This is a genomic window from Vibrio sp. SCSIO 43086, from assembly GCF_051132235.1.
GTDB classification, from domain to species: domain Bacteria; phylum Pseudomonadota; class Gammaproteobacteria; order Enterobacterales; family Vibrionaceae; genus Vibrio; species Vibrio diabolicus.
The window spans coordinates 2012076-2125344 of the sequence record NZ_CP072677.1; the positions used below are offsets into that span (position 1 = coordinate 2012076).

The window sequence follows — 113269 nt, forward strand, 5'->3', positions numbered from 1 at the left end:
AAGAACATAACGTCCAATTAAGGTGTGAGGCACGCAATACGATGCTTCCGCATACCACCTTAACCACTAAAATCAACGCATAGTAAAAATGCCACGCGTGCCGAATCACTCTTAAATTGTTTGTTAGTACGCTGTTCTTGAACCTTTTGACTTGCACCAAGATATTGAAATATAGCACGAAACTGTTGGCTGAAAACGCTGAAGCTAAAGGGACAACTGCGAAACTAGAGCTCAACCTCAAAACGCAAGTTGGCGAGAAGAAAAACACGCCAAACTAACCTATTTTGACCAGTTTCAAATTAGCAAAGGATTCAGTCACCGAACTTTGACAACCACACCAAAGTACAGAATTGAAGGCTAAAAAAATCAACAACACAAGAGAAACCACACCAACGAAATAGCCGAAAAGTTAGAAACCGTAAGCGGTGAAACCAAAGCGGAAACTCCGCATATAGTGCCACCGGAAAGAACGTGAAAGGCACGCTCATTCAGGTGTAAAGCTAGGAAACGAAACCGATAAACACCAAAACTGTTTAGCTTTGATGCCAATCCCGTACTAACGCCGCGTTAAGTGGTGAGCAACGCATACCACTACATTTAAAGTATTGTGCCGTAAACACCAAATATGAAGCAAACCGAAAATGCCGAGCGTTGGGAATCCGTCTTAAACGCCTTGTTATACCGCTTGGTTGAGGCTAAAATGACCAACATAAAGACCACTTAAGAGACCTAATATATGACCACTAGAATTTTAGCCGATGTTGCTGCAAGCATTACTGAGTTGAAAGCTAACCCTATGAAAGTTGCAACTAGTGCTTACGGCGAACCTGTTGCTGTACTAAACCGAAATGAGCCAGCATTTTATTGTGTACCTGCCGAAGCGTACGAAATGATGATGGACAGACTCGAAGATCTTGAACTACTAGCTATCGCTAAAGAGCGTGAGTCTGAAGAGAGCATTTCGGTAAATATTGATGACCTATAAACTCGACTTTAAAAAGAGCGCACTCAAAGAGTGGAAAAAGCTTGGCTCTACTCTGCAACAACAATTTAAGAAAAAGCTAATCGAGCGCTTAGATAACCCCCATGTCCCGGCTTCAAAGCTTTCTGGAGCTGACAACATGTATAAAATTAAGCTGCGTCAATCGGGCTACCGTCTCGTCTACAAAGTTGAAGACGATGTCATTATTGTAACCGTCTTAGCTGTCGGGAAACGCGAACGTAGCGATGTTTACCGTAAAGCTATGAAAAGGTTAGATGATTGATTGCGGTATAACGCCGCATTAAGGTGTGAGCTTCGCTTGGCTATACTTGAGCGAAGCGAAACTGCCAAGCGTTGCGAATCACTCTTGAATGCTTTGTTATGTGCGTGCTAAACGGTAGCGCCTTACCGTACCCTCACTCTCATCTGTGTAGTTACCGAGGTATTCACCACCACAGTTTTCGATGACCTTTTGAGATGCGGGATTGTCAATTGAGCAAGTAACAATTACTGAATCAGTGACAACATGGTCTCGCACCCAAGCAAGCAGAAATGAGGCTACACCCTTACCACGAGCTGACGGTCTAGTTTCGTAGCCAATATGACCAATGACATTTTCTACGTTGGCGTTAGTACCTTTGCGAACTCGGATTGCACCTAAAATTTCGGAGTTCGATACACAGTAGTAAGTTGTGCTAGGTAAATATCCCTTTGGTAACTCGGAGATTGCCTTTGAGCGTTCGACCAAACCTGACAAATAAGCTGTAGGATCTTGCTCCACACCCGAATATTTTGGAATACCCGATTCTAGGCATTCTTTCGCATAACTCGCTAATATTGGCGCCAAATCAGGGTTGGCCTCTACCACTTCCATGTCAATTTTCCTCATAAGCACATAACGCCCTGTTAAGGTGTGAGCAACGCTATACCGATGATTCCGCATACCACCTTAAACACTAAACGCAACGCATAGCAAAAATGCCAAGCGTTGCGAATCACTCTTAAACAGATTGTTATGTTTAATTTATTAAGGAAGGATTATTGAGGTAAAAGCGCTTAGGCTAACGGCCCACCAAAGGACACTAAACTTGTTCCCGTTGCCTGACAAACATCAAGTACAGAAGCAAACATACATTTAACTTTTCCCATTTTGTTATCCTCCTTCTCAGAATATTGGTCTGAGTCCATTGTTGTTAACATACGATTCTTAAAGTAAGCAAAAACCATCAACACAAACAGGACAACAAGGAACAAAACAAGCGCTGGAGGATTTGAACCTCCGCCGAAAGCCGTTAACCTAATCACTCTTATAGAGTGGAAAAAAGATAGTATAAGCAAAACCCAAGATAGTCAATAGATTGCTTATTTATAAATTGCAATAACAACCTGCGCCAAGCCTACAATAACCAATGCTCCAGTTAGCCAGTTCATTGCAAGAGCAACTTTGCTAGAACTTTTTGAAGACTCTTCAAAAGCACCTTTTAGCTGTGAAATTTCATCACTAAGTTCATCAATTGAATCCTGTAAGTCTTCAGTACATCTAACGACAATTGCCGCCTTTTGCTGCTCATGCACCTGGCTACCAGTTTGAGCCGTGCCTACCATCTCGCCTAGGATCTGATTTTTATCTTTGCCTTCTACGTAACTCATTTTATCCTCTTAAACATAACGCCCAGTTAAGGGGTGAAGCACGCAATGACCAAGCCTCCGCATAGCACTTCAACACCAAGATCACCGCATAATAAAAATGCCACGCGTGCTGAATCCCACTTGAACTGTTTGTTAGCACGCTGCCCTTTAAGCTTTTGGCATGCGCCAACTTACTGAAATATAGCACGAAACTTATGGCTTAAAACACTGAAACCAACCAGACAACTGCCGAACTGAAAATTAAACTCAAGACGTAAGTTGGTTAGAAGAAAAACATGCTTAATTACCCTTTTTCACCGCTTTCAAATTAGCAAAGGATTCGATCATCGGACTTGAACAACCATGACAAAGAACCAAATTTTAAGAAAGAAGCCAACCGAATCAAAGAAACCACGCCAGAGAAATAGCCCGAAAGATAGAAACCGTAAACGATAAACTCAAAGCGAAAACTTCACATCTAGTGCCACCGGAGCGAACCTGAAAGGCACATTTGAACAGGTGTAAAGCGAGGAAAAGAAACCAATAAAAACAGAAACTTTTAGCCTTTGATGCCGCCCCAGTGCTAACGCCCTGCTAAGGGGTGAACAACGCAATACCAAAGCCGCTGCATACCACCTTAATCACTAAAATCAACGCATAGTAAAAATGCCACGCGTTGTGAATCCCTCTTGAGCAGTTTGTTAGTTTGCAGACCCAAAGGGTTGATTTTAAGTTATTTTAAACTTTGCAAACAACAAGCAATATGTACTTTGATGCAATTAAGTCAGGCGTAGTCTCAAAGCGGCTAGTCAATGAAACCACTTGGAACAAACAACGCCGCAGAAAGCGAACGCACAACACCAGAAACTGCTTTTGGAAAGACAATCTCACAATGCGGACTTTCAACAAACCCACTGAAACCACGTGAACTTACCACACCAGAGAAAACGTCCTCGCAGCGAGTAAATCTGCTTTTGTACCAATAAACTCACAGAGCAGAGTTTCAGCAAAACAGTACGACTCAATTAACCCAAAAGTCGCCGCACCAAAGAACAAACCAACCGTTGAAACGATGCCAATTTTGGATTTTTACCACGTTAATTAACACTGAAATTGAACGCCGATACGACAATTTCAACTTTGAGCTTTTACCACTAGATCTTGCGATATAGCTGCGATTTTCCTCTTGCAAACTAACGCCGCGTTAAGTAGTGAGCAACGCCGCAACCTAACCTAAACCATTGCACCGTAAACACAAAAGCCAATTTGAACTAAAAATGCCACGCGTTGCGAATCTGCCTTAAACGCTTTGTTATGTGTCTTTTAGCTTAATGGTTTCTAACTCTTTCACTGCTAACTCAATACCATCTTCAGCTGCCTCTTGCATTAGACGCAAGCCTCGACTTACATCTCGAGTTTTACCACCTGTACCATGATATAGGCTAAACCCGTAAGTAAACTTTGAATATGAGTGACCCTGATTTATTGCTCGCTCAAAGTAGTAAGAGGATTTGCTTAAGTCGCGCTCTACATCATCACCATACAAATAATTTACCCCCATTCGATACGAAGCATCTGCACTACCTAATCTGGATGCTTCTACTTTTTGACTAATGTGCCGTTTGAGAAAATCAGATTCGGACTCGTTAGGCGAGCTAAAACACGAAATTAAGTTAATCGCATCTGGATCTTTAGACTTAACGAATGGAGCTAAAAATTTCGTAAGATCTTTGTAGTTACCTTTATCCAGCAACTTTTCAGCCAGTTTTATTTCTTCTTGATTCATAAACTAATTCTGATGATGGCACATAACGCCCTGTTAAGGTGTGAGCAACGCAATACCGAAGCCACCGCATACCACCTTAACCACTAAACCTAACGCATAGTAAAAATGCCACGCGTTGCGAATCACTCTTAAACAGTTTGTTAAATGGAGGATTACATCTCCCAAAAAACTGGCATTGCATTAGATGTCTGAATGACTGTCCCACTTTTTTTGCTATTGCATGATTGGCAAAGAATTTGGAGGTTTGTCGGATCATTTACGCCATTTTTAGCAATTGGAACGATATGATCTATAGCAACCTTGCCATGTGTATGATAAACAGAAGATAAGTCCGTTTTACAAAGCGCACAAAGCCCCTTTTCCCGACAAAACAATGCTCTCTCAAGCCATTTAGGCCAGTAAGTATTTCTCTTACTTCGCTCGCCCATAGACTCTGCAACATTTATATTGAAAACTTTCATAGCTTCGCGATCAGCGAAGAGTAGCGAAAATACTTCAGTAACTAATACAGGGACAAACTTTGCCTGTACCAAAGGTTCAATATAGTCCCACGCATATTGGTACTTATACTCATCAATGTGCTCTTCAGTAATTTCGACTGTTTTTCCACTGTCATCGTCTCGCAGTAGCTCTTTAATGTAGTGGTCTAACTCTTGGTATTCGATTTGATGTGATTCAAGCATTGAAAGTACTGGTAGAACATCCTCAAATTCCCAGCCGCCACCTCTAAAGTAGAAATTGAGATGGTCAACCACAACATACTCAATGTAATCATGCAGTAGAGTTCTTTTTTGTGGCTTAGTCACCTGTAACTCTACATCTTCTGCTACTTCTAACGGATCAATTGCATAGTCGCGTTCAAAAATCGCTTTTCTGACTTTATCTGCAAAACCATATGATTCACTAAACTTGAACGTATGACACTTTTCTAGAATACTGCTCATTAGCTCCTCCATTTAACGCCGCATTAAGGGGTGAACAACGCATTCCACCCAAACTAAACCATTGTGCCGTAAACACTAAAGCCAATTCAAACCAAAACTGCCAAGCGTTGTGAATCCCTCTTGAATGCTTTGTTAGTTGCCAAACCTAACGTTTTGATTTGAAGTTAATTACCGCTTTGCCAACACTGTCTTTGCGTGTTTTCGAAAACTCAAATCAGGCGCAGTTTCCAAGCGCCTGTCACTGAAACCACTTGGAACATGAAACGCCGTAGAAAACGGGCTAACAACACCAAAAAGCGCATTTGGACAAACAATGTTACAGAGCTAACTTTCAACATATAAATCGGTTTCTGAAATAGAGAATACAACCACAAAAGAAACCAACGCACGATTTTACAAACCCAAATAACTAGAAATTGAAATACGAAAACCGAGCCAAAAACACACGAACATTAACCCTAAACATTCTGCTTTAGTTGCGTTTTTCTCGTTGGCAACTAACGCCGCGTTAAGGTGTGAACAACGCTACCACCTAACCTAAACCATTGTGCCGTAGACACTAAAGTTGATTCAAACTAAAAATGCCAAGCGTTGAGAATCACTCTTAAACGCTTTGTTATATGCCCGCTAGAATGGAATGTCATCGTCGAAGTCCATCGGAGGTTCATTGTACGAATTAGGAGAATTCGGCATTAACAAAGGCAGATTCAAAACCTTATGAGCACGCTTGGTTGTATCACTGATATCCTTGGTTAGAGATAATGCACTCTCAGGCAGATTTTTTAGGTATGTGAGTTTTTCGATCCCCAAACCTACGTCACGTACAATATGAGTTAATTCTTGTCTAATTGACTCTTCTCTAGTTCCGAGGTCGTATACTTCAGATGTTAGCCGCTGAATTTCTTCTCGATAACTGGATATTTCGCTATCAATCTTAGCCATCTTTTCAGCATGCTCAGATCTAAACTGGATGATAGTTTCTGACATTCGCTGCTTTTCGTCAGCCCATGTATCTAGCTGTCTATCGCGCAGTTTTCGGTTTTCTTCTTCGTCTGAATCCAGCTTGGCGATAGTTGTTCTTTTAACGGTATAATAATGTTCTTGCAAAGTTTTTTGCTTAAATGCGTTACGATACTTATTAATTACTCCATCCACTATACGCTCGTAAAGCATATTTAAGATAGGCACCACTAGCAGATAAACAAGAGATATACCTAATGGAAATAGCAAGTCATTAGCTAATTCAAAGGTAGATTCATTGATCATCGTTATCTTCTCAGCATTACTGCTGAGAATAAACAGCATTACATCTGCAATATTCCATATTGTCCATGAAAACACGTAAGCTCCTACCAACGGATTTTTAAGTCTACTGACAGTATTTTCTTGCAACGAATTGATCAATGTTTTCAAAAATATACTCCTAAAATCATCACGCCACCCTGGGCATATAACGCCGCATTAAGGTGTGAGCGGCGCTTGGCTATACTTGAGCGAAGCGAAACTGCCAAGCGTTGCGAATCACTCTTAAATGCTTTGTTAGGGCACAGTTCTCAAAGACCGCCACCTTACTAACCAGCCCTTTGAATTTACACGATTTTCAAACGTTTCTCGTGACCTTTTAGGATTATGTGTGACACAGTAACCAAATAAGGATTCGTAGCCAAAAGCTGAAATACATTCATAGCTACCAGGTGCAACTTGTCGAATGGCAACAGCTGTCTCTTGTTCTGGCCAATAACTCATAGCATCAAGGGAGCTTGTGTAAGGTAAATCGCCATTTCGAGTATGCATGAGTGCTTGGTTACGAACTTGCCAGTTAATTTCTGGCATTAGCTGCTTGAGCTGAGATTCATACTGTAAATATGCTTTAGGGTCGTTCTCGTCAGGAGCAAAGTAAATAACATCCGCATCATTCAATGGTGTCGCTACATCAAAACCATGCAGTGCATCCCAAACAAGATTACGAACGAAACCTGCTGCAATATAGCATTGAGGCAAACCCAATTTAGAGACGTACTCTAAGGCTCTGACTCTAACTGGATCTTGTTTGATTAATTCTACGATTCTGTCCATTTCCGCCCCGTGCCCTAACGCCCTGTTAAGGTGTGAGCAACGCAATACCGATGCCGCCGCATACCACCTTAAACACTAAAACCAACGCATAGTGAAAATGCCACGCGTTGCGAATCACTCTTAAACAGCTTGTTATGCCACTATTTTTATAGTCATTGATATGCATCAACACACAAAAACTAGAACACTGTACCATTTGTAACTTAGTAAAACACTATTTCAAAAGGTATGAATCATGAGCTATAACATTGAAGGAAACTGGAAAGCAGGTTGGGCATTAGATTTGCACACAACAAGTAGTGTCAGGCTTGATGATGGCTCATTTGAAAATACATATTCTGATGTTGGTAAGGCACTTAATCGCCTAAAGTACTCAGGGGAAGAAGAAAACATCGAGTATCTTGTTGATGAGCTTGTTGCCTTTTTAAGAACTCGCCTGGTAACTCCCTATATCGAAGTCATTGTTCCAGCCCCTGCCTCAAAACAACGAGACTTGCAACCTGTTTATGCAATTGCGCAAGCAGTTGCTGAAACTTTAGGAATCAAGTATGACCAAAATTATGTCGAGAAAGTAAAAGACACCGCTGAGTTGAAATCCATTGAAGATGCAACTGAAAGACAGCAAATATTGAATGGTGCATTTCAAGTAGACTCGCGTTACGCATCAGATAAGGTTCTGATTATTGATGACTTATTCCGTTCAGGCTCTACTCTTAATGAGTTGACCAAAACAATGTACAATCAAGGCAATGTAGACAACGTATATGTTGTAACTTTGACTAAAACAAGAGTACATAGATAATGGATAGCGTTTTCTTTTCTGGGTCGATCAGTATCAAGACTTTGCCTGAGCGAATCAAGCAAAGCCTTGATGCGATAAAAAGCGAAGGGAAATATCGAATTTTGGTCGGTGACGCAAATGGATTCGACTCTCTTTTACAAGCCTACTGCGCTAAAATCGGCTTGACCGATGTCACTGTATATACGATTAGCGAAGTACCACGAAACCATGAAGCGGCCTTTGATGTAAAACATGTCAAAGTTCCAGATGGCATTCGCGGGGGCAGACAGCGCCAAACATTTAAAGATGAAAAGATGACTCTTGACTCAAGCATTAGCTATGTAGTTTGGGATGAGAAAAGCAAAGGATCTTACTCAAATATAATTAGAGCTTTTAAAAATAATAAGAAAGTTAGAGTCTTTTCTGCTAAAAATGATGCACCGATAAATAATATTGATATCGACAGTATTAATAAGATCTACTTCAATTCAAATGGACTTGCGGCAAAAGATTTATTAGAGGAACTGTTTAAAAAGGGAGTAAAAGAGTTTGATACCGTAAGACAACTAAACTCTTACCTTTTGAACAATAACTATATCGAAAAGCTAGAGTCGTCATCTAACGTATATAGAACTCTAAACACAGAGTATGCAATTGATGACTTCTACCGCGGAAAGCATAGCGGAGTGAAGTTTAAATATGAGCTAGTACAGGCTCTCGTGAATAAATTTCAGAACAAAAGTAAAGTTGGTACCTATGGTGGAATGCGAGGGTAATAGTGGCATAACGCCGCATTAAGGTGTGAGCAGCGCTAGGCTATACTTGAGCGAAGCGAAACTGCCAAGCGTTGCGAATCACTCTTAAATGCTTTGTTATGGCGCAGACTTATAGTTGGCACTACACCAATTTTCCCAACTCGTGTTACCCAATTTTTTATGCGCTTTAGTGATACGATATGATAATACGCCACCCATAATGCATCCGAAGCATATTGTAGAAACTAATTGAATGAGCCAATTACCTGGCTCTACACGCCAAAGAAACAGCCACATAAATAAGCCCCATATTAATCCGAAAACTATCCCTTGCTTAAAGAAAACTTGAACTGGAGATTGAAAAACTAGAGGTTTAGTCTCTGAGAAAATGAGCTTTGACCAAAGGTTAGCATTTAGTTTAGTCAAATCTTTGGGGACGCCTTTTTCGACTAAATGCTGTTGAATAAATGCAATATTTTTCATTATAAGTCCTTTTACATTCGTAATATCCATTTTTCAGTTATATAGAGAGCTCAAATTCCACCATGCGCCATAACGCCCTGTTAAGGGGTGAGCAACGCAATACCGAAGCTGCCGCAAACCACCTTAATCACGAAAATCAACGCATAATAAAAATGCCACGCGTTGCGAATCCCTCTTAAACAGATTGTTAAATTGCTAGCCACCCAAAGCCGAAAGTAAGAAAGAAGCAACAGATGCGATACTTCCCGCATGAGGCAAAGCTCCCAATAGCGTCTTAACTACAGCTTTACTAGGCTTTTCAGATTGGAATTGAGCTTCTACTGCATCAACAACCTCAAGTGCCTCTTGCTTTTCAGATGCATCTTTTACTAGCCTTTCGATTTCGCTGCGAAGTAACTCAATATGTTCTGTAACTTCCGAGTTACGATTAACGATATTTGTTGAGTTATCTACAGAGTTGTTGTTTACTCGAGCGTTGTCGCCGTTGAAGTTATAAGTGATGCTTTGTACCGCTTTTTTAGCTTCTGGAATACCTAATTTCTGAACTTTCATTTGATAGTGCGCAGGTATACTGTGAAACTTTTCGTGGAAACCAGGATCGATAACCTTGAACGTTTCCTCGCCACCGTTAGACATGATCCTTTGAATAAGATCATTTGGTTCAATTAGCACATTTGACTGCATTAAGTAAATGCCCTTATCTTGAACACTGGCTTTCAAGTCCGAATGCTCTTCACCATTTGTTTTGATCACTTTTATACGGTCGGTCATCATTTTTTGAAATGCCATACTTCCTCCTGCAATTTAACGCCGCATTAAGGGGTGAACAACGCAAACCACCCGACCTAAACCATTGTGCCATAAACATTGAAGCTGAACTTTGAACCAAGACCGGCAAGCGTTGAGAATCCCTCTTAAATGCTTTGTTATGTAATTTTCTCAAAGGTTTCTCATACTAACCATTTGAAAGACTTTTGTAAGAATTTGTCTGCATTTTCAGTGACGATTTCACCGTGAGCCATGACCAATATTTGCGGGTTCCAAGACAACAACCTATTGAGGTGTTTCCGCGCGTCCGCTTTACCAAACATGAAGCTTAAACGCCAATCCAAAGGCATTTGCCCATTAGGGGCAAGTATACCAACACCTTTGGCCACAACCCGTTGCCAGTAGTTAAAGTCTTTACCTGAAAAGTTCTCAACCAGGTCAGTAACAATTAACGTACTTGAACTGCTATGGTAAAACACATTCTTCCATTAGCGGAGAACCAGAAAACAATTCTTGTTCAATGTCAGGCTCCCAAGCATAACTTTGCGGGTTATTAAGAGATGTATGAAAAGAAATATCGCTACGCTTTTTTATCACCTCGTTTGTCCCATAGACTTCAGCGTTTGGAAAGGCCGCAATCCATTCAGATAAGAACAAGTGGTGTAGATGATTGGGGGCAATTAAATATTTAACAGAACCTAAACTGTCAATTTGCTCTGCAATTGACTCAGATAATTTGATTGGACTATGAACCCATAAATCTCCACTAGAAAGTCTAACAACCGTCATTCGAGTGGAAAAAGGCAACCCTAAGAACTGAACGGGTTCACCATCAAATATCCATATTTCATGCGCTAATTTTTCCATGTTGCTCCAATCACATAACGCCGCGTTAAGTGGTGAACAACGCAACCACCCAACTTAAACCATTGTACCGTAAACACTTAAGCTGACTAAAAACCAAAAATGCCAAGCGTTGGGAATCCGTCTTAAACGCTTTGTTATGCATTTATAAGCCACCACACAGGTCTAAGTAATTTCCTGTCGAGAACGATGATTTTTCCGATGAGAGCCAATAAATAGCTTCTGCCACTTCTTCTGGCTTACCACCACGCTGAAGAGGAATAATATTCTTTAATCTCTCAACCCTTTCAGGTTCGCCACCATCAGCATGCATTTCCGTATGTATTAGCCCCGGACGGACACAATTCACTCTAATGCCCTCTGAGGCAACTTCTAGTGACAAGCCTTTTGTTAGCGTATCAATTGCTCCTTTTGAAGCCGCATAATCAATGTACTCATTGGGCGAACCAGAGCGAGATGCTCCCGATGAAACATTTACGATGACGCCTCCGTTGCCACCATGACGAGTAGACATGCGTTTAACCGCCTCTCGGCAACAAAGAAAGTAGCTAGTCACATTGTTAGTCAAAATTGTATTGATTCTGTCGGCCGTCAGATCCTCAAGACGAGACTGCTTACGCAAAATTCCCGCATTGTTCACGAGTACAGATAATGAGCCTAGCTCATCGTCAATTTGTTCGAACAGCCTAAATACGTCATTCTCAACGGAGACGTCTGCTTGAACTGTAATACAACGGCCACCTGCTGCTCTAATATCTTGAGCTAACGCATCAGCCGAAGCTGAATTGGACTTGTAATTAATGCAAATCGCATAACCCTTTGACGCAAATAATTTGGAAGTCGCTGCGCCGATACCTCGGCCGCCACCTGTGATTAAAACCACTTTTGAATCATTCATAAATCATCCTTGAGTCGTAAAGTTGGGGGAAGGCATAACGCCAAATTAAGGTGTGAACAACGCTTACACCTTAGCTAAAGCATTGTGCCATAAACACTAAACTTGCTTGAAGTGAAAGCGCCAAGCGTTGTGAATCACTCTTAAATTTATTGTTAGTTGCGCAACCAAACTCGCGCTACATGCCATTGAATACAGCGATTCCTAGAAGAGCTAAAGCAATACTAGCAAGCCCAATATAGCTGACTTTTCCACGTTCTGATTCCGTTACCTCTGCAGATGGGAAACGCCCGAACGTAACCGCTTTCGATACTACCCAACCTACACCGTAACCAATACGCTCAATGATGATTAACTGAACAATTGTCTTTAATAAGGAACCTAACATTCGAAAAAATGCCAAAACTGACTCTTCCATATGCACTCTCCTTTAATACTGAATTCTAGATTTTTCCGAACAAACTAACGCCCTGTTAAGGGGTGAGCAACGCAATACCGAAGCCACCGCATACCACCTTAACCACTAAATTCAACGCATAGTAAAAATGCCACGCGTTGCGAATCCCTCTTGAACAGTTTGTTAGTGCGCTTTTTCAGCGCCCCCCTAACCTTTAAGCGTGTTACGCCAATACTCGACCGTTTTATCTGAAACCAAGCCTGTTTCTCTTGCTGCTGCCACTAGAAAGTCACACAAGTTAGTTGCTATCTGTTCATTACCGAGTAAATACAAACTACGAATTGCTCGGGTCAGACGAAGTTGGTTATGGTCATGACTTTTAAGCCAAACATGGTTAGCAGGACTTAATGCCAGTAATGAAGAAATTTCATACCCATCTCGCTGTAATCCCCAAAACTCAAGTAAGAGGTCGAGAGCTTTTAAGTGAGCAACACGCAATTCTTCTGAATTAGCAAAAGCATCCCGATCTGCTTGAGTTACCAAAGGAGCATATTGATTGAACTTAGTGCCCTCATCTATCGGGAAAAGAACTTGAATATACTTATGATCATGCTCCAGCCAGAAGTGGTTGTAAGCCAACAACTGCTCTACATTGCGACCAAATTTATCTGGAGCTTTACCAGATATGAAACGAGCAATTCCACTCATTTTAAATCCTGCTAATTATAATTTTTATCTTTGCGCACTAACGCCGCGTTAAGTAGTGAGCAACGCTACCACCTAACCTAAATTTTTGCACCGTAAACACAGAACTTAATTTGAACTGAAAATGGCACGCGTTGCGAATCTGCCTTAAACGCTTTGTTATGCCTACCTTTTCGCCATTGGATGTTCTGGATTTAACTGAAGTAAATCCCAAAGGTTGCCATATAAATCTTTGAATACTGCTACCGTGCCGTAATCCTGCTCTTTAGGGGGACGAACAAATTCGATTCCTATTGACTTCATGCGCTCGTAGTCTCGCCAGAAATCATCGGTGTTCAAAAATAGAAAAACTCTACCACCGGCTTGATTACCAATGAAATCTAATTGCTCGGGTTTTGAAGCTCTTGCTAGTAACAAAGTCACTCCATGTGAATTTGGAGGAGCAACTACAACCCAACGCTTATCTTGTTCAGGTTGATAAGTATCTTCAATAAGCTCAAACTGAAGTTTGTTTACGTAAAAATCTATCGCTTCATCGTAATCTCTTACGACTAACGCAATATGGACAATATTTTGCTTCATATACTGACCTTATGTACTGAACTTACCTGGTTGGCATAACGCCTTGTTAAGGTGTGAGGCACGCAATACCGAAGCCTCCGCATACCACCTTAAACACTAAAACCAACGCATAGTAAAAATGCCACGCGTGCCGAATCACTCTTGAACAATTTGTTATAACCACATGTTCTCACGGACTTCATAGTGGCTAACATGACGATCTGGATTCAATTTGTACTTTTCATCCTCTGGATATAATTTGGCGACACTGATGTGTTCACCAGAAAATGCTTTGATACATTCAAGATCTTCCCAATAGGTCAACAACGTGATTTCAGCAATATCACCTAAATCTCGATTTAAAATTTGAGCACCGAGGAAACCTTGTGTACTAGATGTATCTTTGACCCCTGTCTCATACAGGTATGCAATAAACCCTTCTTCATACTCTTTAGGGCAAGTAGCTTTCCATTCTCTTGCTATCATAAATACTCCATTTTATGCCGTGGTTATAACGCCGCGTTAAGTGGTGAACAACGCCAACCACCATACCTAACCCATTGAACCTTAAACACTAAATTCAACTTGAACTGAAATCGCCAAGCGTTGTGAATCCGCCTTAAACGCTTTGTTATACCGCTGTCTGCCGCTCCAGACGAACTTCTATTGCTTTAACGTTTGAGCTGTCAGCCAATTCAAAAATATCTGACTCAATACGCTCTGCAACCTTGAAACCTAGTGCCTCAAAGATCTCTACATTACCAGTTTGCTCAGCGCACCAAACTGAGAGCAAGCCTGCATTTGAGAACATACGCTCTGCTTCTAAAATTAAGCTTCGAGCTACACCTTTTTTACGACATTCAGGCATGACAGCAAGTGTACTTAAATTAAGCGTCTTTCCGGACAACTTAACCTTTATAAGACCCACTAGCTGGTGATCTAAATAATACCCCAAACAAGTCCACTCATTTGTTGAACTAGCTTGGTTTCTTTGAGCTTCGGAAGTTGGACGATAGATTTTTCGTAGCTCGGAGAAGCTTGTTTTTGATAGTGATAAGAGCGCCTGATCTGTGCCGCTTATTTGCTTTATCATTGATTTCTCCTTTGCGGTATAACGCCCTGTTAAGGTGTGAGCAACGCAATACAAAAGCCGCTGCAAACCACCTTAAACACCAAACGCAACGCATAGTAAAAATGCCACGCGTTGCGAATCACTCTTAAACAGTTTGTTATGATTCAAGCTCGATAAAATCGATGAATTTCTGACCCATTGAAGTACCTACAGAGTCTAAGCTTGCTTCATGAAACTGTTTAATCCGTACCATACCAAATCTGTTTAAATCAGAGATAATCAAATCGATAATAGGATCATTTGAGCCAATATCTGTATAGGTTTTTTTCCACACATTACGTAAGTCTCCCCAATGAGTATAACTATTAGGATTTGTATTCAATTTCTGAATGTAGTGATCGGGGGTTGACAAGAAGTGTAGAATTCGAAAATGAAGTGGCGTCATTTCATCAATGAACCGAATGAACATTAACTTTAAGGTTTCATCTATACCTTCATTTAATACTGTATTTTTTACTGCATTATTTAACGCTTTGATTTTTTCTTCTTGGTGAGTTCTGACCGCGATATTTGAAGCTTGAAGATATGCAGATATAAACGCATCGTGTTCAGATAGCTTTTCTGGTGTCAGATTTTCAACTTTTTCACAAACCTCATCAACGGTATTGGCTAATAGGATCAACCAATCTTCTTTGCGCTTATCTATTGGTGCAGAAAAGACCGTTTCAAATAACGTAGCCAAAGCGCCGCCAGCTAAAGGGATAACACTCAGTGTAGCTTTTACTCCCGCATGCCCGTAGTCTTTCCATTCTTTATTTTGAGGTAATTCTTCCATATTTACTCCTGAATCATAACGCCGCGTTAAGGGGCAGCAACGCGCTACCACCAAACCTCAATTTACCGCCGTAAACACAAATACCAAGATTTGAGCCAAACTCGCCACGCGTTGACTGTCCCTCTTGAACGCCTTGTTATTTTGCTGTTACCCACTGACTTTCAAGCCCAATAGTTTGGCTGTCAAAATCAATTGAAGCCTGAACGCCCAGAGGTGTAACCAACATTGGATGCGTATGACAACTGTCGAAACCATAAAGTATAGGGACGTTTTTACCATTTAACACTTCAAGCAAAACGTCAAGCGGCGTGCGCCCCGTCCCTTTGTCATTAAACAGTTCATGCTTGCCTAATACAATTGCACCAACCTTTTCAAACACACCGCAAGCCATTAAATGGGCAAAAGAACGTTCGACAGTTTCTATACCTTTGAGAGAGTCTTCAAGCAGGAGGATATCGCCTGGCTCTATCTTAGGCATATATTGGCTACCCCATATGCCTGCCATGGTATTCAGATTACCACCAATTATACGACCACTAACTTGGCCATTACCTAAAAATTGCCATTCATTTGCGTAACTAGATTTTGGAGAGTCTTGAGTTTCCCAGTCGTGCTTAACATCGGTCCACGACGAAGGCATTGTGTACTGGTACGAGTCAGACTCCGAGCATAAGATTTCCAGAAAGGACTTAAGTGTTTCTTCAACTAAGGGCGGAAACTCACCAAATGATGCAACCAGTGCAGGACCATAAAAAGTAATAAGCCCTGTTTGAGCATAGATACCCAGTAGCAAAGCCGTTACATCAGAATAGCCAATGATAATCTTAGGATCGTTTCTGAGTGCTTCATAGTCGATGTAGGGCAATAGAGAATTACTGTTGCTACCACCAATTGTAGACATGATACACCGTACATTAGGGTCACGGAGTAATCGGTTAAACTCTTCTGCACGTTCTAGAATTGAGCCTGAGCGATATGAATCAGAACAGCCAGTGAGATGACCCTCCACTAGCTCAAAGCCTTGAGATTCCAGATAAGATTTTGCTCGCCTGAAGCGATTTGGCGCAAAAGCCGTTGCTGGTGATGACGGTGAGAAAAAGCCAATTTTGTCACCAACTTTTAAAGCTTGTGGGAATATCACTTACCCTTATCCTCCATAATTCAAATAAGCAAAATAACGCCTTGTTAAGGGGTGAAGCACGCAACACCGATACTACCGCATACCGCCTTAATCACCAAAACCAACGCATAGTAAAAATGCCACGCGTGCTGAATCCCTCTTGAACAATTTGTTAGCCCGATACCCGACTAGTACATATACCCTAACCAGTCTATATGACCAACTGCCCAAGTTTTACCGCTAATCGGTTTAACATACAAATCATCAACTTGATCAACTGCAACGCCGTAATTCTTATGTTCATGTATTCGCAACCAAGAGCTTAAAGAACTAAGACGAAGATAACCATTAGCCGTATAAAAAGCATCTAAATCGGAGATTAAAATAATAAAGTCAACGTCTTTGCTTGCGGCATACTCGCTGAGTTGAGACAACATGGCAGTGCCAATACCATTTCTTTGAGATGATTGTTCAACACAGAAGTCACTAACGCCCAATACTTTATAAATTTCATCGCCGACGCTGACAGCTCTGTAGTCCAGTCCCATGTAACCAACCAGTTGATCATCTCTGTACTCTAAAGCTCTCATATGCGGGAGTTGCTTATAGTAAGAACGAATTACTTGATGTTCAGGAAACGACTTGTTTCTGAGGACTTCAATTGAGTTATGCTGCTCTTTAGATAACTCTATTTCTGGGTAAATATCCATATTTGACCTTTGAGGGCTAACGCCCTGTTAAGGTGTGAGCAACGCAATACAGAAGCCGCCGCATACCACCTTAATCACTAACACCAACGCATAGTGAAAATGCCACGCGTTGCGAATCACTCTTGAACAGTTTGTTATGTGCGTTCTTGTTTATTAATTTCTCGCCTATACCAAGACTCTGAGACACTCCACGTTACAAAACCTAGAACTACCCCAAGAGCAAGTAATATCAGTGTCGACAAACCAAAATCAAACCAGAATTCTAACCACGTGCGAACTTTGTCAAATAGGATGAAACCAACAGTTTTTCCAAACAAGACTGAACCAGCTGCAATTAAAGTAGTTTTTAAAACGTAATGACCCCGCCCCTTTTTACGAGTTTGTTTCCACCTGTTTAATCTTTTATTTTTCCAAGTATTCATAAGCGAGAACTCCATTTGCACTCTCGAAAACCCTAATCTATAACTGGAAACATTCCTTAAAACCTGTACTGATTATGCGATACAGCCCAAATTAGATGCATAAGCACATAACGCCTTGTTAAGGTGTGAGGCACGCAATACCGAAGGTTCCGCATAACACCTTAACCACTAAAACCAACGCATGGTAAAAATGCCACGCGTGCCGAATCACTCTTGAACAATTTGTTATACGAATTTCTTCAGTGCCAACACTTGCTGTTCAAATAACTCACAATCTGACTTTGAGTATGACTTAGCGACATTAACCCATTGAACGCCCGTTTCATCTATGTGGCGAAACTCGACTTGAAGTGCATATTTAGAACAACGAAAAAGAGCAAAAACCAAACCTACAACCGTCAGACTAAGAACTAAAACTAGTAGCCATTGTGGCACCTCTTCCAACCTTGGAATAACTAACCAAACTGCCCCTGAAAACACACACACCCAGAATAAAACTTGACCTAAATTATCAAGAAAACTTAACTTTTTAACCCTAACATTGTTTATCTTAGACAAAGGATATGAGTCTTTCTTAAACCTGAACTCTTTTGAATCCAAGTTAAAATCAGTATTTTTGTACATAATTTCCCTCTATTCGTATAACGCCCTGTTAAGGGGTGAGCAACGCAATACCGAAGCCGCCGCATACCACCTTAAACACTAAAACTAACGCATAGTAAAAATGCCACGCGTTGCGAATCCCTCTTGAACAGTTTGTTAGGCTACATTTCTACGTTTAACTTCTTTCTCATACGAAGATTCGTTGTATAGCCAAATAGCCCAAAATGCGAAAAACATCCCGATCGTGTAAATTGAGTAATTAAGAGCATTATCCGATAAGAAAATCGTAATGCTTGCCGCATCAGAAGACGGATATAGGAAAATAACATTAAAAATTATGTACAAAATGGCTGTGACGAAAGTTGTTCTGAAAAGCCAATTTAAACAGCCTTTCTTTCGCGATTTTTGCCAATTATCAAATGCTTTACCATTCATTAATCCACTCCTTTTCTATTAACTGAAGCTAGATTCACGCCAAGATACTATCACTACTCTATCGTTTATCTCATGTCGCCTAACGCCGCATTAAGGGGTGAACCACGCTACCACCCAACCTAAACCATTGTGCCGTAAACACTAAAGCCAATTCAAACCGAAACCGCCAAGCGTTGTGAATCCCTCTTGAATGCTTTGTTAGTTGACAAACTTAAGGCTTTAATTTGAAGTTGATTACCGCTTTGCCAACACTAACTTGACGTGTATTGAGAAACTCAAATCAGGCGCAGTTTCAAAGCGCCTGTTACTGAAACCACTTAGAACAAACAGCACCGTTGAATACAGCCTAACAACACCAAAAAGCTCATTTGAAAAGACAATATCACAGAGCTGACTCCCAACAAGTGAATTAGCTTCTGAAGCGGAAAGTCCGACCACAAAAAACAAAGCCTGATTTGCACAATCCTGAAAGACTAAAATTTGAAATACAAAACCGAGCCAGAAATGCACGAACATTAGCCCTAAACATTCTGCTTTAGCCGCGTTTTTCGCCTTGGCAACTAACGCCCTGTTAAGGTGTGAGCAACGCAATACCGATGTCACCGCATACCACCTTAAACACTAAACGCAACGCATAGTAAAAATGCCACGCGTTGCGAATCACTCTTAAACAGTTTGTTAGCAGTTTTTTATACACCAAATTATGCTTTTATCGCATACACCGTTATGTGGTTTGAAGTTTCACGCTCATAGACACTGATATGAAGCACTTGGAACCCTGCTTTCTCTAGTTCAACGACAAGATCACTTTCAGAGGTAACATGGCGATATGGACTGCCATCCCTATAAGTTTCATAGCTATTTTCATTTTTAGAACACAAGCTACTGACAAAAAACACCCCGTTTTCAGACAGTGAACGATAAACATGACTCAAAAATATGACTCGATCTGCACCGATAATGCAATGCAAGCAATTACCGTCAATGACAACATCATAACGTTCTGGAAGTTCAAGAGACTCTGCCGTTAGGTCAGCTGAATAATAATTACCCTTGACTCCTGTCGCTCTGGCTTTTTCCTTTGCCCATTCAATTGCGGTTGGTGAAATATCTATACCTGTCACCTCAAAGCCCAACTTCTGGAAAGCTCTGCAATGATGTCCTTCACCGCAACCTAATTCGAGCAATTTACCTTGCACGGGTCGTTTAAATAGCTCGAGAAAACGCTCCACTAAAACTGCTTTAGACATTCGCTCGTTGCCACCCCAACCTTTCCAGCCAGCTTGGCGAGCTTCAACATACATGTCTTCATGAACTTGATAGTCTTGTTTCATATTCATCCTTGACTGCTAACGCCCTGTTAAGGGGTGAGCAACGCAATACCGATGCCGCCGCATAACACCTTAAACACTAAAAACAACGCATAGTGAAAATGCCACGCGTTGCGAATCCCTCTTGAACAGTTTGTTATATGCCCGAACTCATTGTGTATTCGGAATGTCCAGTGTGCTCATCCAATTGCTCACTCACGACGTTGAAGCCTTGAGACAAATAGAATTGATAACTAGCCTGATTTTCCTTGTATACAGAAAGACTCAATACCGCCCTCTGAGTTTTAGCATGACTCAATAGTTGCTTACCAATGCCTTTACCTTGAAGTTCAGGAGAGACAAATATAGCTGCTAGACTATTTTCATACAGTGCGTAAAAGCCGACTACTTTCGACTCAGCTTCGTAAACGTAAGTTTCTGAAGCTGGAATGTAGATGCTACGCATGTTTTCTACTTGAGATTCCCAGAACTCAGCCGAAATGAAATCGTGAGCTTTAACTGACGCTTTAAGCCAAATTTCAAGAACTGAATCCATGTCATTTTCGTTGTACTTTCTTATCATTTTAAAGCTCTAAATAGCCGAATTTATCGGGGCAATATAACGCCGCGTTAAGTAGTGAGCAACACTACCACCCTAACCTAAACCATGGCACGTAAACACAAAACTCAACCAAAACAAAAATGCCACGCGTTGCGAATCTGCCTTAAACGCTTTGTTAGTTTTATTGCTGGCGACTTAATAACAAGCTTGCTCCAGACATAGCCAAAAAGGTTGCGCACCCCCTATTGAAGCGCTTTGCCATTTTTGGCTTCGTAAACCACTGCCTTAAATACATTCCGAATATGGCATAAATCGATATTGCACTCATTTCTAGAATTAAGAACGTAGCCCCTAAAGTGAAGAACTGCTCATTTACGCTAGCCGAAACATCAACGAATTGTGGCAGAAAGGCTGTAAAGATTAAGATAGTCTTTGGATTACCGGCGGCTAACAAAAATTCTTGTTTAGCTAAACCTAGTCGGTTGCGAGTTTTTTCTAGTTCAGAAACAGGACTTGCTTCCGAACGCCAAAGGTTATAAGCAATCCACAGCAAGTAAGCTGCACCCACAACTTTAATGGTCAGAAACAGAGCCTCAGATGCATAGAGAACAGCTGCTAAACCTGAAGCAGCCAAAGCAATCATTACAGCGAATGCAGCAATTCGACCAAGGCCAGCAATGAAAGCAGATTTAAAACCGTAACAACGAGCATTGTTCATAGACAATAGGTTGTTTGGGCCGGGAGTCATATTGAGCGCAAAACACGCAGGTATAAAGAACAATAACTTCCAGATTTCCACGATATTTCCTCCATAAAACTAACGCCTTGTTAAGGTGTGAGGCACGCAATACCGAAGATTCCGCATAACACCGTAACCACTAAAACCAACGCATAGTAAAAATGCCACGCGTGCCGAATCACTCTTGAACAATTTGTTATACGAATTTCTCCTTCAGTGCCAGCACTTGTTGTTCAAATAACTCACAATCTGATTTTGAGTATGACTTAGCGACATTAACCCATTGAACGCCCGTTTCATCTATGTGGCGAAACTCGACTTGAAGCGCATATTTAGAACAACGAAGAAGAGCAAAAACAAAACCTACAGCCGTCAAACTAAGAACTAAAACTTGTAGCCATTGCGGTGCCTCTTCAAAGCTTGGAATGGCTAACCAAACTGCCCCTGAAAAAACACACACCCAGAATAAAACTTGACCTAAATTATCAAGAAAACTTAACTTTTTAACCCTAGCATTGTTTATCTTAGACAAAGGATATGAGTCTTTCTTAAACCTGAACTCTTTTGAATCCAAGCTAAAATCAGTACTTTTGTACATAAATTCCCTCTATTCGTATAACGCCCTGTTAAGGTGTGAGCAACGCAATACCGAAACCGCCGCATACCACCTTAAACACTGAACGCAACGCATAGTAAAAATGCCACGCGTTGCGAATCACTCTTAAACAGTTTGTTAGGCACCATTTGCCCTCATCGTGAACTCGTCTGCTAAGAAGTTAGCATTCTTTATATATTGTCGAGCTGTTGCAGGAGTAATATCTGAATCACTCGCATGCACTGCCTTATTTCGCAATAAACGAAGCTCTTGATGAACTGTTTTAAATGCGTCGATATCTAAGTTTCTTTCTCTAGCAAGTTTAAATAGACCTTGATGAGAAACATTCTGAGGAAATCCTTTAGCAGTACAAAAGGCGCTAGTTGCCTTTTGTACTTTCAACCATGCTTCCAATACCGCAGCTCTGGGCGATGTTTCCGCCAAGTCTTCAAGAAACACGGAAGCCTCAGCAGTATCAGCATTTACCTTAATTTCCTCACTTTGTTCAAACGCGACTAGTTTTTCTAGTCGCTCTTGGAACTCAGCTTCTATTTCACCATACTTAAACTTAGATACGCGGCCAAGTAACTTACCCATAGGTTCTTTCAAGATCAGGATACAAAGAAATACTGTTACTGGCCATGCAAGGGAATCGATTATTGATGCTACAAATTCGAGTGTCTTCATATAACTATTATCCTACGCGTAACTGTGCTGGTGCCTAACGCCCTGTTAAGGGGTGAAGCACGCAATAACTATGCTGCCGCATGCCGCCTTAACCACTAAAATCAACGCATACCAGAAATGCCACGCGTGCTGAATCCCTCTTGAACAGTTTGTTATGAGCGTACTTACGTTGCCCACTTACCAGACAAAAAGTTTGAAACAAACGAGGATAAGCGCAACTGTGATAAGGCCAACCCAACCGATTGTTCGTGTTATTGTTTCCGGTGATTGTGTATTGAAATGAGGAAATAAAATGGCCCCAAAAGAGAACAGTGGCACAAAACCGTATAATTGCCCCATTTGTGATGACGTGCCCAAAGGGAAAGGCGGAACAAACAAATACAAAATCGTATACGCAATATACGCAAGCATGGCAATACCGGCTTCCTTTACCGACGTATCACTTTCTCCATACCAAAAGTAGAAACCCACAATTACACAAAAAACAGCCACACTGATCAACAGAACTATTCTCCTATTTACCCTTTAGCTCATAACGCCGCATTAAGGTGTGAGCAGCGCTTGGCTATACTTGAGCGAAGCGAAAACGCCAAGCGTTGCGAATCACTCTTAAATGCTTTGTTATGAGTATATACCCACCTTTCGCTTAATTTTTTCACACAAAGCATCCAAATCTTGGTAGATGAACTCCTCATCAACACCTAAGCTACTCAATGTATTAATCATCTGAAGCCGGTGGATGTTATCTTTGATTTTAAGCCTAATCATGTGAAAGTCATCTTGCTCTGTAAAGTATGAATCTATGCTTGCTGCATTATAGCCATGAACCGTAAAGCACCCTTTTTGAGTACTGACACGCTTTAGATGCTGAGTAGCATTGATAGCTATTGGTTTTTCAGGAATGCCTGCAATACCAGAAGGTCTCAAATTTGGGCCCAAGTAAGCGTCAAGGTTAAACTCACCAACGGTTGGAGAATTTATAACACGATTGTTTATTACAGCAGGGCAATACAACGACTGCACACCAAATGATTTTAGGTTGAGCTGATAAGGATTTAGAACCCATATTGCTCTATCTCCAACTCTGTCCGGTTCGGAATCCAAAGCAAAGAATAATGCTACCAACGCCGACTCAGACCAATCTAGTAGACGAGTCGGTAAACCATGATGTCGCATCAACGCAAAGATATCCCAAGGTGTTAAACTACCGTCATTAAAATAGGATTTATACGAAACCAGGCAATGGTTTTTGTTCTTCAGATGCAACACCTCGAAACCATAAATTAGCTTTGTTATCTAGTGAATCAATATATTCGACATATTGTCCAACTGTTTCAATTTCTACAATTTTCATACATATACTCATAACGCCCAATTAAGGGGTGAGCAACGCTACCACCCGACCTAACGCATTGTACCGTAACCACTAAAAATGAAGTAGAAACAAAAATGCCAAGCGTTGAGAATCCCTCTTAAATTGCTTGTTATGTTTGTGGCTATTTGAGACTACTGACGTTTAAAAACTACGTCTGGTAGATGGAACAGACTTCCTCAACTTAGATGCTGTAACACTTCAGTTTGAATACTTCGCAACAAGCTTTGAGTATGTTCTGACTGTAAATCGAGTTCGCACCAGCCGTCAGTTCCCATGTATTCGGCAGAAAGATATCTGATGTTTTCAAGAGCAACTTCATCATTAAAGACCCCAGATAGCCTGAAAATACCTGACTTTGTATGGATTCTGCTAATTTTGAAATTTTTCATAAACCTCCGAGAACATAACGCCGCATTAAGGTGTGAGCAACGTTACCACGAAACTCAACCATGCCACCGTAAACACAAAACCCAACGATGGAATGAAAAATGCCATACGTTGGGAATCACTCTTAAATGCTTTGTTAGCTGAATTATTTAGGTTCAAAATATTCTAAAGTTTCGTCTAAAGATTCTAACTCGTGACCTATTATTTTCTCCAATAACTGCTCTTCAATCTCTGAAATCTGCTTTCCTAATTGACTATCAATTTGATTAGAAAGAGTTCCAAGCATCCAACAGTAATATTTCAAAGAAAAAAGCGCCAAGTACACACTGAATGAAATCTTATAACTTTCAACAACTTGAACCATCTGAGGATTTACTTCAGGCGGGCAGTTATAAACCATGATTGCATTGATAACATCCTCAGACATTGTGTGTATAGAGTCCGATGCGGTTGCGTACATATTTCGGTATGTTTTTTCTGCACCCACAGCTTTAAATCTTTCAAAAATATTAGGCCACTTTAGATTTGTATCAGACATAAGTTTCGGATTTTTTTCTTTAAGTTGCTCGACAAAATCCATGCGACGTCGCATGCCTAGTTTATCAAAGAGATCATCTTCTCTAACAGCCCGTCTATTACCTTTCTGTGTCTTACTTTCCATGTCAGCTATCGAGTGTTTCAAATAACTTCTTGAACGCTCAATACTTTCATCTTCCAAGATATAAACAAGGTTAACTATATGTTCTAAAGCTATACGGAATGACGTTTCGACGGATGCTGTTTTCTTATGAGCAACAGAAAATGTTAGGCTCGCTAAGATTTCATTAACACTCCGCACTAGAACATATGATTGAATTGCCTTTACTACCCAAAGTTTTGAGGAGAAAATTTCCCTTAGAAGCTCCCCACCTATATAGTCTAGCTCCTTAAATTTTTCAGCAATAAAAGGAATTTCATTCTCATGTGCTTTATTTCGCTCTGCGCTTTCTTTTAAATAATTAATGTATTCTTCCAAACTTACCACTCTCTTTATTCAGCTAACGCCCTGTTAAGGGGTGAGCAACGCAATACCGATGCCTCTGCAAACCACCTTAATCGCTAAGACCAACGCATAGTAAAAATGCCACGCGTTGCGAATCCCTCTTGAACAGTTTGTTAGGTGGGATTTTCGCACGCCATAAGCAATGCTTTCAGCTCTAAATTCAATGAAGCCTCACCAATTTTTCTTGCTGAATTTCCCAATTGATTGCGGTAATTACAATCGGCTCCCGCCTCTAATAATAACCTAACACCTTCAATATTCTCATTGATTGCAGCAATCATTAATGGTGAGTTGTAAACATACTCTTGAGTAAGAAGTAAATTGGGATCACCTCCATTATCAAGAAGTAGCTTTAATATTTTGTTATTGGAGAAGTTAGCAGATGCAAAAACTGGGCTATTCCCGTCATAATTCTGTATGTTGGGGAGCGCACCACTTGATAGTAAAGTTTTTACCAGTTCATGGTCACCAAGAAATGACGCCATGAGTAATAGTGACGCTCCACATGAATTGACTGTATTAACGTCCATTCCCTTCTTCAACAAACGTTGAGCATACGAGCTGCTTTTTCCCTCAATCATCTGATAAATTGCGATATTTATAGGACTACTAGGGTCGTTTCTGCTTTTGCAAGAACTTGAATCACTTGTCAAAAACACTATGGATAAAGCTGCTAGTAAAAATCGCTTCAAAATAATCCCTCCTAACGCCGCATTAAGGGGTGAACAACGCAAACCACCCTACCTAAATCATTGTGCCGTAAACACTAAAGTTAATTCAAACCAAAACTGCCAAGCGTTGTGAATCCCTCTTGAATGCTTTGTTAGTTGCCAGACCTAAAGCTTTGATTTGAAGTGGATTGCCGCTTTGCCAACACTAGCTTTACGTGTTTTAAGAAACTCAAATAAGGCGCAGTTTCAAAGCGCCTGTCACTGAAACCATTTGGAACTCAAAATGCCGTAGAAAACGGATTAACAACACCAAAAAGATCTTTTGAGAAGACAATATTACAAAGCTGACTTTCAACAAGTAAATCGGTTTCTGAAACGGAAAAACCAACCACAAAAGAAACCTGAGAACGTTGGTCGCAAACCCGAACGATTTAAAATTGAAGTACGAAACCCCACCAAAAACACACTGACTTTAACTCTAAACATTCTGTTTAAGCTGCGTTTTCCTCGTTGGCAACTAACGCCTTGTTAAGGGGTGAGCAACGCAATTCCGAAGCCGCCGCATACCACCTTAAACACATAAACCAACGCATAGTAAAAATGCCACGCGTTGCGAATCCCTCTTGAACAATTTGTTATGTGAGTGCTTCACCATTAACTGAACTAAGGTATTCTGCTAATGCTTTGGCTCTAGACTTTGCTATATACAATCCTATTGGCTGGCATAACACAATAGCCAACATGAAAAAGCTCAGAGCGATATTTCCGTAGACAAAACCTATTACCACATTAATAGAAAGACCTACCATCACTACGATATATCGCCAGTATTCCATTTTTAGTTCGTAAGTATTTAGATCAGCGTTGTGAGTTATTGATACTGGAAAAGAGAATAGAGAAAGATTAACAAAAATGTTCTTGTTACGCATTTTTGCTTTAAAACCGCGTTTTAGTAACTCTTCTAATAACTTACTCATTCGAAATCCTTTTAGAACCTTTTAGCACATAACGCCCAATTAAGGTGTGAAGCACGCGACCACGACACTCAATTTAACCACCGTAATCACCGAACTTAACCCAAACTAAAATGCCAAGCGTGCTGAATCACTCTTAAATTGCTTGTTATACGAATTTTTCGCACAAGGCCTTTACCTGACTATGCATACTTAAACATTTGTCTTTTTCTTGCTGGCTGACTTTGTAAAACTCCAAAACATCGACTGTTGATGATAGTGCTATATTTATAGTTGATGACAGCACAAATAATAGGTCTTCTTGACCTATTTTGGTATTCAATACAATTTTATCATTCTCGAAATTCTTAGATGCCAAGGCACTAACATTTCCATGTGCATGACGACACAAATTGTTGTATACCGTTCTATAAAGTTCAGCACACCCTGCTTTTTGAAATCTATCATATATAGGTAGAGCTTTCTTTTTTTCAGATCTAAGTGCCTCTATTTTTTCAGTAGAAGGCTGAGATGTGTGATTATAATAAGGGCTCTCAGGTTCGTAATGAGAAAGGTGTCTATATTCCGAGTTTGCTTCAGAGGCATAAATAGACTTAGCGAAATTGTCATCAACCAATAAACACCTCAAATCCACAAATGACTCTAGACTACTTCTCATTAAAATTTGTAGCGATACGGAGCGATTGTTATCGATCAACACCAATGTGTCCTCACATAAAGAGTTAATACGTGCCCAAAGAGCTAAAATTAGCTTTGACCTTTGATCGTACGAATGAAGATCACTAATATGAGAATCGCGAAAAACGCAAAACTCGCTCCATATTTTCATAAACTCATCACGCATATATTACTCCATTCGTATAACGCCCTGTTAAGTAGTGAGGCACGCTATACAAAAGCTTCTGCACTACTCCGTAAACACAAAACTCACTGCAAACCAAAAATGCCACGCGTGCCGAATCTGCTTAAACAGTTTGTTATAACTCAAACCCAAATTGGCAGCTGATAGATTTTTCCATTTAGATCCACAACTACCGCTTCGACGTACACCTGATGGTTATCAGCACGATAAGCCGATATATAAAATTCTTCGAAGCATTCGATAGGTAAACTGTGAGATGCGCACAACTTAGGTAGCCACTTGCGATAGGCGAGAACCGTCTTACGTACTCTAGGCGTTAGCTTAAACAGCTCTTCATCTTTAGTTGGAATCCAACTAATTCTCACTAAATCACCCGCTTTAAGATTAGCTAGTTTGAAGATATCATCACGGACAAACCCACCATCGATGTAATTTTCGCCACTAAAAAATGATAGCGTAAAGTTCTTAGCCACACCTTTGATATTCTTCAGTTTCACAATTTCCCCTTGAGTTATAACGCTTTCTATACGGCAATTTGCCTCCTTTCTAGCAGGCTACCGCCCTCTTTCTGATCAAAAGCGCTATAAATCGTAGCACCTATATGCATGAAACAAATAGAAAAACAGTATGAATATGTGTGGTCGCGCGCGCAATTAGACGGCGCAATACACGCTAATTACAAAAGAGGTGATAGATTAAGGGAGCTGTATAAATAAACAGGTCATTTTTTATCATGAAAAGTCAGTTTTTACTTAGTGTAAAAGAGCACATGCTTACTCGTCATTATGCGAATAAAACCATCGAAAGTTATCTATTTTGGATAAAACGCTTTATCACTTTCCACCAGCTTGCACACCCTTCGACACTAGCAGAAGATGATGTCGTTCAGTTCCTGAGTTACTTAGCAGTAAAAGAAAAAGTTGCGGTAAAAACGCAAGCTTTGGCACTAAACTCAATATCATTTTTATATCGTGATTATTTCAAAACTCCACTATCACTTGATATGAGATTTCAGAAATCCCTGACCGAAAAGAAACTTCCCGTTGTATTAACTAGGGAGGAGATCCGACGATTCGTTCAACATATCGACCCGAGGTATAAACTCCATATTCAGTTGCTTTATGGCTCAGGGCTTCGAGTCATGGAGTGTTTGCGCTTAAGAGTTCAGGACATCGATTATGATTATGGCGCAGTTCGTGTTTGGCAAGGAAAAGGAGGTAAAAATCGTACCGTAACGTTAGCAAAAGAGCTACATGAGCCGCTTAAAGCTCAGGTTAATTTAGCAAGAGATTACTATTTTAAAGATAGACACATGCCTGGTTATGCGGGTGTATACATCTCTGAAGGTTTACGACGTAAATACCCAAAAGCGGAGCTAGATTTTAACTGGCACTTTTTATTCCCATCAACAAAGTTAAGTACAGATCGGGACACCGGAGAGCTCAGAAGGCATCATATCAATGAAAGTGCAATACAAAGAGCGGTAAAGCGCGCTGCAACGGATGCGTGTATCGAGAAAACAGTAACATGCCATACACTCAGGCACAGCTTTGCCACACATTTATTGGAGTCTGGTGCTGACATTAGAACAGTACAAGAGCAGCTTGGTCACACCGATGTAAAAACCACCCAAATCTATACTGCATTTCATCATGTCAACCACAAAAGCGCACGGCCATTGGTGAACTTAAAATAAATCAATAAAAATCAATCAATTAAACCAGCCAACTCTACATAAAGGTTCTCCTGCTCATTTCATAGATGACCAAAATAAACCCTAAACATTCAAAAATGCATGCTTAACTCGCCCCATTCTTGCCCCAAATTTGCCCCATTTATCACAACAAAAAAGGAAGCAATGGCTACTATAGAAAACGTGCATTAATAATAATTTGGGCAGACCTTTGCAACAAGGCAGATCCCCCCAACGGAATTAAGCAAATATACGCAACTAAAGAAGAATTAGTTGGTAAGGGGAACACATCCCCTAACCCTGTACAAATGTAGCAGTAAGCTGAGCTCTAGCTCCTTGCTTTCCGCCAGTCATGACGACTCTATCTAATGACCACTCCCCTTGCATGTAAAGTGGGAATTGATTTGAAGTTTTGACTATACCCTCCGCATAGAAACGAGGGTTGGCAGGAAGGTCGAGACGAATCTCTGTTCCGGTTCGTTCGACCTTCCTCAGCTCATCCTGAGCAGCTTGCCTTGCTTGGTCCGCGCTCTGATACGTTTGAGTAAGCTTCTTGAATGGCTTCATGCCTACCATTTCAATGACTTCTTCACCAGTACCATCATTCCACCAAGCTGCTTTAATGCCTTTAAATTGCTTTCGGCTAGGCATATTTAAGCTGGCATTAGTAAAGCCTTTCTCGGTTGGTTGGTTATTGGCTGGCAAATCGATATACACAGGATCGAGTGTTTTACCTGATAGGCTTTTTACTTTACCTCGACGAGCAAGGACATAAAAAGATTCAACAGGCTTGGCCACCGCATCATACTTTCGTGCCAAACGAGTTAAGAATGACATATCGGTCTCATCCGTTTGGTCTACATGCTCGACTCCTATTCCATCCAACTCGGGGTCGACTCTCGGACTCAAATCATGACGACTAACAACTTCACGAAAAATACCGCCTAATGTGCCACTGTACGTTTGCGAACGACGCTGTTTAAATTCCGTTTGGTCGTTAACCTGAAAAGGTGCTGCCGTGGCTACAATAGTAAAAGCATGCGGAAATAACTGAGGTGTGATTCGAGTAATGGTGAACTGACCACGACTGAACCACTGGATAGGCTCATCATCCGCGATACCAATATCAAAGCCTATAGTGACACCTTCAGGTGGTAGCGAATCCATATCTGGCGCAGCCACTTTCAGCTTAATTTGATCGGTTTCCTCACCGGAAACGTCAGTGAGCTGCCACGTTTGAAGGTATTGATTAATGACTTTACTGCCCTGTCCGGTTGTACGGGCAATAACTCGAGTTGCTAATCCCATATCGTAACCACTCTCTCTGGCTCAGGCTCTGATTTAGCCTCGACCGTTGGTAATTCGATTCGAGTTCCAGTGGGAAGAATAACGGGTAACTGATTGAGGTGAGGATTCAGAGCATACAACTGACGCTCCAAATCATCACCATCGTCCTGAAAATAACGATACAGGACATCACCAACCGTATCACCAACCACACTTAATGCGACAGTGCTCAATTGGCAAACTCCTCAAACGTAATGGTGAAACTCACAATCATAGGCGTACCATCATCAATCACATCTTTCTCATCGTCGTTGAGTGACATGATCTTCCATAAGCCCATGTTGTACCCGTAATCATCTGTGAGCAGAACCGGCGCTCGCAGACGCTTAATTTCTTTCAGTCTTCGAATAGAAGCTCGGCCTTCAGCTCCAAACCACTTCCCTTTAATTGTTTTACCATCTAACGGTTCATGCGTGTTTTGACTCACCGCTTTACCGTCCATAATATCCAAATTCACCCAACCACCTTGGCTGGTCGTCGAAAGCGTTTCGTATTCGGTGCCGCTTGCGACACCGAATACAAACGCTTCTATGTTTTTGGATGGGACAGACAAAATTAGCTGCTGCCTCATACATCACTCCTATCTGAAAGAGAACCGTCCATCGCTACCGATAACGAACCAGACCCCATCATGCCTTCAGCCATCATCATATCTTTCAACTTAGCGACCAAACGATTCAGCATATCCTCGTCCTGTTGAGGATTGCTTGAGGATGGTGGGATAGTTAAGTTAATTTCGATCTTACGGTTATCTTGATTTGTCTGAGAAAGCGACTTCGCAATACTATCCGGTGACGGCAGCACACTCGTCGGCTCGGGTAACGTTGCCAAGCTTGAGCCGCCATCAGGACTATTCTGCAATGCATCATCTTGCAACTGTCTAGTAGGTTGAGTTAATCCGTCTTTTGCTTTGTCCAGCGTCGCAGCTTTCGCGGTTAGAGTTTCCTCTTCATCACTCGAAAACAGACCAGCAACTTTCGTCCCTAGCCACTCGCCAACTTCACCACCGGCTAAGCCACCAAGTGCTCCACCGACGACCGTACCTATACCTGGTAAAATCGCGGTCCCAATCGTTGCACCTAATGCCGCACCACCCAAACCGCCAGCCATATCACCTGCAGTACCACCGATTTCTTCTGCACTACCGTTGTTGATAGCGGAAGTTAATGCCGCGCCCTGCAGCATGATATTGAGTGGTTTGAATAGTTTCCCTGCGGTGCCTGCAATACCTGCCATCATGCCTTTTAATGGCAAAGAGCTAGCGACATCACCAGCTACTGTTGCCGCATCAGCCCCCATCAGAGCCAAATCAGCCGCATTAGCACTTGATGTAAGTAGTGATAAAGCCGTACCGCCACCGAGAACAGCAGCTCGCTTACCCCACTTCCCTTTTGCTGAACCATTAGAAGACGCAGCAAAGGCTGGTGCAGGCGCCCCCATGCCACCCATAGGAAGGAAATCAGTTAGCCGACTACCAAGATCAAGCAGGCGTCCAAATTTGCCACGCCGACGCGATAGTCTTGCTCTTCTCGGACGAGATTTGCGTCGACTGGCAGTGGATGCCCCATCACGTTGATAGCGATTGCGACCAAGGCCACCATTGTTACCAAGGTTATCCAACGTTTGATTTAAACGAGAAAGGCGTGATGTCGCTTTCTGAGCTGACTCAGCAGTGCTATCTAAACCAATACCAAGCTTCGCCTTACCTAAATCAGCATAGTTCTTACCCTGACCGAGTAATAATTTACCAGTTTTAAAGGCTAAGGCTGCACCTTTTACAGCGACCAAGGCAGCAGGGATCGCCATTAAGGCTGCAGTTGCACCTGGTGCCGATTGCGCGGCTTCTGTTAACCATGTAACTGCTGGCGTGACGGTGTCAAGCACATCACCTACAACAGGCAACATGCTTTCGCCTAACACCGTGAACAGTCCAGTGATGGAAGCAGTAAAGGCGGATATTTTCCTTTGAGCAGTCGCTGACTGAACTTCAAACTCTTTCTGCATTGAACCAGCAAAGTTGGTGTCCTGCTCTACTAACTTGAACGCTTTACGGAAGTTATCCAAGTTCTGCAGAAGAGGGGCGATTGAGCCGATAGACTCGGACCCGAACAGGTTTTTCATCAAGGCGGTTTGAACGTCGGCATCTTGGTCTTTAATAGCCAAGAGCACCTGCTCTACCGTCTTAGGTGCATTTTCCTGCATATCTCGCGCGAGGTCTGCTGGTTCAAAACCCAACGTCATCAACGCATTTTTTTGAGCACCACTGGCCGAGTCGCCAGCCGTTAAACTTAATAGCAAGTTCTTTGTCGCGGTCGCTGCGATTTCTGTACTTGCGGAACCGGATAACACTGCTGCTGATAATGAGGCGGCTTGAACCTCATCAAGACCAGCGTTGGTGATCACTGCCCCTTGACGAACGAGCACTTCGGTCACATCTTTTGCCGTGGTTGCCATGTTGTCACCAACATAGTTCACCGCATTCGCCAGGTTAACCGCTTGGTCCTGACTAAGATTCATCGTCGTGCGCCATTTCATCATTGACGCGCCAGCTTCATCGGCGGTCATATCAAAGGCCACCGACATTTTTGCTGCGGACTCAGCAAAGTTAAACAGCTCATCTTTTTTGATGCCGTTACGAGCACCCTCGGCAATGATTGCAGAAAGACCTTCTTGAGTAACACCCAATTTAGGCGCCTCAATCACGATCCTTTTCTTCATCACCTCCAGTTCTTCATCGCTGGCATCATTCACCGCTTTTTTTACATCAGCAAACGCTGATTCAAAATCGACAGCAAACTTAATGGGTACTGCCAGAACGGCCCCTTTCATTGCCAAATCTAACGCCTCGCCTCCCAATTCGGAGCGAGCCATCTTATTTGACTCAATCTTTGCAGATGCCGCCTGCACCGATTTCAGCTTGGCTTTCTGCTTATCCAGTGCAGCGTTCGCAGCCGTAATATCACGCTTAATCTGACGTTGTGCTTCACCAAACTTATGTGCCTGAATGCCAGACTCATTTAACTTGGATTTCAGACCATGAAGCTTCGTTTTCTGAACATCGTAATGCTTGGTGAGCTGGGAAACTTCATAGCGTGATTTATCATAAGCAGCCTGCGTTTTACTGAGCTGCTGCTGATGTTCGTTGAGATTGGCTGTATTGAGTTTGACTTCTTTGCGCGCTTCCTTAATGGCTGTTCGCAAAGCTTTACTCGGATGTTCCGTGGCTCTCATTTGAGCTTCAAGGTTTTGAAGCTTACTTTGAGAACTGGCAACTGCTGACTCGTAGCCTTTCGTTTGGAGCCCCAGCTCCTTCGTGGCTACAGCCAACTGTTCCGCTTTTACTTTAGCCGAGGCCATTTGAGCTGACGTTTCGGTTAAGTCACGCTTAATACTCGCGTAAGAGTTAAGGCTGGCGGCACTAGCATTGAGCTTTTTGATCTCTGCCGACTGAGCTTTAACATCCTCAGTCAGTGAGTCAAACGATGCACTGGCCGCCTTGAGCGGTGCGGAGTATTGGTCAATCGCTGCAATGGCAACTTGATACTTAGATTGATTACTCATTGTTGCTTCAACCTTTCAATTGCCAAATAAAAACGGCGCACTGCCACGTCGGCTGGTAATGCGCCTATTTGCTCATCGTTGTAGGGATAAACGAGCGGCAGATAATCACAGAGCGCTTCTATATCTTTGTCTGAAAGAAGCCTGCCTGCTGGTTTAAAAAATTATCAATGTTAACCTGCAATTGATTCCAATCCGGCATGAACAATCTGCCTATTTCGGTTTCGCTTAAACCTGAACAAGCATGAGTAATAAACGCCTGTTTTTGCTTATCCGTTGGCTGAGCCTTGTAAATCTTGCGCGTTTTCACCGATGGCACTTTCAATTCGATTTCAGTAATCGTGCGACCATCATCCGCAACGATTGGCAGGGCCAGTTGAATTTTTTCACTACCAATTTCAATGCCTGGTAACCAATCTAATGATGTCTTAGTAACCAAGCGGAAAATGATTTTTTCTACCGAGTTAAAATCTGGTGTGGATAGCGTATCAAAAGCCTTTTCTGAAATACCCGTTAACGCCAGCGTGAACGCTTCAACCACAACGTCCTGATCGTCTTGTTCAACATCGACACCGCTATAAATGCTGAACGTCAAAGGTTCAAACGTTAGCTCAGTAATTTCAGTATCATCAACGGTGATGGGGTGAAGAAGGTGGTGCGTAATTGGGGTAAGATTTAGTGCTTTTTTCTTTTTGTTTTCAATTTGCAGAGTCATGAATTTTCTCCAAAAAAAGGCTCCCCTTCGGGAGCCAACTAGCTAGAAATTTGAAATGGGTCCACGGACACAATTAGCCGCGACCAAGATTCGAACGATGTTTCGCCATGATGTCACCTTTACCCAGATCAATTTCCTGAGTATCAAGGTTAATGTTGTAGCGAGTCTTACCATCTTCTGTGTGCTTGTAGATACGAGGCGAAATTTCAATCGTGGTTTCAGAGATCGCTTGCGATACTCGCGAGCCATCATCCACTTTATTAATGTCGCCCGTGTATGAGCAATGCTCTGCAAATGTATTGCCATCTTCATCTTGATACGATGCTTTAACGTCAATCTGAACGCGTGTGTCTTCTTCCACACCATACGCCTGCAGCGCTTCTACCGTGGCACCTTTCAGTTTAAGGGTGGCATTACCTACCACCACGCCAACACGCTTCTTCGTGGACGCATAGCGCCCACCTTTGGCATCTTCTGTTTTACGCTCTACCACTGGTGGCGTATGTTCTTCTAACTCACCGAAGAACTTGTGACCTTCGATCACAACTTCGGCCATTACTAATGTGCGTTGACCTGCCATTACAAGATCTCCGAGATAAAGTTGTCGATAATGCCGATATCCTCAATGAGGTGGTAAACCATGTGCTCATTTGGTGGGAATCCAGCGTAACGAATTGCGATGTACCAAGTACCGTTGCGGTAGGTTTCAGCCGTATTAAGCTCTGGGTGAAGCGACACTTCCATACCGATCACTTCTTCATTCGCTTTAAGCTGAGCACCCCATGCGTTCAGTTTGGAAATTTCTTGTTCCATGAACGATTTGTCGAGGTTTTCTGCCATCACCTTTTGCGCAGACTTTTTCAGTTTGCGACAAATAGCCTGCTCCAAGCACACCTGATTAATAAAGCGACCTGAAAGTGTACGGTTACCCAGCAGGGAAATGCCACCCAAGTCCGTTTTACCGAAGTAGCAAATGCCGTGACGGTTCAAGAGATCACCCTCGGTAGAGGCGTCGAGAATGTCATAGGTAATGTCACGCTGGACGCCTTGCGCGTAGGTGCCTTTATTGCCAGGAGATTCATGCAATGCCACGCCAGCATGACAGCCAACCGACAACACTGAAGGTGGTACGTAGACGCTAGCACCTGCTGCTTTCGAGTAAATGCTTGGCTGTGGGTCAATCATGGTCGCGATGTCATAACCCGTATCTTGAGTGCTCAACGTCAATGAATGATCAATGACTGCTTTGGTACTGGTTGACAAACCATCCAAGTGAGGGAACGCCATCAGTTTCAACGCTTCCGCAACAAGCGCATCAGAGGCTGGTTTTTGATGGGTATAACCTGGTGCTGCAATAATGGTCGGGGATTCCGTACATAGCGAAATAGCCGCAATACCTGTACGCTGACCCGTGGCTTCGTCGATACCTCCGATCACGTTGTTTAGCGTTTCAGTATCATCGACACCTTCTGGCACCACAATGACATACTGAGGAACTTGAACCTTCTTCAAGGTTTCTGTCACCGCATACCACAACCAACCTTCTTCTTCGCCTGTGGTATCCAGCTTGGCGGCGTCGGTCGTGTTAGCGACGCGAAATGGCACATTGAAAGGAACATCGGCATGTTTGGCTGGCGCTGTTCCAACCCAACAAACGACATGCTTACCCAAGGGCCCCGTTGGAGCAGGCAAAGCTTTCTTCACAATGGAAATACCATTGTGCTCAAATGAAGTGATTTCCATAAATTATTTGCTCTTTACGGTAGTTTTGGTGGCAGTCGCTTTCTTTGAAATACGACCGTTAATGAGTAGTGCTTTAGCCTCCTGTGGAAGAAGGCTTAGCTCTTGGTCTTTGGTAGTCCAATGACCTTTATGCCAAGGGAACGGAAGCTCTACGATGTAGGTTTCGCGCTTCGCCTTAGACGTTGGTTTGGCTTGATTCATATTTGCTCCAATAAAAAAGCCCTGCTCAAAAGGCAGGGCTTATTAATAAAATTAGTGTTGAAATAAATGCTCCCAGTTAAATGGAAGCCCTTAATACATCAATACGGATAGGGTTAACACTGAACATGGGCTGAGGCAAATCGTGATTAGCTTCATCGTTGGTGTATACGAATTGACCACTAGTTGGAAAATTCAAAGTGGCTTCAAACTGACCGTTAACGACCTGAACAGGAAATAAAGTTAATCGACCGTCATCGCGCCTAAGTGGCATTGAAAAGCTTTGGTCTTCGACATCCACTGTGCCCGTCACAATGATGTCTGTGAGTTCCATACAAGTAATGCGTGTGTAGTCGCTGCTGGTTTTAAGTGCTCCAGCTACCTTGTTGATGATTATTTTCATCAACATTGGCTCAACTCGCTCGCGATAAATGAACTCAGCCACATGACCAGACGAGTATATCTGCTTCACTTTGTCGCCCGGTAGCGGCTCCGCTACAATCCATGAGCCATCGCGAAAGACCTCTGTTTTGTCTTCTTTAATTGGATTAGATGGTAGTGCACCACTTGGTGGGAAATACTCATTTTTTTCAGGTTCGTCAGTAGTTACATAAGTCATAATTTTGCCTTCTCTACTCGGCTATAACGCGCTAAAACATGAACACCGTAATTCGCGACCGAAGGGACATATACCTGACATACGAAAGACGATTTACAAAACTCACGCGCCCCATCCAACAACTGTGGCTTAGCCAGGGATTCACTTGCAGCGCCACTCGCACCAATGACTGGAGTGAGAACCTGAGTATCAATACTCCGTGGAACCATTTCTACGCCATCGATGAACCACTTAATCTGTACATGTTCAGATTGGCTCGTCGTATTTGCTCCGGCTACCGCTAAATTGTCAATAATATAAGAGCCAGTTAACTCGAGTACGGTTGTCCAAGTGTCATATTGAATATGCCCAGATTCAGGTCGAAGCCGAGTGCTGTCAAACCCAATCTGATCAAGCCGTTTTAAATAATTATTACCAGTCAAAAAGTCACTGACTTCCATAACGTCTCCTATTGGGTAACTGAGGAAATATAAAAATTACTTCCGGTGACTCTAAATGTTGCCTTGCATCGCCCTGTTATCGTAACGCTCGCATGTCCGGTATTGTCGGGGGCATAAATTTTTGCTCCTCGTGTTGTCTCTAAAACAACCGTAACTTTTCCGGCGTTTTCTATTTGGTTGCAGATAACAATTTCATCGTCATTCTTAAAACTATCCGCATCAATTCTTATCGTGGTTTCAGAATATTTCCGAACTAGCAAATAGGCTTTGCTATAACCATTCCGCGTCAATGTGTGCTCTGTTTGGGAGCTCCATAAATGCAAAAACTGTTCGTGATTATCCAGGCGAACCCACCCCTCCTCAAAACCATATTGATCTCGTGAGGAACGGTAATAAGCTCCACCATTTTGAAACCTAAAACGAAACTGCGCTGCAGACGTTGAGGTGTCCTTTGCTAGCATGTGAAGAACTAGCTCACCATGAGAGCCAGGCACGGAGGCATGATACACACCCGACTTCACATCCCAAGGTACAGCATCTAAACCTACATATAGACTCGTTTTACCTTGTGCATAGAACGTGTCTTCCCTGATGTCAGCGTTTAGTGTGTCAACTTGGTGCTTTAGATAATAATCCGCATCGTGATTGTGATTTTTAAGGGCATAGTCCCCCAAACGCATTTCCACATAAGCTTGGGTGGCAAAGACTAGTGATGGATTGATGACAACATTAAAGTCCGTCTTATCAGAAAATTTTAAAGTCGCCTTAAATGGGATTTCAACGCTTAATGCCCCATCCGATGGTCGCTCCCATTCAGGGTACAAAAAGACATACATCAGTTCGCCAGCTTCCGTGTATAAACCAAAGATTCGCATCCACTCACCGAGACCAACATCCGCAGGAATAACACCCTCAACTACACACTGATTGCTATCCTCATATGTGGTCATTGATGACAGGGCAGTATTCAACCACTCACCCGGCACCGTTGTTAATGATTTCAGCTCTTCTAATGTCGGAGCATAACCATCAATAGCACGACCAACGCCGAAGCTAGCTAAATTAGTTGTTACTGGCTCTGAACCAGAGCGAGCCAAAATCTGCTCACCAACATGGGTAATGATCACCCCTTGCGATACTAAATCTGTCATATGTATCCTCTAAAGCTCTTTCACGGAAATTTTTGTCACAAACTGAACAGTACCAGCGACGCTGCAATTTCCTGATGTCAAGAAACCTTGCCCAACGTCAAAAGAGTCTCTTAATGACTTAGCGTCCTCAATTCTACTTTTTACTCGTTCAATATTTTTTAAGGATGGAGAGCAAATATCCCAAGAGATTATTTTCATTGCATATGGGTCTCCCCCATACTCATACCATCTCTTAAATTCAGTAATACCACCTAAAGCTTCTATGGCGAGCTCAATACCTGACGTTGTTCCTCCTTTTTTAAAGATTTGACGTTGATTTTTCACCGTCTTACGCTTTTGCTCTAAACTATCTGAAGACTCCCACTCGGGGACTTGCTTATCCAAAGCAAGATATGGCAGTAAATGTTCTGGCGTCTTGTTTGCGTTTCTTAATTCAGGAATAGGAGGGCAAATATCATTTAGTGCATTTGATAATACTCTTTCAAGCGCTCTTTCTAGTGGCGAAGCATTATCACCAAGCAAAGAGTAATTACTCGTATTCGATTCGGATATTGACTGACTCAAGGTAAGGTGCTCCAGAATTATCACAGTTGATGTTTGATGCTGGAGAAATGATTTCGACTCTTAAACCAGAGCTATTGGTCGCAGCTAATAGTTTATGATTAATCATGCTGCGATCTATTTTACCAGCCAGTACATGCTGCTCTTTACCATACAACCAAGCGGCAGCTTCTACGCTTTCTTTGACTACAGCTCTATCTGGGCCTTGAGGTATATATACCACTGCATCTAGTTGCCAGTGATGTATTTGAGCTGAAGCAATGCTCAACTCGTCAGTGGCCTGAGCTACAGAGGGGTGGTTCATATACTTTAATGTTGCCGCCAGCAGTTCCTCTGATGCGGTACCATCATCGCTATGAGACAATATGTAACCTTTTACTCGGCCTGTATTTTTACTAACTTGCTCAAAGCTCGCATCTTTAGCTTTTCCCCTCAGTTCATTAGATTGAAAGCGATAAGTCACAACCACCGTGTTTTCATCAGGGGATTCAATATTCATGTCAGGCATAGCGCCTAATGTCATTGCATGAAATCGATAGCCATTTCGTGTTCCTGTCGTAGCAAGTGCAAACATGGCCAAATAATATCGAGTCAGTAGTTGTTCATTGGACTCAACAACTGGCTCGATTGGTGGGAAAGCGTTTGGGTCACCAGGTTCTAGCGTCAAGCGTTCTAAGCCCATGTCAGAGACAATGACATCGACCATGTCATCCTCCGAAGCATACATGCCAAACATTTGCAGCGACTTGTCGTTCCAGCGGCGATAATGGTTTTGCAATACCACCGTAAATGCTTGAGTAAACTTCGTCAGAATTTCTGCGTTATTTTCTAGTGTTTCTGCAATGGCATTGACATCGTCTGGCGCTATTTTTTCCAGGGCTGAGAGCAATTCTCTTTTTAATTCGGGATAAAGCTTTTCAAAGCCAGGGGTTGTTAATATTTTAGGAACAGGTAATGGAGATTGATGAGGAAAACGTCTTGTCATAATTTATGCTGCCACTGGTAAATCAATAGTAAATGGTTCGACAAAGCGACCATTCCACTTTCCGTAGAACGTCACCGCTGTTCCACTTTGTGTTCTTTCAGCTACGACTCTTGAAGGCTCAAAATCATCAATGCCGTTTAGAGGGTTCATGAATGCACCCATGGCGTAAGTTTGTATTAATGCCAAAGTGGCATTGCTGGTATTGCGTGAAAGCGTTGCTGGCAGCTGGCTACCAAAACCTCGAAGTTTGTTTCTTGATGAAATATAAGTCGTCATCACTTGAGTAACTCGGCTCACAAATTGATCCCAGCCTGTAATAGTGCGTCCGGTTTTCCGACACATGCCAACCATACCTGCCATTACGTCACCTTATATGTTCCTGCTGACGAACCACCTGTTACTGCTACTTCAGCGTTCTTCTGTATGTGATTAACAATGCCTTCCGCAAATGCCACCCACCACTCATGACCAGCACAATCTTCAGCCAATGGTTTGAAGCCTGCTTTCGTCATTGCCGCTTCTATCTCTTGAGCTAGTGACTCTTTATCTAACGCCATTAAGCACCTGCCATTACCACTTTTGAACAATCACCATGGGGCAAACCTGTCACCATGCACTTATGCGCACCAGTCACCACGCCCATGCCACCGTTTAATAAAATCTTCGGTGCGTCCACGGTCGCATTGCCACCGGACGTCACTGAGGTCTTACCACCAACATTCACATTCGCGTCTTTATCAACCTGAATATTGGCATCACCTGCGACTCTGACATCCAGCTTATGCTTTTTCTTGTCATAACAAACCCGGGTGCCATCAGGGTAAACACGCAGGATCTCATCAGGGTTGTCAGTAGGCAGTGGGAACTGATCACTTGGAATGCCAATCAAAGCAATGCTGGTCGTGGAGTTATCGCCACCGCCGACATTTAGCAATACTGCCTGCTCTCCAATGCTAGGAAGACGATATTCAGCCACATCACCTGCACACTCTGAAAACCATTTAACCCATGGCGTTTCATTGTCACCAAACTTGACTTTGATTCGCTGATGGTCATCGCGCCAAGCAGAGACTTTTCCTACTCGAATCATGTTGTTCAGACGACGATTCAGCTCTGTGATGTCTTTCTCTTGCTGGGAAAGCTGCTGAGCGTACTCTTCTAACTCAGCTTGAACGATTTGCTGGATTAAAGCTCGCATTCTCCAGTTCCTTGTATTCATCCGGTTTTTCGGGATGCGTAGGGTTAATAGCTAAGAAGATCCCTAGCACTTTTGGGTCTTCTTCAGGCAAGTCACCTAAATAGATGTTTTGCCACCATTCGGTTTCCCAGCACTCATAACCGTCAGTACCAGATTTAAACATGCCTTGCTGGCTGACAATCTTCTCTGGAAAGCTGACCGTCTTACCAAGACCAAAGTTGTTGTTAAAGGCAATGCGACCAACCGCACTCGCCAAATCCTGAGCAATCAGATCAGCATTGCGGTTTTCTGTGTCGCTGTAAGCTCTGCTCACTAAGCAATACACTTTCACGCGAACTGGCTGCTTTATCCTGCCATCGTTGGCTTTCGATAATGCACCGTATTCATCTATGGCCACATGACATTCAAGCCCTTTCACTTGGTACTCACCGTAAAGCACATATTCATAAACAGGAACGCCTTTGACGCGCTGCTTCAGCACCTCAACGACTTCCATGTAATAGTCACTTGGTTTGTTCAACGTTGATTGCATAGTTGAGCTCTTGTTTCAATATTTCACCGAATCGCTTGTTTACCTGCTGCTCTAGGCGAAGCAATATCTGACTCGCTTCATCTTCGATAGAAATGCCAACAGCTTGAACAGGGAAACGACCAATTAAGTCTGGATCACGAATAGGTCTGTAAGGGGCAGGCTTGCGACTGTGACGAACCACATCATGCTGCATCACTCGGTTTCGGCTGGCTCGGATATAAACTCGTTCATCATCACCATAAATCTTGGTGTAAAACGCACCATCAAATTGATGGGAGCCTGCCTTTGTCCCCGCAGCGTTTTGCCGGACACCACCAAGGTTTTCTGCCGAGATAGCTAACAGGCCAACCCATAAGTTGACCGTCTTCTTGTCTTTGTCATAAGCCAAGATAAAACGATTCTTTAAAGCCGCTTGTTTGATGGCGAGCGCTTTACTCAAGTGTCGCAGAGTGTACGTTCGTAACCATCTGCCTGTTTTCTTGAGCGCTCGCTCTATCGCCTTAGCAACCTGCTTCTCCATCCCAGCAAACTCATCCGCAATTAATGCCGCATCGTTTGAGAGATCAAAGCTAAGAACGCCAGAGTTAGTCCGTCTTTGGTGAGTACCTGACTGAGTAAAGTTAGAGGAAGTTATCATTTGGGCTCACCCTCTGCCCGTTAGGCTTCATACTAAGAATGAGTAATGATGTTGTTTCATCTGGGTGTAAAACATCAGAAACATGCCTTGTTCCTAATGGTGTATCAACAGAAGCTCCCGTTACCAATTGCTTTTCTATTCGCATATTAAAAACAGTTAAGGCACCGTGTTCCGCGATGAAAGCTACGCGTGCATTTGAATTTTCTTCCGGCATTAATTTGGAATCAAAGATAGCTTTGATATCCAAACTTGAACCGCTTCTTAGTAAAAGACGAAATTCAGATGCCATAGCCCCTTCTATTGCAACGTCTGCACATTTCATTGCTTCATCAAATAAAGAGTCAAATTCCATATTCAAATTCCAATTTAGAGCGAAACGTGTTCGCTCTAATTTTTCATTGTTAATACTGAGCGACGAAATAAGCCAAGCCTGCGTCCACCGCTTCCATCGCGGTTTCTTCATCTAAAAACGGCTTATCACCACGCTTGAGTAGCATCGTTTTTTGGCCTTGCAAGCACTGAAACGGCTTATCCACGAGAACTTGCACATTGCCTTTCTCATCGGCGTTGACTTCTGGCGGCTCACCATCGTCTAGAACCGTGGCATCGTCGGGTAATTCGACCGCAGCACCGATAAGCACTTCCGGTTTTTCGCTGGTTTGAATCTCGGTTTGTTCGCTTTGATCACTGGCAGTATGGTTAGCGTCATTTCCTTGCGTTTGCGACTGTGCTTCATCATCGGACTCGTCCATGTCTGGTAACTTGGCTTCCAAATCGTCAATGACTTTATTGAGCTGGGCTTCGGTCGTTTTGTCTGAATATTGCGGTTCAGTAATACCGAGCTCTTTGCAAAGCTCATCAACACGTTTTTTCAGGTTTTCTTTTCGGCTCATGATTGGCTCCAAAGTAAAAATGGGTCCGTGGACCCATTTTGCTTTTCGTTAGTGGTGGTCAGGATTAACCGACTTTGACGACAACAACTTTGTTAACGTCAATGAGGTACATCGCAGGGGCGGCTTCCGTTTTGGTGTAGCGAACTTCTGGATCGCCATTTTCCGTCCAATCTTTCACGTAGCGTTCGGCTTCATCAAAGCCTTCACGCTGAGCGGATAAGTCTTGGATTTGACCGTACAGACGCGCACCGCGCAGTTCGGTATGCGCCAGAATCAACGTGAAGTCGCGTTGGACTTTCTTCGTTGTGCCGTCACGGTCGATGTACTCTTCATCTACCACGATGATGGTGACATCGCCAAGATTGCCTTTAACGCTAACCGTTGCACCTAAGTCTTTTAGCGCGGTTTCAAGCTGAGAGTTAGAGCCACGGCGAGTTTCCAGCGCGTCATTGAACTTCTCGAATTTGCGCATCAACGCCCACGTTTTAGGATCGGTTATGATGACATTCGTCAGGCCTTCAGAAATCGCCGCCCAAGTTTCAATGTCACCAACGATGTCGTAGGTAGCAAAGTCTTTATTCGCCCACTGAGCTGCCGAAAGAAGCGTGATCATGTTGTCCGCATTTCGGCCTGCATCAATTTCGTAAGGCGTTTCAATGTAAGGACTGTCGATCACGGTTTTACCGTCGTAGACCATCTCGGCACACATCAGCTCTTCACGGTCACGAACCGCTTGCTCTTCGATATCGAGGTTTTGCATCACAATCGCGTTTTGACGATCACCTGCCGACATAGAGCCTGTGATTGGCTCGCCTGGTCGGCGCTTAACGCTTTGGTTTGCCGTTACTGCGTGTTTTGACTTCACGTATGCAGGCTTAAAGCTTGAGGTTTTAAAGCCTTGATTGCGGTCTATTGCGGCACCAATCATCGGTGAGCAAAATGCTGCAATCTTGGTTTTATTTGGGATCATGTCGAGGTCGACTTTTTCCGTATCGAAGGTATACATCTCACGGAAGAAGAAGCGCATGAAGAAGTTGTCGCGACGAATACCTGCTTCTTGAATGGCTCCAAGCAGTTCGCGAGTGGTGTAATTATCAGGCATAAGAAGCTCTTTTTTTCTGAATTCAAAGAAAACGACGAATTAGTATTCGTCGTCTACGAAAACTGGACTGCCAAGGAAAGCAGCGCGTTTTTGCTTGTTGGTTGTGACCGTATCTGGCCAGTTCACAAAACCGATACGAAAGCCACCCTGTAGGTAAACTGTCGATTCTTGGTCGCTGCCTGTATTCGTCACATCACGAGCCGAGATAGCGATGGCTTTGCCTGGTGTACCATCCCATTCCACCAAAGTGGCGGCGTCAGTCGCGTCGACCATTAATGGGGTTCGAGCAGGAAAAGATACGCCCGTTTTGATGGTTGCTCGCGCCGTGACTGGTGCGCTAATAAACAGCTCATCTGGTGTGTATTCTGTTTGTTCTAACATGCGAGTTTCCTTGTTAAATGCGTGTGTATGAAGACGCTAGCGCTTTGATGTTCTTTTGTTCTTCGGTGACATCACCGGAACCAACATCATCACCAAGAGGCTCACCGTGCTCTGAGGCCAGTGCCATTAATGCCGACTCGTTTTGCGCAGTGGCACTAATAGGTACTGAAGCAAGCAAGGCCTTGGCTTCATCGACGCTAATTTTTGGGTTACTGGCAAGTTGCTGCGCGAGCGCTTCACGCCCTTTGGCTTCTTCTAGGCCAATAATGCCCATGCAGCGTTCACGCTCTTGTTTGGCTGGGTCCGTGGACTCATCACTTTGCGCGCTCGCTTGTGGCTTTTCTGGAGTGGATTGCTGTTCTTCAGCTGGGTTTTGCGGAGTCGCTGAAGCGGCGGCTTGTTGTGGATTGCCTTGCTCACCCGTTGCGACTGGTTGTTGTTCTGCTTGCACCGTCATAGCGGCTCCCATATCAAAGGTGGTTTGTTGTTTCTTGAACTGTTCAGCCATTATCTGAACGGCATCAAGACCGTTGACGACTTCGTTTGCGAAGCCAACATCCACTGCGGCTTGGCCTTCGTAGACCTGCGCCTCAGTCGATAGAATGGTTTTAATGTCGACGCCCATGTACTCGGCGGCTTTACCTGCGAACATTTGACGTGTGCTCTCTGCTTCGGATTTCCATTTCTCTCGCACCTCTTTCGGCAGAGATTGGTAAGGGTTGCCATCGGCTTTATGGTCACCTGCCGTCACAAGGGTGATTTCCACGCCTTGCTGATCCAGCATCTTCTCGATGTTGGTGTGTGCCATAATCACGCCCACCGAGCCTGCGATGCCCGTTTGAGTTATGAGGCGCCTTGAACACGCACTCGCAATCATTTGGCCTGCACTGCAGTGCATGTCGTAACCGAGGGACCAGATAGGCTTGATTTTGCGCATCTCTGCGATTTTGTCGGCCAAGTCAAAACAACCTGCGACCATGCCGCCTGGTGTGTTCATATCCAGCAAAATGGCTTTGACTTCGGGGTCTGCGACCGCTTCTCGCAAGCGGTGCATAATGCCGTCGTACCCTGTCATCCCCGAGTAGGGTTTGATGTGGCCATACTTATGAACCAACGAACCATCAATCGGAATGATGGCAATACCCTGAGAGACTTGATAGCTGCGGTTACTGCTGCGAGTCCGAGAGAAGCCAGAAGCGACTTTTTTCATGTCGTTCTCGCGCAGGATTTGCCCTTCGGTGTCGGTGATCTGGACCACATTGCCGAGACGTTGGCTGAGCGCCGAGAAGAATACCCGAGCGTAACCAGCTTCTAAGGCGAGCGGCCTGTTGAATGTGTTGCTGATTAGGTGTTGTAAATTATTCATTTGAACTCTCGCTTGGGTTATCCGGTGCTAACGCTTGTAGCTTCATCCAGCTTGGCGGTGGTAAGCCTTTCGTTTTGCGCTCTTCCATCTCTGCCAACTGTTGATCAAAGATTTCTTGATAGTCTTCACCGAGTAGCGCGAGCTCTTTCTCATACGTCGATAGACCTGAGTCGATACGCAGTACGGCTTCTTTGACTTCTTTCAACCCATCAATGGCCAGTCGGCCAGAGCCAATCCAATCACACTTGGTCCAAGCGTTGCGGCGTTCGTAGAAGTTGAATCGCGCTTTGCTTGGCAGCTTGATGTAGCCACGCAAGATCATTTCTTCGAACATGAGTGCGAAGATTTGGCTGGCGAATCGGTTAGCAATGATTTTTCGTCGACCCATGAAGTAACGCCATGAATCGTTGTGCGAAGCACGAATGGTGCTGTAAGACATTTGCGCGTAATTGCGCGACAGCTGCGCGTAATCCACGCCCAATCCAGCCGCAACGTAGCGGATGATGGATTGCTCCAAGGCCGCGAATCCGTTATCAGCATTCCCTGCGCTGTGCAGGTTGATTTTGTCGCCTGGCATGAGGTGAGGCAGTTTGACGCCGTTGAACTTGACTTCGTTGTTGGCGTAGTAATCGCCGTAGGTCATTAGCATCTTTTCGACCGCGCCATTTTGCTGCGCACCGAACAAGTACTCCATCGCTTGGTCCGTTCCAAGCTCTGACTCGATACTGGCGGCGTACATGGCGTTGACAATCGCTCGCTGTAACGTGGTGTTCTGTAAGGTGTCGAGCATCTTCAATTGCTCTAAACACGATAAGAACTTATTCACGCCACGACATTGCCCACCTTCCGATGGCTCAAAGATATGCAAGAACCCCATGCGCCCCGAGCGTAAACGCTTCGGTACTTCACGCCATTTCTTTGGCGAGCCAAAGTTATCGGCTCCTTCTTCAATGAAGTAGGAAATGGCTTCGCCATGTCGATTGAAGCGCATCCCACCACGCTGATGGGGTTTGTCCATCATGTAGTTGGGGTTGTTAACCTTGCGTGGCGCGACCATGCGAATGCAGGTTGAAAAGTGCGAATGCCGACGGTCTATCCATTCGGGCTTCGCCATGATTTCGCCCGTGTGAGCATGGGTTTCAATGCCCTCTCGCATCATCATGGTGAACGTGCGGCGACCTTCTGCGTCGATAAAACAGTTCGGGTCTTCGGCGATGTCACGAAAAATGGCTTCCACTTCACGCACGAACCCTTTGTCTGGAGCGATGCCGAGCAATAGCCAGTTCGGTTTGTAACTGAGGCGAAACTCAGAGCCAATGATGTGGTCTTTGTGCAGTTGGATGCCGTTTGCAGCAATACCGTTATTGCGCGTGACATCGTCTGTTCTGGCGTTCGCCTGTCTCATGACAGGCAAGAAAGCAGCGTCTACCGATTTTGACGGAGGGTTCCAATCGCTCATCTGGCCACCAAACCCTGAACCGCCAGCTCGATACACCGCATCTCTTAATGGTGTTTGACCATCTGCAGCCAGTAGTCCGGTGTGTGTCATTAGAATGAAACTCCTGCAGGGCCGCGACGACGAACTGAGCTCAATCCTAACTGAGCACGCAAGTCATCAATGTAGGCGCGAAGTTCATGGATGTTGGCTCGACTGAATTCAACTTTGCGGTCTCCTTTCTGTACGGAAACCGCCATTTTTCCTGTTTGCAAACTATGAAAGGCGGCTTCGGCCTGTTGCAACATTTCTTGTTTTGTCATCTTGATCCACCTTTCAATCTCGCGGCCAATTCAGCGATGCTAAGACCGGATGTTTGTGGTTGTTCTTGAGGTTGTTGGGGTTGCGGCTCTTCCAGTTCGAGACCGAACCGTTGAGTGAGAATGTTGAGTGCCGCATACGCATACACCCATCCGTCTAACGCCTCATCAAATGGGTGGTATTGCTTCACCCATCGCCAAACTTGTCGCCCTGACTTGTCATGCTCCAACTTTTTATTGGCTGAGCAGAGCTGCTTAAAAAACTCATCACCGGCTATGTCATCGTCCAATGGAAAGTGAACACATCCAGGCACAGGTTCATCACCTTTCGGGGTTAAACCTAAACGGCTATAAAGCCTTTGCTTGATACCGTCGGTACCTAACCTAGTGAGGTAGACTTTTTTGTTGTTTTTCTTGCGAGGGAAGTTTTGTATCGGCTTGCCGTACTGATTCTCACCTTGGATTGGGATCACCCACATCACGCCGTGCGTTCGACTCATCTGGTAAACGTCATCGGTTTTATGACCCATGGCGTCCCAACACCAAAGCTGAACGTCCATCACTTGGCCACTGCGCTTTTTGTAGGTCCGATACAGCGCTTTTCCGGCGGCATCTTTTAATACCTGGCTCGATAAGTCCCCGAGAAGAACGATGTGCTCAACAAGCCAACATTCTTCACCTGGCCCCCACGCCCAAACAAAGAGTTCGATGCGGTCATCCTGAGTATCAATGCCTCCGGTCAAAACCACCGCTCGCTCAGGTACTGGGTTACTGGTACGACTCTCGGCCCACCAAATTTCACGGCGCGACTTGAGATATTCCCAATCCAGCTTCTCTCCGTTCTCACCATCCCAAAGCTCACCGAGCGTTAGGTTGACGAACGTTTTTAGCTGACTTGGGTCGTCTTTCTTGTTGAGAAAGTCACGCACTATGCCACGCCAACCTGCGCTCAATTTGGTGTTGTATCCTGACCAAATGTGAATGCCGACGCTGCTTGGCGTAGGCGCTGGGGTGTCGTCTATATCAAAGAAATCATGGCCATCGCGTGTCCATGTGCCATCTTCGGCGATCCATCGACCTGCAAGCTCCATCTTGTAGAGATGCTTGTAGTAGATAGGGTCGTCACAATGAACGCAGCTGTAATAAACCGTCTTTGATTTTTTCTCGATACTTGGCTGAGTGTTGTCCCACTTGAAGCCGTGTTTATCTTCTTTACTGCCCCACTCTAAAACCTGCTCGGTTCCGCAGTGTGGGCATGGCAGATAAAAGCGGAAAGTCAGCTCCATCTTTGCCATTAGGCGTTCAACGTGCGACTCGCCTGTATTGGTTGGTGTGGTTCCCCATCTTGCCATCGGGAAAGCGGCACCTTCCAAACGCATTCGCGCAAGATCGATAGGGTTACCTTCTTTACCGACCTCCCAATCCCATCCGTCAATCTCATCACCAAACAGCGCGCCTTTAGTCAGAGCACGCATGTTTCGCGGTGTGGATGTGCCGAGGACATGCAGCGACCATCCTGTTCCCTGTTTGTAGGAAACGGTGTTTCGGTGGTCCTTAGCGAATAAGGCTGGGAAGATTTGGTGCATGATTGGCATTTCCTGCCAAGCAGCATCAATCTCGGTGACAGAGATGTTTTTTGCGTCGTTCTCTGTCGGTACGTAAATCACGGTGTTGGTTTTGAACTGAGCATGCAGACAAGAGTTTGCTGCTATGACCAACTTGGACCAGCCAACACGAGCCGACTTTTGCATGGTCAGCTCGGATATAGCGCGGTTACACATCATGTTGAGTGGCACAACCTGCAAAGGCAGTGTTTCCCAAAAGCCTTCTTCCTGAGAAGAACCAGCCGCTAACCGGAAATGCTTATTGGCCCACTCCGCTCCCTTGATGGCGATTGTTCTCCTCATCCCCATCAAGCCACGACGGACTTTCGTCTGGATCGCTGTCAATGTAATCGGAGAGGTTTGGTTGAACATCGGCACACTCATTTAATACGGCAGCAATCACGGCCTCTAAAACTTCCACCGCTTCGGGTGGCATGTCGGGCCATGCGTTCTTTAGTTTCGGAAGGAGGGTGTCGAGGCGTGTGCCCACTCTGGCGCATACCTGTTCTAAGGTGTCGACGATGATGTCTATTGGTGCGTAACTCTTTTCAAACAGTACGCGCTTGGCTTTTAGCATCGCCAACTTTTCGCGCCGTTCCTCTATCTTGAGATCGCGTTCTAATTTCGCAAACGCTTCCTCATCTTCTTGCTCGGTTTCCGGTTTTGAATCGGAGGCTTTTGATTGCGATTTATAGGTAATGTAAGCATGGATACACGCAAGAGGATCGATACCATTTCGCCCTTTGGCGACAGGCAGAACCCCTTGTTGCGCAAGGTTTCGGACCTGTCTAGATGAAATGCCAAGGAGCGTCGCTATGTCCAACTGCGTGAACTTTTTGCTCGGGTTGAATAGTTCGCTCATTCATGGTTTTTGACCGGAAACCGGAAACCTCCAAAATAAAAAAAATTTTTAACGAGAGCTTTTCTGCGAGGTCGAGCCCCCGTGGTCGCTCAGGGTGCCCAAAAGGACCCGCGCTCATGATTGATCTTCTGCTAGGCATTGAGTCCTGATGTAATCTTGCAAATACTTTGTCTGCTGCTCGTTCTCAATCATCATTCGTCTGAGACGTAGATAATCTCGCTCAGCTGCTGCTCCAAGTCTTGGGGTGTTTGCATTGCCCACGCTTCTGGTGCTGGCGGCTTCGGACACTGCTGGACAATCTGCCTGGACATACACCCGCTCAGGGCCATTGCTGAGACTATCGCTAAGACGATCAATCTCTTCTTTTGCTGCGGATAACTCTGCTGCATGCTTCTCTCCCAATTGGTTGAAGGATTGAATTTGAACTCGCTGCTGGTGTAACGCTGCGATATAGCCCTGAATCTCGCTCTTTACCAAGGTTAGCTGGCTTTCAGCGATATCAGCCCGACTGCTTTCCACAAACAATGCTGCCGAGAGTGTCGCAACCACTACTACCGCAATAGCTGTCGCCCATGCTGTCAGCTTTGCATTAGGCATACTTCCCTCTCGATATCTCGTCGGTTCATCAATCCTTTCCACGGTTTGCCTGCTGCATATACCCATCGTTTAAGCTGATCACATGCTGCATACCACTCACCTTTGTTGAGTAGCTTTAGTAACGTCGAGCGTGAGAATGAGCCTATACCAACGTTAAACGTGAAAGAGTAGAGAGCAGCTCGTGTCGTCTCAGGGATATCAACGTGAATCATTGGGTCGACCATTCGCTTAACATCAGCCAGATCAGACTCAAGCAATTCATCACACTCCGCTTGTGAGTAGACTTTGTCTGGAATGATGTCTGTTCCTGTATGTCCGTAACAAACAGTTTGAACGCCAGCGACATCGATGTAAGGAGTATACCGAACACCTTCCATTGGCTTTACCATTGCTGTCGCCATAATAAGAGCCGAAGCTCCTGCGGCTGCTAACATCTTGACTGCAGAATTAAGGTGCTTCATCGCCATAGTCCTTTTCGAAACGCTTTTTCTGCCAGTAGTTGTTAATCCAGGCAGTAATGAGCATGCCAGCCAAAGCAATCAGAACCGTATAACCGTCTGCAGATATAGATCCAAACACTCCTATTACCCCATTCCAAAAATAAGATAGGGCGCTGGATATCTTTTCGTTCATACGCATATTCACCCCCTTACTGGAGTGCCCTTTTGCTTGGATGAAAATGAAAAAACCCCGCCAAGGCGAGGTTTTCGAGAATTTATGATAGACACAAAAAAACCGCCTAAGTGGCGGTCATTTTCAATACTGTGTACTTATCCATAATGGATATATATACATTAAATTGCCCCGTTTTTATTTTCAAGCTCTTTTTTGAATAATTTTCGCGCAGACTTGTCGTAGTTAACCAGCAAGGTACGAATCACTTCACTGTGCTTTTCCCATTCAGACCAGTGGTTTTGGTAGTAGCGAGTACGTTTCTTTCTGAACGCATCGGACTCAATATTCTTGTCTTTACAATCTACTTCCACCAGCGCTTTGATTAGGAACTGACGGCTAACGCTGGGCCTATATTGAATACCATCATGATCGAAGTAAGTCTGAGCCCCAGCCAATTGCTCAAGCGCAATATTACCAGCGATAGTACTAATGAGAGCTTTAACTTTCAGATAGGTTCGCTTCTGAACAATCACGCCTTGCTCAGATGAATGAACGACCCAATCATTCAACACACTTTCAACCAGACGCGTCTTGTTTTCTTTCGAGTTCCAAAGTGGTGAGGCGTAGGCGTACAGGCTCCAATCGGCCAAATGCGCTGCTTTCTTCTGCATTCTATCAATCGTTAAAAGCACTTTTGCACCATCAATGAGAGATGCCATTTGGTAGTCAGCAGCCCCGAAACCACCACCACCACCAGAACCGTCATTATACTTTGCTTTGATTCCTTCCGTAGCCATACCAATTGCCGCTGGCATCGGCCACGTTTCAATGTTTGTCGCTAATCCCATAATATTCCCTGTACGAGTTTGGAAACATGATTACATAGAGTTATACTGTACATAAATACAGTATAACTCTTAATTTGAAGTATGTACAAAACGATTCAACGCCTAGTAGGACATCACATCTGCCGAATCGGTCCTGATGGTCCATGCGGTTGCGATAGCACTGAGGATAACGTATCGGTGCTAATAACTAATGGCGACTGGAAAGCCATCCCTTTTGGCGGTTTTATGGAAGTGGGCAACGTTATAGGTGTAAGGCGCCTGAAGATAATGGATGTGTGTGCGCTGTGTTCTGATGATGACGGTCACAAAATCGTTTATACCATTCCGAGAAACCACTACCTCGTGGGGACTTACCTAAACGGGAAGTGTTTCATCTTGCTTTATGATGGTGAAGTGAAACACTACCTAGACAAAAACGCTGACCAAGATACTAAGAACAACGTGGTTTGGCTGTGAATTAAAGTTCAAGTTTCCTAACTTAGCCCTTTAAAATAGTGATTCTTCCTACTCACGGTGGCGAGCTTATGCTTTACCAACTTAAGCTCGCCGCTCAAAATGAAAGGGATCGTGCGGTATACATTACTTACAATGACATTGAGCAAAGTACTATAGCGGACATTACAAAATTCGGTTCATGTAATTAAACCCGATACATACCAACCGTTAGTGTTAACTGCAGAAGCCCCAAATCGGCTACAGGCTCGACTCGTATATCTCTATATATTGGTAGATGTATACCCTCCCGTTGTCAAGATACTTCTTTGGGTTCAAATCACGCCTACCACCAGCGCAATATTAGCCGTATCTTTCAAATACCACAGCCGATATCACTACTTAATAGGAATGAACCAAGGAGATCTGACTCTCGGTTGTTTATCTTGACCTAATCGTACAAGCTACCCCAGCACCACTAAACTCGTTTCTGGACAGAAACTTGTTAGCTTAAATGACTTAGTTGTATCAAGATCAGGTATGAAAAAGTATCTTGAAACCATAGTCTCTTGTTATGTTTCTACTTACACTAAAGTTGAACGAGACTTTTTAATATCTATTTTATGTCCGTAAGCTTTGAAATAAATCGAGTGCTCAGCTAATCTATAGTCAACTTTTGGTCCAACAATTATTTCATCAACCATAGAAAAGAAATCAATTTTGTGTTTCACAAATGGCATTGGTAGGTTACCTCTAGCTCGCCAAGCAGACCTGTTATCATTAACAGAAACAGTCCCAAACAATCGCCACTCTTTTTCTTCAGAAAAACTAGAGTGTTTAAAATAACAAGCCAATTCCCTGAACTCCGCAGTTGACTCCACAATCAGCTTTTTTCTATTTACTTCATCAAGTTCAATATCATAGTACTTGTCAACATACTTTTGAATAATCGAATTTATAACTTCATTCTTTTCAACGTCTGAGTAAACACATCGCTTTAACTTAAATCCTCTAAAAGAGTCTGTTGATTCAATTTTAGATTTATCAAACCCAACACAAAATCCACCATCATGACAATACCCCCTCCATTGACTTAGCAAGTCTGGCGCTTCTGTCAGAGAAAACACAAATGTTCGTGACATAGTACTTTCTGGGCGAACATTCATTATCAAGTTATCAGCTATGGAAGCTATTTTCCGATCTCTTGACGCTTGCAATTTTTTAATCGCTGGCCAAGCCAAATCAAATCCATGCTCCCATTCTTTATTATCATTCATATACTGGATTTGTGATGACCAAATTTCCCCATCCATCATACCAAGAAGTCCATCTGCACTCGTGTAATGATACAGTTTTTTATCTAATTCCATTTGCTACCCTTACAATAAATTTATTCTAGGTTATGAACGCAACATTCGAACAACACATAACGCTTATTATATGGCGATTGCCTTATTTTATCAGCACATTGTGCCGTTTTACCACGCTTATCTCAATCGATAAACTTTGTTATTTCAATGGCATAAATCAATTGCATGGGCGCTTGGTTGCTTACTTAAGTCTGAGCGCTACTTTATCAAACCTTTGAGGCATGGTGGAATTTACCCCCGTGATACAACACGGGGATTAACGACGCACAGCATTAGAAGAATGGATAACTTCTAGTAGGGCAAACCCCATTAACAGGATGTGAATGAGTAAAAGGTCTATCTAACAATGGGGCAAAGGTGTGTTTGCGAAGCACTGCACCCGCACGTCTTTGGACAGAACCTTGTCAGTTATATTACTAAAGTAGGATATAACTGATTGGCTGAAACATGGAAAAGTAACGCAACATTAAGGTGTGAGCAACGCAATACCACGTGTTGCGAATCACTATTAAACAGTTTGTTAGGTGATCTGACTCCAAATATTACACTAGCCACAGAATATAGATGCCTTATCAGGAATAACATATGCAACTCAATCCACAATAAGGAGTTGTCATGGGAAAACCCGCAGCAACAATAACATCAATGCACATCTGCCCCAAAGTCACCGCTAAAGTTCCGCATGTGGGCGGCCCTGTAGTCGTTGGCTCACCCAATGTTAAAATTGGTGGCTTACCTGCGGCTCGAAAAGGGGACCGTCTTGTTTGTGTTGGTCCACCAGATTCCATAAGCCAAGGCTCTAGTTCGGTGTTTATCAATGGAAAGCCCGCAGCTCGTATGGGGGACGGAACGGCTCACGGCGGTAAAATAGTGATTGGAAACCCAACAGTGCTCATAGGAGACAGTGGCAGTCAAGTTTCTACGCCAAAACCTAAAAGTGCTACAGGTTCTGTGGTACAAACTGACTCAAAGAACCGTTTAACTAATGATTCAGCGGGAAATATTCCCCGTGAGGAGAAGCCGATTGTTAAGGCTAGTGCAGGACAAGCTTCTGGCATAAAAGGAAAACCAGGATCGTGGGCGAGCGAACTAGAACCTCCTGCACCAAATACCTTATATGAGGTAACCTCAACGCATGAAGGAAGCCCAGTAACGTACACCTACGAAACCGATGCACATGGTAGAACAATACGAGTAACGGGGAAACTGCAAAAGTCTCCCATTAAAAGTCAAGCTATGCGTGATAAACTACACCGTAATTCATCTACTCAATCAAAGTATGGAGGGGATGACCCAAACTATGATGGTGGTCACCTCATTGCCACTCTATTCCAAGGACCAGCTGAAAAAGTGAATCTAGTGCCTCAACTGAAGGAGCAGAATCGGCATGGTGAGTGGCGGCAGATGGAAAGGGAATGGGCTGCAGACCTAGATGAGGGAAAAGACGTAGAAGTGGATATTCGTATCAAATATAGTAAGGGTTCGACGCCTTCTAGGCTTATTGCTATGTGGACTGTAGATGGTGGTTCCACCAATCGTTTGGTATTTAAGAATTAAGGTAAATTTATGTTTTCAACAGCAGAAGAAATTTATAACCATGTTGGAGGAGCTATCTTGGAGGTGGCTCCCGAACAGTGGTGTGTAGCTTGGGTTGATATTGCTATGAACCTTTCTACTAGAGCGGTGTATTTTCAAGATCGTTACTTGGTAGATGCTAACTCAGATGATGTGAAGGATCTCGACATCTACAGTTCTGACAACATTGAACTTGACGATGCCTTTAGTGACTTATTTGATTTAATGTCTAGCAAAGAGCAGAGCAAGCCTTGGAACAAAGCTCGCTTTATTGTTCATCCTGATGGTGATTTTGAAATTGAGTTTAAATGGGATGAGGATTGGGCATGGTTAAGTTCATTAAACCCAGATAAAGATATATATCCTGATGGTGATACAGTTAGAACTATACGCTCATGGGATGGTCTTGGTGAAAATGCGTACCGCCCTTGGTTTGATCCGGATTCAGCCATGTTTAAAAAAGATTAACGAAAACTTTTAATAACCCCCACAACCAGTTACGAAATGAAGTAACTGGTTGTGGGCTTCAACCTAAAAGGTCTAACTTATTACCTAACGCCTTGTTAAGGACGAAGCACACAATGCCACGCGTGCTGAATCCCTCTTGAACGATTTGTTATGAGACATTTTGGCGATAGCTTCTCTTTGTGTTTTTATACCCCCTACTTTAAAAAAAACAGTCCCAACCAGCTATAAACACGGCCCAAAAGACAGTCATTAAATAAACTCGATATGAGACAGTGGGAGAGAAGCCGAAATAGAAGTCGTTTTGGACAAATGCATTAATTAATATGATTGGAATAATACACGCTAATCCATAAGTGAGACAATGTATCAAAAAGCCTTTCCTTTGAATCTTTACCCACTGATTTTTCAACGTTTTATCAACTTTTATTCTCCTGTAATGTAACGTATTTAGTACAACAGTCGTCTTTAATCGTATCCTTGTTTAGTGCCTGACGGATTGAGTTCTAACTCATTTTTCTTAGCTTACCCCACAGCCCCAACCATCAGCGCTCTATTAATCGTTTCCTTCACATGCCACAGTTGATCGCCGTGTTGGTGTTCCCAAGTGTTCATATCGCGGTGCAGTTCTTGATGGTGTTCATTACATAACGGGAAGGTAAACATGTCCGAAGCCTTACTTCCCATCTTCCCTTCTCCGTGGCCGATTAGGTGATGAGCGATACCTGCAGTCTTACCACACACGCGACAGGGTAACTTTCGCACGAATGAAAGGTATTTCTCACTCTCCCAACGGATTGGCTTCGGCTTTCTCAGATACATCGCTGGTGGATCGTCATCGATGACCAGTTTAAGAACAGGCTTTGCTAACCGTTCTAGTTGCTCACGCTGACTTTCAACAACATACCTAGCATCAGTATCAATGTTGCCCTTAACACCTACTCGCTTAGCCGTAGCCTCTCGCTTAAACTGGCGATCTATAACTGCTTGAGGAAGCAGCTCATACACACCATTTCGTACCGCCCACCAGCATAGGTCTACATCTGTAATCTGCTTTTGGTACCCATGTAACTGGCGAGACACCGCTTGGAGGCCGTGGACGACACTGTTCATTCGAGCAATGTGAAAGTAAAGGTTTGGATCACTGTCCCCCTGGAGATCATGATGCCAGCAAAGCCTTACCGCACCTTCACCTGTTTTACGAGTTTTTAAATTATGGTCGCAATAACCTGAGTCCTTTAACTGGCATTCGTTAATGAAATCTACAAACTGATGCGTTCGTCCTATTCTGCTTTGCACTTCCTCATGTGAGAAAAACGCCACGAGACTCGAATCAGTCGGCTTTAAGGCTTGACTCTCTTCCGGCACCAATTGCTGTGCTGGTGACACTAAACCAATCTTACCGTCCACCAGCAATGACTTTAACGATTGAGTATTCGGTGTCAGTGCGATCACTGCAGCGTTAAGAGTGGGTACAATATCGATATCTACCTTAATCACGTAGTGCCTCCTCAATCATCTGTATTGCTAACCCCTTTTTAATCATATCTCCGGTAAAGCGCAAAACCGTCCAACCTCTCAATGCTGCCGTGTTATATTTCTCACAATCTGCTTCAAAACCTTTCGCTCGATTATGGCGACCATTACTCCAAGTCCCACCTTCTACTTCGATAGCCAGCTGCTGATCGGGATAGGCAAAATCAAAGCGCCATCTGCGTGTCTCGTGAAATCGATACTCAGACACGGGTGCTTCCAACTTCAATGCTCTTATATGTTGCAATAACAACTTCTCTAACTGACTCACGCTGCTACCGCCTTAAGGTGACCTGTTTCCAACAGCTTTTTGCGCAGCCAGATTTCACCCTTTCCAGTAATCAAGGCCGTGTGGCTGATCCGAGTTTGGGAGTTAGTTTCGTAAGTACCCTGTTTCACCGTAAAGTAACCACGTTCTACAAACTCCTGATACGGCAAGTTGTAAGAGTCTCCACGGCTCATAAAGATCTTTAACTCTCTCAGTACACGGAAAATAGTGACAGGCCCCAAACCTACTGTTTTAGCAAACTGACCGAGCTTCACACCTTTATCCGCGCCCGCGATAGCATCTGCAAACTCGGCTTTTGGGGCCGCGATAGCTAATGCCTGGTTCTTTTCTTCCAGTTCCTTGGCTTGGTTAGCAGCTAACTGCAATGCTTCAGCATACGTTGTCGGTATAGATGGTTTACCTGCACTTTCTAACTCATCCCACCGCTTGATAATGGAATGACGTAACTTGATGTTGTAACCAGAAACCAACGTCAACGTGAGCTCGCGATTCAAGTGATATTGAGTGTACTGATTACCTTTATGCCAAAACTGGGAACCCTCCAAATTTGGATGGTTCAACTCAGCCACCATTCGTTCAATATCTCGTTTAACGTGCGAGTGTTGCTTACCTGTCAGTTCCGCAATCTCTCGACTACTCATTGTCATCTCTGTTTGGGCGCTGATACTTAACATTCGACTCCCTCCGCTAACCAGTATTTACTCGAGAACCCCGTCAGTTCACTACTCTCATGCCGGACATCCACACCAGAACAGCGAGCCGCCTTAACCAATCTAACTAAGTCACAAACGTGAATACCTAATTCATCACACAGCTCGCTCGGAGACCAAAGCCGACGACGAGATTTCATTACATCAACCAAATCCTTTTTACTTGCCATTCTCGCCCCCCTACACCGCCTCTAGGTTCGCAACACGCTCCAGTAACTCTCTGCGCTTAGCCGACAAATCTGCGATCTTTCGCTTTGATGGTTCCACTTCATGCTGAGGTCGCTTAGCGTCAATCAAGTACAACATGCGCTGATTTTCTGAGTTGATAGAGCTCTCTAGCAAAGCGACTTCGCGCTGAATCACGATTACTTCGTCCTGAGTAGCCACTGAGGAATCACCTTGCTGTGGTGGCAGGTAACGCCCCTTGTCTTGCTCTCTGCCAAGCCAACCTTGAATAAACTTTTCGATACCTTGCTTGGTTTTCCGCTTACGAGGATTGGCATCGCACCAAGCGATCATTTTTTTCAGCTCAGCACGAACATTCACTGCACCAAACAAATCCGAATAGCGGTCGATGTCTGGTTGAGTTACTCCATGAAACTGCCCTTTCCTGTTCAAAGGAATTTCAAACAGTGCTGGTTCGGCTTCGAGCGGTTCGCTTGGAGCAAGATCTTTACTTGATGGTTCTATTGGTGGATCTATTGGTGGTTTATAGCCGGATTCCGACCTACCCCCAGCCGGAATTTGACCTACCCCCTCAGGTTGTTTCGTCTGTTCGAGTTTCGAACGTTCGACTTTTGAACAGACGAAATTCGACTGTTCAAAATCTGTCTGTTCATCTGCTTTCTTCTTCAAAAGCATTACAGGCAACTGGTACTGATTATTCGAACGAACTAAGCGACCTGTATCCGCCTTTTTGAATTGGTTCTTTTTGAATAACCATCCGGCAGCTTCCAGTTTCTTAAGTGTCGATTTAACGGTGGTAGGTGAAACACCAGACTTACGAGCAATGGTATCGATAGACGGCCAACAAAGGCCGCTATCATCCGCATGGTCAGCTAGGCAAAGCATCACCAACTTATCAGAACCTTTAAAACTCGGAATGTCCCAAACGTAGCTCATTACCTTTACTGACATACATCCCCCAATTCAGATACAACTTTGTCGACGTTCTGGTGAATAACTTCGAATTCAATTACCCAGACATAAGGGTTTTCATTCCAATTCTGATAAATCGAGTTCCAAAGATACTTAAATGCATCGTTCGCTTTTTCATACCATCGCCATTGTGGGGCGTGCGGTCTCGAATCAGGATGGCTCTCGACACCGCCCCATTCTTGATACAATGAGTGATACCTAATACCTTCGAGTTTCGCCTGATCTTCCGTAATTTCTTGTACTCGCTCGATACGAACGTCGGTTATTCGAAGTGTCAATCTGCTAGCCCATCGAGGCATATGGATTGATGGAGTCCATTTAAGATCTGGAAGCCCTCCAGCTTTAAATAGGCAATGTTCGTTAGTTTTTAGAGCATCAGGCAAGAGCGCTGCAGAACAACCACAGTTATTCCATTCAAAAAAGCTAAGTTCATGGTCGTCCCATGAGTCATGGTCGCAATCTGGGTCTGTACAAAACGTCTCGCGAACCCAAATTAGATCACCAACAACAAACGGATATGCAAGCCATTCTTGATTTGGATTTTGCTGATTTACAGCAAACCTCTGACGCTCAGATACAATAGTTTTATTAAAAGTACGACAATCGATGGTTCCCGCTCTTACTTTGCTGACAGGCCGACGTGTAACTGCCTTACGTCCATCAAGAAGCGCTTTCACCATTTCAGTATTGAAGATCATTGGGGTGACTTTCATACTTCCACCTTCCCTACAACCAAACGCGCCTTACCTTTTCCAAACACAACAAAGTTGTTCGCAAATAAAATCAGCACGAAGCCAGTTATCGTCTGAGTGTCCAGCAAAGCCTTATATAGAGAACGAGTGAGCAGGGAGAAGCAGCCTGTTGTTAGCTCTTGGCCGTCATAGTCAAAAAACGTAACCTTTAGCATCAAATAGCCCTCCCCTTATAAACAGCAGTTACGTAAATGCGCTTTGCTTCAAACAAGTCTGCTAATTCATCATGGGTGAGAATGATGCTCTGCCCCTTCTCCACCTTGTAAAACTGGTTTTGGTGGTACCACAATGAATAATTGAGTGTTATTCTTTCCATCACTCCTCCGTGATCTTTGCTGGTGACTGAGTGAGCTGTGATTGTTCCTCGCAAGAATCATCACAACCCGGCTTTAAACCGTTGCCGCGGTTTAAAGCCACTTCCTCATCTATTACTCGTAATCGACGTTCGCACTTTGCTTTCAATAACTGAATTTGCTCACGTTCGTAGACTTCTGACGATTGGCCTTGCGCCACCATTAGCTTTGCCGAGCTGCAGGTGATGTCTGCCATCTGTGAAACGGTTTGCCAAAATATTTCTGTTTTCATACAACCTCCGCATACAACGCATCGAGCTTCAGCATGAAGGCTTCGAAAGTCGCGTGGTATTCTGCTTTCAATTGAGCGATGAGCGCACGTTCGCGAGCATCAAACACACCATCTGCTTTTGCTTCTTCAATGGTTTTATCCAAAAGCCCTTTCACTGCATTAAGGTGTAAATGGCAATCGAACATATCCACGGTATCCAGTTCTGCGACATCAGGTTGCTCTACCACCATGCAATTAACACGGTTAGCAAAGTACTCTGCTACGTATGGGGTGTTGGTTAGCTCTGCCATTTCCACCAGCTCATCAACACTAAAAAAGCGAGAACCCTTCTTCTCGTATAAGTGGTTGTTAAAACTGTCTATCGACATACCAAGAACTGCAGCAACCGCCTCTTTACCACCAGTGACGCCTGCAATGGTTTTATTCACCATCTCTTTCTTATTCACCATTTGCTCCTTTGATTGGTGGTTTAACTTCTTGCCCTTCTGCTCCACAATCTTCTTGCGGATCAGGGAATACATCTTCGAACTTGCAATCAGCCCCCAATGAATTCAAAGCGTTCACAATTCGCCAACCAAGGACGGTATCAACCGTTCTATTCCCATTTTCATAATGATTAACAGCGCTTTGGGATACGCCTACCTTTTTTGCAAGAGCTTGTTGTGTAACTCCTAGCTCACCACGAATAGCTTTTAAATTCGACATAATGCCCCCTTAACAAGAACAAATATTACATTATGGAATTTACTTAAACAACAAATATTACGATATGGATATTCATCTAGTTATTACAATGAGTAATAATCTTTAACTATGAAAATGAATTGGAATGACCTAGTAAAAGCTAGGATGAAAGAAGTTGGAATCACTCAGAACGCTCTTGCAGAAATGATGGGAGTATCTCAGAGTGCGATAGCTCATTGGCTCAGCAAAAACAGAGAGCCAAGTATCGAGAACGTTGCTGCCATTATGAAGTGTGTTGGCTTAACTCATATGACGCTTGATTCGGAGGGTTTTATTGACTACCCAGATGACAGCATTGCAAATGTAACGAAGCTCGATATACAACCTACCTACCAAAAGTCCTTCCCTGTCCTTAGTTCAGTTCAAGCAGGGCAATGGCACGAAGCCATCGAGCCCTATTCAATAGAAGAAATCAGCGAGTGGTACCCTACAACAGAGCGTTGCAGTGAACGATGTTTCTGGTTGACTGTTCAAGGTGATTCAATGACATCACCAACAGGAGTGAGCTTCCCTGAGGGGACTATGGTGCTGGTGGACACTGAAGTCGACGCAGAGAACGGTAAGCTGGTGGTTGCAAAACTCACTGACGTAAACGAAGCTACTTTCAAAAAATTCATTGTCGATAGTGGCCAGAAGTATTTAAAGGCTCTTAATCCAGCGTTTCCGATTCTGCCAATCAATGGCAACTGTAAGATTATCGGTGTTGTGATCGACGCTAAACTCAAACTCTTTTAAGGAGCAGTAATGAACGTAGTAAAAAATTCTTCTCGCATTCGTGATGCTTGGAATTGTAGCTATCCTCTCGTTTCTATTTGGTATAGCTGGATTTGTCGTGGCACTAGGCATGTCGATTGTTATGTCAATGATGCTTTCTAGAATGGAAAGGGAAAAGCTCGAAAAGCAACGACATGAAGAACTGCTAGAAGCAAGCAGAAGTAATCGTCAATCAGATTAAAATCTACGAATAAAATCCTCTATGTTGAAAAGGACTTTAACATGAAACTGTTACCAGCATTGCTTATTGACCTGGTTACCTTTAATACTAGCGCTTCATTTCGTATCCAATAAATACGGTTTGGTTGTTGGCGAAACGAAAGTAAAAGCTAGCTGCACTAAAATAATATAAATCGACAAATTCCTAAACCGCCATCCTGGCGGTTTTTTTACACCTAGAGTAAATTGCGCACGACAATTCCATTTTGTAATTGACCATTAAATTCCATTATGTAATATTATTCTCATTCCAGTTGGTTAACTAACTACTGAAGCGAGGAAATCACATGTCTAACCAAGAAGCAGGAAACCTCAGTCTTGAGGACCGAACTACTAACTTTCCAAAACTGATGCAGGAACTGGACGGTGGCGTTGTCTCCAATGTCGTCGGTTTGGCGTTATCTAACGTTGCCCGAGCTGTGTCCTACAGCGATAAGCAGGGAAACGTGAAGATGGATCTAAAGCTTAAGCCTATGGGCACCAACAACGAGATGGTCGAAATCACCGTCAACATGTCGGTAAAAGAGCCAAAAGCCGGATTCGGTACCAAGTCAGAAGACTTCCAATACACCTCAATCGCGTACGTGGGCAAAGGCGGCAAACTTACCTACGACCGACCAAAAGAAGATATTCACGGCCAAGCCGTTATTGAAGAAGGCATGCTGCGAGAAGTACGCAGCTAACCCACTCCACCAGCAACTCACTCAAAGAGAGAATAGATAAATGGATAAATCAGCAATCCAACAGATCCAAGAATCAGCGAATGCTCCGCAGTTTTTAAAACAGTTAGAGAAAGCGGGATTCCCTGTTGCCGCCCTACCTGAATCCTTCGATTTGCATGACTTGGAGAAGTTCATGCCAAACCGCAATTATTTCCGCGGCACAATGAAGACGGCAAATATCGACGAGTTTGTGCGTTACCACGAAGAGTACCAAACCGAAGGCAATCAGTGCTTTATCAATGCGGAACGTATGGCTGCTGTGACTATTTTTGACCTTGGTACTCATAACTTCCCTGGGCACTGCAAACACCAAGCAAACTTGATTCTGCGCCGCACTGCAGCACTTAACGCCATGCTAAACATTGACGAAGAACGCCTTGGTCAAAAGAAACTGGCTGAGTGGGTAGAAGACTACAGCGAGTTCGTTCAGGTCTTCTCCACCACTGGGGAAGTTATCGAAAACTCCGTCGCGTCTGCAGCTATTCGCAACATGAAGTTTGAAGCGAAAGCAGGGCGTGAATCCAATGTAGATGACTTCAGCCACCATCAATCTGAATACGAGTCTGTTGCGGTTCGCACTAAGGAAGAGTTCCCAATGCCTGCGGTGTTTAAGTTCACGTGTGTGCCTTACTTAGGTTTGGCTGAACGCACCTTTGAACTGCGCATGAGCACGATAGGTAATGAAACTCTAGTCCTTCGTATCAAGAAGCTGGAACAACACGAAGAAGAGATGGGCGAAGAGTTCCAAACCAAGCTTCAAGCGTGCTTTAAAAACGGTGAGATCGAAATTGATACCTTCATTGGTTCGTTTAGCTCTTAACTAATATTGGCGCCCTCTTCTTAAAGGGGGTGTATCTTGCGAGGAAATATCTATGGCGGCAACCATCGATACTCAATTCGGGCAGGTCACGACATCGGCCCCTTACTTTAGTCACCAACTAGGTTGTGAAGTGATCAACCTAACTCTGATTAAACCAGAGAACGAGAGTAACGGCTGGGGCATCAGCAAAGAATGTCCTTCTAATGTCTCGCTCACCAATCAATTTCTAAACATGTTCGCCAGAGATGCAGCACAAGTAATGTAAGGATTTCGCGATGAGCATGACACAAGAAGAGATCAATAGAGCGGTTGATGGTGTGATGGAACTTCGCCCAACTGATGCGCGTTTACCAAAAGAGCAACCCAAGGACTCAGCCGTTAAACAACGAATGAATGATGTGCAGTTTGAGCAGGAACTAGCAGCAATTATGGAAAATGAACCCGTGTTAGGTTCCGCTTTCTATTTTTGTAATCAGGACGTAACGAAAGGTGGTCGTAAGAACCTGAACTTCAATCGATATCCTGGTGGAGTGAAGTAATGGCCCTCATTAACTTACATTATCTGTCACTACTTCGCTGCTATTAACACGTCAACCACCAAATTAAGAAGAGTAAGGTGGTTGCCCTGCTCTTCTCTCAATTCAACTATATAGGAGTTTACCGATGAGAACATTTACGGTGATTCAATTAGAGCCTAGCCGTTGGGTGAAAGAGGATCTTCTGATTGATTTAACAGGCATGTCTACCAATGAAATCAAAGACTATCGTCAGTTTCGTTGGATTGAAGGCGTTCACTTCAAAAAAGCATCCGGTAAGAGTAGTGGTGGTGGCAAAAGTTTTAAGTATGACCGTGTTGCCATTGATGAGTTTTCAGCAAGAGAAAGGGTTGCGTAATGAACACACCAGAAGGTGTAGAGATCCGCGGTAAGTCTATCCGCATTAGTTTTACTTACCGGGAGATGCGTTGTCGGGAGACACTAAAAGGATGGGAAGTCACTAAAGGCAATCTCAAAAAAGCAAGTCATCTACGCGCTTCTATACTTTCTGAAATTTCATTAGGCACATTTGATTACTTATCTCGATTTCCAACATCAAAGAAAGCGCAACTCTTTGCAACTCCAGAACAGCGTGGTAAGAACCTTACCGTTCGCGAATTGTTTGATGACTATATTCAATTGAAGAAAACGACTATGGCTTCGCAGTCACTCTATGTATTGAGTACTACCGCAAGAGCATGCTGCTTGTTTGTTGGAGAGGAACGTACTATCTCCACCATCACGATTATGGATGCACTAAAGTGCCAAAAGTTAATGGTCGACTCCCCTACTCGCAATGGAAGACCACGAAGCGCAAAGACGATCAATAATATGATCAAACTATTGCGCCGATGCTTTGATTTAGCAGTGAAATCAAAATTTATCGATGACAACCCATTTCTGCATGTTGAGCTGCTGAATGGAGGCTCTGGTGAGCCGGATCCACTAGAACTAGAAGAGTTCCACCAGCTAATAGAGTCAACGACAAACTTACAGCAGCGGAATATGTTCACCTTAGCCATTTACACGGGCATGCGAACTGGTGAACTCTGTGCGTTAGCATGGGAAGACGTCGATCTTGAGAAAGGTACGATCGAGGTTACTCGCAACGTCACGCTTGAACGAAAGTTCACAACGCCGAAGAATAAGAAGTCAGAGCGAACTATTCACTTACTTGAACCTGCTCTCCTTGCCCTTAAGTCTCAAAGAGAGCTAACTATGTTTAGCCCAGTTAGAGATATTTTAGTGGAAGTAAAAGGCTCAAACACGTTTCGTCAGGAAAGCGTTCGATTCGTATTTATTCCAGAACGTCGTAATGGTCAAGAAACGAGTGAGACCTATAAAACGACAACATATAACCGACTATGGTCACGCGCACTTAAGAGAGCTAGCATCCGCCATCGCTGTTCATATCAATCTCGACATACCTACGCTTGTTGGTTGATCACCAAAGGCGCAAACCTGTCATTTATCGCGGAGCAGATGGGACACAAGAGCACAATGATGTTGGAACGTGTTTACGGAAGATTCATGAAGTCACACTCGCATGAGCAGGTCGAATACTTAAATGGAATCATGGCTTCAAATAAATAAGGCAATTCTGATTATGATGTGCATTTCAATGTGGGGAACAGAATTGTCCTTTTCTAATTTAACGCAATTACTCAGTGGCAGATCGCGTCACTGAAGTTTCCATACTTTCCCTCATGGCTGGAGGTTGAGGGGCTGTGCTCGCAATCTCCCACTTTCAATTAAAAATTGTACCAATGAGCTCAGTTTTGGCCAGAATTTTTATGCAAATCAACAGAAAAACACAGCTCACTTATGGGTAGGATGACCTAATAAATTACAGTTACCTCAGAAAATGATCTGGCTTTATTTTCAATCAAACGTTATTTATCTCTGAAATTCTAACGTATCAAATATGGTTATGTTTCAATCAGTAAACAAGCCAAAACTATTATGGTAATACATTTCGATATCAGCCCAGTCAATGTCAAAATCATCCTTGAAATGTGTAATTACACAGAAACCCACCTCAGGTAATTTGAATGGTTTCAACTTCATTCTTGCAGATAGCTGATATTTAAACTTCTCCAATGCGATGTTTGGATCTTTGTTAAGGTAATGAAATATATTTTCTCCCACCTTAAATGATACCATTTTGTTGATACATGATTCCTTAGGTTTTTCGTTCGATTTTTGAATAGTAACATCAATGTATAATTCAATATCACAGGGACATTTTAATTTTATTAGACTAGAACTACGCTTCTCTCTTGCGTTCTTTTTTGTATCCATTTGAGCAATCATGGATTCACCATCGTATCCATTTTTGGAGTACGCATCAAAAATAACTATATCACCGTTAGATATTTTAATCTCAAGTTTTGAATCAGAAACCAATTTTGCGGAAAGAACTCGTTGACCTTGCAACTCTGATATTACATTTCGTTTTTTAGCCATATAACTTTTCCAGATTGTATTTTTTAAATCAGCAGTATTATTAAGAATTGAATCGACCTACTTCGCGTAGGCCGATTTACAGCATACCTAAAGTCTGTCTATACCAACACCCTTACACCTGGAACATATCCACCTGATCTGGCAATATTTTTCTTTAACTTAAAGTGATTATCAATAGGGAGGGCACACCATTTCCTTACATCTTCAATGGTAAAAAATAACTCCATAGAATTAATATTTTCTATTACCACAAGTAAATCGTTTTCTCCCACACTAACTTCAAAATCAAGATAATTAGTATTACTAATATCATCTTCATACGGAAAACTCTCAATACAGTAATCATTTGAAAGTTGTATAGTTAGGTGATAGTTCATATCTTCGCTTAGATATAATTCACAATGTACCGAATGCCAAAAATCATGCTTAATTAATTCATTACTTGGGAGTTTTTCATGACTACCAAAACGCTCAATTATAGGTTGATTGATGGGGTTTAATTTGCCATTATTTTCAATTATTAATATTTTTTTGCCTGTAAGAATTATTTCTTCAGTATGTATTATAGGGCTGAGGTTGAATTGTTTGGTATTAGATAGTACGAATGTTGGGCAGCGCTGAATAGTAAACCAAAGTTGATAGAGCAAATGAAAGCTATTTTTATCATCAACTGAAATCCGATCAATGAGTAAAGACATATTAGGATGCTCTGCCCCGTCAATATTTTGTAACCACATTTGGTATCTTTGGAATATTTCATTTGACTCATCATGACGAACTAATGCATCAATATCCGATAAAGTTATTGCTTCATTGTAGTTACTCTCCATATCTTCCACTGGAATACAATGGCTTAGTAGATTAGTCTGATTCTCTTTATTTTGGAAAAAAGCAATGAGGTTGCGTAAGTAGCGGTTTTCCATCAAATCACAAAATGATGAAAAAAAGTCATCAAACTTATTATAACAAAGAGCTACTTCAAAACGTCCAGGATCACGCCGTGGTGATCCACAGATCTCAATGATAGCTTGCTTTTGAGATTCTGATAACAAGCTTTTCCCCGTTTTCATCTCACTGACTCGTGATTCTTCCAAACCGAGAATAGCAGCCATATCTTTCTGCGCCTTGCCTTGATTCTTAAAATAACTTATGGCGTGATTAATCCATAAAATTGTGTCGCGTTTTTTACTCATGATTTTCTCCTTAAGTATTTATTAAAAGAATAAAGAAAGAACTCAATATTTTCATTACATTTTTTACGTAATTATTAGTAATAAATTACGAGAGAAGATAATATAGTGTAAGTGATTGATTAAATGAAATTATATTGTGCTTTTATCACTTATGGAGCTCTAAAAATTACATTTGCTGGGGTGAATTTCTTGCACAATCAATAGCTTTTCTAGGAGAGTACGGTAAATGCTTATGGAATTTTTCAACCCAAAATCTAACTAGATTTCTTTAGATTAGAAACCTTAGGGGATTAACCATGCTTTGCATGTTTAGCAAAACACTCAGAATAAAGTGGTTCATAAAACTATGGTTAAAAGTAGAAGTTAATGTCATTTACCGTGCGTCTCAAGCACTATAGAAAGCGGTGGGTGGATTCGTTTTGCGATACCAAAGTTATCTATCTCAACCAGAGAGCCAAACTCGTTTCTGTTCAAGGACGAGGTAGCTATTGTAGCTAGCTCAGATCTGCCCCTTCTCGTGTTAGAACTAAAACTCATACAATTTCTGTTCATCTTGTTTTGACATAGATAAGCTAATGAATGTGGATACAGCGAGCTAAGCAACGTATGCGCCCTATGATTGCACGAGGTGCATACATTACAATGATAACTCGTTACTTGGTTTGTCAACCAACGACAGTGAGATTAGATGGCCTACTACTTGAGCAAGTTAAGGGCTTCCTGTGGCGTCTTGCTAGCCTGAACCAGCATAGCTGTGTTCGCTTCTTTGAGGATCGATTCCTTAGCCAGCCTGCTAGTTTCCCGTGCGAAATTGGTGTCTCTGATATGACTGTTACTGACAGCTACATTTTCAGATGTCTGGGACAGGTTGTTAATGGCGTGAGACAGGCGGTTTTGGGCTGCGCCGAGTTTTGCTCGTTCAGAATCAACGAATTGTAGTATTTCATCCAGACGATCAATAACTCCCCCCGCATCTGCCTCGCCGTCAAGTGAAGGAAGGGATAATGGGATTTCTGAGGTTGGCTCTTCAATATTAATCGTGTCAGTATGTGCTAAATCAATCCACGATACACCCAGTCCCCCATTTGAAGTACCTCTAACATAGGACCATGAATCGTTACCTACAGAGTAATACGCAAGCCTGTGGAAACTACCACTCAAACCATCCCAACTATGAAAACTTTCGGTATAAGCTCTCACTTTATCTCCTAAGTTATCGTTGATTTGATCTGCTACCTCTTCCATAGACGATCCCGGCTTGATCTCCAAAATAACGGTATCTGATGTTCGATTCGTCTGATCATCAAATCTTAGAGCATCACCCGGAGATGAACGCCAGCCAGGAGTATAGAATCCCCATCTAATTTCCTTAATAACATCTTCAACTTCCTGAGCTTCTTGAGAAAATAAGACAGGAAATTGAATATTGATCGCTTCACCTGCATTAGCACCAATCTGAAAAGAGCGTTCTCTATTTTTACCATTTAGTAACTTCTGGCCTCCGAAGCTGGTGGTCTCTGCTATCCGATTTAACTCATCCTTTAATGCATTGAACTCCTGACGAATAGCTTCATGGTCATCAGGTGAATTGACCCCATTAGCATACTGCAATGTTAGGTCACGCATGCTCATGAGGTTATTCGTGTACTCGGCCATTGCCCCTTCAGCCGTCTGAAGTATTGAGGTTGCATCACTGGCGTTGCGGATAGCTACTTCGAAGCCAGAACGCTGTACCTGTAGGCGGTTAGATATTTGCAGGCCAGCCGCGTCATCTTTGGCGTTGTTGATACGGCTACCTAAGGCCAGCTTCTTCATGCTGTCGCCGTGTGACGAGGTTGCACTGTGCAGGTACCGCTGGGTGAGTTTGGCTGTTGGGTTCGAATTGACAATCATGACATTGCTATTGGTTATGGACAACATTGATATACAGGCATTTATTGTGCCACTAATGGCAGTGCAATGTGTATAATTATTGCTGTTTGCTTGGGTTCAACTTTATAAGACGGCTATACCTTTCCCCTTGGAGGGGTAATCATTGCCAACAGGGGACAAAATTGTAGGTTTTTCCTAACTCTGTAAGTTAACGATTTAAAACCGTAGTGCTCGTACAATACTTATAGGTGTTGAGTTAAAGTGAGTAATCGAGAAAGGGGAGGTGAACTAGTTTCAAGAGGCTTTTTCTGATAGGTAGAAGAGAGGTAAGAGCAAAAGCCTTAACACGAAATTGCCCCTTTTCTCGGTCACACATGCCCTGTTATGAGCGTCTTCTCTAGCAATACTAATCCGACGGAGGGGAATGATTTTATTCTAGGTTGGAATGTTTAGTTTGGCTCTATCTAGAATAATCGTTAATAATAATTTGAATAATATGATTAATAACGGCATGATAGACTGAAAAAGCAACTCACATCAGTATAGAAGTTTTACTTAAAGTCACTTACTAGTAGCGTCAAACAATTGATGAGCAAACTTACTAAGATACTCCAAGTTAAATCAGACAATACTATCTGTGAACTGATCAATCAACATGATGTAGCTAAGCTAAGCTAAGCTAAGCTAATGTTAGAACTAGATATTTCCCCTGAGAAGTTTCAACTTTAGAAGTTACAAGATCATTGCCGTTTGACGAATTGCGAGCCTTGCTCTTTCGATGGAGTTATAGCATCAATCAATAAACTAGAAAATGAATAGATTTGAGCTTATAGGTGACCTTCCAAAGAAAAGGCTAAAAATCTGTTGGTTACATCATAAAAATCTAACCCAAAGGAGGACTGGTGAAGCGTCTAGCACTATTGCTTCTCGTTATACCTGCGAGCACTCAAGCTGAAAATTTAAATTTAAACTGTTTCTTTGACCGCGATTATACTACATCTACCGGAATGAGTATTGAGGTGAATCTCTTTAGCGATGAAATTACTGTAGAAAAGAGTCACACGAAACATACAAGTAATTATGAGATCAAGAAAAAAAGCCCTCACTCGTATACTGGTCTTATTTACTATCCAGAGTTTCAAAATCATATAGTAGTTACAAAGTTGAATGAAAGTGAATATAGTGCGGCAGGTGCTCAAACAGAAGGTGGTTTGCTTAATTTAGCATGGTATTACTACTGCAAATAGTTCTTCTCGAACTCTTCTGCATCATTGTTGTGCACGATCAAAACTGGACACAAAAGTAAGCGATTTTGCATACTTCTAGTTATTCATTTATTACTAATTTAGCAAAATCGCTGACAAAATTTTATCCAATTGTGAGTTACGATACCAACAGTTCGACATTACGACTTGGTCGTGACTAATCAGCGGATGTGTAAGATTGAGTATGAGTTACTACAATTAAAGCTCAAATCTTCACAAGCGAACTTTAATACGTATAACCATAAAGCATTCTGAGTTGTCCCACCAGCGCCCCACTTTAGTCGGGACGTGATAGCTACTAATAAAAACAATCACTTATAGAGTGAATGTAAAAACCACCCAGATTTATACTCACGTTATCGAGCGCGGGGCTGGCGGCGTGTTGAGTCCATTATCCAGCCTTTAGAAAAACAAAGCCACCTCGAAAAGGTGGCTTTGCAGTATAACTCGTTATTGACGAACACCGAGTTTCACATTGCCTTTTGAATCAAACCAAAGCGCTTGTGAACGGCGACGTCCAATCAATATTGGACCATCATCATAAAAGAGAAAGTTCTTCCAATGCTTTTTAAAAATCGACCACTTAGTTTCGATGACATTGTACTTCTCGTAGCAAAAGTAAACGGTCACATCGTCTTGCCAATCGATATGTGCTTCTACTTCCGCTGGCATGTCCGGATCATCCAACTCCCACGCAGCCATCCAATCAACGACTTCAGACCAGTTCGCCTCATTCATTGGCCAATCTTGGGAGCTAAGTCGATCCATATCAGGGCTTTGAGCACTAATATTTTCTTTCCAAAATTGTGCTGAACGAGCTTGGCTCATCGGCTTAATAAAAGCCAAATCTTCTTTTGGCACAGGCATCGACTGATGCGTAAAAATCCATTTTCTTTGGTATTCATCCAAAGGCAAATAAGACATTCAGTCTCCTTTATTACGATTTCAGCCAACCTTTCTCTGTGGCTTCTTCTATCAACTCTTTCGCTTTGTCCCATAAGGTAACAGAGCCAAATTCAATTCGTTTATTAATGGTAAGTGCTTGTTCACGAGAGACGCCATGCTCCTTCCAACTCTGACCATTATTATGGTAGTTCAAGAGCATTGGAATTAACCGATCGAGTGCTTTTGCATACTTTGCATCATCGGTCTGCGCGGCTTCAAATTCATGCCAAAGCGCCAATAACTCTTGCTCCTGATCGCTGGGTAACATACCAAACAAGCGTTCTGCCGCTCTAATTTCTTTTTCTGCCTGCTCTGGAGACGCGGCAGTATCATAAACAAAGGTATCTCCCGCGTCGATCTCTACTACGTCATGTATCAATAACATTTTCATCACTCGGCAAATATCTACTGGTGCATTCGCATGCTCTTCCATCAATATTGCCATCAGTGTGACATGCCAACTATGCTCACCACTATTTTCGAGACGCCCTTCAGCACTTTTAACTCGGGTTCGGCGCAAAATACTTTTGAGTTTATCGAGCTCGATTACAAGTGCTAATTGCTTTTCCAATCTCTCCATACTATCGCCCTTCTGGTTGCCAATTCGGATTAATAAGTGACGTTAGAACGTGGTCTTGCCATTCACCATTAATCAAAAGGTAATCTTTTGCATACCCTTCTCGATTGAACCCTACATGCTCTAGCACAGATTCACTACGTTTGTTGTGAGGCATGTAGCCGGCTTGAATACGATGCAACTTCTGAACATTAAACATGTAGTCGCAAGCCATGGTTAATCCACGACGCATATAACCATGCCCTTGCGCTTTTTCAGCGAGAGAGTATCCGACGTTACAAGAATAAAAAGGGAAACGACTCAAATTACTAAAGGATATCGTACCTAGCATTTCACCCGAAGAGGCTCTGACCAAGAGGCAATAATACCCCAACCCCATTCGATGCAGCTCATTGAGCTTGATAAGCTTTTGCAACCAACCGTTAACTGAGAAAAAAGCCTCTTCACGTTTCGGCTCAAACGGTTTCAGGTATTCTCGGTTCGCTTGAAAATACTCGGCAATCATATCTGCGTCACCGATTTCAGCGGTACGCAGAAGCAAGTCACCGTCCAACTTATGAACGGCGATAGATGAGCTGTTATCTTCCATTACAAATGATTAATTCCGTCTTTTCGTTCAATTCGATTAATTCTTGCGGATACCGTAATCACGCAGTTTATTAGCGATTGAGGTATGCGATACATTTAAGCGCTTAGCAAGCTTGCGGCTTGATGGGAATGACTGATACAAACGCTCCAGAACCTGAGATTCATAGTCACGCATGATCTCATCCAATGAACCGTCGATGTTAAGAGTCGCACTACCAGCACCGACTGATTGAGGCTGAGGTAAATTGAAGTGATCCGCGTTTAGTATACCACCATCCATTTCTGTGAGCGCTCGAAGAACCATGTTATCGAGTTGGCGCATGTTTCCTGGCCACTGATAATTTGCAAGGGCATCAACTAGACCATCATCAAACTCTGGCTTATCAATCCCAAGCTGTTGAGCATGTTTCGCCACAAATAACTCAAGCAATGGCGCAACGTCATTTGAGCGCTTACGTAACGGAGGAATGCTGAGCGTAAGTACGTTGAGACGATAATACAAATCTTCACGGAACATTCCTGCCTCAGAAAGTTCGGCAAGGTTATGTTTTGTTGAAGCGATGATACGAACATCGACATGCATCTCATCTTCTGCACCGACACGACGGAAATTACCATCTTGTAGAAAACGTAACAGCTTGATTTGAAGATGCGAACTCATTTCACCGATTTCATCAAGAAATACTGTCCCGCCATTTGCTTGCTCAAAGATGCCTTTGTGACCTTGTTCATGATTAAATGAACCCGGCGCATGACCAAAAAGTTCGGTTTCTGCTACATCGTCAGGCATCGAAGCACAACTCAAAACTAAGAATGGCTTGCTCGCACGGCTAGAACGGCTGTGGCAAGCTTTAGCAAGCATTTCTTTACCGGTCCCTGTTTCGCCCTCAATTAACAGTGGCTGGTCAAGCACAGACAGCTTCTTAGCTTGGTTCATTAGCGCTTTATGACGGTTCGATATACCAACAAAGTGCTCAAAACCCAGAGGATTATGCAGTGGTAGCGCTTCTTCTATTCTTGCGACTTGCTGACTAGAGCGAATCGTCATCAGTGTACTAGCTAAGGTCGAGTTTTGCGCTTCGTCTCGGATATAAACTGGCATCAACTCAAGAACATAGTCCAAGCCATCAATCACAAGGTTTTCCCGCGTTCTGCCATTCACACCTTCAGACCAGCGAGAAAAACGAACACTTGGCAGCAAAGCTCCGATCTGCGTACCAATTACTTCTTGCTTGTGAAGACCAAGCAGTGAAAGTGCAGACATGTTTGCCATGTCTACGGCACCTTTAAGGTCGATGGCAAAAACCGGATCGGGCAAGTTATCAACTAGCGAGAGCAACTCCGTATTGTGGCGCTCCATCGGCATAAACTGGATTTTACGTACGTCTTTCACCCCCGGAATACGGCGGATTTCAGCCATCAGCTCACTAAACGTATCAAAATCAATATCTGGGCAATTCAAATAGATAATACCGCTAATATCGATTTCGATACCACGCAAGTCGATGCTTTTAGACGCTAAAATATCGAGCAGTTCTCGGGTCAAGCCGAGTCGATCTTCACATAAGACTTCAAGACGCACTGAAAATATCCCAATTCACGACTGTCAGGAAAAGTTGACAGTAGTTTCTATCATGCTTGGAATGGCGTCAAGCAATCCTATCCATCAAAGTTGATATTCGTTACGGTTTCATCGTAATTGATGCAACTTTCGCCGCCACAGCCTTGCGTATGGTGCCCAATTTAACCTGACGGTCAGGATACCATGGTAGTGGACGCAATAAGGTCATCGCTTTCAAGCCCAAACGTGCCGTTAGAATACCAACACCTAGCCCCTGCCCCGCACGAGCGGAGACTTTGCCCGCAAGGTCCATCGACATCAAGTCCATACTGGCATCAATAGCTAGCTCACTGGCACCAGCCGCCGCCATATTGACAAATACCGCTTTTAGTAGCTTGATGCGAGAGGCGTAACCTAGCTCTACCCCATATACCTTGGAGAGGTTGTCGATCATTTTGAAATTTCGCCACGCCACCAGCAACATATCAGCGGCAGCCAGAGGGCTCACAGCGACTAGGGCCGCACACTCGGTTGCGTGCTGCGATACGATTTTCGTTGCCAATTTGTCTTGTTGGCTGACAACCATCGAGTCATACATATCAAGGATTTCAGCATCACTATGAGCAGGGTTAATGCTGTTCTGCCAACGATCAAAGCCCGGGTTCTCTGCCATCACACCACTTTGTTCTGCCACTGTTTCGCAAAAGGCTTTCCCTTTCCCCACACTCTCACTATTAACAAGTGCTTCGGCTTCTTCTTGAACACTAAAATGATTTCGTAGTTTGCGCAGTTTCCAAAGCTCTTTACCCATCGCCCCTAAACCAAGCAAAGCGATCGCAGCAATAAACCCCGTCCAGCTTAAAGCCAGCCAATCAGAAGTTTGAATTGCGGTTATAACCGAGTCCACCGCTTGCCAGCCAACCAAACCAGCAAAGGTGACAAATGCGCCAGTCGCAAGCCATTTTCTGCCCGGTTTTGGACGAATGACATGCTCGAGTTGCAATTCCTGTTCAGTCTCCTGGCGCTCTTCTTTAACTTCAACAGGTACAAATGTATCTTTTTCGCCGAATGTTTGCTGCGCCGTCAACTCCGGTTGATTCGATTGCTGCTCTTTTTCCATCGCCTTTTCAGAGAAAACTTGTTTTTGCTTCAACTCACTCATTTCAATTTATCTCCAATCAGGTAATCCAGTGCTTTGTCTAAGCGTATGTGCTTCACTGGCTCATCATTCTGTGAGGGCATTGGACGGAATGACGTAAAATCAAACCCGTTGTTTTGCCAATAAGCCGCATTTGGTAGTTTTTTCGGCACTTCTCCCGGGAACATCGTCATCGGCTCACCATCCAACGTCGTACCCTGTAACGCCGGAATCGTCTTATCTCCAGAAGAAATAAATCCCGTCGTGGTTGATTGGATAGAAGCGATACTCATGCAACTCATCTCGATATTCTCGTAGGCTGCGGTTTGCCACGCTGGATGCACCATTTGTTGTAGCAAAGACACTAAATTGGGATGCTGATCGGGCGTTATGTGATCCGCTTTTGTGGCAGCAAATAGCACTTTGTCTATTTTTGGCGAGAACAAACGACGTAAAAAGCTACTGCGACCATAACGAAAGCTATGCATGATCTGCTCTAGCGCTTGGCGCATGTCGTAAAACGCTTCATCGCCGGCATTGAGAGGCTGCAAGCAATCCACAAGTACAATCTGGCGATCGAAGGTCGCAAAATGATGCTTATAAAACGCTTTCACTACTTTCTGTTGGTATTCCTGAAAACGCGCTTCGAGCATCGCCAAGTTGCTGCCCTTAAGCGCCTTGCTTTCCGAATCAGCACGACACGGGAAAAACTGTAGCACTGGCGCGCCTCCGAGCTCACCAGGTAATACGAAGCGGCCAGGCTGTACCCAATGAAGACCTGCGTCTTTACAGGCATGAAGGTACTCGGTGTATGTATGCGCAACTTTCTCGAGTAGTTTCTCGTTCACTTCAGCAGAAAGATCCACCTTTTCTAATTCAGACAGCCAAGCTTTGGCTAAATCGCCACGCTGGCCTTTAAGTGCATCAAACTGAGTTTGCGACCACGTCGCAAAGTCCATGTCCAATAACGGCAGGTCGAGCAGCCACTCTCCTGGATAGTCGATAATATCAACATTTAAAATTGCGGTTTTACTCAACAGCTTTTTCGTGGTTTTATTTGGTTTGTACTTGAGCGCTAAGCGAATCTCACTCACATCACGTGTCGGTACTGGCCATTGAGGTGGGGTCGCATGGATCTGGCTCATCGCTTCGTCGTAAGCAAAACGTGGCACCATCATATTCGCTTGAGGTTCACGCTTAGCTCCAATAAGACGCTTATCTCTGGCTGCAGTCAAAAGAGGCAAATTATCATGGGTAGCGGTATGGAGGAGCTGATTCACTAATGACGTGATGAATGCCGTCTTACCGGCACGAGAAAGCCCGGTGACGGCAATTCGAACATTGGAGTCCATACCTCTGTTGATAAAGTCAGTGACTTCTTTCTTTATTCTTTTCATTGCGCTTCTTTATCTTGCTCCGCTCTAAAACAACGTTATCAGCAACTTCGGGTATTAATCTATGAATACTTACCTTTCAATACTGAACTCTATGAGTCTAACTTTATATACCTTAATAAAAGATGAACAAAACATTCGCTTAAAGCAGGATGAAAAAAGAAAAGCCCCTGAGTGGTTCAGAGGCTTACTTAATCAACACTAAAGCATTAGTGACCCTATTTATGCTGATTACTGTGTTGAACAGAAACCTGCTTTCTTTGAGTCTAGTCGTCTTCGATTAATTTATAGATAACAAATAGAGCGATTTCTAAAATCAGCCACAATACACACGTGATGGTCACGTACTTCTCATCAAAGATGCTGATGCCGTGAAGGATCAAGTCGTAGCCAACAAAGCCACCTACCACTACAGCAAGAATAATTTGTAGAATCTGAATAAAACGAGGCATGCCGTCTCCTAATTATTGTTCGCATAACGTTTGATTGCTATGCCCTGAGGTTTATATCTACATTATATAGACAAAAAGTGCAGTTTTCGCTGCACTTTTGTCAAATGTTTGCTAGGTAAATCAGCACCTTGTCACATTCTCTCTACTGAGACAATGTAAGATTACCGTTTGCCTTACGCTTCCATCTCTTGGATTTTCACTTTCCAAGTGTCAGGACCGATTTGGTGCGCGTTAACGCCATTTGAGTCTACAGCCACTGTTACTGGCATATCTTCAACTTCAAATTCGTAAATCGCTTCCATACCTAAATCTTCAAATGCGACAACGCGAGCTTTCTTGATCGCTTTCGCTACAAGGTACGCAGCACCGCCGACAGCCATTAGGTAAACCGCTTTGTGATTCTTGATAGATTCAACCGTTGCAGGGCCACGCTCAGCTTTACCGATCATGCCCATGATGCCTGTTTTTTCTAGCATCATATCGGTGAATTTATCCATACGCGTTGATGTTGTTGGGCCAGCAGGACCAACGACTTCATCACCAACTGCATCGACAGGGCCTACGTAGTAAATGAACTTACCGTTTAGATCTACGCCTTCTGGTAGACCTTCGCCATTATCTAGCATGCCTTGAATACGTTTATGCGCAGCATCACGGCCAGTCAGAATTTTACCTGATAGAAGAACGGTTTCGCCTGTCTTCCACTCTTGTACTTCTTCTTTAGTAATCGTGTCTAAGTTTACGCGACGCGTGTTTTCTCCCGCTTCCCAAGTAATGTCTGGCCAATCTTCTAGTTTAGGTGGCGTGAGCTCTGCTGGGCCGCTGCCATCAAGCGTGAAGTGTACGTGACGAGTCGCCGCACAGTTCGGGATCAAACAAACAGGCTTAGAAGCCGCGTGCGTTGGCGCCGTTTTGATCTTAACGTCGACAACAGTTGTCAAACCACCAAGGCCTTGCGCGCCGATACCAAGTTTGTTTACGCGATTGAAGATATCAAGACGAAGCTCTTCTTCTGCGTTTTGTGGGCCACGGTCAATAAGCTCTTGAATATCGATGTGTTCCATTAGAGATTCTTTTGCCAATACCGCTGCTTTTTCAGCCGTACCGCCAATACCAATGCCAAGCATGCCAGGAGGACACCAGCCCGCGCCCATTGTTGGTAGCGTTTTCTCTACCCACTCAGCAATATCGTCAGATGGGTTTAGCATCACCATCTTAGTCTTGTTTTCACTACCGCCGCCCTTCGCTGCGATCTGAATTTCAACTTTATCGCCCGGAACCATGTTGATGTGTACGACAGCAGGCGTGTTGTCTTTAGTATTAATACGTTTACCGGCAGGATCCATAAGTACTGACGCACGCAACGGGTTGTCTGGGTTCGTATACGCTTGTCGAACACCTTCATCTACCATCTGCTGAACCGTCATGTCGGTTGAGTCCCATTGCACGCCCATACCGATGTTGACGAAACACGTCACGATACCAGTATCTTGACAAATTGGTCGGTGACCTTCTGCGGACATTCGGGAGTTAATTAGGATCTGAGCAATCGCGTCTTTAGCGGCTTGGCTCTCTTCGCGGTGATAGGCTTTTTCAAGAGCTTGAACAAAGTCTAGCGGGTGGTAGTAAGAAATATACTGTAGCGCATCAGCGACACTGCTGATCACATCCTGCTTGCGTATTACCGTCATTACATGCCTCGTTATAGTTATGCTTCCATTATTGGCTTGGCTTCAATCGTGTTTGTTGAGCTTATTGCTCTTTTGAGCTTCGTTTTTTATAAACAATTGTCGAACGGCTGATATCGACACACGAAACGCTGAAGTCGCCTACTTGTAAACCATCTCAAAACCCTATGAATAGAGGGAGTTTGGCTATACAGAGGAATATGATACTCTTGCTGCCCATGACATGCCATGCAGTGAACGATCTCTTTGTCACAAATTACACAAATGAACAACATGGACAATCAATTCATTGATTTTAAAGCGCTGGAATACGCACCAGAGTTTGCTCTTCACCTCTTTTCTCGCATTCAACACCTGCCTTGGGCGATGTTGCTGCGTTCTGCATCAGAAACGCATATCGATAGTCGCTTTGATGTGTTGGTTGCCAACCCAATTGCAACGTTAGAAACCACTGCCGAAAGCACACAAGTTGAAACACCATCGAATGCCTATTCAACTCAAGATGACCCATTCGCGCTGCTTCATCAGTTGCAAGAACAGTGGCTTCCTCACGTTGAGTTAAATAAAGAATTGGATTTGCCTTTTGTCGGCGGAGCGCTCGGTTACTTCAGTTACGATTTAGGTCGACGCGTAGAAACGATGCCAGAACTGGCCGAAAAGGACCTCAACACGCCGGATATGGCGGTAGGTCTTTATGAATGGGCCGTCGTTGTTGACCACAAGCTTAAAAAAGCCTGCCTAGTCGGTCAGAATATCGAGCAAGCTTGGCAATGGTTAAACAAACAAGAAGCGGAGCAAAGCGTAGACTTCGCTCTGTCGGGCGATTGGCAGTCAAACATGACGAAAGAGAGCTACGCTACTCGCTTTGACAAGGTGCAAGAATACTTGTTGAGCGGTGACTGCTATCAGATCAATTTGGCGCAACGCTTTAACGCACCGTATCAAGGCAGTGAGTGGCAAGCGTATCTGAAATTGGAGTCCGCCAACCAAGCGCCATTTTCCGCTTTTATCCGTATGCCAGAGTCTTCGATTTTGAGTATCTCTCCAGAGCGCTTTTTAGAACTCAAAGATCGCGTCATTGAAACTAAACCAATCAAAGGTACTCGACCACGCAGCGAAGATCCAAGGCAAGATAACGCTAATGCCCATGACTTGCAGACAGCGGAAAAAGATCAGGCAGAAAACCTAATGATTGTCGATTTGCTGCGTAATGACATTGGTCGAGTTGCGTCACCGGGTAGCGTTCACGTGCCAAAGCTGTTTGAGATTGAAAGCTTCCCCGCAGTGCATCATTTGGTGAGCACCATTCGTGCGAATTTGGATGAGCAATACTCTCCTGCAGATTTGCTGCGAGCGTGTTTTCCAGGCGGTTCAATTACGGGTGCACCTAAAGTTCGCGCAATGCAGATCATTGAAGAATTGGAGCCGCATCGACGCAGCGCGTATTGCGGCAGTATTGGCTACATTTCTCGCCATGGTCGTATGGATACCAGCATCACCATCCGTACTCTCGTAGCGGAGAATCACAAACTGTACGCTTGGGCTGGCGGCGGCGTCGTTGCAGATAGCGATTGCGCCTCTGAATATCAAGAAACGTTGGATAAGCTCTCAAAGATTTTGCCAGCGCTGCAATAGTAGGTTTCGCCCAATGGCAACGGTCTATGAACCCTGCTAACGAAAACAAGCAAAAACGCCTCCATTACGGATAATGCCGCTCGTTTAACAGCGAGTGGCATATTTCTGTATCTCGTCATCCTGTACCGCGACGAAGGAGCGTGATACAGGCTCTTCTATCCGAGCACTTTATGGTCAAATTTGTTTCATTATATCCGCTCAGAGTGCTGCTATTAGATTCCTAGTCTCGCCAAGGCTCGCTGGAATGACACAAAAAACATCGTTAAGCGATCGACATTATCCGGTGTGGAGCGTTTTTTTGTGTGTTTTATTTACAGGTACTTTGGCTTTTAGCCGTTGGCTAACAAGAATCCGTTTTTAAGAGGCAACGTCTACTGCTCAAGCCACTTGCACATGATCTGTTCAATATCGGTTGCGGTGTACGGCTTAGTGAGGATGTCGTCCATGCCTGAATCAATACACTTTTGACGCTCTTCGATAGTAGTGCCAGCGGTTAATGCGATAATAGGATGGGTAAAGCCACGCTCTCTCAGATACATCGTCGCCTCATAACCATCCATTTCTGGCATTCGGCAATCCATAAATATTAGTTCGTAATCTTTGTTTTTCACCGCTTCTAAAGCTTCTTTCCCATTGGCTTTTAAATCAGGCGTAATGTCGAGTTTTTTCAGCATTTGAGTAACTATCACTTGGTTCATTCTGATGTCATCAACCACCAATATTGAGCGTCCTGCCAAATCACTTCGCTCTATGGTAGCTAATTCCCCCTCTGCTGCGCCTTGGGCTTGCCCCTCCTTTAGAGGAATAGAGACTTTAAAGGTGGTACCTTTGCGTTCTTCACTTTCAAAGCTAATCTCGCCCTGCATCAAATCCACTAGATTTTTACAAATCGCAAGGCCCAAACCTGAGCCTTCAAAACTGCGCTTCGCCGAGCGATCTACTTGCACAAATGGGTCAAATAATGAGGGCTGTGCTTCTATCGGGATGCCAATACCCGTGTCTTCAACCTCAAAATGTGCAATACCGTTTATCCACTCCACTCGCAGCACCACCCCACCCAAATGAGTAAACTTAATAGCATTTCCCACCAAGTTGACCAAGATCTGTGTAATTCGCTCTAAGTCACCAACTAAAAACTCGGGAATACCGAGCTTTTTATCGATGGAGAAATGAATTCGCTTTTCTGCTGCTTTAGCTGAAAATACGCCCATGATGGCTTTTTCAAGCTCTTCCCAAGCAAAGACCTTATCGATGATTTCCATCATACCGGCATTCATCTTGCTGAAGTCGAGAAGATCGTTAATGATGACCCTCAACAAGTCTCCCGATTGAGTCAAGTTGTTTAGGTAATGGCGTTGCTCTTCACCTAACTGTGTTCGACTTAGTAGTTCAGCACTACCTAATACGCCATTAAGAGGTGTACGCAACTCGTGGTTAATCATGGCGACAAACTCTTTCGTCGCTTTTTCCGATTCCTCTGCCCGCTTTCGCAGCTCCACTTCTCGCTCTAAACTCAAATGACGGCCAATGACCCCATGAACCAAATCCGATACCAGCTCCATCTGTTTGGAAATAAACGACTGATCGATTTGATCCAACTGAACAGAGAAGATCAACTCCCCTACTGTTTGCTTGTCAATGATGATAGGCAAATGCAAGTTTTCCCCCTGCCAATTGGGGACAGTCTTAATCGTATTCTCATGGCGAAGCTGTAAATGACCAAAATGATGTCGGCGCAAAGAAGAGAGTTTTGTGGAATCAAGATGTAAGTAAGCCGCAGAAATGATTGAGTTCGAAGTGAGCTGTTCAATAAAACTGGCAATCATGGCTTCATCAAACGTGCTCGACAGAAAAGTTCGACCAAACTTAATCAGCGTCGCGTCAACTTTCTCTTCGAACTCAAACTTGCGTAAATCCTTTTTTGATTTTAACTCAAGCTTTTTCAAAGCAACACTTAGTTGTTGAGTAGATTCATAAAGTTCGAAGCTCTTCTGCTCCAATAACCGCTCAGCTGCTTTTCTTGATTCGATTTCTCGTTTGAGTTTCCTTTCTAGCGAGGAACTTCCTGTCATATCGTTCTTATTGTGCCTCTAACCAAAAGCGAACCTGGCTACCATCTTCTGACTGGTTTTGGTGTTTGATATGAATAACTTCACCAAAGTGCGCTGCGCAACCTTTTATTAGACCTAAACATACGTGAGACATGCACCGCGCACTTCGATAATCAAACACCATGTTTGATTGAGTCTCGCTGATAAAATCAAACTGAGGAGGATTAGCATCTGGGTAAAGCTTTTTGACCTCGACATGAATAAAATTTTCAACATGGCGAACAAATTGAAATGTCGTTTCACACTGCTGCAAACTCGCGTGACTAGGAATCGAGCGAAGTAAATTCAAAAAAACGCACTCTCCAAATACTTCTTGCAGTTGTTCAGGTGGAATGCCAGATACTTTACTGAGATTCACAATCAATTTAACCAAGTCTTTATGATCGTAACTACCAACCGCAGTATAAATCCCTTCGTCATTAGAAAGGTCGAGCACTTGGTCTAACACATCGAGACCAAACTTCTCTTCCACTAACTCCATGAACTCGGTGAAAATAATCCCTTTCATTAGTCAATACTTGCCCCATAGTGACGTCTTAAAATAAAGAATGGTTTATAACCTTATAAGTTTCAAATTATTATACCCAAGCAGAGTGAGACACACGACACAAAGCAGGGAAAGAACCAATGGACATGCTTTGGTATTGCCGTACTACTACTTTAATACCGTACCAACGGCGATAGCACCACGCCTCTTGCGGCCATTGAGTATAATAAATAGTGGTTAGGCACAATAAATAAGGATTTGGTTTGGTTATCGACAAAACTCAATTACTGCAAAACTTTCAATTTCGGCTTCCAACGGGTTACCACAAAGAGTCCCTCGCGCGACTGAAATGGATGAAAGGAAAATCACTGCGAGACGCAGCGGTCTTAATTGGTTTTGTAGAACGCCCGGAGGGGCTACAGGTCATTTTGACAAAGCGAGCTGCGCACTTGCGTCATCATCCGGGACAAATCAGTTTCCCCGGCGGTAAGTTTGAGCAGGAAGATCATCATCTAATAAATACGGCATTAAGAGAAACCAAAGAAGAGATCGGCATAGAAGATGAACATATTCATGTATTTGGCCAGCTTCCAACATTGCCAACGATTAGTCAGTTTAATGTGACACCGTTTTTGGCCTTTATTTCTCCTGAGTATAAAACGCATATTGACTCAAATGAGGTGGAGTCTGTTTTTGAAGTTCCTGCTAACCACATTCTGAATCCGAAAAAGTTGTACAGCACCAAGTTTGACCTAAAAAACAGCAGTCATCGTGTATTTGCTATCCCATATAGACAGCATTTCATCTGGGGCATGACCGCACAAATCATCGAATCAATGCAAAAACATATCATTTCACATTAAAAACTTCTGATATCGGTATTTTTATGGATGCGATCATCATGCGCATCAATATTAATAAAACGTTGCTTCATAAACATTCATTCACATTAGATTAATTTGCCGTTTTCACCGCAAACGCTTGCGGTGAAATAAATTTATACAAACAGCCCTATCGATAAGTTTTTCTAATTTTACTCATTAGCAGAAATCACGAGTAGCACATCATTTTCGTGATAAAAAGCAGGTTTTTGACATATCATTCAATAAGCGTAAGCAATAAATGATTTAGATCTAATTTTCCTAGTGTAAAATCTTGCAAAATTACTCCCGACTTATTTCCTGTTCCCAAAATGAGTAACTAAAAAATGAATACAACTACTTCTGCGGTTTCTACCGCACAATCGTCTAGTAAGTTTTCTTACAAAGACTTTACCTGGTGTCTGTCCCTTTTTGGTACGGCAGTAGGTGCCGGTGTACTATTCCTTCCTATTAAAGCAGGTGCAGGTGGCTTTTGGCCATTAGTAATCCTAGCCCTAATCGCAGCACCAATGACTTGGTTCGCACACAAATCTTTGGCTCGCTTCGTTCTTTCTGCGAAAAACCCAGAAGCGGACATCACTGACACAGTAGAAGAGCACTTTGGTAAGACTGGCGCAAACCTTATTACGTTCGCTTACTTCTTCGCTATCTACCCAATCGTACTTATCTACGGTGTTGGTATCACAAACACGGTTGACTCTTTCCTAGTTAACCAAATGGGTATGGAATCTATTCCTCGCTGGCTACTTTCCGGTGCACTTATCGCTGCAATGACAGCGGGCGTAGTGTTCGGTAAAGAGCTTATGCTGAAAGCAACTTCAGCGATGGTTTACCCTCTAGTGTTCATCCTACTAGCGCTGTCTGTGTACTTAATTCCTGGTTGGAACACTTCAATGATGGAAGTATCACCTGACTGGGGTGCAATGCCAGCTATCGTATGGCTAGCAATCCCTGTTATCGTGTTCTCTTTCAACCACAGCCCAATCATTTCTCAGTTCTCTAAAGAACAACGTCGTGTATACGGTGATGACGCAGTTAAGAAAACTGACGCTATCACTGGTGGCGCAGCGATGATGCTAATGGGCTTTGTAATGTTCTTCGTTTTCTCTGTTGTACTTTCTCTGTCTCCAGAGCAACTAGCAACAGCACAAGAGCAAAACATCTCTGTTCTTTCTTACCTAGCAAACGTTCATGAGTCTCCACTGATCTCTTACTTAGGTCCACTGGTTGCTTTCGCGGCTATCACTTCTAGCTACTTCGGCCACTTCCTAGGTGCGCATGAAGGTCTAGTTGGTCTAGTGAAATCTCGTTCAAAATCGCCAGTAAGCAAGATCGAGAAGATGTCTCTTATCTTCATCGTAATCACAACTTGGATCGTTGCTATCGTTAACCCAAGCATCCTAGGTATGATTGAAACAATGGGCGCACCGATGATTGCGGCAATCCTATTCTTGATGCCTATCTTCGCAATGCAAAAAGTTCCAGCGATGGCTAAGTACAAAACTTCAGCACCTGTGCAAATTTTCACAGCAATCTGTGGTCTTGCTGCCATTAGTTCTGTAATCTACGGCGCTCTTTAATCATCCCTGCCCTAGCACGGTATGATTAATCCAAAAATATAACGATAAAATTAAGCCTCCCAACTCCCCTTGGGAGGCTTTCTTCTGAGGTAATCGATATGATTAGTGTTTTTGATATCTATAAAATCGGTGTTGGACCTTCAAGCTCACACACTGTAGGCCCAATGAAAGCGGGTAAAGAGTTTATTGATGATCTTCGTGCAATGGGAAAACTGCGCGACATCACTAAAATCACCGTTGACGTTTATGGATCACTATCACTGACAGGGAAAGGTCACCACACAGATATTGCTATCATCATGGGTCTTGCAGGCAACACTCCTGAGAAAGTTGATATCGATTCTATCCCGGGCTTTATCGCTCGCGTAGAAGAAACTGAACGCCTTCCTGTTGGCATGCACTGTCATACAGTATCGTTCCCACGTGAAGGTGGAATGAACTTCCACAAAACAAACCTTGAGTTACACGAAAACGGCATGCAAATCCACGCTTGGATTGATGACGAAAAAGCGTACTCAAAAACTTACTACTCCATCGGCGGTGGTTTCATCGTTGATGAAGAAAACTTCGGTAAAGAAGTTGAGAACCCAGTAAAAGTTCCTTACCCGTTTACAACGGCAGAAGAGCTTGTAAAGCAATGTCATGAAAGCGGCCTGTCTATCAGTGCGCTAACCATGAAAAATGAACATGCGCTTCATTCTGACGAAGAAACTCGTACTTACTTCGCAAACATCTGGCGCACAATGCGCGAATGTATGGATCGCGGTATGAACGAAGAAGGCATTCTGCCTGGTCCACTACGCGTACCTCGTCGTGCAGCTGCACTTCGTCAGCAACTGCTTACTTCTGAAAAAACAACAAACGATCCAATGTCTGTCGTTGACTGGGTAAACATGTTTGCTTTTGCAGTAAACGAGGAGAACGCAGCAGGTGGTCGTGTTGTAACTGCGCCGACTAACGGTGCATGTGGCATCATCCCTGCAGTACTGGCTTACTATGACAAGTTTATTCAAACCGTAACTGAGAAAGACTACATCCGTTACTTCGCAGCTTCTGGTGCAATTGGCGGCCTTTACAAGCGTAACGCGTCTATCTCTGGTGCAGAAGTTGGCTGTCAGGGCGAAGTTGGCGTGGCATGTTCTATGGCAGCAGCGGGCCTTGCTGAGCTTATGGGTGGTAGCCCAGAGCAAGTATGTATGGCGGCTGAAATTGCGATGGAGCACAACCTAGGTCTAACTTGTGACCCGGTTGCAGGTCAGGTTCAGGTTCCATGTATCGAGCGTAATGGTATTGCAGCTGTAAAAGCAATCAACTCAACTCGTATGGCACTGCGTCGTTCTTCTGCTCCTACTGTTTCTCTAGATAAAGTTATCGAAACTATGCTAGAGACAGGTAAAGACATGAACGCGAAATACCGTGAGACTTCTCAAGGCGGCCTAGCAGTAAAAGTTATCTGTTAATAAGCCTTGCTGAATATCGACGAAACCCGAGCCGCTGCTCGGGTTTTTTATACCTCATTAACTATGAATAATGGGTTGCTACGCCCAGCATAAAAAAACCTAAAACCTTGAATATATCCAATTATTATGGATATCCCCGTAAAAAATCACATCCCTCTCCTAGCTTTATTGATAACGTAGCCAAAAATTAAACTTGGAGCACACCAACACATGATTAGGTTTGAAATTGGAAACCAAATCTGCGTTTGCTTGTCCGAAAACGAAATATCTTTAGAGCTCAATCAATCACTCCACCACTCCATTCCTGTCAACCCAAATGAGTACGCCATTCTGTCAACCATCGCCAAATACGGCAGCTTAAATACGCCAATTAGCCAGCGATTGATAGAAAGCAAAATCACTCAACAATACAAAATGACACTGCCTGAAAATGGCTTTAAAAACGCGGTGGCCGCTCTAAGAAGGAAATTTCGCAAGCTCACGGAAGAACACGTAACCACAAAAAAAATATTATCGAAAATATTCACCGGACCGGATACTTCATCCCTTTTACTATGCAAAACAACCATCAGAATGGCATCGACCATCAACACAAGATCAATCAGTACACAACAAACAGCCTTGGCAAAGCCCTTCGTATTTGTCTGCGTAATAAAAAGATCTATTCAGATACGCTGTGGGTCGTGTTGATCACAGCGATCATTTTCTTTGCCATCTGTTATTACGCGATAAACAGCATTGTGAAACATAATTATCTGGATAACGCCTTCGAAATTGCAGAAAACCTTTCCCAAAAGAGCTGCTTTGCTGATGAAAGAGAATTGAAGTCGCTCTTTGATAATGTAAAGCTGGTGGAATCGAGCATGATGCTGGACCGTTTCAATATCCGGTGTTTAGTCACTCCAGAAACCGTTGTCCCTGTCAGCAAAAAAGCATTTGAAGAGTGGAGTTATAATAGCAATTATACGACCCAATCATTTGACTTGAATAACGCAACCGTTTTGGTTCGTGTCAAAAACATTAACTTATCCGACAACGTTGAAAATCATATTTCGCGTTTTTTTCTTTCCGGCATGAAGCTATCAACCAATACAGGGACCTCTTTAGAAATTGGTAACACCAATGAACGCTTTTTCAACTATCACGTGAAGAACAGCGGCTATAAAGAGGTGTATTACATCTCTGGCCCGTTTCAAAGCATCATTTTATTAAGCTTGCTGTTTCTCATAATACTGCGCCATCGCTCTCTACAAGCCTTTATGGCTTATTTGTGCGCAATTCGACAATTTAAAATCAAACTGGAGCCGATTTATGACACTTCAGCGCAAAAGATTGTGCATTACGAAGCGCTCTCGCGGTTTAAGGTAAAAAATACGCAACGGTTTATTGAGACACTGATCCGCAATGGGCTGCTCCTAACTCATACCTTACTGGTGATAGAGTCCATCTATACTAAGCACAAAGCCTTGCCTATTCCTATCAGCATTAATGTTTGTCCTTCTTTGCTGCGAGGACGCAACTTTTCAATCCTACACAGAGAACTATCTAACCGAGATTGTCGTTTGCTGACGATTGAAATCACGGAAAATGCATCGATGTACTATACCTCCGAGATTTATGGCAATGTCGCGAAACTAAAAGCACTGGATTGTAAAATCAGTATCGATGACTTTGGCACTGGCAACAACAACGTGTCGCTCATCAGTAAAATCAATCCAGATTATTTGAAAATAGATCGGGAGTTTGTGATTGGTTTAAAGTCGGACGATAAGAAAGTGGAAACGTTGCGTCAGTTAATCGCCATGGGAAATACGTATCGGTGTACCGTCATTGTTGAAGGCGTAGAAACGGCAGACAGTGCTCACTTACTCACAACATTAGGCGCCTATATTCACCAAGGTTATTATTATCCTCTGCATTTCTAGCTTTTCTTAACCTCGTGAGTTACTTAAACTAGAGGGAATACTCTATTAAAGTTCGTGGCGGCATGAGGATATGCCGCCAATTTGTGGTTGAACGATGATTGCTATTAAACCCACCAAACTGAAAGATTTTTCGAGTTTGATGCAATTGGATGTGCAGGAAGAGCAGAAAGGATTTTCTACGCCGTTTGAAGTGGCTTATCAAAAACGCAATAAGTCTGAAGCGTTCTTTACGATTTATTCTGACGATCTATTAGTTGGCTATCTTGTTATCGATAAAGGCTTCTCCCAACATGCGCCCTTTGCCAAAAGGCACGAACTGGGGCTCAAGTACTTGATGGTTGATCAACGTTTCCAACGCCAAGGGGTTGGGAGTGAAGCGTTACGCAAACTGTTCGTTTACGCGTATACCATTGACCCTGAAAGCAACTCTCTTTGCGTCACTGTGCCACAGAGTCAGCAATACGCTATCAGTTTTCTTGATGCGTGTGGATTCATCAATACAGAGAAAACAACGTTTGGTGAGAACGAAAAAGAGTGGATTTTACGTCATCCACTGAGCTAGCAAGAAAAGTATAAAAAATTAGGGAATATCCAGATACAACAAAGGCAAGCTCATGGCTTGCCTTTGTCTTCAATGCTCAATAAAAAGTGACTTATTCACCTTTGTAAATACAACCGGCTGTGCACGTCTCTTTGATTTCAACTTTACTTAGCAACGGTAAACTTGGCTTAAGCTGTTGCCAAATCCATTTTGCTAGCACTTCGCTCGTCGGATTCTCCAAACCTTCAATGTCGTTCAGGTAATAATGGTCTAAACGATTGTAAATTGGTTTGAATGCCGCTTTGATTTCAGCGAAATCCACTACCCAACCAGTATGCGGGTCTACCTCACCTTCTACATAAAGACGAACTAAGAAAGAGTGTCCATGCAAACGACCACACTTATGGCCTTCAGGTACATGTGGCAAGTGATGTGCCGCTTCGAACATAAACTCTTTGTACAATTCTGTTTTCATCTTGATTCTCAGGCTTTAAAAAGACACGCAATACTAAGGAATTCACTGCCAACAGACAAGTGCTACTCAATACAAGCGTAGCAAAACGCCGTTTGTTCTCAGCGAAAATAATTAAACCTTTGTCCTGATCGTCGTATTTCTGTCATGCGCCAAACATTTGATTACACAGCACTCACATCACAATTACATATCCCCAACATGAGTGGGGTCACAATCATTCATTTCGTTGTTCGCAGTGCGCATTTGTGCACATTAAGATTGTGCAGTTCGTTCCAATTACACTTATAAATTTATGCGCTCAACTATCACTTTTAAGCTCTTGCTCGCGTTAATTGCCGTCTTCAGCTGTGTTCTGGCTGCCTCTACGGCTTATCAATACCATCAACAAAAAACCTTAATCAATGATGTTCTCAGTGAACAGCTTCATGATAAGGCCAGTAATTACTTCGATAGCCTAAACATGATGATGCTAACAGGCACCATGTCGCAAAAAGAAACTTTGCGAAAAAAAGCACTCGCTCAAGAAGGGATTGAAGAAGTTCGCGTGTTGCGGGCCGATACCGTCACCAAGCTTTACGGACCAGGACAAGCAAACCAACAACCGGTCGATGATATTGACCAACGAGCTTTAAATGGCGAACTGGTCATTGAACCAATTTCAGCCGATTGGGGGAACGGACTGGTTGTCGCGCTACCAATGAAATCAAGCGAAAATTATCGTGGCACCAACTGCGTTTCTTGCCATGTAGCACCAGAAGGCGAAGTATTGGGCGCGATTCGTTTGGAATACAACATGAACCACGTCAATTCAATGATCAATAAACAGGCAATGTTTGCGATGGGAATAATGGCCGTTATCGCGTTTGTTGGTTTTATTATAACGATGAGTTTGATTCGTAAAATCATTGTTCGCCCAATACAAAAAACGTCGCAATTCATGGCGAATGTGAGCCATAGTAAAGATCTATCTCAACGACTTGTTCATCACCAAAAAGATGAGGTAGGCCAACTTTCTACCGCGATTAATTCGTTTATGGATACGGTATCCGAGAGTTTAGAGCGTGTACAAGACACCTCCCACTCTCTTGCCAATTCAGCCAGTCAGTTAACGGATGTTGCACAATCAACAGACAAAGCGGCCAATAATCAACAATTGGAAACCAGTGACGTACAAAGCAACATCACCGACATGTTGCAACAACAAACCGCCGTTGAAGACTCGACCAATAACGCCACAGCTCTAGTCAACCACACCGTTGATGTTGCCACTCACAGCGCAAGCCAAGCACACAGCGTGAGCGAAGACATCAAACACTTGGTGAGCAATATTGACGGCGTACGGGAAAAAATCAGTTCGTTAAACCAAAGAACCGAAGAAGTATCATCCATTCTTGGGGTCATTAAAGGCATTGCAGAACAAACGAACCTACTCGCGTTGAATGCTGCAATTGAAGCCGCCCGAGCCGGAGAGCAAGGACGCGGTTTTGCCGTCGTCGCGGAGGAAGTGCGTAACCTAGCTTCTCGGACCGCCGAAGCCACAGGCAACATTGAGCATATCATTTCTCAATTCCAGCAAGGGAGTGAAGAGTCCTTAGCCTCTGTGGATACTGTCTGCCAGTTTGCTCACCAACGTTCAGTCGATGTCGAGACACTTTCAGTCACGATGCATAACGTTGTCGATGAAATGCATCAAGTTCTGAAACATGCGGAAAACATTCAAAGCCAGACGCAAACCACATCCGACGTCAGTCAGCGTATTCAATCCAAAATTGATGTGATCACACTGCATGCTGACGACACATCGCAATCAGCATCGCACACGCGTGATATTAGTGTTGATTTAGAGCATCTATCCGAACGTTTAGAGCAATTACTTAACCAATTCACACTTTCAGAGCATCAAAGAGTGAATAAATAGAGAGATTCTCCCCATCAAAATGAATATAAAGGTTGATGCGAGCGAATTGACAGGTAATATGTCTCGTTGAATCTGTAAAATGCTACCCAACTCAGCACTTAGCTTGTTTTTTGAACAAAAATGTTATTAGACAAGTACTTTAATAAGTGTTGGGTTGAATTTTTACCTCAATGGAGAATATTGAAAACATGACTTACGCGCCTGTATCAGACGTATTGAAAGGTCAGCTAGCAGTAGACAGCGAAGTGACTGTTCGTGGCTGGATCCGTTCACGTCGTGATTCCAAAGCTGGAATCTCTTTCCTTGCCATATATGACGGCTCTTGTTTCGACCCGATTCAGGCCGTGGTCCCAAATAATCTTAATAATTACGAAGACGAAGTACTAAAGCTAACGACTGGCTGCTCTGTTGAAGTAACTGGTAAGATTGTTGAATCTCCTGCAAAGGGCCAAGACTTCGAACTTGCTGCCACTGGCGTTAAAGTGGTTGGCTGGGTTGAAGACGCTGAAACTTACCCGATGGCAAAAACTCGTCACTCTATCGAATACCTACGTGAAGTAGCGCACCTACGTCCGCGCACAAACGTAATCGGTGCGGTAGCACGTGTACGTAACTGCCTATCTCAAGCGATCCACCGCTTCTACCACGAGCAAGGTTACTTCTGGGTATCTGCGCCGTTGATCACTGCCTCAGATGCTGAAGGCGCTGGTGAAATGTTCCGTGTTTCTACGCTAGACATGGAAAACCTGCCTCGTACAGACGCTGGCAAAGTAGACTACAACGAAGACTTCTTCGGTAAAGAAACTTTTCTTACGGTATCTGGTCAGCTAAACGCGGAAGCTTACGCTTGTGCACTAAGCAAGGTTTACACTTTCGGCCCTACTTTCCGTGCTGAAAACTCAAACACAAGCCGCCACCTAGCAGAGTTCTGGATGGTTGAGCCTGAAGTTGCGTTTGCAGAACTAGACGACGTTGCGAAACTGGCTGAAGACATGCTTAAGTACGTATTCAAAGCAGTACTTGAAGAGCGTCGCGATGACCTTGAGTTCTTTGCTCAGCGCATCGACAAAGAAGCCGTTAGCCGTCTAGAGAACTTTGTTTCTTCTGACTTCGCACAAGTTGACTACACTGACGCGATCCAAATCCTGTTGGATTCTGGCCGTGAGTTCGAATTCCCAGTTGAGTGGGGTATCGATATGTCATCTGAGCACGAGCGTTTCCTAGCGGAAGAGCACTTCAAAGCGCCGGTAATCGTTAAGAACTACCCGAAAGACATCAAAGCATTCTACATGCGTATGAACGATGATGGTAAGACGGTAGCGGCAATGGACGTTCTAGCACCTGGCATCGGTGAAATCATCGGTGGTTCTCAGCGTGAAGAGCGTCTAGACGTACTGGATGCACGTATGCGCGAAATGGGTATCGACCCTGAGCACATGAGCTGGTATCGCGACTTGCGTCGTTACGGCACAGTGCCACACGCAGGCTTTGGTCTAGGCTTTGAGCGTCTAGTATCTTACGTAACAGGCATGGGCAACGTTCGTGACGTGATCCCATTCCCACGTACGCCTCGCTCTGCGAACTTCTAATCACTTTTTAGTGATGAGACAGAATTAGAAAAGACCTCCCTAGTGGAGGTCTTTTATTTTGTGCTCAACCGTCAATACTATCTGCCAAGCAACTCAAGCTTGAGTTAGTCTTCTTCCTTATCTCTGTCCGCTTTTTCAGCGTACTTTACGCCCACAATACATAAGCCAAACATTACGAAAGGGATCACGGCCGCGGTGTACTCTGTCCATGCCATATGAGAGAAAGACTTCGCCAAAATGAGATGCGCAAATACCAGTAAAAACGCACTAAAAATAGCAACGGCGATTAACCTTAACTCATGTTTAACCAACTGCTTTTTCATCTTAAATCCTGCTTAATCGTCCAAGGTCTGTCGACCTGAATAATGATTGAAGCACAATTTGCAAAAATGGCGCTGATACAGTTGGAGCAAAAAAACACTAAGCAGTTTAATAAGTTTCAATTCTGAGTAATTCGCGAAGCAAATCACCTAGCCTTTTGATAGCACGTTCCAAACTCGTTTCTAAAGGAAGCGATGTATTCAGTCTTAAATAGTTTTCGTATTGATCACTTATCGAAAAGAGTTTGCCATAAGCGACGGTAACATGCTCAGACAATAGTGCTTGATATACCGCTTTACTTGATATTCCATCTGGCAATTTCAGCCAAAGAAAGTAACCACCATCAGGACGTTGATAGGTAACCTCTTTAGGTATGTGCTTTGCGAGTAAATCCACGAAGTCAGCTTGACGGTGTTGCAGTGTCTTACGCAGCTTTCTCAGGTGGTTGTCGTAACTGTCGTTTTGTAAGTAGTGTGCAACTCCCTGCTGAATAGGGGCACTCCCAGACAATGTCGATATTAACTGGAGCTTTTGAATAGTCTCGTTAAAACGCTTATTCACCACCCAACCCAAGCGATATCCAGGGCATAAACTCTTAGAAAAAGAACCACAATGAAGGACACGCTCTTGCTCATCAAAGCTCTTTAATGAGTTCGGCCTTTTGTCAGAAAAATACAGCTCAGAGTACACATCGTCTTCGATGAGATACACATCATATCGATTGGCTAACTCAACAATGTATCGTTTGTGTTCATCAGACAAAGAAGCCCCGGTTGGATTATGAAAGTTCGTCATTAACCAACAAGCCCGAACGTCTTCATTGGCAAAGGCTGCTTCGATTTGTTCAAGCGAATGCCCACTCTCATCATCGACACTAATTTCTATAGCCTTGAGCCCTAATCGTTCTACCGCTTGAAGTGCGCCATAAAACGTTGGGGATTCGACAACGACGGTATCACCTGGTCGGGTGACCGCTTGCAAACTCAAGTTCAATGCTTCTAGCGCACCGGAAGTAATAACCACATCATCATGAGTTAGTGATATCCCATGATGAATATACCTCTGAGCGACGAGTCGCCTTAACGACTCGGCACCAGGAGGTAGGTTGTCTAGCAACTTATCCGGCCCCATTTTTCGTCCCGAGCTGGCCAAATTACGGTTAAGCGACTCTAAAGGAAACAAACACGGATCCGGAAACGCCGAGCCTAAATGAACAACATCCGATGTTGCTTGGTGCTTCAAAAACGAATACAACTCATCATTCAACTTAGTGCATGGCGTATTGTTGCTTTTAATTCCATTCGTATTGGTGAGACGTTCAAGCTCGGCAGTCACATAGTAACCAGATTGAGGCTTTGCTATAACCCAGCCTTGCGCCTCTAGCAATTGATAGGCTTGTAATACCGTACCTGCACTTACGGAATGATTGCGGCTGGTGACGCGTATTGAAGGCAGCTTCTCCCCTGCTCTCCAAGTATCTTGCTGAATTTGCGCCTTAAACAATTCGGCCAATTGACGGTATCGATTCATGTATCCCTCATTTCACTTGCAGCTGCACCATAGCATACTTCGCGCCAGCATTCTGATATGGCAGTAGTCAATTTAGCAACGTAATTTATCAAGCTTGTTAATAGCAATTTCGACGACGAAGTGAGAATTTATGTTCCATACTTTTACTGATACGTCCGAGTGGTCTTAAATCTTTGCCTTGTCCGAAAAGCAAGGCACTCCACGGAGCTGAGAGTGTTAAATCCACTTAGACATCTATCTTTTAAGCCGGGAGGAAGCGATGAAAGTATTTACAATGGACGATCTCTCTTATCGCGGGAAACATAAAGGTGTACATAGCTGGGACCATCCTGGCGGCACAACCCCTTATTACTGGCATCCTGATTGGTTGCATATCGCTGAAGATGCTTTGGGTGAACACAAAAAGGCTGACCTTGAAGTCCCTGACGGAGAGGCCGCAACAGAAGAGCATGCAAAAGCGGCGATTCTCAAACACTTGAATGACGAGTAGTTTAGGCTCTATCACCGTTCAAGAATAGCGTTAGGCAGGCGAATCCATCGTCGTATGCTTTAAACGCAGATAAAGCCAAAACCTGCCAAATAATAAATTCTTCTGAATGAGAAGTACGCATCGTCTGTAGCTATCGAATGACAAAATAAGTCGATAGTTATCACATTAATTTTCATTACATCTGTTACATTTAGATAGTAATGGTGATGCACACCTCAACTCATGGATTATGAGAGAAAACAATAATGGCGAAATACAACGAAGAAGACATTAAATACAAAGGTGAATCCAACGGCGTACATTCTTGGAGTTCACCTTCCGGCCAACCTTATTATTGGCACCCAGATTGGCTACACGTAGCGGAAGATGCGACGGGCACACACCCGAAACAAAAGCTTGAAGTCGAAAAAGCGGAAGTCCCAACAGAGAAGCACGCGTTAAAAGCAATCTTAAAGCATATGAACGACTGGGCGACTGAGAAGCTTTCTTCTAACCCAGACATCGAAACCAATGCGGTTGAGTCTGAAATCGATCTGAAGAAATAACATCAGCCAACATCTATACTTCTTACAAGCAAACGCTCCACCTTTAGTGGGGCGTTTTTGTCTCAACTAGTAACCGCCACTCAACGTAAATCACTAACGCAAAGCACTGAAGTCAAACGATTGGTACGTGAACAAAACTTCATCAACCATGGTATAAATCCCCTTCAAACTCTGTGCCTACCAAACGTTTTCATGGCAAAAACTTTAGTTATGTTAGAATTCTGTTTCAAATCGCAACTTTTTTAGGTTTTCTTTTCAGTAACGGTTGTAACCAATATTGCTGAAAGGTATAAATGTTAGCACACCCCTTCGATTAACATGGATGAAGATTATGTTTGAAAAAGTAGTTGCCGCTCCGGCTGACCCTATTCTTGGCCTTACTGAAGAGTTTAAAAAAGATACTCGCGCAGACAAAATTAACCTTGGCGTAGGTATTTACAAAAACGAGCAAGGCGAAACCCCCGTTCTTGCAACAGTAAAGAAAGCTGAAGCAGCACTTGTTGAAACTGAAAAAACCAAGTCTTACCTAACTATCGAAGGCACAGCAGAGTACGGCATTGCAGTACAAAAACTGCTTTTCGGCTCTGATGCAGAAATTGTAAACGAAAAACGCGCTAAAACAGCTCAAGCTCCAGGTGGTACCGGTGCATTACGTGTTGCTGGTGAGTTCATTAAACGCCAACTTGGCGATGTAAAAATCTGGATCAGCAACCCTACTTGGGCAAACCACAACGGCGTATTTACTGCTGCTGGTATCGAAACGGCACAATACAGCTACTACAACGCTGAAACAAAAGACAAAGACTTCGATGCAATGCTAAACGATCTGCAATCTGCATCTGAAGGTGACATCGTGCTTCTACACGGCTGCTGCCACAACCCTACAGGTATCGACCCAACTGCTGAAGAATGGGAAACATTGGCGAAACTAGTCGCAGAGAAGAAATTGCTTCCTCTATTTGACTTCGCATACCAAGGCTTTGCTAAAGGTGTGGAAGAGGATGCGGCGGGTCTTCGTACTTTTGCTAAGTACAACAAAGAAATCCTAGTCGCGAGCTCTTTCTCGAAAAACTTTGGCCTATACAACGAACGCGTTGGTGCCTTCACGTTAGTAGCGGAATCAGAAGAAGTCGCAACAACCGCATTCTCGCAAGTTAAAGCCATTATTCGCTCTATCTACTCTAACCCACCAGCGCACGGCAGCGCGGTCGTGACTCACATTCTTGGCAATGCCGAAATGCGTGCGGAATGGGAAGCTGAAGTAGCAGAAATGCGTGACCGTATCCAAGAGATGCGTGAACTATTTGTAGCGACACTAAAATCAGAAGGTGTGGACGCAGACTTTAGCTTCATCGAACGTCAAAATGGTATGTTCTCTTTCTCTGGCCTATCTAAAGAGCAAGTAAACCGTTTGAAAGAAGAGTTCGGTATTTACATCGTCGGTTCAGGCCGAATCAGTGTTGCTGGTATGACGAAGTCAAATATGGGTCCTCTATGTAAAGGCATTGCAGCGGTTTTATAATCGATAGTCGCATACTTTATTAAAAGGAAAGGTCAGCATAAGTTGACCTTTTTTATTTATTGCCAATAAATGAACCTGTCCGCTAGTAGACAAACTTCAAACTCAGCCCCACTTCATTGACATAATCAGAACTCTCACCGCTGTAATCGGTATCTCTAAACTGATAAAAAAGACCAGTACCAATAACATCATGCCATTGGTAGTTAAAACCTATCTTAAAATTGTTCTCATCGACGATATCACTGCGGTTAACTTCCACCTCGGCCGTCGCAATAAGTTTTTCACTGAATAAGTAACTCACCCCAATGGTGACGGCTTGAAGCAGTTCACTATCTGAAGATAACGTATTATCCGTTTTGTCGTCCGTCGCTTTCGCTTTGATTGCACCTATTCCATATTTACCGTAGATATCGAATTGATCCGTAATCCCATAACGATAACCACCACCAAACAACAAACGGTCAATGCGAAGAGTAAAGTCGTCCGGATGGAAAAACTGCGCCGAGTAATCGACATTAAACAACCAGTTCTCAGTAAATAAGTAATTACCACCGAGCCCAATTGTGGTCGCGTTCGAATTATCTAACCACTCTTCATTTGTGGTTCCGGCACCCACATCCAGGTGAATGTGTTCATACCCAAATTTTTCTGCTTGGTCCATGACCGCCGCGCTAGTTGCTGCTGGCAAAGCAGCTAAAGACGCAAGCAATAAACTTCTCACCATTCGACTTCCTTTCATGAGAATTATTTAAACACCGCCCCAAAATCACCTTGAGTGGCTTAGTTCAACAAGAATAACTTAGTTTACAGACGCGGTAACGATTTGAAATCTGCTATGCCTCTAAATCAAGCATTGGCCCAAAATATGTCGACCACGTCCGCTCACCTTTTAAGTGACTATATAGTAGTAGAAATGCCGATTCCTTATCGTGCGATATGTCAGAATCTTATGACTGAGTACGAAAATCACGGTTCAGATAAGACTCTGTTTTAAAACTAAGTTAAGATTACTTTATTATTTGCGAACTAAAAGGCACCTTCGATGGATGCAGAACTTCTCGAGATTTATAACTTTCTCGCCAAGTACCCCCCGTTCAATGAACTCCCTGAAGAAACACTAAACAAGGTGACAGAGAGTGTCGAGATCTCGTACTACCGAGAAGATACCCCAATCATCCATTTTGGAGACTATATCCAAGATCTCTACGTGGTGCGAAGCGGGGTCGTAGAAGTTTATCGACGCAAAGGAGAGCTTTATAACCGTCTTGATGAAGGTGACCTATTTGGCCAGATGGGAATGCTAACCAACAACAAAGTACGCTTTCCGGTAAAAGCCATTGAAGATACTCTGCTCTACTGTATTCCTGGTGACGTTTTCCAAGAAATATACGACAACTTTGATTCCTTTGCAGACTTTGTCGAAGTGGAAAATAGTGCTCGTTTACGCCAAGCCATTTCAGAAAACAAAGATGCCAATGACCTGACGACATCGAAAGTGAAAACCTTGCTGACTGGCGATGCTCATACGATTGATCGAGGACAGACAATCCAGCAAGCCGCGCAGCAGATGGCGAATGACAACGTATCTGCTCTGCTTATCGTCGATCCAGATTTCGTTCGTGACGAAGATGACCCACAGTCTCCGGTACTTGGTATTATTACTGACCGTGACTTGTGTACCCGTGTGTTAGCCGAAGGCTTGTCTCCACAGGACGATGTATCAAGTGTGATGACCACTGAAGTCATGTCTCTTGATCACAATGCCTACATCTATGAAGCAATGTTAACCATGCTGCGTTACAACGTGCATCATCTACCTGTGGTTAAAAACCAATTGCCTATTGGTATTATCGAAACAACCGACATTGTTCGTTATGAATCACAAAACTCGCTCTTATTGGTGAGCAGCATTTTCCAACAACAGACCATCGAAGATTTGGCAGTTGTTGCTGAGGAAGTAAAAAGCAGCTTTGTACGCCTGGTCAACGAAGATGCCAACTCACACATGGTGGGCAGTGCGATGTCCGTGATTGGTCGAAGCTTCAAACAGCGTCTGTTAGAAATGGCTGAAGAAGAGCTTGGCCCACCACCAATTCCTTATTGTTTCCTTGCACTTGGCTCAATGGGACGTGATGAGCAACTGTTGGTGACTGACCAAGATAACGCCATCATTCTAGATGAGACCTACCAAGAAGAGAAACATGGTAAGTACTTCGAAGCTTTAGCAAAATACGTCAGTGATGGATTAGATGCCTGTGGCTACAAGTATTGTACGGGCGATATTATGGCAACCAACCCATTATGGCGCATGACTCGTTCAGAGTGGGAAGAGTGCTTCGCTGACTGGATTGATAACCCGAACCCGAAAGCGCTACTCAACGCGTCCATCTTTTTCGATTTGGATGGCGTTTACGGTCGCTTAAAATGGGCAGAACAATTAACCAGCTTTATTGTTCGTCGTGCGCGTAAAAACAATCGCTTCTTAGCCTGTCTGGCTCGCAACGCACTTAACCGAACGCCGCCACTTGGCTTCTTTAAAGACTTTGTGATGGAGAAAGATGGCAGACACAACAACTCCATCAACCTCAAACGTCGTGGTACGGCTCCTCTGGTCGACTTAATTCGCGTTCACTCTCTGGCGGTTGGCTCACGCGCACAGAATTCGTTTGAGCGTCTCGACGACATCATTGATGCTGGCATTTTGCCAAAAGGTCGTGCACAAGACTTAAAAGACGCACTAGAGTTTATTTCCATGGTGCGTATTCGTCACCAAGCGACGGACGTGGAATTAGGCATTGACCCAGATAACAATATCGAACCAGAAAATCTCTCTGAATTTGAACGTCGCAACCTAAAAGATGCTTTCCAAATCCTAAGCAATGGGCAGAACTTCCTTAAGTTCCGCTACCAAGCGAATAAGAGCTTTAAGTGAGGTTGAACATGATCAAAAAGCTCTTTCAGAAGCCAACCATTCAGTGGCCAACGAAATTTGAACAAAAGTTGGAGATGGCTAAAGATGAGAATTTAATTGCGTTTTATAGCAATAAACCACCTACACCAGAGACCCCCCTGTCTGAGGTCGAGTTCGTGGCACTAGATTTCGAAACGACGGGGTTGAACCCTGAAAAACATGACATCATTACCATTGGTTTAGTGCCGTTTAACTTGAAACGGATTTTTTTGCGCAATTCGCGTCATTGGAAAGTTCGTCCGCAGCGAGCACTCGATGAAGACTCGGTAATCATACATGGTATTACTCACAGTGAATTGATCGATGCACCTGACTTGGGCGACATCTTAAGCGAGCTACTACCATGCTTAAGCGGAAAAATTATTGTTGTGCATTATCGTCGTATCGAGAGAGAATTTCTGGATAAAGCACTCAAAAGCCGTTTAGGTGAAGGAATTGAGTTTCCAGTGATAGATACGCTGCATCTTGAAGAAACCATTCAACAGAAACGCTCTGGCTCACTCTGGGAGCGTTTAAAAGGGAAAAAGCCAGAATCGGTTCGGCTAGCGCAATCTCGACGCCGTTATGGTCTGCCAGACTATACCCCTCACCATGCATTAACCGATGCAATTGCTACGGCAGAACTGCTACAAGCGCAAATCGCCCATCATTATAGCGAAGACCAACCGATCAGTGAGTTCTGGCTATAACGTCTTTCTAGCTTAATAAGCGATCAAAAAAGGAGCCAAATGGCTCCCTTTTATTTAGGTCGGTATCCGATTACAGCTTAAAGCGTTGAATCTCTTGCTCTAATTCGTGTGAAAGCTCAGATAGGTGGGCAGCTTGTTCTGCTGCTTGATGAGCTTCTACCGACAGCTCGTTAGAAACGTCACGAATGCCTTCAGTATTACGCGTGATCTCGGTTGTTACCGATGCTTGCTCTTCTGCCGCCGATGCAATCTGCGTTGCCATGTCACTGATGCGCTCAACAGCAGTATGGATTTGCGTCAAGCTCGCTGCAGCCGCGTTCGCATCATCAACACTGGTGTCAGCCAGACGACGGCTATCACCCATGATGCCAACCGCTTTCGCTGTTGTGCCCTGTAGCATCTCGATAGTTTCTTGAATCTCTTGCGTTGAAGCATGAGTGCGTTGGCTCAATACGCGAACTTCATCCGCAACCACAGCAAAGCCACGGCCTTGTTCACCTGCACGTGCTGCTTCAATTGCCGCGTTAAGTGCAAGTAGGTTAGTTTGCTCAGCAATACCTTGAATCGTTGATAGAATCGTATTGATGCTATTTCCGTGTGCTTCTAGCTCTTGAATCACATCAGTGGCGACTTGAACTTCTTGCGCCAAGTTCTGGATAGAACCTTGCGTCTGAGTCACTTGGCTAGAACCGTGTGAACAAGCTTGAACCGCTTCCTCTGAGTTACTTGCCGTGCTATCTGCATTACCTGCAATTTCTTGTGTCGCTGCTGCCATTTCGTTCACAGCCGTCGCAACCATGTTGATCTCATCTTGCTGGTAAGAGATACGCTGACTACGCTCTTCAGCTTGCTGTGCCGTCGTGCGTGCTTGCTCTGAAAGCGCAGATGATACGTGGCTAAGCTTGGTCACCATCGTGTGCATGTTGCCAACAAAGCGGTTGAAGTTTTCAGCCAGTTTACCGACTTCATCATCACTGCGTGGTTCTAGTCGTTGCGTTAAGTCACCTTCACCAGATGCAATTTCCTCAAGTGCATTTGATACGCGGCTCAAGTCACGGAACAAGAAACCAACCAACCAAGATACCGCAAGAATAACCACAATGGTGATCATCACTGCAGTGATCAATAGGTCACGTAGCAATACCGCATGCCCTGCTTCTTCCGTTGCGCGATCCATTTCAATCGCGAACATCCAATGCGTGCCAGGGACTTTATTAAAGTAGTAAAGCTTCTCTTTGCCTTTGATTACTGTATCTTCGATACGACCTTCATCTGCAGCGCGCTCGATTGCCTCTTCTGAAAAGTCTTTTAGAACACTGGTGATAGGCTTAAGCGTTAAACTTTTATCTGGATGCGCTAGGAACGTACCTTCGTTCATATCGATTAACATCGCATGCGCGTTTTCACCTGCATCTAGGTTAATCACGTCGCTGATGAGCTGATCGATCAGTACATCTGCACCAACAACACCAACAAACTGACCATTTTTCATTACTGGCTCAGCAATGGTTACAAGCAGCGCGTTAGTGATTGCATCTTGATATGCAGCTGTGATGATCTGCTTACCTGCGGCGTTAGCATCTTTGTACCAAGGACGAGTACGAGGGTCGTAATCAGCACGGTTACGCTCAGGGTGAGAGCGATACATATCACCGTTTGGTGTACCAAGGAAGATGTCATCAAAGCCACCAGCCTTGCGAGCTTGTTGTAGGAAAGGGACAACGTCTTGCTCTGTCGAGTAGTCGTTGAATGCGGTAGCAATATCTTTACGGATATTGACCCAATCAGAAATTCCTTCTGACGCAGTAGTACTTAGACTTTGCGCACGTGAATAGACACCTGAACGAGTCTGATCAAATAATTGACCAGCCGACAACCAAGTAAGTGCTGTTGCCATCACAACAACAGCAGAAAGGCTTGCGCCAATAAGCTTTTGTTTTAATGATAATTTCATATTTATAGTTTTTGAGTTGGGAGAACAGTTAAGGTGTGTGAATATTACACACTTTTTCACGACTATTCACTAATTTTTAAAAAACAAAATAGCACATTAACTCTTTGTAAAATATGAACTTTCATGTGTCATTTTTTTGTCTCACCGTCATAAAAACCGCACAAAAAAAGCCAGCAAAATGCTGGCCTTTTGATTACTTGTTACTCAGACAGATTTATAAAATGCCTGAGTTATTGACGTTCTGTTCTCATACCCATCAATAAGCTCACACACATTGCAAGCAGAATGAAGGTAAACGGTAGTGCTGTAGAAATTGCACCTGCCTGAAGCGCTTGAACTGCTTCTGAGCCACCAATCCACAGTAGGGCAACCGCAATTGCACCTTCCATAAATGCCCAGAAAACACGTTGAAGTACAGGAGCGTCGACTTTACCGCCCGCTGTGATGCTGTCGATAACAAGTGAACCAGAGTCAGAAGACGTGATGAAGAACACAAGTACCAACACAACAGCAATGATTGAAAGCATGCTACCAAATGGAAGAACATCGAACATTTGGAACATAGCAAGTGAAACGTCAGTCAAACCATTCGTGCCCAACTCACCTACTTTATCAACAACTTGCTCGATCGCTAGACCACCAAATACTGACATCCAAACAACAGTAACAGCGGTTGGAACCAATAGAACGGCTGTAATGAATTCACGAACGGTACGACCGCGAGAAACACGCGCAATGAACATACCTACGAATGGTGACCATGAAATCCACCAAGCCCAGTAGAATACTGTCCAGCCTTGGAACCATGCCTCATCTGTACGACCAAACGGGTTACTTAGCGGAATAATATTCTCTACGTATGCCATAAGTGTGGTTGGAATCGAGCCTAAACTCGCCGCCCAACCGATAAGACCAACAAGAATCAGTAGCAAGAACGCCACAACCATGTTGATGTTACTAATGACTTTAACGCCACCATCAATACCACGTACGACTGAAACAACAGCAAGCAAAGTTACAACGGTAATGACGACGATTTGTAGGCCAAGGCCTGGCTCAACACCAAATACGTGATGAATACCACTTGCCGCTTGTTGTGCACCTAAGCCCAGTGACGTTGCAAGACCAAACAAGGTCGCAAGAACGGCCAAGATATCCACGATATGACCAGCCCAGCCCCACGCGCGATCACCCAGAAGCGGGTAGAAGATCGAGCGCATAGACAGCGGTAATCCTTTGTTGTAGGCAAAGAATGCTAAAGAAAGTGCTACAACACCGTAAATTGCCCATGGGTGAAGACCCCAATGGAACATCGTCGCACCCAGTGCCAATCTCGCTGCTTCTGGTGTATTTGCTTCAACACCGAGTGGCGTTTCATACCAACCAGTGAAGTAAGCGACAGGTTCTGCGACACTCCAGAACATTAAACCGATACCCATACCAGCCGCAAATAGCATTGCAAGCCATGACATGAACGAGTAATCGGCAACAGCGTCTTTACCACCGAGGCGGATTTTACCCATTGGCGAAACGATAAGTGCCAAACAGAAAATAACGAAAATATTACCTGCAATAATGAACAACCAATCGAATGAACCAATGATCTTCCATTTCAGCCCATCAAGTGCCGTCTTTGCGGTATGTGCATCTAGAACTAATGCAGCGACAAGAAACAGCGCAATTAAACCTGCACTAATACCAAAAACTGGGTTATGAACATCAAAACCCCATTTTTGAACGTTGTCTTGACCTACCGTATAGTCGGTACTATCGATACTGTACTTATCTATACCCTTTGTCATCGTTCCTCTCTATTTTTGTACTGTTTTTACGTACCAAACAAAAAAATCTTTCGAACACGATACGTTTTACATTCCGTGAAGGCGCAAGATCCTATCATTTGACACGTTTTTGTCTATCTTTTTGCTATGAAAAAATCCAATAACTTACTTTTCACTCAGCAATTTCCGCCTTTAAAAGGATAAACCACTAGCGCAATAGTTAGACCACAAACATTTATTGCTATAATAATTTTAGGTCTTCTTATTTTGTCTACACGACGCGACAAAATGAAATTGGAGACACTACTTAAAATTGTAGTGGTAATTTTTGATTCCACCCCTTTAAATAAGGGCGCATTTAAGTTAGTGTCGCCTCGATAAATGTTCCCTACAGACTGGATGAATAAATTGGAAAAGTACGAAGAAGTATTGGTCTCGATTCGTCAGATCATCCGCGCTATTGATTTACATTCTAAAAAGCTGAGCAAAGAGTCTGGATTGACCGCTCCACAGTTGATTTTGATGCGTGCTATCAATGAGTTAGATAACGTAACGATTAAACAGTTGTCTAGCCACACTAACATGAGCCAAGCGACCGCAACGACCATTCTAGATAGACTAGAACGAGGCCAGTTTGTTGAGCGTCAACGCAGTGTTCAAGACAAGCGTAAAGTGCATGCTGTACTTACGAGCAAAGGCCAAGAAGCCCTAAAGCAAGCACCAACGCCATTGCAGGAACACTTCATTAATCGATTCCAAAAATTGGAAGAATGGGAGCAGTCTCTGCTGCTATCTTCCGTTCAACGCATCTCAACAATGATGAATGCAGAGGATATCGATGTCGCTCCAATGCTAGAGCTTGGCAGCATTACAAAAGTCGATTAATTTCGCTCTCACGTGCTCGCTTTTTGCGGGCACTACTCTCCTACTCCGTTAACCCTGTTTCAAACGCATATTTCGCTAGCTCCGCCGTCGAATGTAAATCCAACTTGTGCTTAATGTTGTGGCGATGCGTCTCTACCGTTCGGTAGCTAATGTTAAGTAGTGTGGCGATTTTCTTACTGCTGTTTCCTTGAGCGACTAATTTAAGCACCGCTTCTTCCCTGCGGCTAAGTGGATTCGTTTTTTGAGTGGCTGGCACCACCTCTTGGGTAAAAAGCGTTTGTGTGACAGACTCACAGAAATACGTTGAACCTTGATTCACCGTTTTTATTGCTTGCACCATTTTCTCGGCCGAGATTTCCTTGAGCATGTACCCTACTGCGCCAGCTTGCATGACCTTCATGATGTATTCACGGTTATCGTGCATGGTCAGCATAAGTATTTTGCTTTCTGGTCGCTCTTCTTTAATTACCCCTGTCGCTTCAATACCGTTCATTATCGGCATGCTAATGTCCATCAAGATGACATCAGGCTGAAGGTGCTTTGCGACTTCAATCGCTTCCAGCCCATTGCTTGCTGTACCGACCACTTCAATATCAGGCTCTAACTCCAAGCGAGCCATGAAGCCATCTAAGACCACTTGATGATCATCCACAATCACCACACTAATCGGTTTATCCATAAACTAATTCATCCAAATTAAGCAGCACGGTAATCTCTGTTCCTAAACCAAGCTCACTCATCAGTTCAAACTCACCACCAATGAACTCTACACGCTCTTGCATGTTCCTTAACCCAATCCCTTGTTGGTGCACTGCTTGGTTAACCACAAAGCCAACACCGTCGTCACGTATGAGTAATTGCAGCATATTGCCCATTTTTTGCAAAGTAACCGTCACTTTTTTCGCTCTTGCGTGTTTTTCGATATTGTTCAAAGACTCTTGAGCAACACGATACAAGGTCGTCGCGACTTCCGACGTCAGTTTGTACTGCTGAGTATCAAAATTACTCTCGATATCAATCCCAGAGTGAGAGTGAAAGTCTTGCAGTAAAGTGGTCAGTGCCGCCTCTAAGCCGATATCATCAAGGGCGCTAGGGCGAAGTTGATGAGAAATATGCCTTACTTCATTTATCGCGGTGACTAATGAGCGTTGCGATTTATCTAAGTGGGATTTGAGTTTTTCGTCTTCCAGTCTATGACTCATTAAATCCAAATGACATTTACTAGAAACTAACAACTGGTTGATTCCATCATGCAACTCTCTCGCTAGATGCTTTTTCTCATCCTCTTGAAACATGACGGTTTTATGTGCCAACTCTTTAAGGTTTTTATCGGCAAGACGGTGTTCATGCAGATTGATCGCTAAAGTGAGAACGATAATTACAGCAACGGTCACCGCTAAGATCACGACGACCGAGAAAAAAGTCGTTTCGATATTTTTGTTCACCGCAGCACGCATATTGGCAACTTCTTGGCTGACGTCCTCAATATAGAGCCCTGTCCCTATCATCCATTCCCACTTATCGAGCCATGCGGCGTAGCTAAGCTTTGGGACGACTTCACCCGTAGATGGCTTTTGCCACAGGTACTGATGAAATCCTCCACCTGATTGAGCTTGATACAACAAAGCTTCAATTAGACGATCGCCATTTTCGTCTTCAAGATAGAGTAAGTTTTCCCCTACTAGCTCTGGAAGAACAGGATGTACAAGGTTGGTGCCGTATTTATCGTAAGCAAAAAAGTAGCCGTCTGCTCCGTAGCTTAAACGGTTTAGAATCGCTTTCACGCGTGTTTTAGCAACGCTCTCTTCTAAGGTTGGATCGTTGTAGATATAAGAAATGGAGTCAAAGGCGACGTCGACCGTGTCTTTGAGCGCCGCCTCTTTTGATTGGATCAGGTTTTGATGAAAGATCTCTACCTCCCTTTTGCCAAGAGTCTTGGTTTGATAGATAGAAATCCAACTGATACTCGCTGACACCAATACCACGGGTATCAATGTCAGCAGAATTAACTTTGCTTTGAGAGGCATCCCTTTCCTCCATGAAACGCTGCTTTACAGCTCACTATCTTAGCAGCACAAATAACTCGACTTCGTCCGCCTAGACATAAATAGCAGCTTAACAACTTGTCTCAAAAGGTAAAAACTCTCAGTTCACAAAATCTCTTTTATTATCGAGTGATCAACTCATGCCATAAAAGCCTGGGAAAAACAGTAAAGAAGCCAACACGACAATTTGAATCGCGATAAACGGCATCACACCTTTGTAAATATCTCGCGTAGTGACACCTGCTGGTGCGACGCCTTTTAGATAGAACAAACTAAAACCAAATGGCGGTGTTAGGAATGATGTCTGTAAGTTCATTGCGATAAGAATCGCAAACCACGTCATATTGATGCCCATCAACTCAGCGACCGGCGCAATAATTGGCACGATGATAAAGCAGATTTCAACGAAGTCGATAAAGAAGCCTAAAATCAGAATCACCACCATGGTAATGATGAGGAAGCCCCACTTTTCACCCGGCAGTTCTAACATCCACTCTTCGACTAGATAATCACCGCCAGTGTAGGTAAATGCCATTGAAAAGGCGGTTGCCCCTAGCAAAATAGCAAAGACCATTGCGGTTACTTTAACTGTTTCTTTCGATGCATCATAAATCATCGACCAACTAAACTGCTTATACAGTAACGACAGAACTATCGCACCAGCGCCGCCCAGAGCCGCTGACTCTGTTGGCGTTGCAATCCCAGCAAAGATGGAGCCCAATACCACAATGATCAGTGCTAGTGGCGGTAAAACGGCTTTCAGCGCGGTGAACACTTCTTGCTTTCGACTAATCGACTCATCGCGCTCTATCGCCTGTGCCGCTTGAGGATTCAACTTCGCATAAATAAGAATGTAGATAACATAGGCGCCGACGAGCGTGATACCGGGCCAGATTGCAGCTTGGAATAAGTCCCCGACCGGAACACCGAGTACATCCCCTAACAAGATCAACACGATAGAAGGCGGGATAATTTGTCCCAAGGTACCAGACGCACAAATAGTCCCGCACGCCAAGCCTTTGTCGTAATTGTATTTAAGCATCACAGGGAGTGAGATCAGCCCCATCGCAACAACCGATGCGCCGACTACGCCCGTTGACGCGGCAAGTAATGCGCCAACTAATACTGTCGAAATAGCAATACCACCACGGACGCCGCCAAACAGACGTCCCATCGACTCAAGCAGTTGCTCTGCAAGCTTCGTCTTCTGAAGTACTAGTCCCATGAAGACAAACAATGGTACGGCCATTAGCACCGTATTTTCCATAATGGATTGAATACGATATGGCATGAAAGCAAACATCTCGATGCCTTCAGCCCAAACACCAAAAATCAGTGCAATACCGCCAAAAGTAAAGGCAACGGGGAATCCCAATAAAAGCGCAAAGAGCGCGACAAAAAACATCACTATACCGATCATAATGACTTCCTTTTACGACTTACCGTTATTACCGGCATAGATAAGATGAGGGTTAACAATCTTGTTGATCGAATGCAGCAGCAGTCCAATGCCACTAACTGCCATAAAGAAAAATGACAGCGGAATCATCGCTTTGATGATCCAACGATATGGCAATCCGCCTGGATCACCAGACGTCTCGCCTAGCGCGTAACTTTCTTTGGCGAAATCGATACCAAACCAAGCCACCAGTAGGCAAAAAGGGAATAAGAAAAATAGCGTGCCTATGATGTCGATGATGGATTGTGCTTTGTAAGATAAGCGTTCATAAAAAATGTCAACGCGAACATGGCCACCAGACTTAATCGCGTAAGGCACACCAAGCAGAAATACAGCGGAGAATAGATGCCATTCCATTTCTTGGAATGCAATGGATACATCGTTGAATACATATCGCATCACAACGTCGTAAACCACATTCACCAACAATAAAATAAACAGGATGCTGGACAACCATCCGAGGAAATCGCTAAAGCGGTTAAATAATCGCTCAATATAAATAAGACTTCTCATTCCGAACTCCGTGGAACGTTTGGATACGCTCCGCTATGGTGCGGAGCATTCATTATGAAGTTTTCTTGGGCTTCGTTCGCAGGCTAAACCTCTCGGCGTCGCCTGCGTCATAACGTTATTGTTGAGCTTGACTGTTTAAGTAAGCTCGGTGTGAAATGTCTGACCAAGGTCGAACTTGATTCATGTAGTTCGCTTGCGACTCTTGAATCTCTTTCGCCAAAGCATCTTTTTCTGCGTGCTCTTTCAACAAACGATCGTTTGCTTCTCGCAACGCAGCCACTACTTCAGGCGGGAAGTCTTTGACTTCAACATTTGGGTATTCAGATTTGATAGATGCCCAGTTTTTGCCACTTTCGTGTTTCGATTGTGTGTACATATCGTAAGCGGCGGTTTTCATTGCTACTTGTAAAATCGCTTTTAGATCATCAGGTAGACGGTTCCAAGTACGCTTATTAACAAGGAACTGAAGCTCAGTTGCTGGCTCATGCCAACCTGTGTAGTAGTATGGCGCGATTTTGTGGAAGCCCATGCGCAAGTCCAATGATGGACCAACCCACTCCAAGGCATCAATTGTGCGACGCTCTAGAGAGGTATATAGCTCACCAGGGGCGATATTCGTTGGTTTTGCACCTAACTCTGCCAAGATCTCACCTGCAAAACCTGGGATACGCATTTTCAAACCCTGCAAATCCTCGACGGACTTGATCTCTTT

At 43.6% G+C, this 113269-nt stretch carries 129 protein-coding genes and 3 pseudogenes (1 of these 132 running past the window's edge); 31 read left to right on the top strand and 101 right to left on the bottom strand.

Going from position 1 to position 113269, the window contains the following annotated elements; translation table 11 throughout:
* The first annotated feature begins 736 nt into the window (after positions 1-736).
* Entirely contained in the window at positions 737-985 is a 249-nt protein-coding gene (locus tag J8Z23_RS09520; protein WP_005377003.1) for a type II toxin-antitoxin system Phd/YefM family antitoxin, read from the top strand.
* Positions 975-1265 (top strand): type II toxin-antitoxin system RelE family toxin, encoded by a 291-nt coding sequence (locus J8Z23_RS09525; RefSeq protein WP_005377002.1) that lies wholly within the window; start codon positions 975-977, stop codon positions 1263-1265. The genes J8Z23_RS09520 and J8Z23_RS09525 overlap by 11 nt, the downstream gene beginning before the upstream one ends.
* A gap of 96 nt (positions 1266-1361) precedes the next feature.
* Here the strand turns inward: J8Z23_RS09525 and J8Z23_RS09530 are convergent, their stop codons facing one another.
* From J8Z23_RS09530 to J8Z23_RS09555, 6 genes are all read right to left on the bottom strand, one after another.
* Complete coding sequence (locus J8Z23_RS09530) at positions 1362-1856, bottom strand: GNAT family N-acetyltransferase (RefSeq protein WP_025637911.1); 495 nt, start codon at positions 1854-1856, stop codon at positions 1362-1364.
* A gap of 488 nt (positions 1857-2344) precedes the next feature.
* Positions 2345-2632, bottom strand: a complete 288-nt coding sequence (locus J8Z23_RS09535; protein WP_434633190.1) for a hypothetical protein — start codon at positions 2630-2632, stop codon at positions 2345-2347.
* 1291 nt (positions 2633-3923) lie between these two features.
* Entirely contained in the window at positions 3924-4397 is a 474-nt protein-coding gene (locus J8Z23_RS09540; RefSeq protein ID WP_434633156.1) for a tetratricopeptide repeat protein, read from the bottom strand.
* 152 nt (positions 4398-4549) lie between these two features.
* Complete coding sequence (locus J8Z23_RS09545) at positions 4550-5341, bottom strand: HNH endonuclease (RefSeq protein WP_434633193.1); 792 nt, start codon at positions 5339-5341, stop codon at positions 4550-4552.
* 627 nt (positions 5342-5968) lie between these two features.
* Positions 5969-6754: a hypothetical protein gene (locus J8Z23_RS09550; protein WP_123768128.1), complete on the bottom strand. Its 786-nt coding sequence runs from the start codon at positions 6752-6754 to the stop codon at positions 5969-5971.
* A gap of 126 nt (positions 6755-6880) precedes the next feature.
* Positions 6881-7417, bottom strand: coding sequence for a nucleotidyltransferase family protein (locus J8Z23_RS09555; protein WP_301612600.1), 537 nt, complete (start codon positions 7415-7417; stop codon positions 6881-6883).
* 235 nt (positions 7418-7652) lie between these two features.
* Here J8Z23_RS09555 and J8Z23_RS09560 point away from each other — a divergent pair, with 235 nt between their 5' ends.
* Both J8Z23_RS09560 and J8Z23_RS09565 read left to right on the top strand, forming a co-directional pair.
* Entirely contained in the window at positions 7653-8219 is a 567-nt protein-coding gene (locus J8Z23_RS09560) for a ComF family protein (protein ID WP_046268193.1), read from the top strand.
* Positions 8219-8974 (top strand): hypothetical protein, encoded by a 756-nt coding sequence (locus J8Z23_RS09565; protein WP_080536249.1) that lies wholly within the window; start codon positions 8219-8221, stop codon positions 8972-8974. Before J8Z23_RS09560 ends, J8Z23_RS09565 begins: the two co-directional genes overlap by 1 nt.
* A 96-nt stretch (positions 8975-9070) precedes the next feature.
* Here J8Z23_RS09565 and J8Z23_RS09570 read toward each other — a convergent pair whose 3' ends face one another.
* The 30 genes and pseudogenes from J8Z23_RS09570 to J8Z23_RS09715 form a co-directional block, all read right to left on the bottom strand.
* The gene (locus tag J8Z23_RS09570; RefSeq protein ID WP_182020489.1) at positions 9071-9436 is read right to left on the bottom strand and encodes a DUF6404 family protein; all 366 of its coding nucleotides are present in this window, start codon (positions 9434-9436) and stop codon (positions 9071-9073) included.
* Positions 9437-9631: 195 nt separating this feature from the next.
* The gene (locus J8Z23_RS09575) at positions 9632-10225 is read right to left on the bottom strand and encodes a hypothetical protein (protein ID WP_276440135.1); all 594 of its coding nucleotides are present in this window, start codon (positions 10223-10225) and stop codon (positions 9632-9634) included.
* A gap of 161 nt (positions 10226-10386) precedes the next feature.
* A pseudogene (locus J8Z23_RS09580) lies at positions 10387-11071 on the bottom strand (DUF4336 domain-containing protein).
* Between the two features lie 142 nt (positions 11072-11213).
* Positions 11214-11966, bottom strand: coding sequence for an SDR family oxidoreductase (locus J8Z23_RS09585; RefSeq protein ID WP_104973968.1), 753 nt, complete (start codon positions 11964-11966; stop codon positions 11214-11216).
* Between the two features lie 175 nt (positions 11967-12141).
* Positions 12142-12381 (bottom strand): hypothetical protein, encoded by a 240-nt coding sequence (locus J8Z23_RS09590; protein ID WP_434633201.1) that lies wholly within the window; start codon positions 12379-12381, stop codon positions 12142-12144.
* A gap of 186 nt (positions 12382-12567) precedes the next feature.
* Positions 12568-13068: an opioid growth factor receptor-related protein gene (locus tag J8Z23_RS09595; RefSeq protein WP_434633204.1), complete on the bottom strand. Its 501-nt coding sequence runs from the start codon at positions 13066-13068 to the stop codon at positions 12568-12570.
* A gap of 162 nt (positions 13069-13230) precedes the next feature.
* Positions 13231-13647: a VOC family protein gene (locus J8Z23_RS09600; RefSeq protein ID WP_434633207.1), complete on the bottom strand. Its 417-nt coding sequence runs from the start codon at positions 13645-13647 to the stop codon at positions 13231-13233.
* Positions 13648-13800: 153 nt separating this feature from the next.
* Positions 13801-14112, bottom strand: a complete 312-nt coding sequence (locus tag J8Z23_RS09605; protein ID WP_343290879.1) for an antibiotic biosynthesis monooxygenase family protein — start codon at positions 14110-14112, stop codon at positions 13801-13803.
* A 145-nt stretch (positions 14113-14257) separates the two neighbouring features.
* The gene (locus J8Z23_RS09610) at positions 14258-14719 is read right to left on the bottom strand and encodes a GNAT family N-acetyltransferase (RefSeq protein ID WP_434633211.1); all 462 of its coding nucleotides are present in this window, start codon (positions 14717-14719) and stop codon (positions 14258-14260) included.
* A 136-nt stretch (positions 14720-14855) separates the two neighbouring features.
* The gene (locus J8Z23_RS09615) at positions 14856-15533 is read right to left on the bottom strand and encodes a hypothetical protein (RefSeq protein WP_140339090.1); all 678 of its coding nucleotides are present in this window, start codon (positions 15531-15533) and stop codon (positions 14856-14858) included.
* A gap of 136 nt (positions 15534-15669) precedes the next feature.
* Positions 15670-16674 carry a S66 family peptidase gene (locus J8Z23_RS09620; RefSeq protein ID WP_434633214.1) on the bottom strand — a complete coding sequence of 335 codons (1005 nt, stop codon included), beginning with the start codon at positions 16672-16674 and terminating at the stop codon, positions 15670-15672.
* A 167-nt stretch (positions 16675-16841) separates the two neighbouring features.
* On the bottom strand, positions 16842-17363 hold the full coding sequence (locus J8Z23_RS09625) for a GNAT family N-acetyltransferase (protein ID WP_434633217.1): 522 nt from the start codon (positions 17361-17363) through the stop codon (positions 16842-16844).
* Between the two features lie 134 nt (positions 17364-17497).
* Complete coding sequence (locus J8Z23_RS09630; protein ID WP_301613240.1) at positions 17498-17785, bottom strand: hypothetical protein; 288 nt, start codon at positions 17783-17785, stop codon at positions 17498-17500.
* A gap of 225 nt (positions 17786-18010) precedes the next feature.
* Positions 18011-18409 carry a DUF6232 family protein gene (locus tag J8Z23_RS09635; RefSeq protein WP_025519062.1) on the bottom strand — a complete coding sequence of 133 codons (399 nt, stop codon included), beginning with the start codon at positions 18407-18409 and terminating at the stop codon, positions 18011-18013.
* A 135-nt stretch (positions 18410-18544) separates the two neighbouring features.
* Entirely contained in the window at positions 18545-18823 is a 279-nt protein-coding gene (locus J8Z23_RS09640) for a hypothetical protein (protein WP_033007115.1), read from the bottom strand.
* Between the two features lie 234 nt (positions 18824-19057).
* Positions 19058-19426, bottom strand: a complete 369-nt coding sequence (locus tag J8Z23_RS09645) for a hypothetical protein (RefSeq protein ID WP_434633220.1) — start codon at positions 19424-19426, stop codon at positions 19058-19060.
* Positions 19427-19524: 98 nt separating this feature from the next.
* A complete protein-coding gene (locus tag J8Z23_RS09650; RefSeq protein ID WP_161445393.1) occupies positions 19525-20163 on the bottom strand; it encodes a class I SAM-dependent methyltransferase in 639 nt (212 codons plus the stop codon).
* 127 nt (positions 20164-20290) lie between these two features.
* Positions 20291-20716 carry an N-acetyltransferase gene (locus tag J8Z23_RS09655; protein WP_029826613.1) on the bottom strand — a complete coding sequence of 142 codons (426 nt, stop codon included), beginning with the start codon at positions 20714-20716 and terminating at the stop codon, positions 20291-20293.
* A 160-nt stretch (positions 20717-20876) separates the two neighbouring features.
* Positions 20877-21494, bottom strand: coding sequence for a LysE family translocator (locus J8Z23_RS09660; protein ID WP_434633223.1), 618 nt, complete (start codon positions 21492-21494; stop codon positions 20877-20879).
* A 136-nt stretch (positions 21495-21630) separates the two neighbouring features.
* Positions 21631-22032: a hypothetical protein gene (locus J8Z23_RS09665; protein ID WP_434633225.1), complete on the bottom strand. Its 402-nt coding sequence runs from the start codon at positions 22030-22032 to the stop codon at positions 21631-21633.
* Between the two features lie 135 nt (positions 22033-22167).
* Positions 22168-22716, bottom strand: coding sequence for a hypothetical protein (locus tag J8Z23_RS09670; RefSeq protein WP_258517774.1), 549 nt, complete (start codon positions 22714-22716; stop codon positions 22168-22170).
* Between the two features lie 177 nt (positions 22717-22893).
* Positions 22894-23217: a hypothetical protein gene (locus tag J8Z23_RS09675; protein ID WP_263856116.1), complete on the bottom strand. Its 324-nt coding sequence runs from the start codon at positions 23215-23217 to the stop codon at positions 22894-22896.
* Between the two features lie 120 nt (positions 23218-23337).
* On the bottom strand, positions 23338-23841 hold the full coding sequence (locus J8Z23_RS09680; RefSeq protein WP_301658990.1) for a hypothetical protein: 504 nt from the start codon (positions 23839-23841) through the stop codon (positions 23338-23340).
* Positions 23842-23941: 100 nt separating this feature from the next.
* A complete protein-coding gene (locus J8Z23_RS09685; RefSeq protein ID WP_434635299.1) occupies positions 23942-24070 on the bottom strand; it encodes a hypothetical protein in 129 nt (42 codons plus the stop codon).
* 202 nt (positions 24071-24272) lie between these two features.
* Positions 24273-24413 carry a hypothetical protein gene (locus tag J8Z23_RS09690; protein WP_301658989.1) on the bottom strand — a complete coding sequence of 47 codons (141 nt, stop codon included), beginning with the start codon at positions 24411-24413 and terminating at the stop codon, positions 24273-24275.
* A gap of 210 nt (positions 24414-24623) precedes the next feature.
* Positions 24624-25493 (bottom strand): DUF5677 domain-containing protein, encoded by an 870-nt coding sequence (locus J8Z23_RS09695; RefSeq protein ID WP_434633228.1) that lies wholly within the window; start codon positions 25491-25493, stop codon positions 24624-24626.
* A 140-nt stretch (positions 25494-25633) separates the two neighbouring features.
* Positions 25634-26212 carry an ankyrin repeat domain-containing protein gene (locus tag J8Z23_RS09700; protein WP_109170465.1) on the bottom strand — a complete coding sequence of 193 codons (579 nt, stop codon included), beginning with the start codon at positions 26210-26212 and terminating at the stop codon, positions 25634-25636.
* A gap of 614 nt (positions 26213-26826) precedes the next feature.
* Positions 26827-27168 carry a hypothetical protein gene (locus J8Z23_RS09705; protein WP_434633230.1) on the bottom strand — a complete coding sequence of 114 codons (342 nt, stop codon included), beginning with the start codon at positions 27166-27168 and terminating at the stop codon, positions 26827-26829.
* A gap of 145 nt (positions 27169-27313) precedes the next feature.
* On the bottom strand, positions 27314-28009 hold the full coding sequence (locus J8Z23_RS09710; protein ID WP_021448769.1) for a DUF5677 domain-containing protein: 696 nt from the start codon (positions 28007-28009) through the stop codon (positions 27314-27316).
* A gap of 140 nt (positions 28010-28149) precedes the next feature.
* On the bottom strand, positions 28150-28524 hold the full coding sequence (locus J8Z23_RS09715) for a hypothetical protein (RefSeq protein ID WP_434633234.1): 375 nt from the start codon (positions 28522-28524) through the stop codon (positions 28150-28152).
* A gap of 236 nt (positions 28525-28760) precedes the next feature.
* Here J8Z23_RS09715 and J8Z23_RS09720 point away from each other — a divergent pair, with 236 nt between their 5' ends.
* The gene (locus J8Z23_RS09720; protein WP_434633236.1) at positions 28761-29723 is read left to right on the top strand and encodes an integron integrase; all 963 of its coding nucleotides are present in this window, start codon (positions 28761-28763) and stop codon (positions 29721-29723) included.
* Positions 29724-30014: 291 nt separating this feature from the next.
* Here J8Z23_RS09720 and J8Z23_RS09725 read toward each other — a convergent pair whose 3' ends face one another.
* The 31 genes from J8Z23_RS09725 to J8Z23_RS09875 all read right to left on the bottom strand — a co-directional run bounded on the left by J8Z23_RS09725 (position 30015) and on the right by J8Z23_RS09875 (position 53427).
* Entirely contained in the window at positions 30015-31028 is a 1014-nt protein-coding gene (locus tag J8Z23_RS09725; protein WP_434633238.1) for a phage late control D family protein, read from the bottom strand.
* Positions 31019-31240 carry a tail protein X gene (locus J8Z23_RS09730; protein WP_137282157.1) on the bottom strand — a complete coding sequence of 74 codons (222 nt, stop codon included), beginning with the start codon at positions 31238-31240 and terminating at the stop codon, positions 31019-31021. The genes J8Z23_RS09725 and J8Z23_RS09730 overlap by 10 nt, the downstream gene beginning before the upstream one ends.
* Positions 31237-31638: a phage tail protein gene (locus tag J8Z23_RS09735; protein WP_137282158.1), complete on the bottom strand. Its 402-nt coding sequence runs from the start codon at positions 31636-31638 to the stop codon at positions 31237-31239. The genes J8Z23_RS09730 and J8Z23_RS09735 overlap by 4 nt, the downstream gene beginning before the upstream one ends.
* Positions 31635-34628, bottom strand: coding sequence for a phage tail tape measure protein (locus tag J8Z23_RS09740; protein WP_434633242.1), 2994 nt, complete (start codon positions 34626-34628; stop codon positions 31635-31637). Before J8Z23_RS09740 ends, J8Z23_RS09735 begins: the two co-directional genes overlap by 4 nt.
* A gap of 118 nt (positions 34629-34746) precedes the next feature.
* Positions 34747-35340: a phage tail assembly protein gene (locus J8Z23_RS09745; protein ID WP_256899447.1), complete on the bottom strand. Its 594-nt coding sequence runs from the start codon at positions 35338-35340 to the stop codon at positions 34747-34749.
* Between the two features lie 73 nt (positions 35341-35413).
* A complete protein-coding gene (locus tag J8Z23_RS09750; protein WP_012127750.1) occupies positions 35414-35920 on the bottom strand; it encodes a phage major tail tube protein in 507 nt (168 codons plus the stop codon).
* Positions 35920-37083, bottom strand: coding sequence for a phage tail protein (locus J8Z23_RS09755; protein WP_257888583.1), 1164 nt, complete (start codon positions 37081-37083; stop codon positions 35920-35922). Before J8Z23_RS09755 ends, J8Z23_RS09750 begins: the two co-directional genes overlap by 1 nt.
* A 3-nt stretch (positions 37084-37086) precedes the next feature.
* Positions 37087-37284 carry a hypothetical protein gene (locus J8Z23_RS09760; protein ID WP_256899449.1) on the bottom strand — a complete coding sequence of 66 codons (198 nt, stop codon included), beginning with the start codon at positions 37282-37284 and terminating at the stop codon, positions 37087-37089.
* A gap of 76 nt (positions 37285-37360) precedes the next feature.
* Positions 37361-37900, bottom strand: coding sequence for a hypothetical protein (locus J8Z23_RS09765; RefSeq protein WP_256899450.1), 540 nt, complete (start codon positions 37898-37900; stop codon positions 37361-37363).
* Entirely contained in the window at positions 37897-38340 is a 444-nt protein-coding gene (locus J8Z23_RS09770; protein ID WP_256899451.1) for a hypothetical protein, read from the bottom strand. The genes J8Z23_RS09765 and J8Z23_RS09770 overlap by 4 nt, the downstream gene beginning before the upstream one ends.
* Positions 38341-38348: 8 nt before the next feature.
* Entirely contained in the window at positions 38349-39491 is a 1143-nt protein-coding gene (locus J8Z23_RS09775) for a phage tail-collar fiber domain-containing protein (protein ID WP_434633247.1), read from the bottom strand.
* A 9-nt stretch (positions 39492-39500) separates the two neighbouring features.
* Positions 39501-40055 carry a phage tail protein I gene (locus tag J8Z23_RS09780; protein ID WP_434633250.1) on the bottom strand — a complete coding sequence of 185 codons (555 nt, stop codon included), beginning with the start codon at positions 40053-40055 and terminating at the stop codon, positions 39501-39503.
* Positions 40021-41037, bottom strand: coding sequence for a baseplate J/gp47 family protein (locus J8Z23_RS09785; RefSeq protein ID WP_256899454.1), 1017 nt, complete (start codon positions 41035-41037; stop codon positions 40021-40023). The genes J8Z23_RS09780 and J8Z23_RS09785 overlap by 35 nt, the downstream gene beginning before the upstream one ends.
* A gap of 3 nt (positions 41038-41040) precedes the next feature.
* Positions 41041-41397 (bottom strand): phage baseplate protein, encoded by a 357-nt coding sequence (locus tag J8Z23_RS09790; RefSeq protein ID WP_256899455.1) that lies wholly within the window; start codon positions 41395-41397, stop codon positions 41041-41043.
* Positions 41397-41594, bottom strand: a complete 198-nt coding sequence (locus J8Z23_RS09795; RefSeq protein ID WP_256899456.1) for a hypothetical protein — start codon at positions 41592-41594, stop codon at positions 41397-41399. Before J8Z23_RS09795 ends, J8Z23_RS09790 begins: the two co-directional genes overlap by 1 nt.
* Positions 41594-42235: a phage baseplate assembly protein V gene (locus J8Z23_RS09800; RefSeq protein WP_256899457.1), complete on the bottom strand. Its 642-nt coding sequence runs from the start codon at positions 42233-42235 to the stop codon at positions 41594-41596. The genes J8Z23_RS09795 and J8Z23_RS09800 overlap by 1 nt, the downstream gene beginning before the upstream one ends.
* On the bottom strand, positions 42201-42767 hold the full coding sequence (locus J8Z23_RS09805) for a hypothetical protein (RefSeq protein WP_434633255.1): 567 nt from the start codon (positions 42765-42767) through the stop codon (positions 42201-42203). Before J8Z23_RS09805 ends, J8Z23_RS09800 begins: the two co-directional genes overlap by 35 nt.
* A complete protein-coding gene (locus J8Z23_RS09810) occupies positions 42739-43404 on the bottom strand; it encodes a hypothetical protein (protein WP_434633258.1) in 666 nt (221 codons plus the stop codon). The genes J8Z23_RS09805 and J8Z23_RS09810 overlap by 29 nt, the downstream gene beginning before the upstream one ends.
* Positions 43388-43756 (bottom strand): hypothetical protein, encoded by a 369-nt coding sequence (locus J8Z23_RS09815; RefSeq protein WP_434633261.1) that lies wholly within the window; start codon positions 43754-43756, stop codon positions 43388-43390. Before J8Z23_RS09815 ends, J8Z23_RS09810 begins: the two co-directional genes overlap by 17 nt.
* A gap of 49 nt (positions 43757-43805) precedes the next feature.
* Positions 43806-44297: a hypothetical protein gene (locus J8Z23_RS09820; RefSeq protein WP_434633264.1), complete on the bottom strand. Its 492-nt coding sequence runs from the start codon at positions 44295-44297 to the stop codon at positions 43806-43808.
* A 64-nt stretch (positions 44298-44361) separates the two neighbouring features.
* On the bottom strand, positions 44362-45399 hold the full coding sequence (locus tag J8Z23_RS09825; protein WP_434633266.1) for a major capsid protein: 1038 nt from the start codon (positions 45397-45399) through the stop codon (positions 44362-44364).
* 39 nt (positions 45400-45438) lie between these two features.
* Positions 45439-45780: a head decoration protein gene (locus J8Z23_RS09830; RefSeq protein WP_005376958.1), complete on the bottom strand. Its 342-nt coding sequence runs from the start codon at positions 45778-45780 to the stop codon at positions 45439-45441.
* Between the two features lie 13 nt (positions 45781-45793).
* A complete protein-coding gene (locus J8Z23_RS09835) occupies positions 45794-47146 on the bottom strand; it encodes a S49 family peptidase (protein ID WP_434633270.1) in 1353 nt (450 codons plus the stop codon).
* Positions 47139-48695, bottom strand: a complete 1557-nt coding sequence (locus tag J8Z23_RS09840) for a phage portal protein (protein WP_434633273.1) — start codon at positions 48693-48695, stop codon at positions 47139-47141. Before J8Z23_RS09840 ends, J8Z23_RS09835 begins: the two co-directional genes overlap by 8 nt.
* Positions 48695-48904 carry a gpW family head-tail joining protein gene (gene gpW / locus J8Z23_RS09845; RefSeq protein ID WP_086485288.1) on the bottom strand — a complete coding sequence of 70 codons (210 nt, stop codon included), beginning with the start codon at positions 48902-48904 and terminating at the stop codon, positions 48695-48697. Before gpW ends, J8Z23_RS09840 begins: the two co-directional genes overlap by 1 nt.
* Positions 48901-50877 (bottom strand): terminase gpA endonuclease subunit, encoded by a 1977-nt coding sequence (locus J8Z23_RS09850; RefSeq protein ID WP_434633277.1) that lies wholly within the window; start codon positions 50875-50877, stop codon positions 48901-48903. The genes gpW and J8Z23_RS09850 overlap by 4 nt, the downstream gene beginning before the upstream one ends.
* Complete coding sequence (locus J8Z23_RS09855) at positions 50765-51367, bottom strand: hypothetical protein (protein WP_434633280.1); 603 nt, start codon at positions 51365-51367, stop codon at positions 50765-50767. The genes J8Z23_RS09850 and J8Z23_RS09855 overlap by 113 nt, the downstream gene beginning before the upstream one ends.
* Before the next feature lie 114 nt (positions 51368-51481).
* Entirely contained in the window at positions 51482-51964 is a 483-nt protein-coding gene (locus tag J8Z23_RS09860) for a lysis protein (RefSeq protein WP_140087556.1), read from the bottom strand.
* Entirely contained in the window at positions 51946-52425 is a 480-nt protein-coding gene (locus J8Z23_RS09865; RefSeq protein WP_256899464.1) for a lysozyme, read from the bottom strand. The genes J8Z23_RS09860 and J8Z23_RS09865 overlap by 19 nt, the downstream gene beginning before the upstream one ends.
* On the bottom strand, positions 52412-52603 hold the full coding sequence (locus J8Z23_RS09870; RefSeq protein WP_005376950.1) for a hypothetical protein: 192 nt from the start codon (positions 52601-52603) through the stop codon (positions 52412-52414). Before J8Z23_RS09870 ends, J8Z23_RS09865 begins: the two co-directional genes overlap by 14 nt.
* A gap of 155 nt (positions 52604-52758) precedes the next feature.
* Positions 52759-53427 carry a hypothetical protein gene (locus J8Z23_RS09875; protein WP_274013801.1) on the bottom strand — a complete coding sequence of 223 codons (669 nt, stop codon included), beginning with the start codon at positions 53425-53427 and terminating at the stop codon, positions 52759-52761.
* Between the two features lie 81 nt (positions 53428-53508).
* Here J8Z23_RS09875 and J8Z23_RS09880 point away from each other — a divergent pair, with 81 nt between their 5' ends.
* The gene (locus J8Z23_RS09880; RefSeq protein WP_256899466.1) at positions 53509-53883 is read left to right on the top strand and encodes a hypothetical protein; all 375 of its coding nucleotides are present in this window, start codon (positions 53509-53511) and stop codon (positions 53881-53883) included.
* A 560-nt stretch (positions 53884-54443) separates the two neighbouring features.
* Here the strand turns inward: J8Z23_RS09880 and J8Z23_RS09885 are convergent.
* A complete protein-coding gene (locus J8Z23_RS09885; protein ID WP_434633284.1) occupies positions 54444-55229 on the bottom strand; it encodes a DUF2971 domain-containing protein in 786 nt (261 codons plus the stop codon).
* Positions 55230-55844: 615 nt separating this feature from the next.
* Here J8Z23_RS09885 and J8Z23_RS09890 point away from each other — a divergent pair.
* From J8Z23_RS09890 to J8Z23_RS09900, 3 genes and pseudogenes are all read left to right on the top strand, one after another.
* A pseudogene (locus J8Z23_RS09890) lies at positions 55845-56129 on the top strand (PAAR domain-containing protein); the annotation flags it as partial.
* A 51-nt stretch (positions 56130-56180) separates the two neighbouring features.
* Positions 56181-56786 carry a DNA/RNA non-specific endonuclease gene (locus tag J8Z23_RS09895; RefSeq protein WP_308400505.1) on the top strand — a complete coding sequence of 202 codons (606 nt, stop codon included), beginning with the start codon at positions 56181-56183 and terminating at the stop codon, positions 56784-56786.
* Positions 56787-56795: 9 nt separating this feature from the next.
* A complete protein-coding gene (locus tag J8Z23_RS09900; RefSeq protein ID WP_256899471.1) occupies positions 56796-57272 on the top strand; it encodes an immunity protein YezG family protein in 477 nt (158 codons plus the stop codon).
* A 522-nt stretch (positions 57273-57794) separates the two neighbouring features.
* Here J8Z23_RS09900 and J8Z23_RS09905 read toward each other — a convergent pair.
* From J8Z23_RS09905 to J8Z23_RS09945, 9 genes are all read right to left on the bottom strand, one after another.
* Positions 57795-58769 (bottom strand): DUF968 domain-containing protein, encoded by a 975-nt coding sequence (locus tag J8Z23_RS09905; RefSeq protein WP_434633287.1) that lies wholly within the window; start codon positions 58767-58769, stop codon positions 57795-57797.
* Positions 58762-59073 (bottom strand): endonuclease domain-containing protein, encoded by a 312-nt coding sequence (locus tag J8Z23_RS09910; RefSeq protein WP_213883730.1) that lies wholly within the window; start codon positions 59071-59073, stop codon positions 58762-58764. The genes J8Z23_RS09905 and J8Z23_RS09910 overlap by 8 nt, the downstream gene beginning before the upstream one ends.
* Positions 59070-59765, bottom strand: a complete 696-nt coding sequence (locus J8Z23_RS09915) for a phage antirepressor KilAC domain-containing protein (protein WP_005376942.1) — start codon at positions 59763-59765, stop codon at positions 59070-59072. Before J8Z23_RS09915 ends, J8Z23_RS09910 begins: the two co-directional genes overlap by 4 nt.
* Positions 59759-59971, bottom strand: coding sequence for a hypothetical protein (locus J8Z23_RS09920; protein ID WP_434633291.1), 213 nt, complete (start codon positions 59969-59971; stop codon positions 59759-59761). The genes J8Z23_RS09915 and J8Z23_RS09920 overlap by 7 nt, the downstream gene beginning before the upstream one ends.
* 10 nt (positions 59972-59981) lie before the next feature.
* Positions 59982-60938 carry a helix-turn-helix domain-containing protein gene (locus J8Z23_RS09925; protein ID WP_434633293.1) on the bottom strand — a complete coding sequence of 319 codons (957 nt, stop codon included), beginning with the start codon at positions 60936-60938 and terminating at the stop codon, positions 59982-59984.
* The gene (locus J8Z23_RS09930; RefSeq protein WP_434633296.1) at positions 60929-61672 is read right to left on the bottom strand and encodes a hypothetical protein; all 744 of its coding nucleotides are present in this window, start codon (positions 61670-61672) and stop codon (positions 60929-60931) included. The genes J8Z23_RS09925 and J8Z23_RS09930 overlap by 10 nt, the downstream gene beginning before the upstream one ends.
* 354 nt (positions 61673-62026) lie before the next feature.
* Entirely contained in the window at positions 62027-62296 is a 270-nt protein-coding gene (locus tag J8Z23_RS09935; RefSeq protein ID WP_086485273.1) for a hypothetical protein, read from the bottom strand.
* The gene (locus tag J8Z23_RS09940) at positions 62293-62745 is read right to left on the bottom strand and encodes a YmfL family putative regulatory protein (RefSeq protein WP_025501770.1); all 453 of its coding nucleotides are present in this window, start codon (positions 62743-62745) and stop codon (positions 62293-62295) included. Before J8Z23_RS09940 ends, J8Z23_RS09935 begins: the two co-directional genes overlap by 4 nt.
* Entirely contained in the window at positions 62735-63001 is a 267-nt protein-coding gene (locus J8Z23_RS09945; protein ID WP_434633299.1) for a helix-turn-helix transcriptional regulator, read from the bottom strand. Before J8Z23_RS09945 ends, J8Z23_RS09940 begins: the two co-directional genes overlap by 11 nt.
* 108 nt (positions 63002-63109) lie before the next feature.
* On the opposite strand from J8Z23_RS09945, the gene J8Z23_RS09950 reads away from it, so the two are divergent.
* The 7 genes from J8Z23_RS09950 (at position 63110) to J8Z23_RS09980 (ending at position 67704) form a co-directional block, all read left to right on the top strand.
* Positions 63110-63775 carry a LexA family protein gene (locus J8Z23_RS09950; RefSeq protein WP_031778939.1) on the top strand — a complete coding sequence of 222 codons (666 nt, stop codon included), beginning with the start codon at positions 63110-63112 and terminating at the stop codon, positions 63773-63775.
* Between the two features lie 545 nt (positions 63776-64320).
* On the top strand, positions 64321-64716 hold the full coding sequence (locus J8Z23_RS09955) for a hypothetical protein (RefSeq protein WP_172563576.1): 396 nt from the start codon (positions 64321-64323) through the stop codon (positions 64714-64716).
* A 40-nt stretch (positions 64717-64756) separates the two neighbouring features.
* Positions 64757-65575 carry a DUF2303 family protein gene (locus tag J8Z23_RS09960; RefSeq protein ID WP_434633304.1) on the top strand — a complete coding sequence of 273 codons (819 nt, stop codon included), beginning with the start codon at positions 64757-64759 and terminating at the stop codon, positions 65573-65575.
* Between the two features lie 52 nt (positions 65576-65627).
* Positions 65628-65840 carry a hypothetical protein gene (locus J8Z23_RS09965; RefSeq protein ID WP_005376930.1) on the top strand — a complete coding sequence of 71 codons (213 nt, stop codon included), beginning with the start codon at positions 65628-65630 and terminating at the stop codon, positions 65838-65840.
* A gap of 10 nt (positions 65841-65850) precedes the next feature.
* A complete protein-coding gene (locus tag J8Z23_RS09970) occupies positions 65851-66114 on the top strand; it encodes a hypothetical protein (protein ID WP_140333105.1) in 264 nt (87 codons plus the stop codon).
* Positions 66115-66238: 124 nt separating this feature from the next.
* Positions 66239-66469, top strand: coding sequence for an excisionase family protein (xisR, locus tag J8Z23_RS09975; RefSeq protein WP_047104247.1), 231 nt, complete (start codon positions 66239-66241; stop codon positions 66467-66469).
* Positions 66469-67704 carry a tyrosine-type recombinase/integrase gene (locus tag J8Z23_RS09980; protein WP_434633309.1) on the top strand — a complete coding sequence of 412 codons (1236 nt, stop codon included), beginning with the start codon at positions 66469-66471 and terminating at the stop codon, positions 67702-67704. The genes xisR and J8Z23_RS09980 overlap by 1 nt, the downstream gene beginning before the upstream one ends.
* 342 nt (positions 67705-68046) lie before the next feature.
* Here the strand turns inward: J8Z23_RS09980 and J8Z23_RS09985 are convergent, their stop codons facing one another.
* The 3 genes from J8Z23_RS09985 to J8Z23_RS09995 all read right to left on the bottom strand — a co-directional run bounded on the left by J8Z23_RS09985 (position 68047) and on the right by J8Z23_RS09995 (position 71690).
* Positions 68047-68577 (bottom strand): hypothetical protein, encoded by a 531-nt coding sequence (locus tag J8Z23_RS09985; RefSeq protein WP_434633312.1) that lies wholly within the window; start codon positions 68575-68577, stop codon positions 68047-68049.
* Between the two features lie 98 nt (positions 68578-68675).
* Entirely contained in the window at positions 68676-69770 is a 1095-nt protein-coding gene (locus tag J8Z23_RS09990) for a hypothetical protein (RefSeq protein WP_434633315.1), read from the bottom strand.
* A 696-nt stretch (positions 69771-70466) separates the two neighbouring features.
* Positions 70467-71690, bottom strand: a complete 1224-nt coding sequence (locus J8Z23_RS09995; RefSeq protein ID WP_434633318.1) for a flagellin — start codon at positions 71688-71690, stop codon at positions 70467-70469.
* Between the two features lie 854 nt (positions 71691-72544).
* Here J8Z23_RS09995 and J8Z23_RS10000 point away from each other — a divergent pair.
* Positions 72545-72889, top strand: coding sequence for a hypothetical protein (locus tag J8Z23_RS10000; RefSeq protein ID WP_256899482.1), 345 nt, complete (start codon positions 72545-72547; stop codon positions 72887-72889).
* Positions 72890-73357: 468 nt separating this feature from the next.
* Here J8Z23_RS10000 and J8Z23_RS10005 read toward each other — a convergent pair whose 3' ends face one another.
* The 8 genes from J8Z23_RS10005 to J8Z23_RS10040 all read right to left on the bottom strand — a co-directional run bounded on the left by J8Z23_RS10005 (position 73358) and on the right by J8Z23_RS10040 (position 81253).
* On the bottom strand, positions 73358-73831 hold the full coding sequence (locus tag J8Z23_RS10005) for a DUF2947 domain-containing protein (protein ID WP_046876177.1): 474 nt from the start codon (positions 73829-73831) through the stop codon (positions 73358-73360).
* A gap of 13 nt (positions 73832-73844) precedes the next feature.
* Positions 73845-74432: an HD domain-containing protein gene (locus J8Z23_RS10010; protein ID WP_434633321.1), complete on the bottom strand. Its 588-nt coding sequence runs from the start codon at positions 74430-74432 to the stop codon at positions 73845-73847.
* Position 74433: 1 nt separating this feature from the next.
* Positions 74434-75018: a ribosomal protein S5-alanine N-acetyltransferase gene (gene rimJ, locus J8Z23_RS10015; RefSeq protein ID WP_046876178.1), complete on the bottom strand. Its 585-nt coding sequence runs from the start codon at positions 75016-75018 to the stop codon at positions 74434-74436.
* A gap of 36 nt (positions 75019-75054) precedes the next feature.
* The gene (gene tyrR / locus J8Z23_RS10020) at positions 75055-76599 is read right to left on the bottom strand and encodes a transcriptional regulator TyrR (protein ID WP_005376914.1); all 1545 of its coding nucleotides are present in this window, start codon (positions 76597-76599) and stop codon (positions 75055-75057) included.
* A 100-nt stretch (positions 76600-76699) separates the two neighbouring features.
* Complete coding sequence (locus tag J8Z23_RS10025) at positions 76700-77740, bottom strand: YcjF family protein (protein ID WP_434633326.1); 1041 nt, start codon at positions 77738-77740, stop codon at positions 76700-76702.
* Positions 77737-79113 (bottom strand): YcjX family protein, encoded by a 1377-nt coding sequence (locus J8Z23_RS10030; protein ID WP_104973916.1) that lies wholly within the window; start codon positions 79111-79113, stop codon positions 77737-77739. Before J8Z23_RS10030 ends, J8Z23_RS10025 begins: the two co-directional genes overlap by 4 nt.
* A 263-nt stretch (positions 79114-79376) precedes the next feature.
* A complete protein-coding gene (locus J8Z23_RS10035; RefSeq protein ID WP_012841654.1) occupies positions 79377-79562 on the bottom strand; it encodes a hypothetical protein in 186 nt (61 codons plus the stop codon).
* 173 nt (positions 79563-79735) lie between these two features.
* Positions 79736-81253 (bottom strand): fumarate hydratase, encoded by a 1518-nt coding sequence (locus J8Z23_RS10040; protein WP_005376905.1) that lies wholly within the window; start codon positions 81251-81253, stop codon positions 79736-79738.
* Between the two features lie 270 nt (positions 81254-81523).
* On the opposite strand from J8Z23_RS10040, the gene pabB reads away from it, so the two are divergent.
* Entirely contained in the window at positions 81524-82885 is a 1362-nt protein-coding gene (gene pabB, locus J8Z23_RS10045) for an aminodeoxychorismate synthase component I (protein ID WP_434633340.1), read from the top strand.
* 371 nt (positions 82886-83256) lie between these two features.
* On the opposite strand, the gene J8Z23_RS10050 is transcribed toward pabB, so the two are convergent.
* Both J8Z23_RS10050 and J8Z23_RS10055 read right to left on the bottom strand, forming a co-directional pair.
* Positions 83257-84957 (bottom strand): ATP-binding protein, encoded by a 1701-nt coding sequence (locus tag J8Z23_RS10050; protein ID WP_114323198.1) that lies wholly within the window; start codon positions 84955-84957, stop codon positions 83257-83259.
* Positions 84958-84964: 7 nt separating this feature from the next.
* On the bottom strand, positions 84965-85504 hold the full coding sequence (locus J8Z23_RS10055; protein WP_434633344.1) for a heme NO-binding domain-containing protein: 540 nt from the start codon (positions 85502-85504) through the stop codon (positions 84965-84967).
* Positions 85505-85746: 242 nt separating this feature from the next.
* Between J8Z23_RS10055 and J8Z23_RS10060 the strand changes: the two genes are divergently transcribed.
* The 5 genes and pseudogenes from J8Z23_RS10060 (at position 85747) to J8Z23_RS10080 (ending at position 91891) form a co-directional block, all read left to right on the top strand.
* A complete protein-coding gene (locus tag J8Z23_RS10060; RefSeq protein WP_434633347.1) occupies positions 85747-86346 on the top strand; it encodes a CoA pyrophosphatase in 600 nt (199 codons plus the stop codon).
* Between the two features lie 344 nt (positions 86347-86690).
* Positions 86691-87944 carry an aromatic amino acid transport family protein gene (locus J8Z23_RS10065; protein ID WP_005396901.1) on the top strand — a complete coding sequence of 418 codons (1254 nt, stop codon included), beginning with the start codon at positions 86691-86693 and terminating at the stop codon, positions 87942-87944.
* Positions 87945-88042: 98 nt separating this feature from the next.
* Entirely contained in the window at positions 88043-89404 is a 1362-nt protein-coding gene (locus tag J8Z23_RS10070) for an L-serine ammonia-lyase (protein WP_005396900.1), read from the top strand.
* Positions 89405-89614: 210 nt separating this feature from the next.
* Positions 89615-91329: pseudogene (gene tpdA, locus J8Z23_RS10075) on the top strand (cyclic di-GMP phosphodiesterase TpdA).
* 94 nt (positions 91330-91423) lie between these two features.
* Positions 91424-91891, top strand: coding sequence for a GNAT family N-acetyltransferase (locus J8Z23_RS10080; RefSeq protein ID WP_065646580.1), 468 nt, complete (start codon positions 91424-91426; stop codon positions 91889-91891).
* Between the two features lie 91 nt (positions 91892-91982).
* Here J8Z23_RS10080 and queD read toward each other — a convergent pair whose 3' ends face one another.
* Entirely contained in the window at positions 91983-92345 is a 363-nt protein-coding gene (gene queD / locus J8Z23_RS10085) for a 6-carboxytetrahydropterin synthase QueD (protein WP_005376896.1), read from the bottom strand.
* A gap of 292 nt (positions 92346-92637) precedes the next feature.
* Between queD and J8Z23_RS10090 the strand changes: the two genes are divergently transcribed.
* Positions 92638-94263, top strand: coding sequence for a methyl-accepting chemotaxis protein (locus tag J8Z23_RS10090; protein WP_109169676.1), 1626 nt, complete (start codon positions 92638-92640; stop codon positions 94261-94263).
* Positions 94264-94451: 188 nt separating this feature from the next.
* Positions 94452-95852: an asparagine--tRNA ligase gene (asnS, locus tag J8Z23_RS10095; RefSeq protein ID WP_046876186.1), complete on the top strand. Its 1401-nt coding sequence runs from the start codon at positions 94452-94454 to the stop codon at positions 95850-95852.
* 104 nt (positions 95853-95956) lie between these two features.
* Here asnS and J8Z23_RS10100 read toward each other — a convergent pair whose 3' ends face one another.
* A complete protein-coding gene (locus tag J8Z23_RS10100) occupies positions 95957-96175 on the bottom strand; it encodes a hypothetical protein (protein WP_012841649.1) in 219 nt (72 codons plus the stop codon).
* A gap of 106 nt (positions 96176-96281) precedes the next feature.
* Positions 96282-97703 (bottom strand): PLP-dependent aminotransferase family protein, encoded by a 1422-nt coding sequence (locus J8Z23_RS10105; RefSeq protein ID WP_434633355.1) that lies wholly within the window; start codon positions 97701-97703, stop codon positions 96282-96284.
* 259 nt (positions 97704-97962) lie between these two features.
* Here J8Z23_RS10105 and J8Z23_RS10110 point away from each other — a divergent pair, with 259 nt between their 5' ends.
* The 3 genes from J8Z23_RS10110 to J8Z23_RS10120 all read left to right on the top strand — a co-directional run bounded on the left by J8Z23_RS10110 (position 97963) and on the right by J8Z23_RS10120 (position 100260).
* Positions 97963-98193 carry a hypothetical protein gene (locus J8Z23_RS10110; protein WP_005396877.1) on the top strand — a complete coding sequence of 77 codons (231 nt, stop codon included), beginning with the start codon at positions 97963-97965 and terminating at the stop codon, positions 98191-98193.
* Between the two features lie 245 nt (positions 98194-98438).
* A complete protein-coding gene (locus J8Z23_RS10115; protein ID WP_005396873.1) occupies positions 98439-98738 on the top strand; it encodes a hypothetical protein in 300 nt (99 codons plus the stop codon).
* Between the two features lie 331 nt (positions 98739-99069).
* Positions 99070-100260 (top strand): amino acid aminotransferase, encoded by a 1191-nt coding sequence (locus tag J8Z23_RS10120; RefSeq protein WP_012841647.1) that lies wholly within the window; start codon positions 99070-99072, stop codon positions 100258-100260.
* A gap of 82 nt (positions 100261-100342) precedes the next feature.
* On the opposite strand, the gene J8Z23_RS10125 is transcribed toward J8Z23_RS10120, so the two are convergent.
* Complete coding sequence (locus J8Z23_RS10125; RefSeq protein WP_395187016.1) at positions 100343-100984, bottom strand: outer membrane beta-barrel protein; 642 nt, start codon at positions 100982-100984, stop codon at positions 100343-100345.
* Positions 100985-101302: 318 nt separating this feature from the next.
* Here J8Z23_RS10125 and J8Z23_RS10130 point away from each other — a divergent pair, with 318 nt between their 5' ends.
* On the top strand, positions 101303-103192 hold the full coding sequence (locus J8Z23_RS10130; RefSeq protein WP_005396868.1) for a DUF294 nucleotidyltransferase-like domain-containing protein: 1890 nt from the start codon (positions 101303-101305) through the stop codon (positions 103190-103192).
* 8 nt (positions 103193-103200) lie between these two features.
* On the top strand, positions 103201-103920 hold the full coding sequence (locus J8Z23_RS10135) for a 3'-5' exonuclease (RefSeq protein ID WP_434633361.1): 720 nt from the start codon (positions 103201-103203) through the stop codon (positions 103918-103920).
* Positions 103921-103990: 70 nt separating this feature from the next.
* Here J8Z23_RS10135 and J8Z23_RS10140 read toward each other — a convergent pair whose 3' ends face one another.
* Positions 103991-105874, bottom strand: coding sequence for a methyl-accepting chemotaxis protein (locus tag J8Z23_RS10140; RefSeq protein WP_012841645.1), 1884 nt, complete (start codon positions 105872-105874; stop codon positions 103991-103993).
* Between the two features lie 230 nt (positions 105875-106104).
* Complete coding sequence (locus J8Z23_RS10145) at positions 106105-107676, bottom strand: BCCT family transporter (protein ID WP_005394723.1); 1572 nt, start codon at positions 107674-107676, stop codon at positions 106105-106107.
* A gap of 387 nt (positions 107677-108063) precedes the next feature.
* Between J8Z23_RS10145 and J8Z23_RS10150 the strand changes: the two genes are divergently transcribed.
* On the top strand, positions 108064-108540 hold the full coding sequence (locus J8Z23_RS10150) for a MarR family winged helix-turn-helix transcriptional regulator (RefSeq protein WP_031780419.1): 477 nt from the start codon (positions 108064-108066) through the stop codon (positions 108538-108540).
* A 40-nt stretch (positions 108541-108580) separates the two neighbouring features.
* Here the strand turns inward: J8Z23_RS10150 and J8Z23_RS10155 are convergent, their stop codons facing one another.
* From J8Z23_RS10155 to J8Z23_RS10175, 5 genes are all read right to left on the bottom strand, one after another.
* Positions 108581-109219, bottom strand: coding sequence for a response regulator (locus J8Z23_RS10155; RefSeq protein WP_005394727.1), 639 nt, complete (start codon positions 109217-109219; stop codon positions 108581-108583).
* On the bottom strand, positions 109212-110567 hold the full coding sequence (locus tag J8Z23_RS10160; protein ID WP_005394729.1) for a cache domain-containing protein: 1356 nt from the start codon (positions 110565-110567) through the stop codon (positions 109212-109214). Before J8Z23_RS10160 ends, J8Z23_RS10155 begins: the two co-directional genes overlap by 8 nt.
* 151 nt (positions 110568-110718) lie before the next feature.
* A complete protein-coding gene (locus J8Z23_RS10165) occupies positions 110719-112005 on the bottom strand; it encodes a TRAP transporter large permease (RefSeq protein WP_005394731.1) in 1287 nt (428 codons plus the stop codon).
* A 12-nt stretch (positions 112006-112017) separates the two neighbouring features.
* On the bottom strand, positions 112018-112557 hold the full coding sequence (locus tag J8Z23_RS10170) for a TRAP transporter small permease subunit (RefSeq protein ID WP_012841642.1): 540 nt from the start codon (positions 112555-112557) through the stop codon (positions 112018-112020).
* Between the two features lie 115 nt (positions 112558-112672).
* On the bottom strand, positions 112673-113269 hold the 3' portion of the coding sequence (locus J8Z23_RS10175) for a TRAP transporter substrate-binding protein (protein WP_005394734.1). It continues 495 nt past the right edge of the window; 597 of the gene's 1092 nt are visible here — the last part of the coding sequence; its start codon lies off the right edge, out of view; the stop codon is at positions 112673-112675.

Coding starts and splice junctions, on each gene's coding strand:
- J8Z23_RS09685 (WP_434635299.1), bottom strand. CDS start 24,070: ATGAAAATTGTAGAAATTGAAACAGTTGGACAATATGTCGAATATATT.
- J8Z23_RS10065 (WP_005396901.1), top strand. CDS start 86,691: ATGAATACAACTACTTCTGCGGTTTCTACCGCACAATCGTCTAGTAAG.
- xisR (WP_047104247.1), top strand. CDS start 66,239: ATGAGAACATTTACGGTGATTCAATTAGAGCCTAGCCGTTGGGTGAAA.
- J8Z23_RS09710 (WP_021448769.1), bottom strand. CDS start 28,009: ATGCGTGATGAGTTTATGAAAATATGGAGCGAGTTTTGCGTTTTTCGC.
- J8Z23_RS10110 (WP_005396877.1), top strand. CDS start 97,963: ATGAAAGTATTTACAATGGACGATCTCTCTTATCGCGGGAAACATAAA.
- J8Z23_RS10005 (WP_046876177.1), bottom strand. CDS start 73,831: ATGTCTTATTTGCCTTTGGATGAATACCAAAGAAAATGGATTTTTACG.
- J8Z23_RS09535 (WP_434633190.1), bottom strand. CDS start 2,632: ATGAGTTACGTAGAAGGCAAAGATAAAAATCAGATCCTAGGCGAGATG.
- J8Z23_RS09775 (WP_434633247.1), bottom strand. CDS start 39,491: ATGACAGATTTAGTATCGCAAGGGGTGATCATTACCCATGTTGGTGAG.
- J8Z23_RS09545 (WP_434633193.1), bottom strand. CDS start 5,341: ATGAGCAGTATTCTAGAAAAGTGTCATACGTTCAAGTTTAGTGAATCA.
- J8Z23_RS09765 (WP_256899450.1), bottom strand. CDS start 37,900: ATGACTTATGTAACTACTGACGAACCTGAAAAAAATGAGTATTTCCCA.
- J8Z23_RS10025 (WP_434633326.1), bottom strand. CDS start 77,740: ATGAGTGAGTTGAAGCAAAAACAAGTTTTCTCTGAAAAGGCGATGGAA.
- pabB (WP_434633340.1), top strand. CDS start 81,524: ATGGACAATCAATTCATTGATTTTAAAGCGCTGGAATACGCACCAGAG.
- J8Z23_RS10170 (WP_012841642.1), bottom strand. CDS start 112,557: ATGAGAAGTCTTATTTATATTGAGCGATTATTTAACCGCTTTAGCGAT.
- J8Z23_RS09755 (WP_257888583.1), bottom strand. CDS start 37,083: ATGGAAATCACTTCATTTGAGCACAATGGTATTTCCATTGTGAAGAAA.
- J8Z23_RS10050 (WP_114323198.1), bottom strand. CDS start 84,957: ATGACAGGAAGTTCCTCGCTAGAAAGGAAACTCAAACGAGAAATCGAA.
- J8Z23_RS09955 (WP_172563576.1), top strand. CDS start 64,321: ATGTCTAACCAAGAAGCAGGAAACCTCAGTCTTGAGGACCGAACTACT.
- J8Z23_RS10010 (WP_434633321.1), bottom strand. CDS start 74,432: ATGGAGAGATTGGAAAAGCAATTAGCACTTGTAATCGAGCTCGATAAA.
- J8Z23_RS10035 (WP_012841654.1), bottom strand. CDS start 79,562: ATGCCTCGTTTTATTCAGATTCTACAAATTATTCTTGCTGTAGTGGTA.
- J8Z23_RS09980 (WP_434633309.1), top strand. CDS start 66,469: ATGAACACACCAGAAGGTGTAGAGATCCGCGGTAAGTCTATCCGCATT.
- J8Z23_RS09740 (WP_434633242.1), bottom strand. CDS start 34,628: ATGAGTAATCAATCTAAGTATCAAGTTGCCATTGCAGCGATTGACCAA.
- J8Z23_RS09885 (WP_434633284.1), bottom strand. CDS start 55,229: ATGGAATTAGATAAAAAACTGTATCATTACACGAGTGCAGATGGACTT.
- J8Z23_RS10130 (WP_005396868.1), top strand. CDS start 101,303: ATGGATGCAGAACTTCTCGAGATTTATAACTTTCTCGCCAAGTACCCC.
- J8Z23_RS10080 (WP_065646580.1), top strand. CDS start 91,424: ATGATTGCTATTAAACCCACCAAACTGAAAGATTTTTCGAGTTTGATG.
- J8Z23_RS10100 (WP_012841649.1), bottom strand. CDS start 96,175: ATGAAAAAGCAGTTGGTTAAACATGAGTTAAGGTTAATCGCCGTTGCT.
- J8Z23_RS09760 (WP_256899449.1), bottom strand. CDS start 37,284: ATGAATCAAGCCAAACCAACGTCTAAGGCGAAGCGCGAAACCTACATC.
- J8Z23_RS10135 (WP_434633361.1), top strand. CDS start 103,201: ATGATCAAAAAGCTCTTTCAGAAGCCAACCATTCAGTGGCCAACGAAA.
- J8Z23_RS10165 (WP_005394731.1), bottom strand. CDS start 112,005: ATGATCGGTATAGTGATGTTTTTTGTCGCGCTCTTTGCGCTTTTATTG.
- J8Z23_RS09950 (WP_031778939.1), top strand. CDS start 63,110: ATGAAAATGAATTGGAATGACCTAGTAAAAGCTAGGATGAAAGAAGTT.
- J8Z23_RS10040 (WP_005376905.1), bottom strand. CDS start 81,253: ATGACGGTAATACGCAAGCAGGATGTGATCAGCAGTGTCGCTGATGCG.
- J8Z23_RS09945 (WP_434633299.1), bottom strand. CDS start 63,001: ATGTCGAATTTAAAAGCTATTCGTGGTGAGCTAGGAGTTACACAACAA.
- J8Z23_RS09840 (WP_434633273.1), bottom strand. CDS start 48,695: ATGACACACACCGGACTACTGGCTGCAGATGGTCAAACACCATTAAGA.
- J8Z23_RS09920 (WP_434633291.1), bottom strand. CDS start 59,971: ATGGCAAGTAAAAAGGATTTGGTTGATGTAATGAAATCTCGTCGTCGG.
- J8Z23_RS10105 (WP_434633355.1), bottom strand. CDS start 97,703: ATGAATCGATACCGTCAATTGGCCGAATTGTTTAAGGCGCAAATTCAG.
- J8Z23_RS09625 (WP_434633217.1), bottom strand. CDS start 17,363: ATGGATATTTACCCAGAAATAGAGTTATCTAAAGAGCAGCATAACTCA.
- J8Z23_RS09785 (WP_256899454.1), bottom strand. CDS start 41,037: ATGACAAGACGTTTTCCTCATCAATCTCCATTACCTGTTCCTAAAATA.
- rimJ (WP_046876178.1), bottom strand. CDS start 75,018: ATGGAAGATAACAGCTCATCTATCGCCGTTCATAAGTTGGACGGTGAC.
- J8Z23_RS10140 (WP_012841645.1), bottom strand. CDS start 105,874: ATGAAATTATCATTAAAACAAAAGCTTATTGGCGCAAGCCTTTCTGCT.
- J8Z23_RS09855 (WP_434633280.1), bottom strand. CDS start 51,367: ATGAGCGAACTATTCAACCCGAGCAAAAAGTTCACGCAGTTGGACATA.
- J8Z23_RS09830 (WP_005376958.1), bottom strand. CDS start 45,780: ATGTTAGAACAAACAGAATACACACCAGATGAGCTGTTTATTAGCGCA.
- J8Z23_RS09960 (WP_434633304.1), top strand. CDS start 64,757: ATGGATAAATCAGCAATCCAACAGATCCAAGAATCAGCGAATGCTCCG.
- J8Z23_RS09790 (WP_256899455.1), bottom strand. CDS start 41,397: ATGGCAGGTATGGTTGGCATGTGTCGGAAAACCGGACGCACTATTACA.
- J8Z23_RS10055 (WP_434633344.1), bottom strand. CDS start 85,504: ATGAAAGGGATTATTTTCACCGAGTTCATGGAGTTAGTGGAAGAGAAG.
- J8Z23_RS09915 (WP_005376942.1), bottom strand. CDS start 59,765: ATGTTAAGTATCAGCGCCCAAACAGAGATGACAATGAGTAGTCGAGAG.
- J8Z23_RS09610 (WP_434633211.1), bottom strand. CDS start 14,719: ATGATAAAGCAAATAAGCGGCACAGATCAGGCGCTCTTATCACTATCA.
- J8Z23_RS09630 (WP_301613240.1), bottom strand. CDS start 17,785: ATGAATACTTGGAAAAATAAAAGATTAAACAGGTGGAAACAAACTCGT.
- J8Z23_RS09900 (WP_256899471.1), top strand. CDS start 56,796: ATGTTTTCAACAGCAGAAGAAATTTATAACCATGTTGGAGGAGCTATC.
- J8Z23_RS10160 (WP_005394729.1), bottom strand. CDS start 110,567: ATGCCTCTCAAAGCAAAGTTAATTCTGCTGACATTGATACCCGTGGTA.
- J8Z23_RS09745 (WP_256899447.1), bottom strand. CDS start 35,340: ATGACTCTGCAAATTGAAAACAAAAAGAAAAAAGCACTAAATCTTACC.
- J8Z23_RS09520 (WP_005377003.1), top strand. CDS start 737: ATGACCACTAGAATTTTAGCCGATGTTGCTGCAAGCATTACTGAGTTG.
- J8Z23_RS09805 (WP_434633255.1), bottom strand. CDS start 42,767: ATGCAATCAACGTTGAACAAACCAAGTGACTATTACATGGAAGTCGTT.
- asnS (WP_046876186.1), top strand. CDS start 94,452: ATGACTTACGCGCCTGTATCAGACGTATTGAAAGGTCAGCTAGCAGTA.
- J8Z23_RS09725 (WP_434633238.1), bottom strand. CDS start 31,028: ATGGGATTAGCAACTCGAGTTATTGCCCGTACAACCGGACAGGGCAGT.
- J8Z23_RS09635 (WP_025519062.1), bottom strand. CDS start 18,409: ATGTACAAAAATACTGATTTTAACTTGGATTCAAAAGAGTTCAGGTTT.
- J8Z23_RS09575 (WP_276440135.1), bottom strand. CDS start 10,225: ATGGCATTTCAAAAAATGATGACCGACCGTATAAAAGTGATCAAAACA.
- J8Z23_RS09615 (WP_140339090.1), bottom strand. CDS start 15,533: ATGGAAGAATTACCTCAAAATAAAGAATGGAAAGACTACGGGCATGCG.
- J8Z23_RS09935 (WP_086485273.1), bottom strand. CDS start 62,296: ATGAAAACAGAAATATTTTGGCAAACCGTTTCACAGATGGCAGACATC.
- J8Z23_RS09595 (WP_434633204.1), bottom strand. CDS start 13,068: ATGAGTGGAATTGCTCGTTTCATATCTGGTAAAGCTCCAGATAAATTT.
- J8Z23_RS09585 (WP_104973968.1), bottom strand. CDS start 11,966: ATGAATGATTCAAAAGTGGTTTTAATCACAGGTGGCGGCCGAGGTATC.
- J8Z23_RS09820 (WP_434633264.1), bottom strand. CDS start 44,297: ATGAGCCGAAAAGAAAACCTGAAAAAACGTGTTGATGAGCTTTGCAAA.
- J8Z23_RS10125 (WP_395187016.1), bottom strand. CDS start 100,984: ATGGTGAGAAGTTTATTGCTTGCGTCTTTAGCTGCTTTGCCAGCAGCA.
- J8Z23_RS09600 (WP_434633207.1), bottom strand. CDS start 13,647: ATGAAGCAAAATATTGTCCATATTGCGTTAGTCGTAAGAGATTACGAT.
- J8Z23_RS09750 (WP_012127750.1), bottom strand. CDS start 35,920: ATGGCAGGTCAACGCACATTAGTAATGGCCGAAGTTGTGATCGAAGGT.
- J8Z23_RS09850 (WP_434633277.1), bottom strand. CDS start 50,877: ATGTTCAACCAAACCTCTCCGATTACATTGACAGCGATCCAGACGAAA.
- J8Z23_RS09870 (WP_005376950.1), bottom strand. CDS start 52,603: ATGCGTATGAACGAAAAGATATCCAGCGCCCTATCTTATTTTTGGAAT.
- J8Z23_RS09875 (WP_274013801.1), bottom strand. CDS start 53,427: ATGGGATTAGCGACAAACATTGAAACGTGGCCGATGCCAGCGGCAATT.
- J8Z23_RS09650 (WP_161445393.1), bottom strand. CDS start 20,163: ATGAATATGAAACAAGACTATCAAGTTCATGAAGACATGTATGTTGAA.
- J8Z23_RS09865 (WP_256899464.1), bottom strand. CDS start 52,425: ATGAAGCACCTTAATTCTGCAGTCAAGATGTTAGCAGCCGCAGGAGCT.
- queD (WP_005376896.1), bottom strand. CDS start 92,345: ATGAAAACAGAATTGTACAAAGAGTTTATGTTCGAAGCGGCACATCAC.
- J8Z23_RS09880 (WP_256899466.1), top strand. CDS start 53,509: ATGTACAAAACGATTCAACGCCTAGTAGGACATCACATCTGCCGAATC.
- J8Z23_RS10145 (WP_005394723.1), bottom strand. CDS start 107,676: ATGACAAAGGGTATAGATAAGTACAGTATCGATAGTACCGACTATACG.
- J8Z23_RS10120 (WP_012841647.1), top strand. CDS start 99,070: ATGTTTGAAAAAGTAGTTGCCGCTCCGGCTGACCCTATTCTTGGCCTT.
- J8Z23_RS09990 (WP_434633315.1), bottom strand. CDS start 69,770: ATGAGTAAAAAACGCGACACAATTTTATGGATTAATCACGCCATAAGT.
- J8Z23_RS09810 (WP_434633258.1), bottom strand. CDS start 43,404: ATGATAACTTCCTCTAACTTTACTCAGTCAGGTACTCACCAAAGACGG.
- gpW (WP_086485288.1), bottom strand. CDS start 48,904: ATGACAAAACAAGAAATGTTGCAACAGGCCGAAGCCGCCTTTCATAGT.
- J8Z23_RS09640 (WP_033007115.1), bottom strand. CDS start 18,823: ATGAATGGTAAAGCATTTGATAATTGGCAAAAATCGCGAAAGAAAGGC.
- J8Z23_RS09665 (WP_434633225.1), bottom strand. CDS start 22,032: ATGTACAAAAGTACTGATTTTAGCTTGGATTCAAAAGAGTTCAGGTTT.
- J8Z23_RS09655 (WP_029826613.1), bottom strand. CDS start 20,716: ATGATAAGAAAGTACAACGAAAATGACATGGATTCAGTTCTTGAAATT.
- J8Z23_RS09925 (WP_434633293.1), bottom strand. CDS start 60,938: ATGTCAGTAAAGGTAATGAGCTACGTTTGGGACATTCCGAGTTTTAAA.
- J8Z23_RS09835 (WP_434633270.1), bottom strand. CDS start 47,146: ATGAATAATTTACAACACCTAATCAGCAACACATTCAACAGGCCGCTC.
- J8Z23_RS09770 (WP_256899451.1), bottom strand. CDS start 38,340: ATGGAAGTCAGTGACTTTTTGACTGGTAATAATTATTTAAAACGGCTT.
- J8Z23_RS09525 (WP_005377002.1), top strand. CDS start 975: ATGACCTATAAACTCGACTTTAAAAAGAGCGCACTCAAAGAGTGGAAA.
- J8Z23_RS09590 (WP_434633201.1), bottom strand. CDS start 12,381: ATGGAAGAGTCAGTTTTGGCATTTTTTCGAATGTTAGGTTCCTTATTA.
- J8Z23_RS10030 (WP_104973916.1), bottom strand. CDS start 79,113: ATGAAAAGAATAAAGAAAGAAGTCACTGACTTTATCAACAGAGGTATG.
- J8Z23_RS09540 (WP_434633156.1), bottom strand. CDS start 4,397: ATGAATCAAGAAGAAATAAAACTGGCTGAAAAGTTGCTGGATAAAGGT.
- J8Z23_RS09555 (WP_301612600.1), bottom strand. CDS start 7,417: ATGGACAGAATCGTAGAATTAATCAAACAAGATCCAGTTAGAGTCAGA.
- J8Z23_RS09970 (WP_140333105.1), top strand. CDS start 65,851: ATGAGCATGACACAAGAAGAGATCAATAGAGCGGTTGATGGTGTGATG.
- J8Z23_RS09570 (WP_182020489.1), bottom strand. CDS start 9,436: ATGAAAAATATTGCATTTATTCAACAGCATTTAGTCGAAAAAGGCGTC.
- J8Z23_RS10155 (WP_005394727.1), bottom strand. CDS start 109,219: ATGGATAAACCGATTAGTGTGGTGATTGTGGATGATCATCAAGTGGTC.
- J8Z23_RS10115 (WP_005396873.1), top strand. CDS start 98,439: ATGGCGAAATACAACGAAGAAGACATTAAATACAAAGGTGAATCCAAC.
- J8Z23_RS09860 (WP_140087556.1), bottom strand. CDS start 51,964: ATGCCTAATGCAAAGCTGACAGCATGGGCGACAGCTATTGCGGTAGTA.
- J8Z23_RS10070 (WP_005396900.1), top strand. CDS start 88,043: ATGATTAGTGTTTTTGATATCTATAAAATCGGTGTTGGACCTTCAAGC.
- J8Z23_RS09705 (WP_434633230.1), bottom strand. CDS start 27,168: ATGAGTAAGTTATTAGAAGAGTTACTAAAACGCGGTTTTAAAGCAAAA.
- J8Z23_RS09670 (WP_258517774.1), bottom strand. CDS start 22,716: ATGAAGACACTCGAATTTGTAGCATCAATAATCGATTCCCTTGCATGG.
- J8Z23_RS09985 (WP_434633312.1), bottom strand. CDS start 68,577: ATGGCTAAAAAACGAAATGTAATATCAGAGTTGCAAGGTCAACGAGTT.
- J8Z23_RS09720 (WP_434633236.1), top strand. CDS start 28,761: ATGAAAAGTCAGTTTTTACTTAGTGTAAAAGAGCACATGCTTACTCGT.
- J8Z23_RS09690 (WP_301658989.1), bottom strand. CDS start 24,413: ATGATGAAGTTGCTCTTGAAAACATCAGATATCTTTCTGCCGAATACA.
- J8Z23_RS09965 (WP_005376930.1), top strand. CDS start 65,628: ATGGCGGCAACCATCGATACTCAATTCGGGCAGGTCACGACATCGGCC.
- J8Z23_RS09795 (WP_256899456.1), bottom strand. CDS start 41,594: ATGGCGTTAGATAAAGAGTCACTAGCTCAAGAGATAGAAGCGGCAATG.
- J8Z23_RS09800 (WP_256899457.1), bottom strand. CDS start 42,235: ATGCGAGCTTTAATCCAGCAAATCGTTCAAGCTGAGTTAGAAGAGTAC.
- J8Z23_RS09565 (WP_080536249.1), top strand. CDS start 8,219: ATGGATAGCGTTTTCTTTTCTGGGTCGATCAGTATCAAGACTTTGCCT.
- J8Z23_RS09735 (WP_137282158.1), bottom strand. CDS start 31,638: ATGAGGCAGCAGCTAATTTTGTCTGTCCCATCCAAAAACATAGAAGCG.
- J8Z23_RS09530 (WP_025637911.1), bottom strand. CDS start 1,856: ATGGAAGTGGTAGAGGCCAACCCTGATTTGGCGCCAATATTAGCGAGT.
- J8Z23_RS09930 (WP_434633296.1), bottom strand. CDS start 61,672: ATGAAAGTCACCCCAATGATCTTCAATACTGAAATGGTGAAAGCGCTT.
- J8Z23_RS09815 (WP_434633261.1), bottom strand. CDS start 43,756: ATGGAATTTGACTCTTTATTTGATGAAGCAATGAAATGTGCAGACGTT.
- J8Z23_RS09940 (WP_025501770.1), bottom strand. CDS start 62,745: ATGGTGAATAAGAAAGAGATGGTGAATAAAACCATTGCAGGCGTCACT.
- J8Z23_RS09560 (WP_046268193.1), top strand. CDS start 7,653: ATGAGCTATAACATTGAAGGAAACTGGAAAGCAGGTTGGGCATTAGAT.
- J8Z23_RS09995 (WP_434633318.1), bottom strand. CDS start 71,690: ATGTTGTCCATAACCAATAGCAATGTCATGATTGTCAATTCGAACCCA.
- J8Z23_RS10090 (WP_109169676.1), top strand. CDS start 92,638: ATGCGCTCAACTATCACTTTTAAGCTCTTGCTCGCGTTAATTGCCGTC.
- J8Z23_RS09605 (WP_343290879.1), bottom strand. CDS start 14,112: ATGATAGCAAGAGAATGGAAAGCTACTTGCCCTAAAGAGTATGAAGAA.
- J8Z23_RS09825 (WP_434633266.1), bottom strand. CDS start 45,399: ATGCCTGATAATTACACCACTCGCGAACTGCTTGGAGCCATTCAAGAA.